This window comes from Achromobacter deleyi (genome assembly GCF_902859705.1).
GTDB classification, from domain to species: Bacteria; Pseudomonadota; Gammaproteobacteria; order Burkholderiales; family Burkholderiaceae_B; genus Achromobacter; species Achromobacter deleyi.
This window is the reverse complement of the sequence record NZ_CADIJO010000004.1, coordinates 1-111,964: the sequence shown is the minus strand read 5'-3', so window position 1 is coordinate 111,964 and position 111,964 is coordinate 1. Positions and strand designations below refer to the sequence as shown.

Annotated in this window: 107 protein-coding genes and 1 riboswitch (1 of these 108 cut by a window edge); of the genes, 55 read left to right on the top strand and 52 right to left on the bottom strand. The window is 65.4% G+C overall.

Going from position 1 to position 111,964, the window contains the following annotated elements; all coding sequences use genetic code 11:
• Positions 1-1,490 carry the 5' portion of a malate synthase G gene (locus tag HV798_RS07605; protein ID WP_175192378.1) on the bottom strand. Its footprint begins 685 nt before the window's first position, so 1,490 of the gene's 2,175 nt are visible here — the first part of the coding sequence; the start codon lies at positions 1,488-1,490; the stop codon falls past the left edge of the window.
• Between the two features lie 235 nt (positions 1,491-1,725).
• Between HV798_RS07605 and glcC the strand changes: the two genes are divergently transcribed.
• A complete protein-coding gene (gene glcC / locus HV798_RS07600; protein ID WP_175192379.1) occupies positions 1,726-2,487 on the top strand; it encodes a transcriptional regulator GlcC in 762 nt (253 codons plus the stop codon).
• 20 nt (positions 2,488-2,507) lie between these two features.
• Here glcC and HV798_RS07595 read toward each other — a convergent pair whose 3' ends face one another.
• The 5 genes from HV798_RS07595 to HV798_RS07575 form a co-directional block, all read right to left on the bottom strand.
• Positions 2,508-3,626, bottom strand: a complete 1,119-nt coding sequence (locus HV798_RS07595; protein WP_175192380.1) for a saccharopine dehydrogenase family protein — start codon at positions 3,624-3,626, stop codon at positions 2,508-2,510.
• Positions 3,627-3,831: 205 nt separating this feature from the next.
• The gene (locus HV798_RS07590; RefSeq protein ID WP_025136296.1) at positions 3,832-4,224 is read right to left on the bottom strand and encodes a DUF4148 domain-containing protein; all 393 of its coding nucleotides are present in this window, start codon (positions 4,222-4,224) and stop codon (positions 3,832-3,834) included.
• A gap of 317 nt (positions 4,225-4,541) precedes the next feature.
• Positions 4,542-4,946, bottom strand: coding sequence for a DUF1090 domain-containing protein (locus tag HV798_RS07585; protein ID WP_025136295.1), 405 nt, complete (start codon positions 4,944-4,946; stop codon positions 4,542-4,544).
• A 70-nt stretch (positions 4,947-5,016) separates the two neighbouring features.
• Complete coding sequence (gene ubiA, locus HV798_RS07580; protein ID WP_025136294.1) at positions 5,017-5,943, bottom strand: 4-hydroxybenzoate octaprenyltransferase; 927 nt, start codon at positions 5,941-5,943, stop codon at positions 5,017-5,019.
• A 100-nt stretch (positions 5,944-6,043) separates the two neighbouring features.
• A complete protein-coding gene (locus tag HV798_RS07575) occupies positions 6,044-7,246 on the bottom strand; it encodes an aminotransferase-like domain-containing protein (RefSeq protein ID WP_025136293.1) in 1,203 nt (400 codons plus the stop codon).
• Positions 7,247-7,415: 169 nt separating this feature from the next.
• Between HV798_RS07575 and HV798_RS07570 the strand changes: the two genes are divergently transcribed.
• The 12 genes from HV798_RS07570 to clsB all read left to right on the top strand — a co-directional run bounded on the left by HV798_RS07570 (position 7,416) and on the right by clsB (position 20,672).
• Positions 7,416-7,901 (top strand): GAF domain-containing protein, encoded by a 486-nt coding sequence (locus tag HV798_RS07570; RefSeq protein WP_175192381.1) that lies wholly within the window; start codon positions 7,416-7,418, stop codon positions 7,899-7,901.
• Between the two features lie 308 nt (positions 7,902-8,209).
• Positions 8,210-9,103, top strand: a complete 894-nt coding sequence (dapA, locus tag HV798_RS07565; RefSeq protein WP_175192382.1) for a 4-hydroxy-tetrahydrodipicolinate synthase — start codon at positions 8,210-8,212, stop codon at positions 9,101-9,103.
• Positions 9,104-9,240: 137 nt separating this feature from the next.
• Entirely contained in the window at positions 9,241-10,017 is a 777-nt protein-coding gene (locus HV798_RS07560; RefSeq protein WP_175192383.1) for a sterol desaturase family protein, read from the top strand.
• A complete protein-coding gene (locus HV798_RS07555; protein WP_246288616.1) occupies positions 9,977-10,909 on the top strand; it encodes a fatty acid desaturase family protein in 933 nt (310 codons plus the stop codon). Before HV798_RS07560 ends, HV798_RS07555 begins: the two co-directional genes overlap by 41 nt.
• Before the next feature lie 35 nt (positions 10,910-10,944).
• Positions 10,945-12,876: an iron-containing redox enzyme family protein gene (locus HV798_RS07550; RefSeq protein WP_175192385.1), complete on the top strand. Its 1,932-nt coding sequence runs from the start codon at positions 10,945-10,947 to the stop codon at positions 12,874-12,876.
• On the top strand, positions 12,873-13,769 hold the full coding sequence (locus tag HV798_RS07545; protein ID WP_025136287.1) for a DUF6999 family protein: 897 nt from the start codon (positions 12,873-12,875) through the stop codon (positions 13,767-13,769). The genes HV798_RS07550 and HV798_RS07545 overlap by 4 nt, the downstream gene beginning before the upstream one ends.
• A 172-nt stretch (positions 13,770-13,941) precedes the next feature.
• Positions 13,942-15,225, top strand: a complete 1,284-nt coding sequence (locus HV798_RS07540) for a putative Na+/H+ antiporter (RefSeq protein ID WP_025136286.1) — start codon at positions 13,942-13,944, stop codon at positions 15,223-15,225.
• 245 nt (positions 15,226-15,470) lie between these two features.
• Positions 15,471-15,800 carry an FmdB family zinc ribbon protein gene (locus HV798_RS07535; RefSeq protein WP_175192386.1) on the top strand — a complete coding sequence of 110 codons (330 nt, stop codon included), beginning with the start codon at positions 15,471-15,473 and terminating at the stop codon, positions 15,798-15,800.
• A gap of 17 nt (positions 15,801-15,817) precedes the next feature.
• The gene (locus tag HV798_RS07530; RefSeq protein ID WP_025136284.1) at positions 15,818-16,483 is read left to right on the top strand and encodes a DUF502 domain-containing protein; all 666 of its coding nucleotides are present in this window, start codon (positions 15,818-15,820) and stop codon (positions 16,481-16,483) included.
• A 39-nt stretch (positions 16,484-16,522) separates the two neighbouring features.
• On the top strand, positions 16,523-18,310 hold the full coding sequence (aspS, locus tag HV798_RS07525; RefSeq protein WP_025136283.1) for an aspartate--tRNA ligase: 1,788 nt from the start codon (positions 16,523-16,525) through the stop codon (positions 18,308-18,310).
• A gap of 287 nt (positions 18,311-18,597) precedes the next feature.
• Positions 18,598-19,464 carry an endonuclease/exonuclease/phosphatase family protein gene (locus HV798_RS07520; RefSeq protein ID WP_175192387.1) on the top strand — a complete coding sequence of 289 codons (867 nt, stop codon included), beginning with the start codon at positions 18,598-18,600 and terminating at the stop codon, positions 19,462-19,464.
• A complete protein-coding gene (gene clsB / locus HV798_RS07515) occupies positions 19,461-20,672 on the top strand; it encodes a cardiolipin synthase ClsB (protein ID WP_175192388.1) in 1,212 nt (403 codons plus the stop codon). Before HV798_RS07520 ends, clsB begins: the two co-directional genes overlap by 4 nt.
• A gap of 14 nt (positions 20,673-20,686) precedes the next feature.
• On the opposite strand, the gene HV798_RS07510 is transcribed toward clsB, so the two are convergent.
• The 4 genes from HV798_RS07510 to pgi all read right to left on the bottom strand — a co-directional run bounded on the left by HV798_RS07510 (position 20,687) and on the right by pgi (position 25,272).
• Complete coding sequence (locus HV798_RS07510) at positions 20,687-21,559, bottom strand: DMT family transporter (RefSeq protein ID WP_175192389.1); 873 nt, start codon at positions 21,557-21,559, stop codon at positions 20,687-20,689.
• Positions 21,560-21,572: 13 nt separating this feature from the next.
• Positions 21,573-22,925: an MFS transporter gene (locus HV798_RS07505; RefSeq protein WP_246288614.1), complete on the bottom strand. Its 1,353-nt coding sequence runs from the start codon at positions 22,923-22,925 to the stop codon at positions 21,573-21,575.
• 102 nt (positions 22,926-23,027) lie between these two features.
• Positions 23,028-23,597, bottom strand: a complete 570-nt coding sequence (locus tag HV798_RS07500; protein ID WP_175192391.1) for an SRPBCC family protein — start codon at positions 23,595-23,597, stop codon at positions 23,028-23,030.
• Between the two features lie 103 nt (positions 23,598-23,700).
• Positions 23,701-25,272, bottom strand: coding sequence for a glucose-6-phosphate isomerase (pgi, locus tag HV798_RS07495; RefSeq protein WP_175192392.1), 1,572 nt, complete (start codon positions 25,270-25,272; stop codon positions 23,701-23,703).
• Between the two features lie 240 nt (positions 25,273-25,512).
• Between pgi and HV798_RS07490 the strand changes: the two genes are divergently transcribed.
• From HV798_RS07490 to HV798_RS07480, 3 genes are all read left to right on the top strand, one after another.
• On the top strand, positions 25,513-26,616 hold the full coding sequence (locus tag HV798_RS07490) for an MraY family glycosyltransferase (RefSeq protein ID WP_175192393.1): 1,104 nt from the start codon (positions 25,513-25,515) through the stop codon (positions 26,614-26,616).
• A gap of 147 nt (positions 26,617-26,763) precedes the next feature.
• Positions 26,764-27,801, top strand: coding sequence for a lipopolysaccharide heptosyltransferase I (gene waaC, locus HV798_RS07485; RefSeq protein WP_175192467.1), 1,038 nt, complete (start codon positions 26,764-26,766; stop codon positions 27,799-27,801).
• 1 nt (position 27,802) lies between these two features.
• Positions 27,803-29,092, top strand: coding sequence for a 3-deoxy-D-manno-octulosonic acid transferase (locus HV798_RS07480; protein ID WP_175192394.1), 1,290 nt, complete (start codon positions 27,803-27,805; stop codon positions 29,090-29,092).
• A gap of 70 nt (positions 29,093-29,162) precedes the next feature.
• Here the strand turns inward: HV798_RS07480 and HV798_RS07475 are convergent, their stop codons facing one another.
• Genes HV798_RS07475 through HV798_RS07465 form a run of 3 tightly spaced genes read right to left on the bottom strand, consistent with a single transcriptional unit; the run spans position 29,163 to position 30,999 of the window.
• Positions 29,163-29,327, bottom strand: a complete 165-nt coding sequence (locus tag HV798_RS07475; protein WP_175192395.1) for a hypothetical protein — start codon at positions 29,325-29,327, stop codon at positions 29,163-29,165.
• A 14-nt stretch (positions 29,328-29,341) separates the two neighbouring features.
• Positions 29,342-30,148: a type III pantothenate kinase gene (locus HV798_RS07470; RefSeq protein ID WP_175192396.1), complete on the bottom strand. Its 807-nt coding sequence runs from the start codon at positions 30,146-30,148 to the stop codon at positions 29,342-29,344.
• A complete protein-coding gene (locus tag HV798_RS07465; RefSeq protein WP_175192397.1) occupies positions 30,145-30,999 on the bottom strand; it encodes a biotin--[acetyl-CoA-carboxylase] ligase in 855 nt (284 codons plus the stop codon). Before HV798_RS07465 ends, HV798_RS07470 begins: the two co-directional genes overlap by 4 nt.
• Positions 31,000-31,094: 95 nt before the next feature.
• On the opposite strand from HV798_RS07465, the gene HV798_RS07460 reads away from it, so the two are divergent.
• The 10 genes from HV798_RS07460 (at position 31,095) to HV798_RS07415 (ending at position 39,452) form a co-directional block, all read left to right on the top strand.
• Positions 31,095-32,225, top strand: coding sequence for an MlaE family ABC transporter permease (locus HV798_RS07460; protein ID WP_175192398.1), 1,131 nt, complete (start codon positions 31,095-31,097; stop codon positions 32,223-32,225).
• The gene (locus HV798_RS07455) at positions 32,225-33,064 is read left to right on the top strand and encodes an ABC transporter ATP-binding protein (protein WP_175192399.1); all 840 of its coding nucleotides are present in this window, start codon (positions 32,225-32,227) and stop codon (positions 33,062-33,064) included. The genes HV798_RS07460 and HV798_RS07455 overlap by 1 nt, the downstream gene beginning before the upstream one ends.
• Complete coding sequence (locus tag HV798_RS07450; RefSeq protein ID WP_025136256.1) at positions 33,051-34,007, top strand: MlaD family protein; 957 nt, start codon at positions 33,051-33,053, stop codon at positions 34,005-34,007. The genes HV798_RS07455 and HV798_RS07450 overlap by 14 nt, the downstream gene beginning before the upstream one ends.
• Positions 34,004-34,603: an ABC-type transport auxiliary lipoprotein family protein gene (locus HV798_RS07445; RefSeq protein WP_175192400.1), complete on the top strand. Its 600-nt coding sequence runs from the start codon at positions 34,004-34,006 to the stop codon at positions 34,601-34,603. Before HV798_RS07450 ends, HV798_RS07445 begins: the two co-directional genes overlap by 4 nt.
• Before the next feature lie 47 nt (positions 34,604-34,650).
• Positions 34,651-35,304 carry an alpha/beta hydrolase gene (locus tag HV798_RS07440; RefSeq protein ID WP_175192401.1) on the top strand — a complete coding sequence of 218 codons (654 nt, stop codon included), beginning with the start codon at positions 34,651-34,653 and terminating at the stop codon, positions 35,302-35,304.
• A gap of 153 nt (positions 35,305-35,457) precedes the next feature.
• Entirely contained in the window at positions 35,458-36,720 is a 1,263-nt protein-coding gene (locus HV798_RS07435) for a D-alanyl-D-alanine carboxypeptidase family protein (protein ID WP_175192402.1), read from the top strand.
• Between the two features lie 96 nt (positions 36,721-36,816).
• Complete coding sequence (locus HV798_RS07430; protein WP_175192403.1) at positions 36,817-37,683, top strand: D-amino acid aminotransferase; 867 nt, start codon at positions 36,817-36,819, stop codon at positions 37,681-37,683.
• Positions 37,684-37,800: 117 nt separating this feature from the next.
• A complete protein-coding gene (locus HV798_RS07425; protein WP_025136251.1) occupies positions 37,801-38,073 on the top strand; it encodes a YbeD family protein in 273 nt (90 codons plus the stop codon).
• A gap of 15 nt (positions 38,074-38,088) precedes the next feature.
• Positions 38,089-38,727: a lipoyl(octanoyl) transferase LipB gene (gene lipB, locus HV798_RS07420; RefSeq protein WP_175192404.1), complete on the top strand. Its 639-nt coding sequence runs from the start codon at positions 38,089-38,091 to the stop codon at positions 38,725-38,727.
• Positions 38,724-39,452 (top strand): tetratricopeptide repeat protein, encoded by a 729-nt coding sequence (locus HV798_RS07415; protein ID WP_175192405.1) that lies wholly within the window; start codon positions 38,724-38,726, stop codon positions 39,450-39,452. The genes lipB and HV798_RS07415 overlap by 4 nt, the downstream gene beginning before the upstream one ends.
• A gap of 37 nt (positions 39,453-39,489) precedes the next feature.
• Here HV798_RS07415 and HV798_RS07410 read toward each other — a convergent pair whose 3' ends face one another.
• Positions 39,490-40,323: a substrate-binding domain-containing protein gene (locus tag HV798_RS07410; RefSeq protein WP_246288612.1), complete on the bottom strand. Its 834-nt coding sequence runs from the start codon at positions 40,321-40,323 to the stop codon at positions 39,490-39,492.
• 132 nt (positions 40,324-40,455) lie between these two features.
• Between HV798_RS07410 and lipA the strand changes: the two genes are divergently transcribed.
• The 4 genes from lipA (at position 40,456) to HV798_RS07390 (ending at position 44,338) form a co-directional block, all read left to right on the top strand.
• The gene (gene lipA / locus HV798_RS07405; RefSeq protein WP_175192406.1) at positions 40,456-41,460 is read left to right on the top strand and encodes a lipoyl synthase; all 1,005 of its coding nucleotides are present in this window, start codon (positions 40,456-40,458) and stop codon (positions 41,458-41,460) included.
• Positions 41,461-41,685: 225 nt separating this feature from the next.
• On the top strand, positions 41,686-42,990 hold the full coding sequence (locus tag HV798_RS07400; RefSeq protein ID WP_175192407.1) for a DUF2142 domain-containing protein: 1,305 nt from the start codon (positions 41,686-41,688) through the stop codon (positions 42,988-42,990).
• Positions 42,991-42,998: 8 nt separating this feature from the next.
• Positions 42,999-43,988: a glycosyltransferase family 2 protein gene (locus HV798_RS07395; protein WP_175192408.1), complete on the top strand. Its 990-nt coding sequence runs from the start codon at positions 42,999-43,001 to the stop codon at positions 43,986-43,988.
• Entirely contained in the window at positions 43,985-44,338 is a 354-nt protein-coding gene (locus HV798_RS07390; RefSeq protein ID WP_175192409.1) for an EamA family transporter, read from the top strand. Before HV798_RS07395 ends, HV798_RS07390 begins: the two co-directional genes overlap by 4 nt.
• Positions 44,339-44,400: 62 nt before the next feature.
• On the opposite strand, the gene HV798_RS07385 is transcribed toward HV798_RS07390, so the two are convergent.
• The 12 genes from HV798_RS07385 to HV798_RS07330 all read right to left on the bottom strand — a co-directional run bounded on the left by HV798_RS07385 (position 44,401) and on the right by HV798_RS07330 (position 56,154).
• Positions 44,401-45,675: a glycosyltransferase family 4 protein gene (locus tag HV798_RS07385; RefSeq protein ID WP_175192410.1), complete on the bottom strand. Its 1,275-nt coding sequence runs from the start codon at positions 45,673-45,675 to the stop codon at positions 44,401-44,403.
• A 69-nt stretch (positions 45,676-45,744) separates the two neighbouring features.
• Positions 45,745-46,740, bottom strand: a complete 996-nt coding sequence (locus HV798_RS07380; RefSeq protein ID WP_175192411.1) for a glycosyltransferase family protein — start codon at positions 46,738-46,740, stop codon at positions 45,745-45,747.
• A 13-nt stretch (positions 46,741-46,753) separates the two neighbouring features.
• The gene (locus tag HV798_RS07375; RefSeq protein ID WP_175192412.1) at positions 46,754-47,722 is read right to left on the bottom strand and encodes a class I SAM-dependent methyltransferase; all 969 of its coding nucleotides are present in this window, start codon (positions 47,720-47,722) and stop codon (positions 46,754-46,756) included.
• Between the two features lie 15 nt (positions 47,723-47,737).
• Positions 47,738-49,093, bottom strand: coding sequence for an ABC transporter ATP-binding protein (locus HV798_RS07370; protein ID WP_175192413.1), 1,356 nt, complete (start codon positions 49,091-49,093; stop codon positions 47,738-47,740).
• Positions 49,083-49,904 carry an ABC transporter permease gene (locus HV798_RS07365; RefSeq protein WP_175192414.1) on the bottom strand — a complete coding sequence of 274 codons (822 nt, stop codon included), beginning with the start codon at positions 49,902-49,904 and terminating at the stop codon, positions 49,083-49,085. Before HV798_RS07365 ends, HV798_RS07370 begins: the two co-directional genes overlap by 11 nt.
• 11 nt (positions 49,905-49,915) lie before the next feature.
• Entirely contained in the window at positions 49,916-50,929 is a 1,014-nt protein-coding gene (gene galE, locus HV798_RS07360) for a UDP-glucose 4-epimerase GalE (protein WP_175216347.1), read from the bottom strand.
• A complete protein-coding gene (gene rfbC, locus HV798_RS07355; protein WP_175192416.1) occupies positions 50,926-51,474 on the bottom strand; it encodes a dTDP-4-dehydrorhamnose 3,5-epimerase in 549 nt (182 codons plus the stop codon). The genes galE and rfbC overlap by 4 nt, the downstream gene beginning before the upstream one ends.
• Positions 51,474-52,352, bottom strand: a complete 879-nt coding sequence (gene rfbA / locus HV798_RS07350; protein WP_217481156.1) for a glucose-1-phosphate thymidylyltransferase RfbA — start codon at positions 52,350-52,352, stop codon at positions 51,474-51,476. The genes rfbC and rfbA overlap by 1 nt, the downstream gene beginning before the upstream one ends.
• On the bottom strand, positions 52,345-53,247 hold the full coding sequence (rfbD, locus tag HV798_RS07345) for a dTDP-4-dehydrorhamnose reductase (protein ID WP_175192417.1): 903 nt from the start codon (positions 53,245-53,247) through the stop codon (positions 52,345-52,347). The genes rfbA and rfbD overlap by 8 nt, the downstream gene beginning before the upstream one ends.
• Before the next feature lie 7 nt (positions 53,248-53,254).
• Positions 53,255-54,178, bottom strand: a complete 924-nt coding sequence (locus HV798_RS07340) for a glycosyltransferase family 2 protein (protein ID WP_217481155.1) — start codon at positions 54,176-54,178, stop codon at positions 53,255-53,257.
• A gap of 173 nt (positions 54,179-54,351) precedes the next feature.
• Positions 54,352-55,413 carry a dTDP-glucose 4,6-dehydratase gene (gene rfbB / locus HV798_RS07335; protein WP_175192418.1) on the bottom strand — a complete coding sequence of 354 codons (1,062 nt, stop codon included), beginning with the start codon at positions 55,411-55,413 and terminating at the stop codon, positions 54,352-54,354.
• Positions 55,414-55,593: 180 nt separating this feature from the next.
• A complete protein-coding gene (locus tag HV798_RS07330; RefSeq protein WP_175192419.1) occupies positions 55,594-56,154 on the bottom strand; it encodes a cob(I)yrinic acid a,c-diamide adenosyltransferase in 561 nt (186 codons plus the stop codon).
• Between the two features lie 187 nt (positions 56,155-56,341).
• On the opposite strand from HV798_RS07330, the gene HV798_RS07325 reads away from it, so the two are divergent.
• Positions 56,342-56,635, top strand: a complete 294-nt coding sequence (locus tag HV798_RS07325; RefSeq protein ID WP_175192420.1) for a copper-binding protein — start codon at positions 56,342-56,344, stop codon at positions 56,633-56,635.
• Between the two features lie 144 nt (positions 56,636-56,779).
• Here HV798_RS07325 and hslU read toward each other — a convergent pair whose 3' ends face one another.
• From hslU to HV798_RS07300, 5 genes are all read right to left on the bottom strand, one after another.
• Positions 56,780-58,114, bottom strand: a complete 1,335-nt coding sequence (gene hslU, locus HV798_RS07320; RefSeq protein ID WP_175192421.1) for an ATP-dependent protease ATPase subunit HslU — start codon at positions 58,112-58,114, stop codon at positions 56,780-56,782.
• A 78-nt stretch (positions 58,115-58,192) separates the two neighbouring features.
• Positions 58,193-58,732, bottom strand: coding sequence for an ATP-dependent protease subunit HslV (hslV, locus tag HV798_RS07315; protein WP_008160807.1), 540 nt, complete (start codon positions 58,730-58,732; stop codon positions 58,193-58,195).
• A gap of 129 nt (positions 58,733-58,861) precedes the next feature.
• Positions 58,862-59,326, bottom strand: a complete 465-nt coding sequence (dksA, locus tag HV798_RS07310) for an RNA polymerase-binding protein DksA (RefSeq protein ID WP_006216410.1) — start codon at positions 59,324-59,326, stop codon at positions 58,862-58,864.
• A 127-nt stretch (positions 59,327-59,453) separates the two neighbouring features.
• Entirely contained in the window at positions 59,454-60,578 is a 1,125-nt protein-coding gene (locus HV798_RS07305; RefSeq protein WP_025136242.1) for a CobW family GTP-binding protein, read from the bottom strand.
• A 281-nt stretch (positions 60,579-60,859) separates the two neighbouring features.
• Complete coding sequence (locus tag HV798_RS07300; protein WP_006224833.1) at positions 60,860-61,363, bottom strand: Fur family transcriptional regulator; 504 nt, start codon at positions 61,361-61,363, stop codon at positions 60,860-60,862.
• 151 nt (positions 61,364-61,514) lie between these two features.
• On the opposite strand from HV798_RS07300, the gene HV798_RS07295 reads away from it, so the two are divergent.
• Genes HV798_RS07295 through HV798_RS07270 form a run of 6 tightly spaced genes read left to right on the top strand, consistent with a single transcriptional unit; the run spans position 61,515 to position 66,059 of the window.
• Positions 61,515-61,685 carry a hypothetical protein gene (locus tag HV798_RS07295; RefSeq protein ID WP_175192422.1) on the top strand — a complete coding sequence of 57 codons (171 nt, stop codon included), beginning with the start codon at positions 61,515-61,517 and terminating at the stop codon, positions 61,683-61,685.
• A complete protein-coding gene (locus tag HV798_RS07290) occupies positions 61,682-62,404 on the top strand; it encodes a metal ABC transporter ATP-binding protein (RefSeq protein ID WP_175216346.1) in 723 nt (240 codons plus the stop codon). The genes HV798_RS07295 and HV798_RS07290 overlap by 4 nt, the downstream gene beginning before the upstream one ends.
• On the top strand, positions 62,401-63,267 hold the full coding sequence (locus HV798_RS07285; protein WP_175192424.1) for a metal ABC transporter permease: 867 nt from the start codon (positions 62,401-62,403) through the stop codon (positions 63,265-63,267). Before HV798_RS07290 ends, HV798_RS07285 begins: the two co-directional genes overlap by 4 nt.
• 19 nt (positions 63,268-63,286) lie before the next feature.
• Positions 63,287-64,279 carry a metal ABC transporter substrate-binding protein gene (locus tag HV798_RS07280; protein WP_025136239.1) on the top strand — a complete coding sequence of 331 codons (993 nt, stop codon included), beginning with the start codon at positions 63,287-63,289 and terminating at the stop codon, positions 64,277-64,279.
• Entirely contained in the window at positions 64,240-64,923 is a 684-nt protein-coding gene (locus HV798_RS07275) for a DUF1007 family protein (RefSeq protein ID WP_175192425.1), read from the top strand. Before HV798_RS07280 ends, HV798_RS07275 begins: the two co-directional genes overlap by 40 nt.
• A 53-nt stretch (positions 64,924-64,976) precedes the next feature.
• Positions 64,977-66,059: a nickel/cobalt transporter gene (locus HV798_RS07270; RefSeq protein WP_246288633.1), complete on the top strand. Its 1,083-nt coding sequence runs from the start codon at positions 64,977-64,979 to the stop codon at positions 66,057-66,059.
• 10 nt (positions 66,060-66,069) lie between these two features.
• Here HV798_RS07270 and xerC read toward each other — a convergent pair whose 3' ends face one another.
• The 5 genes from xerC to HV798_RS07245 are packed head-to-tail and all read right to left on the bottom strand — an operon-like array spanning position 66,070 to position 70,532.
• Positions 66,070-67,047 carry a tyrosine recombinase XerC gene (gene xerC, locus HV798_RS07265; protein ID WP_175192426.1) on the bottom strand — a complete coding sequence of 326 codons (978 nt, stop codon included), beginning with the start codon at positions 67,045-67,047 and terminating at the stop codon, positions 66,070-66,072.
• A gap of 22 nt (positions 67,048-67,069) precedes the next feature.
• Positions 67,070-67,747, bottom strand: coding sequence for a DUF484 family protein (locus HV798_RS07260; protein ID WP_175192427.1), 678 nt, complete (start codon positions 67,745-67,747; stop codon positions 67,070-67,072).
• Positions 67,748-67,750: 3 nt separating this feature from the next.
• On the bottom strand, positions 67,751-68,662 hold the full coding sequence (gene dapF, locus HV798_RS07255) for a diaminopimelate epimerase (protein WP_175192428.1): 912 nt from the start codon (positions 68,660-68,662) through the stop codon (positions 67,751-67,753).
• Between the two features lie 60 nt (positions 68,663-68,722).
• Complete coding sequence (locus tag HV798_RS07250; RefSeq protein ID WP_175192429.1) at positions 68,723-69,613, bottom strand: lysophospholipid acyltransferase family protein; 891 nt, start codon at positions 69,611-69,613, stop codon at positions 68,723-68,725.
• Between the two features lie 52 nt (positions 69,614-69,665).
• The gene (locus tag HV798_RS07245; RefSeq protein ID WP_025136232.1) at positions 69,666-70,532 is read right to left on the bottom strand and encodes a lysophospholipid acyltransferase family protein; all 867 of its coding nucleotides are present in this window, start codon (positions 70,530-70,532) and stop codon (positions 69,666-69,668) included.
• Between the two features lie 277 nt (positions 70,533-70,809).
• Here HV798_RS07245 and metK point away from each other — a divergent pair, with 277 nt between their 5' ends.
• On the top strand, positions 70,810-71,973 hold the full coding sequence (gene metK / locus HV798_RS07240) for a methionine adenosyltransferase (protein WP_025136231.1): 1,164 nt from the start codon (positions 70,810-70,812) through the stop codon (positions 71,971-71,973).
• A gap of 76 nt (positions 71,974-72,049) precedes the next feature.
• Here metK and HV798_RS07235 read toward each other — a convergent pair whose 3' ends face one another.
• Positions 72,050-73,477 (bottom strand): amidase, encoded by a 1,428-nt coding sequence (locus HV798_RS07235; protein ID WP_175192430.1) that lies wholly within the window; start codon positions 73,475-73,477, stop codon positions 72,050-72,052.
• 76 nt (positions 73,478-73,553) lie between these two features.
• Positions 73,554-74,858, bottom strand: coding sequence for an MFS transporter (locus HV798_RS07230; protein ID WP_175192431.1), 1,305 nt, complete (start codon positions 74,856-74,858; stop codon positions 73,554-73,556).
• 77 nt (positions 74,859-74,935) lie between these two features.
• Here HV798_RS07230 and HV798_RS07225 point away from each other — a divergent pair, with 77 nt between their 5' ends.
• The gene (locus HV798_RS07225) at positions 74,936-75,946 is read left to right on the top strand and encodes an Lrp/AsnC family transcriptional regulator (protein WP_175192432.1); all 1,011 of its coding nucleotides are present in this window, start codon (positions 74,936-74,938) and stop codon (positions 75,944-75,946) included.
• A 110-nt stretch (positions 75,947-76,056) separates the two neighbouring features.
• On the opposite strand, the gene HV798_RS07220 is transcribed toward HV798_RS07225, so the two are convergent.
• The 3 genes from HV798_RS07220 to HV798_RS07210 are packed head-to-tail and all read right to left on the bottom strand — an operon-like array spanning position 76,057 to position 80,650.
• On the bottom strand, positions 76,057-78,546 hold the full coding sequence (locus tag HV798_RS07220) for a branched-chain amino acid ABC transporter ATP-binding protein/permease (protein WP_175192433.1): 2,490 nt from the start codon (positions 78,544-78,546) through the stop codon (positions 76,057-76,059).
• A complete protein-coding gene (locus HV798_RS07215; protein ID WP_175192434.1) occupies positions 78,546-79,424 on the bottom strand; it encodes a branched-chain amino acid ABC transporter permease in 879 nt (292 codons plus the stop codon). The genes HV798_RS07220 and HV798_RS07215 overlap by 1 nt, the downstream gene beginning before the upstream one ends.
• A 35-nt stretch (positions 79,425-79,459) precedes the next feature.
• On the bottom strand, positions 79,460-80,650 hold the full coding sequence (locus HV798_RS07210; RefSeq protein WP_175192435.1) for an ABC transporter substrate-binding protein: 1,191 nt from the start codon (positions 80,648-80,650) through the stop codon (positions 79,460-79,462).
• A 230-nt stretch (positions 80,651-80,880) separates the two neighbouring features.
• On the opposite strand from HV798_RS07210, the gene HV798_RS07205 reads away from it, so the two are divergent.
• Genes HV798_RS07205 through HV798_RS07195 form a run of 3 tightly spaced genes read left to right on the top strand, consistent with a single transcriptional unit; the run spans position 80,881 to position 83,279 of the window.
• A complete protein-coding gene (locus HV798_RS07205; protein WP_175192436.1) occupies positions 80,881-81,831 on the top strand; it encodes a polysaccharide deacetylase family protein in 951 nt (316 codons plus the stop codon).
• A gap of 55 nt (positions 81,832-81,886) precedes the next feature.
• The gene (locus tag HV798_RS07200) at positions 81,887-82,648 is read left to right on the top strand and encodes a GntR family transcriptional regulator (protein WP_025136223.1); all 762 of its coding nucleotides are present in this window, start codon (positions 81,887-81,889) and stop codon (positions 82,646-82,648) included.
• Between the two features lies 1 nt (position 82,649).
• On the top strand, positions 82,650-83,279 hold the full coding sequence (locus HV798_RS07195) for a flavin reductase family protein (RefSeq protein ID WP_025136222.1): 630 nt from the start codon (positions 82,650-82,652) through the stop codon (positions 83,277-83,279).
• A gap of 27 nt (positions 83,280-83,306) precedes the next feature.
• On the opposite strand, the gene HV798_RS07190 is transcribed toward HV798_RS07195, so the two are convergent.
• A complete protein-coding gene (locus tag HV798_RS07190; RefSeq protein ID WP_175192437.1) occupies positions 83,307-84,230 on the bottom strand; it encodes a LysR family transcriptional regulator in 924 nt (307 codons plus the stop codon).
• 132 nt (positions 84,231-84,362) lie between these two features.
• Here HV798_RS07190 and HV798_RS07185 point away from each other — a divergent pair, with 132 nt between their 5' ends.
• The 9 genes from HV798_RS07185 to metF all read left to right on the top strand — a co-directional run bounded on the left by HV798_RS07185 (position 84,363) and on the right by metF (position 92,873).
• Complete coding sequence (locus HV798_RS07185; RefSeq protein ID WP_175192438.1) at positions 84,363-85,361, top strand: tripartite tricarboxylate transporter substrate binding protein; 999 nt, start codon at positions 84,363-84,365, stop codon at positions 85,359-85,361.
• Between the two features lie 61 nt (positions 85,362-85,422).
• A complete protein-coding gene (gene leuC / locus HV798_RS07180; RefSeq protein ID WP_175192439.1) occupies positions 85,423-86,844 on the top strand; it encodes a 3-isopropylmalate dehydratase large subunit in 1,422 nt (473 codons plus the stop codon).
• Positions 86,841-87,494, top strand: coding sequence for a 3-isopropylmalate dehydratase small subunit (gene leuD / locus HV798_RS07175; RefSeq protein WP_175192440.1), 654 nt, complete (start codon positions 86,841-86,843; stop codon positions 87,492-87,494). Before leuC ends, leuD begins: the two co-directional genes overlap by 4 nt.
• Before the next feature lie 12 nt (positions 87,495-87,506).
• Positions 87,507-88,394, top strand: coding sequence for an alpha/beta fold hydrolase (locus tag HV798_RS07170; RefSeq protein WP_025136217.1), 888 nt, complete (start codon positions 87,507-87,509; stop codon positions 88,392-88,394).
• A gap of 71 nt (positions 88,395-88,465) precedes the next feature.
• Positions 88,466-88,702, top strand: a complete 237-nt coding sequence (locus HV798_RS07165) for a DUF1289 domain-containing protein (protein WP_175192441.1) — start codon at positions 88,466-88,468, stop codon at positions 88,700-88,702.
• Between the two features lie 116 nt (positions 88,703-88,818).
• Positions 88,819-89,859, top strand: coding sequence for a glycosyltransferase family 4 protein (locus tag HV798_RS07160; RefSeq protein ID WP_175192442.1), 1,041 nt, complete (start codon positions 88,819-88,821; stop codon positions 89,857-89,859).
• 86 nt (positions 89,860-89,945) lie between these two features.
• Positions 89,946-90,056, top strand: a riboswitch (S-adenosyl-L-homocysteine riboswitch).
• Positions 90,057-90,156: 100 nt separating this feature from the next.
• Positions 90,157-91,575 carry an adenosylhomocysteinase gene (gene ahcY, locus HV798_RS07155; RefSeq protein WP_175192443.1) on the top strand — a complete coding sequence of 473 codons (1,419 nt, stop codon included), beginning with the start codon at positions 90,157-90,159 and terminating at the stop codon, positions 91,573-91,575.
• A gap of 120 nt (positions 91,576-91,695) precedes the next feature.
• Positions 91,696-92,031: a phage holin family protein gene (locus tag HV798_RS07150; RefSeq protein ID WP_025136213.1), complete on the top strand. Its 336-nt coding sequence runs from the start codon at positions 91,696-91,698 to the stop codon at positions 92,029-92,031.
• Complete coding sequence (metF, locus tag HV798_RS07145) at positions 92,031-92,873, top strand: methylenetetrahydrofolate reductase [NAD(P)H] (protein ID WP_175192444.1); 843 nt, start codon at positions 92,031-92,033, stop codon at positions 92,871-92,873. The genes HV798_RS07150 and metF overlap by 1 nt, the downstream gene beginning before the upstream one ends.
• Before the next feature lie 109 nt (positions 92,874-92,982).
• Here the strand turns inward: metF and HV798_RS07140 are convergent, their stop codons facing one another.
• The 7 genes from HV798_RS07140 to HV798_RS07110 form a co-directional block, all read right to left on the bottom strand.
• The gene (locus HV798_RS07140; protein WP_175192445.1) at positions 92,983-93,981 is read right to left on the bottom strand and encodes a tripartite tricarboxylate transporter substrate-binding protein; all 999 of its coding nucleotides are present in this window, start codon (positions 93,979-93,981) and stop codon (positions 92,983-92,985) included.
• A gap of 172 nt (positions 93,982-94,153) precedes the next feature.
• A complete protein-coding gene (locus tag HV798_RS07135) occupies positions 94,154-95,032 on the bottom strand; it encodes a DUF3800 domain-containing protein (protein ID WP_217481154.1) in 879 nt (292 codons plus the stop codon).
• A gap of 176 nt (positions 95,033-95,208) precedes the next feature.
• Positions 95,209-96,072, bottom strand: coding sequence for a proteasome-type protease (locus tag HV798_RS07130; protein WP_175192446.1), 864 nt, complete (start codon positions 96,070-96,072; stop codon positions 95,209-95,211).
• Between the two features lie 55 nt (positions 96,073-96,127).
• Positions 96,128-96,931 (bottom strand): transglutaminase family protein, encoded by an 804-nt coding sequence (locus HV798_RS07125; RefSeq protein WP_025136209.1) that lies wholly within the window; start codon positions 96,929-96,931, stop codon positions 96,128-96,130.
• A gap of 13 nt (positions 96,932-96,944) precedes the next feature.
• Positions 96,945-97,970 carry an alpha-E domain-containing protein gene (locus HV798_RS07120; protein ID WP_175192447.1) on the bottom strand — a complete coding sequence of 342 codons (1,026 nt, stop codon included), beginning with the start codon at positions 97,968-97,970 and terminating at the stop codon, positions 96,945-96,947.
• Positions 97,971-97,972: 2 nt separating this feature from the next.
• Entirely contained in the window at positions 97,973-99,403 is a 1,431-nt protein-coding gene (locus HV798_RS07115) for a circularly permuted type 2 ATP-grasp protein (RefSeq protein WP_025136207.1), read from the bottom strand.
• Positions 99,404-99,812: 409 nt separating this feature from the next.
• The gene (locus HV798_RS07110) at positions 99,813-100,487 is read right to left on the bottom strand and encodes a 5-formyltetrahydrofolate cyclo-ligase (protein ID WP_175192448.1); all 675 of its coding nucleotides are present in this window, start codon (positions 100,485-100,487) and stop codon (positions 99,813-99,815) included.
• Positions 100,488-100,598: 111 nt separating this feature from the next.
• Between HV798_RS07110 and HV798_RS07105 the strand changes: the two genes are divergently transcribed.
• Both HV798_RS07105 and HV798_RS07100 read left to right on the top strand, forming a co-directional pair.
• A complete protein-coding gene (locus HV798_RS07105) occupies positions 100,599-102,746 on the top strand; it encodes a transglycosylase SLT domain-containing protein (protein ID WP_425486127.1) in 2,148 nt (715 codons plus the stop codon).
• Complete coding sequence (locus tag HV798_RS07100) at positions 102,743-103,846, top strand: tRNA nucleotidyltransferase/poly(A) polymerase-related protein (RefSeq protein WP_175192449.1); 1,104 nt, start codon at positions 102,743-102,745, stop codon at positions 103,844-103,846. The genes HV798_RS07105 and HV798_RS07100 overlap by 4 nt, the downstream gene beginning before the upstream one ends.
• Before the next feature lie 82 nt (positions 103,847-103,928).
• On the opposite strand, the gene HV798_RS07095 is transcribed toward HV798_RS07100, so the two are convergent.
• The 3 genes from HV798_RS07095 to HV798_RS07085 all read right to left on the bottom strand — a co-directional run bounded on the left by HV798_RS07095 (position 103,929) and on the right by HV798_RS07085 (position 108,068).
• Positions 103,929-105,116 carry a class I SAM-dependent methyltransferase gene (locus HV798_RS07095; protein ID WP_175192450.1) on the bottom strand — a complete coding sequence of 396 codons (1,188 nt, stop codon included), beginning with the start codon at positions 105,114-105,116 and terminating at the stop codon, positions 103,929-103,931.
• Between the two features lie 124 nt (positions 105,117-105,240).
• Positions 105,241-107,028 carry a DEAD/DEAH box helicase gene (locus tag HV798_RS07090; protein ID WP_175192451.1) on the bottom strand — a complete coding sequence of 596 codons (1,788 nt, stop codon included), beginning with the start codon at positions 107,026-107,028 and terminating at the stop codon, positions 105,241-105,243.
• Between the two features lie 278 nt (positions 107,029-107,306).
• Positions 107,307-108,068: a uracil-DNA glycosylase gene (locus HV798_RS07085; protein WP_175192452.1), complete on the bottom strand. Its 762-nt coding sequence runs from the start codon at positions 108,066-108,068 to the stop codon at positions 107,307-107,309.
• A 346-nt stretch (positions 108,069-108,414) separates the two neighbouring features.
• Between HV798_RS07085 and HV798_RS07080 the strand changes: the two genes are divergently transcribed.
• Both HV798_RS07080 and HV798_RS07075 read left to right on the top strand, forming a co-directional pair.
• Complete coding sequence (locus tag HV798_RS07080) at positions 108,415-110,085, top strand: ShlB/FhaC/HecB family hemolysin secretion/activation protein (RefSeq protein WP_246288610.1); 1,671 nt, start codon at positions 108,415-108,417, stop codon at positions 110,083-110,085.
• Between the two features lie 134 nt (positions 110,086-110,219).
• Positions 110,220-111,964: two-partner secretion domain-containing protein (locus HV798_RS07075; protein ID WP_175192454.1), on the top strand; the 1,745-nt coding region annotated here is incomplete at its 3' end.

Below are 111,964 nucleotides of genomic sequence, written 5' to 3'. Positions count from 1 at the left end.
CCGGCATCCAGGCCGACCAGCACGTTGTTGCGTTCGTAGGCGGTGATCCAGGCGGTGGACTTCATGTCGCCCTTGCGCAGCATGGGGCCGGCTTCCATGCTGGAATGCATTTCGTCGCCAGTGCGGTCCAGAAAGCCCGTGTTGATGAACGCCACGCGCGCAGCCGCGGCCTGGATGCAGGCCTTCAGGTTGATGCTGGTGCGGCGCTCTTCGTCCATGATGCCCATTTTCAGGGTGTTGCGCGGCACACCGAGCAGGTCTTCGACGCGGTCGAACAATTCGCTGGCGAAGGCGGCTTCGGCCGGGCCATGCATCTTGGGTTTGACGATGTAGACCGAACCCGTGCGCGAATTGAGCTTGCGTTCGCGGTCGTGCAGGGCGGCCAGGCTGGTGACCACGGCGTCCAGGATGCCTTCGGGAATTTCCTGCCCATCGCGGTCGAGCACGGCCGGGTTGGTCATGAGGTGGCCGACGTTGCGCACGAACATCAGCGAGCGGCCGTGCAGGCTCAGCGGGGCGCCGTTGGCGCCGGTGTATTGGCGGTCAGCGTTGAGCTTGCGGGTGAAGGTCTTGCCGGCCTTGGTGACGGCTTCGGTCAGGTCGCCCTTCATCAGGCCGAGCCAGTTGCGGTAGATGTGGACCTTGTCGTCGGCGTCGACAGCCGCGACCGAGTCTTCGCAGTCCATGATGGTGGTCAGCGCGGCTTCGACCAGCACGTCTTTGACGCCGGCGGCATCGGTGGCGCCGATGGCGTGGCTGCGGTCGACCTGGATTTCGAAATGCAGGCCGTTGTTCTTGAGCAGCACAGCCGTGGGGGCGTCGGCGTTGCCTTGATAGCCCACGAACTGCGACGGCGCCTTGAGCGTGGTGGCGCCGTTTGCGAGCGCGACGCTGAGCTGGCCGTTCTTGACCGTGTAGCCGCGGGCGTCGGCGTGCGAGCCTTGCGCCAGCGGTGCGGCGGTATCGAGGAAGCTGCGGGCGCGGGCGATGACGGCGGCGCCGCGTTCGGGGTTGTAGCCCTTGCCGGTGTCGCCAGGCGTGGCAGGGATGGCGTCGGTGCCGTAGAGCGCGTCGTAGAGGCTGCCCCAGCGCGCGTTGGCGGCGTTCAAGGCGTAGCGCGAGTTCGACACCGGCACCACCAGTTGCGGGCCGGCCTGCTGCGAGATTTCGGTGTCGACGTGGTCGGTGGTGGCGCGCACGCTGGCCGGCTGCGGCAGCAGGTAACCGATGCCTTCCAGGAACTTGCGGTAGGCGGCCGGGTCGGCGATGGGGCCCGGATGGGCGCGGTGCCAGGTATCGAGTTCGGCCTGCAGGCGGTCGCGTTCGGCCAGCAGGGCGCGGTTCTTGGGGGCCAGGTCGTGCACCAGGGCCGAGAACCCCTTCCAGAAGGCGTCGGCGTCCAGGCCGGAGCCGGGCAACGCTTCCTTTTCGATGAACTGGCTGAGATTGGCCGCCACTTGCAGGCCGTGGTGCTGGGTGCGTTGAGTCATGCGAGTCTCTGGTAAGGAGGTCTGGGCGGCGCGCGCGCCGGGCGAATCTGTCGTGACATCATCGTTCGCGCGTGCGCCAAAGTCCATATCAAAACCAGCTGGTCATACCAGTTTATTCAAGCTACGCCAGGCAAACATCGTTTTTTTATGGTTTTATATCAGCCACTTACAGTTGGCATGAGCAGGATGGCGTTTAAGGACGATCGCTTGGTCATACCACTGGTACGGAGAACGCATGCACGCCGAAATCGAAGCGAAACCCCGCCAGGTGGCGGACGAGGTGGCCGAGCGCATCGAGCGCCTGATCCTGGACGGCGTCCTGAAGGCCGGCCAGGCGTTGCCGTCCGAGCGGCGTCTGACGGAAAAGCTGGGCGTGTCGCGCACGGCGCTGCGCGAGGGGCTCAAGCTGCTGCGCGCGCGCGAGATCATCCACACGTCGCAGGGCAAAGGGTCGTTCGTGGCGCGCATTTCCAAGGTGGACGCGGGCCCGTTGATGCACCTGTTCAATTCGCAGCCGCGCACGCTGTACGACCTGCTCGAGGTGCGTTCGCTGTTGGAAGCCGATTCGGCTCGGTTGGCGGCATTGCGGGGTACCGAGGCCGATTTCATCATGATCCGGCGTCGCTACGAAGAGATGGTGCACGCGCAGGTCGATGCCGATACGGCCACGCACGCACACCTGGACCACGCATTTCACCTGGCCATCTGCGAGGCCTCGCACAACCCGGTGCTGGTGCACACGCTGCAATCCTTGAACGACCTGATGCTGGGGTCGGTGTTCGCCTGCGTCAACAACCTGTACCACCGCGAGCCGGAAAAACGGCAGATCGACAAGCAGCACGCCAAGCTGTTCAACGCGGTGATCGGGCGCCAGCCCGAGCAGGCGCGCCGCGCCGCGGCCGACCATGTCGACAGCGTGCGGCAGAACCTGGCCGAAATCGAGCAGGAAGAACAGCGCCTGGTGCGCGCCACGTTGCGCCTGGAAGGCTGGACGTAGCGCGCAGTTCGGCGCAGGCGTCAGCGGTCTTCGGTCATCGTGGCCGCCAGGGCCAGCGGCTTGCCCGCGTAGACGCGGCCAAAGCGGTTGCCAAGCAGCGCTTCCAGCGCGATCTGTTCCTGGCCGACGAAGCCCTTTTGCGGCAGCACGCCTTGCGCCACCAGATCCAGCGCCGCGCAGATGCCAGCGGCGGTCGACAGCTGAATGGCGCTCAGGCGATGGCCGTCGACGTCGGTGCCGAAAACGCGGATCGGATAGGACTCTTCTTCCAGCCGGCCGTGGCGATGGCCCGACGCCTGCGCCTGGATGACGATCACATCCTGTTCGGTGGTGGGGATGGCGGTTTCGAAGATGTCCTTGAGCAGATCGCGGCGGTCGCGCAGACGCAGGTCATTGAGCAAGAGCTTCATCAGGTTGCAGTGACCCGGATAGCGCACCGACTTGTAGTCCACGTTGCGGGCGCGGCCCAGCAGCGTGGCGGGCAGCGTGCCCAGCCCACCCGAGGTGTTGAAGGCTTCGTATTCGACGCCGTCCAGCGCAAAAGTCTCGTACCCTTCCAGCGCGGGCACGCTGGTCAATTGGCCGTCGACGATGGCTTCGCACGGGTTGCAGTATTCGTTGATCAGCCCTTCGGTGCTCCACGTCAGGTTGTAGCGCAGGCTGTTGGACGGATAGCGCGGCAGCGCGCCCACGCGCATGCGCAGATCCAGCAACGTGTCGAAGCGGCGCGCCAGTGCATTGCCGACGATGCCGATGAAGCCGGGCGCCAGGCCGCACTGCGGCATCAGCACGCTGCGGCTGTCGGCGGCCAGCGCCTGGATGGCATGGGTGCTGGCCACGTCTTCGGTCAGGTCGAAATAGTGGACGCCGGCCTTCGCGCACAGTCCGGCCACTGCGATGGCGCGATGGAAAGGCAGCGCATTGACCACGGCGTAACGGCCCTCGAGGCAGGCCGCGATCGAGGTGTCATCGGAAATCTGGCGCGTTTCGCAGCCCAGTTCGGCCACGGCGCGCAGGCGCGCCGGGTCCTGGTCGGCAACCAAGACCGAATAGTCGCCGCTACGCTCGAGCATCAGGGCGATGGCGAAGCCGATTTTTCCGGCGCCCAACAAGAGGACGGGCTTGGTAGAGGGGGACATGTTGCGCTCCTGCACAGAGAGGGGGAAGGGTTGGCCTCATCCTATGCGCGAGCGTTGTCGATTTGTAGATACCAAAGCGTCGTAACGGCTTTAACTAATGTCGTTATGACTTAATTGAGTGTCGATTCGTCAAAAGAAAAGCCCCTCGGCCAGGGCCGAAGGGCTTTGCGGGGCGATTGCCAGGCCTGGAGACCAGGCCGTGCAATCAGCTGCCCATGGGGGGGTAGTCCATGTTGCCGAAGGTGACCAGGCCTTCCGTCTTGGCTTGGGCCAGTTCGGTTTGCACTTGGGCGCGGGTCAGCGACGTGGCGGCAGCGTGGGCAACGGGCGGGTAGTCCATGTTGCCGAAGGTCACTTCACCGGCGTTCTTGGCTTGGGCCAGTTGCTCTTGCACTTGTTGCGCGGTCAGGCTGGACTTCTGGGCGATGGCGGCGGGGTAGCCTTCTTCGCCGAAGGTGTACTGGCCGGAAACCTTGGCTTGTTGCAGTTCGGCTTGAACCTGGGCACGCGACGGGCCTTGGTCGGCTTCAGCGGCTTGGGCGCCAGCGGCAGCCAGAACGGACATGGACAGCATCAAAGCGGTAGCAAGGGTTTTCATAGCAGACCTCCATATGTCTTGAGCTTGGGATCCGAACCTCTGGCCTGATTGCTGGGGGTTCGCTTGCTGTGTCCCGATGAGATGCATTCTGTGCCTAAACAACCCTGGGATAAACCCTTATTACCTGAAAACATCTTTCCAAAATGCGTACTAATCGGTCGGGAACTTCTCAAATGGCACCATAGGTGGCGATATTTCCATTTGATGACGCAATAGGTGGTGGTCGGCCCGGGCGGGGGCCAAGGCCGGCGAATCAAGGGGGAGGGGGTAAAGCGGCGCGCAGCCCCGGAAGGCTTCCGGGGCTGGCAGGGTGAGGATCAGCGGTTCAGGTCAGCCAGGGCGGCGTCGTACTCGGCACGGGCTTCGTCCAGCTTGCGCTGGGCCTTGTCGATCTTGTCTTGCTTGCCCTTGGCGCGGGCGGCCTTGAGCTCGGCCTCGCGTTCGGAGACCTTGTTCTGCTTGTCGCGCACATCGGCTTCGCGCTGAGCCTGCAGGCGGCTGTCGGTGCAGTGGGCCTTCGCTTCTGCCAACGCTTTTTGCAGGCCGGCCACCTTGCGGGTGTTGTTGTCGGCCTTGGCCGCGGCGATGTCGTTTTCGATCTGGCAGAACTTGGCGGCGCAGCCGCGTTGCGCCGAGCAGTCGGTCGCGGCCTGCGCGGGCAAGGCGCCGAGCAGCGCGCAAGCCGAAGCCAGGGCCATCAGGGTTTTGGTCAAAGCGGGCATGCGGTGTCTCCGTAAGGCGTGTCGGAGCTGCCATCATCGCCCAAGCGGCCATGGCCCGCAATGCGCGGCATCAACGGATCAGCGTGCCCGCCAGAGCTGCTGCGACCAGCAGGGCGCCCAGCCACAGGTTGGCGCGGAACAGCATGAAATTGCGGTCGGGACGCTGGATGTCGAACACCTTCAACTGCCACGCCAGGTGCACGGCAATGGCGGCGATGCCCACGTAATAGGCCCACGACAGGCCGATGGCGTAGCCGCCCCAGGCCCACAGCACAACGGTGGCCAGGTAGAAGCCGCCGATCCAGAGCTTGCCCTGGTCGCCGAAGCGCATGGCGGTGGAATGCAGGCCCAGGCTGCGGTCGTCGCGCACGTCGACGTAGGCGTAGATGCTGTCGTAGCCCACCTGCCACAGCACCGCGCCCAGCCACATGGCCACGGCCGCCAGGGGCACGTGGTTCTGCGTGTCCGACCAGGCCATCAGCATGCCCCAGTTGAAGCAGATTCCCAGCACCACTTGCGGCCAGTAGGTGACCCGCTTGCACAGGGGATAGATGAAGACGAAGGGCAGCACGGCCACGGCCAGCCAGCGGCTCATGTCGTTCAGGAAGAACAGCAGCGAACCGCAGACCAGCAGCTGGCCGATCAAGAACCACACTGCGTTGCGCATCGTCAGCTGGCCGCTGGTCAGCGGACGAAAGCGGGTGCGTTCCACATGCTTGTCGAAATTGCGGTCGCACATGTCGTTGACGGTGCAGCCGATGCCGCGCATCAGCAATGCGCCCAGCGAGAAGACGATCAGGCGTTGCAGGTCGGGCAGGCCGCCCGCGGTCTGGATCAGTGCCGCGATACAGGGCAGCAGCGTCAGCCAGGTGCCGATGGGCCGGTCGAGCCGGCACAGGCGGGCGTAGGGCCGCCACGATCTGGGCAGCCAGCGTTCGACCCAGTCGGTGAAGACGATGTCGCTGAGGTCGACGGGAGGTTGTTGCGGGGCGCTCACTGTCACGGCGAAAGAAATGGGAGGAAAGCCGACAGCATAAAACAACGGCCGGGCATGGTGCCCGGCCGCGGTGCCGTCAAGGGTGGTCAGGGCCGGGTTTTCAGGCCGTGTATTCCTTGAGCAGCTTGCCCAGGATGGCGATGCCGGTGCGGATCTTGTCTTCGGGCACGGTGGCAAAACTGAGGCGCAGCGTGTTGGCGCGGCCGGCGCCGCTGTAGAACGGCGCGCCGGGCACGAACGCCACGTTCTGGGCAATGGCCTTTTCGAGCAGCTTGGTGCTGTCGATGTGCTCGGGCAGCGTCAGCCAGATGAACATGCCGCCTTCGGGCTTGGTCCAGGTGACGGTGGCGGGGAATTCGCGCTGGATGGCTTCAAGCATGCAGCTGCCCTGGGCGCGGTAGATTTCGCGCACGTTGGGCAGGTGTTCTTCCAGGAAGCCGTCCTTGACGATTTCGTACACGGCCATCTGGGTCAGCGTGGGCGTGTGCAGGTCGGTGGCTTGCTTGGCCTGCACGAGCTTGTTGATCAGCGGGCGGGCGGCGGCGATGTAGCCCAGGCGCAGGCCGGGGGCCAGCACCTTGGAGAACGTGCCCAGGCGCACGACGTTGGCACCGTATTCGGCGGCCAGCGCGATCAGGCCCGGCTGCGGGTCGCCTGCGTAACGCAGTTCGCCGTAGGGGTCGTCTTCGATGATGGTCAGGTTCAGCTCGGCGGCGCGCTTGACCAGTGCGATGCGGCGCGCGAGGCTGAGCGTGCGGCCGGTGGGGTTCTGGAAGTTGGGCAGGGCGTACAGGAAGCGCGCGCCCTCGGCCAGTTCAGGGGTGATGGCGTCGGGGATCAGGCCGCCTTCATCGGTGGGCACCGGCACGAACTTGGGCTGGTACAGGCTGAACGATTGCAGGGCGCCCAGGTAGCTGGGGTCTTCGACCAGCACTTTGCTGTCTTTGTCGATCAGGACCTTGCCGAGCAGGTCCAGCGCCTGTTGCGAGCCGGAGACGATCAGGATCTGGTCGGCGGCGACGTTGGCGCCGGCGCGGTTCAGATCATCGGCCACCCACTGGCGCAGCGGCGCAAAACCTTCGGTGGGGCCGTATTGCAGGGCCGCGCGGCCGTTGGTGGCCAGGACCTTGTCGAATGCCGCTCGTACCACTTCTACCGGGAAGCCGCCGGGCGCCGGCAGACCGCCTGCGAACGAAATGACTTCGGGCCGCTCGGTGACCTTGAGGATCTCGCGGATGGCGGAACTGGTGAGTTGCTGAGCGCGTTCCGAGAAGGAAAACGCAGGTTCGAAAGGCTTGTCCATGGCTTGCTTCTTAATCAAGAAGGGGGGTGGCGGGAGTAACGGCGACGGTGCAGAAAAGACGTTACTGCGTAAACTATTGTCCCACAGCGAGGCGAGCCGGCCCCTTTATCGCGGCAAGCCCCTAAAATCACTTGCATCGATAATCGCCTGTACAGTTACATTTATACCTATGTTTGAAGCCGCCCCGATCGCCGCCGAATCCAAGGCCGCGCTGTACGCCGAACTGGCCAAGCAGGCCCGTGCCCTGCTTGACGGCGAGCACGACCGCATCGCCAATGCCGCCAATCTCAGTGCACTGGCCTACCAGGCCTTGCCCGACCTGAACTGGGTGGGCTTTTACTTCTTTGACGGCACGGAACTGGTGCTGGGCCCGTTCCAGGGCAAGCCGGCCTGCGTGCGTATTGCGCTGAACCGCGGCGTGTGCGGCGCGGCCGCCAGCCAGCGCCAGACGCAACTGGTGCCCGACGTGCACGCGTTTCCCGGCCATATCGCCTGCGACGCGGCCTCGCGCTCGGAAATCGTGGTGCCGCTGGTCCACCAGGGCCAGCTGATCGGGGTGTGGGACGTGGACAGCCCCGTGCCCGACCGCTTCGACGAAGATGACCGGCGCGGCATGGAAGCGCTCTGCGAGGCTTTCCTGGCCAGCCTGCGTTGACAGGCCCGCGGCGGCCCGGTAGATTTGCGCATCGGCCGGTTGCGGTCGATTTTTCCCCTTTATTCCATTCATGATTCTTCAGGCCAACCAATCCGCTTACCTGTTCCGCGCCCTGGGCGTGGCGACGGTTTGCGCCGGCCTGAAATCCAAAAAACAGCCGCTCATCTGACCGGAGCATGCTGTTCCGTCAGATGGGCGACGGAACAGCGGCCTCACGGCGGCGCCATGGCGCCTTCGCGCGCACCCCCTAGTATCCCGAGCACTTCTGTACGGTCCAACCACGGTCCGCTTACACCGAAGGAGTGTTCATGCAAACTCGTCAATCCCTCTTCCAAGGCGTCTGGGTTCCCCTGGTGACGCCGTTTTCCGGCGGCGCCGTCGACGGCGGAGCCCTGCGCCGCCTGGTGCGCCATTTCGTGGCAGCCGGGGTGGACGGCCTGGTCGTCTGCGGCAGCACGGGCGAAGCTGCGGCGCTGGATGACGCCGAGCAGCTGGCCGTGCTGGACGCGGTGCTGACCGAGGCCGGCCGCCTGCCCGTGGTGATGGGCCTGGCGGGCAACCACCAGGGTCACGTGCTGCAGCGCCTGTCGGCCTTTGGCACCCGGCCGCTGGCCGGCATCCTGGCGCCCGCGCCGTACTACGTGCGTCCTGGCCAGGACGGCGCCGCCGCTTATTTCCGCTGCCTGGCCGATGCCTCGCGCTTTCCCCTGGTGCTGTACGACATTCCCTACCGAACCGGCACATCGCTCGAGACCGCCACATTACTGGCCTTGGCGGCGCATCCGAACATCGCCGCCATCAAGGACTGCGGCGGTTCGCTGGACAAGACGCTGGCGCTGATCGCCGATGGCAACATGAACGTGTTGGCGGGCGAAGACCTGCAATCGCTATCGCTGCTGTGCCTGGGGGGCGCCGGCATGATCGCCGCGGCCGCGCACATTCGTCCCGACCTGTTCGTGGCCATGTACCAGGCGGTGCGGGCGCAGCAGCTGGACCTGGCGCGGCGTCTGTTCCAGGCGCTGGTGCCGGTCATCCAGCTGACGTTCGCCGAGCCCAATCCCGGCCCGGTGAAGGCCCAGTTGGGTCGCCAGGGCTTGTTGACGGACGAATTGCGCCAGCCGATGCCGAGCGCCAGCGCGGCCCTGGCGTTGCGCATGGACGCCGCCGTGGCAGGCCTGAACCGGCAGTTTCCCTGCCAGTAAAAGGCGGCTGGGCGAAGGCTTGGGCCGATCGCCGGGCAACCCGTCGGGACTCGGATTCATTTTGTAATAAATGTCTCACCTTGATCCTGACGGATTGCTTATGATGCGGCCATTCTCCGGGGTGAAACAAAACGTTCATGGCCCAAGCTTTCGTTGCGTTGTCCGCCTGGCAGGTCATGCTGGCAGGCCTGCTGTTCTTCGGTGGCATCTATCTGGTATTCGGCGCGGCGACCTGGCTGCTGACCCAGCACATCCTGCCGGCGCTGGGCATCGGCCGGCCGCTGGACCCCCGGCCGCTGGCGCCGGGGCAATTGCGGCGCGAGTTTGCCCAGTCCGGCCTGTCGATCCTGCTGTTCGGCACCGGCATGATCTTTCCGTGGGGCCTGTTGCAACTGGGTTGGGCGCATCTGGACCCGGACGCCAGCTGGCAGAAGATCACGCTGGAAATCCTGGTGCTGGTGGCGTGGAACGACGTGCACTTCTGGATCAACCACCGGTTGCTGCACACCAAGCTGCTGCGCCGCTTTCACCTGCCGCATCACCGTTCGGTCGTGACCACGCCGTTTTCCACCTACAGCTTTCACCCCATCGAGGCGCTGATGCTGGGCAACGTGATCATGCTGCCGATGGTGCTGCACGATTTCAGCTTCTGGTCGCTGGCGTCGGTGCCGCTGTTCAGCCTGTTCTTCAATTGCATCGGCCACGCCAATTACGACTTCTTCCCCAACGTGTCGTATTCGCACTGGTTTGCCGCGAGCCGCCGGCACCATCTGCACCACGCCTGCTACCACGGCAATTTCGGGTTCCAGTTCACCTTCATGGATCGCCTGTTCCGCACCCGGCTGCAAGCCGAGGCGGCCACGTCCCAGCTGGATGCTTTCCGTAAGCGAGAATCGCTTGGCGGACGCGCTTAGCCAGCCGCGCCGGCTGCCCTCGCTGCGTAACCGTCGCGATTGGCAGAGCCTGGCCTACCTGGTCGCGCTGCCCGCGCTGGCGGCGTGGCAATGGCTGTACGGCTTCTGGTGGCCGCTGTACGCGCTGATGCTGTTCCTGACGCTGGGCATTGGCGTGATCCACCATAACCATACGCACATCCGCATGTGGCGGGGGCGCTGGACCAATCGCGCCACCGATTTCTGGATCACGCTGCTGCAGGGGCACCCCACTTTCGTTTTCTACCCGGCGCACGTGGCCAACCATCATCGCTACAAGCACGGCGCCCTGGACGCGGCGCGCACCTACCGGTTCGGCGGCGACACCAATCACCTGTGGGGCTACCTGATCCACCCGGCGCAGGCCGTGTGGGTGCTGTATCCGTTGTTTTTCGCCTGGCTGGGCCGGTTGCGCCGGCATTGGCCGGGCGCCTGGCGCTATTGCATGTGCCAATACGGCGCGTGGCTGGGGCTGTGGGGCGGGCTGCTGGCCGTGAACCCGGTCAAGGCGCTGGTGTTCGTCATCATTCCGCAACTACATGGCCTGCATTGGCTGCTGGCCACCAACTATCTGCAGCACGCGCACGCCGACGGCGGCCCGCGGGCGGTGGCTGGCCTGAACTATGCCCGCAACTTCGAAGGGCTGGTCAATCCGCTGCTGTTCAACATCGGGCTGCATACCGCGCACCATGAACATCCGCGCGCGCACTGGTCGGAACTGACCCGCTTGCACCGCGACCATTACCGGGCCCGCGTGACGCCCGCGCTGAACGAGGGCGGCCTGACGCCCTATATGTTCCGCGTGTTCGTGCTGGGCACCTTCCTGCCGCGTTTCCGCACCCGCTCGTGCATGGCGCCCGAGCACGTGCGCTAGCGCCGCCTACCCATACCTGCCACTAGAGACCCGCCATGCCTATCGCGTTCAATCGTGTCTACCTGGAGAGTGCCGGCTATTTCATGCCGGGCGAACCCGTGTCCAACGAGGCCATGGACAGCTACATCGCGCCGCTGAACCGCATGTCCAGCCGCATCAAGAGCCGCATCCTGGCCGAGAACGGCATCAAGCAGCGCTATTACGCGATCGATCCGGAAGGCGCCACGGTGTTCACCAATGCGCAACTGGCGGCCAACGCGATCCGCGATTGCCTGCGGCGCAACGACAGCGACCTGGCGGACGTGTCGCTCTTGACCAGCGGTTCGTCGGGCGGCGACGCGCTGATGCCCGGGTTCGCCAACATGATCCAGGGCGAATTGGCGGCGCATCCGATGGAAACCCTGTCGGTGCACGGCATCTGCGCGGCGGGCGTGTCGGCGATTCAGACGGCGGCGCAGGGCGTCGAGATGGGCGGCCATGCCCGCGCGCTGGCGGTGGCGGCCGAATTGCCGTCGCGCATGTTCAAGCGCTCGCGCTTCGCGGCGCGTGGCTATGACGCGGATTTCGATGCGCACTTCCTGCGCTGGATGTTGTCCGACGGCGCGGGCGCCGTGCTGCTGGGCCATGGCGGCCAGCCATTGCCGGGCGCATCCAGCGGCGTGCGGCTGCGCCTGAAGTGGGTGCACCAGCGCTCGTTCTCGGGCGATTACCCGGTCTGCATGCAGCTGGGCCTGTCGGCGGATCGGCAGAAGGGCCACCTGGACTATCCGTCCTGGAACGAAGCCGAGGCCGACGGCGCGCTGTCGCTGCGCCAGGACATCCGGCTGCTGCCGCACCTGTTCGACATCGGCATCCACGAATACGCCAAGCTGGTGCGCGATGGCTGGCTGGACCCGGACCAGGTGGATCACTTCCTGTGCCACTACTCGTCCGAGAAATTCATTCCGGTGGTCGAGGACCTGATGGAGAAGGCCGGCCTTGTGATTCCGCGCGAGCGCTGGTTCAGCAACCTGGCCTGGCGCGGCAATACCGGCGCAGCATCGATCCTGATCATGCTGGCCGAATTCCTGGAAACGCGCGAGGTCAAGCCGGGCGAGCAGATCTTCTGCTACATCCCCGAGTCGGGCCGGTTCATGGCCGCCTACATGCTGCTGGAAGCCGAGGCGGTGCAGGGCGCCGCCGTGCCGGTATCGACTGGCGCGGTACCGGCCACCACCGGCCGCGAAGACGCCCATAGCGCCGATGCCGACGCCATCGCCCCGCCGCACGATCCGGACATGGCGCCGCAAGGCCTGGGCCAGCTGCTGACCGAGCTGGCGGCCATCTGGCATGACTACCGTTCGCGCGTCTGGCGCACGCCGGTAGTGCGCCGCCTGCGCAACCACCAGTTCCAGACCGCCGACTACCTGAACTGGATGGAGAACTGGATTCCGCAGGTGCGCGAGGGCAGCAAGTGGATGCGCGAAGGCGCGGCATCGCTGACCGAGCAGTATCAGCCGCTGGCTGCGCTGATCGACATGCACGCCGGCGAAGAGCAGAACGATTTCCAGATTCTTTTCCAGGACTACCGTACGGCCGGCGGCACGATCGACAACATCGACCTGTTGCGCCGCAACCCCGGCGGCGAAGCGCTGAACGCCTATCTGCACAGCCTGGCCGCCACGCGCGACCCGATCGGCCTCCTGGGCGCCATCTACATCATCGAAGGCACCGGCCAGCGTATCGTGCCGGCGCTGCTGCCGCTGCTCAAGGCCAGCCTGAAGCTGCCGCCCGACGCGTTCCGCTTCCTGGAATACCATGGCCACAACGATGAAAACCACCTGGCCCGCTGGTTGACGGCCGTGGAACTGGCGCTGGACTGCGATGAAGATGGCCGCGCCGAGCAGCGTATCGTCGACACCGCGCGCCGCACGGCGGCGCTGTACCTGATGCAGTTTCATCACGTGATGGAGGACGGTGCGGCATGAACAAGGAACCGGATTTCCTGGCCAAGGCGCACGACCCCGCCGATCCCAGCCCCTGGCTGGCCCTGTACCTGGACCGCAGCACGCCATTGCCGGACAAGGTCAAGAAAGCCTGGCTGACGGATTCCAGCTGCGCCTCGCGCCAGTACCTGCTGCCGTTCTTGCGGCCGCTGGCGCGCGCATTCATCATCCTGATCCAGGTCGTGAAGACCTTCCTGCCGCGCCGCTGGTCGCATTCGCGGCTGCTGCACCGCATTCTGGCGTGGGGCTTGAAGCGCTTCGTGTCGCCCGAGGCCAACTGGCTCATCCTGCGCCACTTTCACCTGGGCGCGCAGGCCCTGTCGTTCATCGCGGCCAACTCGCCCGTGCGTATCACCACCACGCCGCTGGAGCCGATGGAGATCGACGACCTGAAGGACGAACTGTTCGTCAAGCACGACCTGAACCTGTTCAACTTCGTGATCCGGCTGAACCAGGCGCTGCGCGATGCCGGCGTCGAGATGCATGCGCCGGAGCAAGTCGATTTCTCGATGATCCGCGATCCCGACCTGCGGCTGGAAGACATGCCGCAAGGCAAGCTGAATTTCCTGGACCTGCAAAGCGCGATCGAGCTTTTCACGCCGCTGTACCAGCTGATGCTGACCGACAACGACTTCTGGCGCGCGGCCAATTCGCTGCAGCTGGACGAAACGATCGGCATCTACGCGGCCAAGCTGCTGGGCGCGCCGCAGCACCTGATCCTGGTGAACAACAGCCATCCGCTGGTGCCGATGTCGACACTGCGCGCCGGCTACCGGCTGGTGCTGCACGGCCTGTCCACGGAAATGCTGCACAGCCTGCTGATGGAAATGAAGGCCGCGCAGGCCGGCGCCGAACCGCCCGCGCCGATCGCCTGAGGCCGCGCGGCGGCGCCCGGCTGCCCGCGCGCGGGTCCATCGGCGTGCGCAAGCCCGGGTTGTCACTGTAGAAGGCGGCAAAGTCGCTGCGCTATATTGCGACCCTTGCCCGCCAAGCGTCGCGGGGGCCGTGTGCGCACGGCCTGAATCCCTGTTCCCGGAATCGCTTTCAATGCCCCAGCCTATCGAAGTCCTGGCCACCGTGTTGTTCGTCGTGGCGGTGCTTCACACCTTTTCCGTGCCCGTGTTTGCCCGCCTGGCCCATCGGGGCGGGCCGCATGCAGGCTTCTGGCATCTGCTGTCGGAAGTGGAAGCCGTCTTCGGCGTCTGGGCGTTTGCGCTGATCGTGGCGATGGCGGCCCTGTCGGGGCCATCCGAAGCCATCGGCTACATGGATACGCGCAACTTCACCGAACCGCTGTTCGTGTTCGCCATCATGGTGGTGGCGGCCAGCCGGCCGATCCTGGAATTGGTGGGGTTGCTGGTGCGCCTGGCCGCGCGCGCGGTGCCCCTGCCGCGCGAGCTGGCGACGTTCTTCGTGGTGATGTCGCTGGTGCCGCTGGGCGGCTCGTTCATTACCGAACCCGCCGCCATGACGCTGGCGGCGATTCTGCTGCGCGACGCTTATTTCCGCACCAGCGGGCGGGCCGGCTTCAAGTACCTGACCCTGGGCGTGCTGTTCGTCAACGTGTCCATCGGCGGGGTGCTGACCTCGTACGCGGCGCCGCCGGTGCTGATGGTGGCCTCCACCTTCGGCTGGGATTCGGCCTACATGGTGCAGCACTTTGGCTGGCGGGCGGCGGTGGCGGTCTGCCTGAACGCCGGCATCCTGACCTTCGTGTGCCGCAAGGCCTTGCTGGAACGATCGGTGGGCACCGGTGCCGGCGTGGATGGGGCCGAAGGCCATGACAAGCGTGCGCCCGTGCCGGCCCTGGTGATGCTGATCCACCTGGTGTTCCTGGTGGCGGTTGTGCTGACCGCGCACCATCCCGCCATTTTCCTGGGCCTGTTGATGATGTTCATCGGCTTTGCCGAAGCCTACAAACGCCACCAGAACCGCCTGTTGATCAAGGAAGGCCTGATGGTGGGTTTCTTCCTGGCCGGGCTGGTGGTGCTGGGCGGCCTGCAGAAATGGTGGCTGCAGGACCTTCTGGGCGGGTTGGAGCCTTTTGTGCTGTTCTGGGGCGCCACAGCCCTGACGGCGGTGACCGACAACGCCGCGCTGACTTACCTGGGTTCGTTGGTGGAAGGCACGGGCGAGGCTTGGCGCTACATGCTGGTGGCGGGGGCGGTGACAGGCGGCGGCCTGACCGTCATTGCCAACGCGCCCAACCCGGCCGGGTTCGCCATCCTGAAGAACCATTTCCCCGACGGCAGCATCTCGTCCGGGCGGCTGTTTTTGTCCGCCCTGGGGCCTACGCTGGTAGCTGCCCTGATGTTCCTGTTGCCCGTCTGACGGGGCGGGGGGCGGCCCCCCGGCGACGGCCCCCGGGGGCCCGTCGCGAGGTTGCCGCCGGCCCTTCATGAAAAACCGCTAAAATTCAAGACTTTCCCGTATTTTTCCGGCCTTGCCCGCCCGTTGTCCGGTCCGGCGCCAGTTCCGGCCCCGTGTCCTTCCCTGAAGGGCCCGCCGGCGAACCTGGTTCCGCACCGTCCGGCCGACGGTTATTGAACCGCCGGGCCCGCGCCTGGGAGCCCTCGATGCCCATCTACGCTTATAAGTGCAGCGCCTGCGGCCATGCCAAAGACGTCTTGCAGAAGATTTCCGACGCGCCGCTTTCGGTTTGCCCCGAATGCGGCCAAAGTACGTTTTCCAAGCAGGTGACCGCAGCTGGATTCCAGCTCAAGGGGTCCGGTTGGTACGTCACCGATTTCCGTAACGGCAGTGGCGGCAACCAGGCCACCGGCGCCGCGGCGCCGGCATCGTCATCCGATAATGCCGCTGCGGCCGCCAGCCCGGCGCCCGCCGCCAGCACGCCGGCACCGGCGGCTGCCCCCGCGCCCGCCGCCGGTTCGGCTTCCGCTTCCTGAGACCGCGCGCGATGCGAATGCGCGTCATCAAAAAGTACTTCATCACCGGCCTGCTGATCTGGGTTCCCCTGGTCATCACGGTGTGGGTGCTGGGGCTGCTGGTCGCGACCCTCGAAGGGTTCGTGCCTGGCTTCCTGTCGTCCGAATCGCTGTTCGGCGTCGACATTCCCGGCTTCCGCTTCGTCCTGGTCATCGTGGTGGTGCTGTTGACGGGCATTTTCGCGGCCAACCTGATCGGCCGCACCATGGTGGACCAGTGGGAAAACCTGCTGGGCCGCATTCCCCTGGTGCGTTCGATCTACAACTCGGTCAAGCAGGTCAGCGATACCGTGCTTGCCCCCAATGGCCAGGCGTTCCGCCGCGCGGTGCTGGTGCAGTACCCGCGCGTGGGCAGCTGGACCATCGCATTCGTGACAGGCACGCCCAGCGGTGAAGTGGCCGACCAGCTTCCTGGCGACCACATCAGCGTGTACGTGCCGACTACGCCGAATCCCACGTCCGGCTTTTTCCTGATGGTGCCCCGTGCCGACACGGTGGACCTGCAGATGAGCGTGGACGCGGCCTTGAAGTACATCGTTTCCATGGGCGTCGTCGCCCCGGGCCCGGCGGTTGCGCCAGGCGTCCGGCCGGCGCCGCTCTCTCCGGCACCCGGCGCGCAGAACGCGCCAGGCGCCGATTCGTAACCCTTACGCTACAACCAAGCACACAACGGAGTTATCCCGATGCGTACCTGCTACACCGGCCAGGTTTGCCGCGACCATCTCGGCCAGACCGTCACCCTGTATGGCTGGGTGAACCGCCGCCGCGACCACGGCGGGGTCATCTTCATCGACTTGCGCGACCGCGCGGGCCTGGCGCAGATCGTGTTCGATCCGGATAACGCCGCCTTCGCCACCGCCGAGCGCCTGCGCAATGAATTCTGCGTGCGCGTCACCGGCCTGGTGCGCGAGCGTCCGGCCGGCACGGCCAACGCCGAGCTGGCCTCGGGCGAAATCGAAGTGCTGTGCAAGGAAGTCGAGATCCTGAACGCGTCGGTCACCCCGCCGTTCCAGCTGGACGACGACAACCTGTCGGAAACCACCCGCCTGACGCACCGCGTGCTGGACCTGCGCCGCCCGCAGATGCAGCGCAACCTGATGCTGCGTTACCGCGTGTCGATCGAAACGCGCAAGTTCCTGGACCAGCTGGGCTTCATCGACATCGAAACCCCGATGCTGGCCAAGAGCACGCCCGAAGGCGCGCGCGACTACCTGGTGCCCTCGCGTGTGAACGCCGGCCACTTCTTCGCGCTGCCGCAATCGCCCCAGCTGTTCAAGCAGATGCTGATGGTGTCGGGCTTTGACCGCTACTACCAGATCACCAAGTGCTTCCGCGATGAAGACCTGCGCGCCGATCGCCAGCCCGAATTCACCCAGATCGACTGCGAAACGTCGTTCCTGAACGAATTCGAGATCCGCGAGATCTTCGAAAACCTGATCCGCCACGTCTTCAAGGTGGTGCAGGGCGTCGACCTGGCCCAGCCGTTCCCGATCATGACGTGGACCGAAGCCATGCGCCGCTACGGCTCCGACAAGCCGGACCTGCGCGTGCAGCTCGAGTTCACCGACATCACTGATGTCATGCGCGACGTCGACTTCAAGGTGTTCGCCGCCGCCGCCACGGCGCCCGGCAGCCGCGTGGTCGCCCTGCGCGTGCCCGGTGGCGCCGAAATGTCGCGTAGCGAGATCGACGCCTACACCCAGTTCGTCGGCATCTACGGCGCCAAGGGCCTGGCCTACATCAAGGTCAACGAAGTGGCCAAGGGCCGCGACGGCCTGCAATCGCCCATCGTCAAGAACCTGCACGACGCTGCCCTGGCCGAACTGGTCAAGCGCACCGGCGCGCAAGACGGCGACATCATCTTCTTTGGCGCCGACCGCGAGAAGGTCGTCAATGACGCCATCGGCGCGCTGCGCGTGAAGATCGGCCACAGCGAATTCGGCAAGAAGTCGGGCCTGTTCACGGCCGGCTGGCAGCCGCTGTGGGTGGTTGATTTCCCGATGTTCGAATACGACGAGGAAGACGGCCGCTACACCGCTGCCCACCACCCGTTCACCAGCCCCAAGGATGGTCACGAAGACTTCCTGGAAACCGATCCCAGCAAGGCGTTCGCCAAGGCCTACGACATGGTCCTGAACGGCTGGGAAATCGGCGGCGGCTCGGTGCGTATCCACCGCGAAGAAGTGCAGAGCAAGGTGTTCCGCGCGCTCAAGATCGGCGCCGAGGAAGCTCGCGAAAAGTTCGGCTACCTGCTGGACGCGCTGCAATACGGCGCGCCTCCGCACGGCGGCATCGCCTTCGGCCTGGACCGCATCGTCACCATGATGACCGGCGCCGAATCGATTCGCGACGTGATCGCCTTCCCGAAGACGCAGCGTGCGCAAGACCTGCTGACGCAAGCGCCTTCGGAAGTCGACGAGAAGCAGCTGCGCGAACTGCACATTCGTCTGCGCAACGTCGAACAGAAGTAATCCCCCCCCCGAGGCGCGGGGCGCCTCCCCCCCAGGGGGGCGCCTCGCGGGACCGGCGGAGCCGGATCCTCGGCGGCCCGGCTTGTGGGGCGGCGATTGCTTGCGTCGTGCTGCGTTCTTGTGGCCCCCGGCTTGCGGCGATTGGGCTGGTGGTGAGCAGCTTTTTGTTGCGGCTTGGGGGTGCGGAATTGGAGTAATCTGGCAGACGCCGCTTTGTGGCGGTGCTTGCCGGGTCGCTTCAGGGCCTGGCTCTTGGTTCCTCTGCTTTCAAAGGCGCCATCGCTTTTATGTCGCTCATCCGTGTCGTCAGCTACAACATCCACAAGGGCCGTTCGGCGCTGGGCCGGCGCGATTCCCTGAATGAATTGCGCCTGGGCCTGTATGGCTTGCGCCCCGACCTGGTCTTCCTGCAGGAGGTCCAGGGCCGCAATGAACAGAAATCGTTGCTGGACGCCCAGCACGAGTCCTTGGCCGCCGCGCTGAAACTGGACGTGGCCTATGGCCGCAATGCGGTCCGCCATGAAACCGATCATGGCAATGCGCTGTTGTCGCGCTTTCCCATTCTTGACCACGAAAACCAGGACATCTCCGACCATCGGCTGGAACAGCGCGGGCTGTTGCATGCGCGCGTCGAGCTGGACGGTCGTGCAGTGCATTGCTTCGTGGTGCACCTGGGCCTGTTTGCCGGCAGCCGCAGCCGCCAGATCCTGGCGCTGACCGAGCGCATCCGGCGCATGGTGCCGGACGGCGAACCCATCCTGATCGCGGGTGATTTCAACGATTGGGGTGACCGCCTGGCGCCGCTGTTCGTGCAGCAGCTGGGGCTGTACGAAGTGTTCTCGCACGCGCCGCGCAGCCATGGCGGCGAACTGCCCCGCCTGCGCGATTCGGTCAAGCGCCTGAGCAATGCCTTGCGCGGCCTGCCCAACAGCGGCGTGTCCGTCATGGAACGCACCAACCAGCTGGGCATGGACGGCAGCTCGCGGCTGCTGTTGCCGCCGCCGCGCACGTTCCCGGCCGTCTTTCCGTGGTTCCGCCTGGATCGCATCTACCAGCGCGGCTTTGCCGTGCGTAGCGCGCGCGTGCTGCGCGGCCGCGAATGGGCGCGGCTGTCCGATCATTCCCCCTTGCTGGCCGAGCTGGAACTTCCGTGAAGGCCGAGCAGGTCAAGTTGGAATGGACCGACGGCAACCAGATCCGCTTGTTGCAGAACGGGACCGATTTTTTTCCCGCGTTGTGCAAGGCGATCGACGAGGCCCAGGTCAGCGTGCACCTGGAGACCTACATTTTCATGCTGGACCGCACCGGCCTGAAGGTGCTGGACTGCCTGATGGCCGCGGCCGCGCGCGGCGTGAAGGTGCGGGTGGTGCTGGACGGCTTTGGCAGCGCTGAAACCGTCGATGCCGTGCGTGAACGCCTGACCGGCGCGGGTGCGCAATGCCGCATCTTCCGCCCCGAACCTCGCTGGTTCGCCAAGTTCATCCCGTCGCGCAGCCGCCTGCGGCGTCTGCATCGCAAGGTCACCGTCGTCGATGGCAGCATCGCCTTCATCGGCGGCATCAACATCATCGACGACTACGACGACCTGGACCCGACCGACGGCATATCGGCGCCACGCTTCGATTTCGCGGTGCAGGTGCAGGGCCCCGTGGTGACCGAAGCCGCCTACGCGCAGGACCTGCTGTGGGTGCGGCTTAACTGGGCCCGCCTGCGGCGCCATCCACGCGACTGGAGCCGCATGCGGCTGACCAAGCCCAGCCATGCGCCGGTGGCGCCTTGCGGCGAACTGCGCGCGGCGCTGGTGCTGCGCGACAACCTGCGTTTTCGCCAGACCTTTGAGCGTGCCTACCTGTACGGCATCACGCAGGCGCGCCGCGACATCCTTATCGCCAACGCCTATTTCTTCCCGGGCCGCCAGTTTCGCCGTGCCCTGGCCAAGGCCGCCGCGCGCGGCGTGCGCGTGCGCCTGTTGCTGCAAGGCAAGGTCGAATACCGCATGCAGTACCATGCCACGCGCTCGCTGTACGACCAGCTGCTGCGCGACGGCATCGAGATCTACGAATACATGCCCAGCTACCTGCATGCCAAGGTGGCCGTCATCGACAACGTGGCCACCGTCGGCTCGTCCAACCTGGACCCTTTCAGCCTGCTGCTGGCGCGCGAGGCCAATGTGGTGGTGGACGACCAGCCATTTTCGTGGGACCTGCAAGAGCGGCTGGAGGCGGCCATCCAGCAAGGCGGACGTTTCATCCGGCCGTTGGAATACCAGCGGCGCGGCTGGCTGCGGCGCTGGGTGGACGCGGCGTCGTATACCTTGCTGCGGATCGGCGTGGCGTTGACGGGAACGTCGGACAAGTACTGAACGGGCACCGCCGGCTAGCGGCGCTTGCCGCCGACCAGGCCCAGCGCCAGCGCGGTGCCGACCAGGATGATGCCGGCGCCGACCAGAATCGATGCCGTCATGGCTTCGTCCAGGAACCAGGCGCCCCACACGACACCGAAGACCGGCACCAGGAACGTGACGCTGACCGCGCCGGTCGGTCCCACATTGGCGATGAGCCGGAAGAAAACGATGTACGCCGCGCCGGTGCAGACGACGGCCAGCAGGATGGTGGCGCCCCACGCCATGGCCGACACGGGCGCCTGCGGCCAGGTGGCCAGCGCCAGGGGCAGCAACAGCAGCGTCGCGGCAAGCATGCTGCCCGTGGCATTGGACAGGGCGTCCACTCCCGTCAGAAAGCGCTTGGTCCAGTTGGCGGCGATGCCGTAGAAAATCGGCGCCGACACCGCTGCCAGCACCGCGGGCCCCGTGCCGCCGGCCTGAAAATCAAGTTTGTCCCAGACCAGCACCACGATGCCCAGCAGGCCGATCGCCAGCCCCAACGAGCGTGACCAGGGCAGTCGATCCTTCAGCCATAGCCAGCCGACCACGGCGCCCCACACCGGCGTCACCGCATTGGCGACCGACAAGAACCCCGCGCCTAGCGACTGGGCGGCATAGGCATACAGCAGGAAGGGCAGTGCGGCGTTCAGCGTGCCCACTACCAGGATGGCCTTCCAGTGCTTGGCGATGACCGGCAGCCTGCCACGCCACAGTGCCGCGGGCAGCAGGAAGAGCGCGGCCAGGCCGACACGCAGTTCGATCAGCGCGACGGGCCCGAATTCGCCTACGGCCACGCGCATGAACAGGAATGAGCCGCCCCAGACGGCGGCCAGGAGCAAAAGGTCCAACAAATCACGACGACGCATGGTGAGTCCTGAGTCAGGCTTGGTTCCGGCCGGTGGCCAGATTCTTCATCTTGACCCGATGCGCCAGTACCGCACAGGTCAGGCACAGGACAATACACAGGACCAGACCGGTGCGCACTCCGTTTAGTACAGTGCCATGCGAAATCAGGATACCCACCACGGCGGTACCCAGTGCGCTGCCGATGGCCCGGGTGGTCTGCACCAGCGCGGATGCCACGCCGACGTCGCGTCGCTCGCTCAGCATCTGCATGAACAGTGTCAGATTGGGCAGCAGGAAGCCCAGGGCGCAGCCATTGACGAAGAACGCCGCCACGATCCACCAGGCCGACGTACCGGGTGAGATCAGCAGCACCATCAACGTGCCGACGGCCAGCATGCCGGCCCCGAATACCATGAGGCGTTGCGGTTCGGTCTGCCGGGGGAACAAGCGGCCGTTGATGATGCTGCCCACCGAGATCGCCGCCACCAACGGCGTCATCAGCAGGCCCGCTTCGCTAGGGGTGTAGCCCAGCACCTGCTGCAGCAGCAGCGGGCTGTAGAAAATCAGCACGAACATGACGGCGCCGACCGTCATCGCGGCCAGGTTCAGCAGTTGCGGTTCGCGGCCGGCCAGCACACGCAACGGAAAAATGGGCGTTTCGACACGGCGTTCGATGGGGATGAGCAAAACGATGGCGGCGATGCCAATGATCGCCAGGGCCAGGCCCATCATCGGATGGGCATGCTCGCCTTTGGCGAAGGCGAGTTCCAGCGCCGCCAGCGGGGCACCCACCGCCAGCACCAGCAGAATCGCCCCAATCCAGTCGATGCGCCGTGCGCCGGTGTGCACCGGCTTGATCCGCGGGAAATACTTGGCCAAGAGAAACAGCGCCACCGCCGCGGCCAGTGGGGATATGAAAAACGCAGCCCGCCAGCCCAGCGCCTGGGTGGCGGCGCCGCCCAATACCGGACCAATGCCGCTGGCCATGGCGAAGGCTGCCGAGACCAGGGCCATCCACTTGACGCGTTCCTTGGCATCGGGGAACAGGTCGGCCGGCGCGGCGAAGGCGGTGGCGATCATCATGCCGCCGCCGATGCCCTGAAGCGTACGGAACAGGATCAGTTGTCCCATGGTCTGGGACAGGCCACAGGCAATGGACCCCAGTGCAATGATCAGCACGGAAACCAGCATCAGGGGCTTGCGGCCGAACATGTCGCCCAGGCGGCCAAAGATCATGATGGACGCGGCAGTGGCCAACAAATAGCCCGTGCCGACCCAGGCATACAGCGCCATGCCGTTCAGCGCTTCAGCCACCCGCGGCAAGGTGGTGCTGATGATGGTGGAATCGAAGGCGGCGAGCACCACCGTAGCGGCTACCCCTGCCATCCCCCTCAGCAGGTCGCGGCGAGAGTGAGCGGGGGCGGCGGGCTGGGGTGTTGGCGGCGGTGGATTCATGCCGCCAAGCATATCATCGGTGCATAAGGGTTTTTACTTGTAGAACGCGTGGTAGCTCCAGAACACCGCGACCACCAGCACCACCAGTATCCACGACCAACGCGAGTTGGACAGGCCGCGCGGTTCGGGCTCCGGCGGCGGCGGCGGTGGGGCCAGGCGGGGCTGCTTGGCCATGTGGTCAATGAAGGCGGTGAAGAATTTCTGGATGATCTTGTCGCCCGCCTTGAGCAGCAGCCCTTCGCCGCATTCGGCGAGCTTGCCGCCCGCCATGCCGGCCACGGTGTAGGCAACGCGCGTGCCTTGATCCTTGGTGCTGAGATTGATCTGCGCGGTGCCGATCGCCAGGCAGGCTGCCCGGCCTTTGCCCTCGAAGACGAGCGTGCAGCTATTGGGGGCGTTGGTGTCCGACATGAGGATTTCGCCTTCGTAGTCGGTATCGATGCCCGCCAGCTTGGCGCGCAAGGTGACGGCGTACTCGGTGGGGCTTTTTCGGGTGACTTCTACACAACCGGGAATGCACTTCTGCAACACTTCCGGGTCTGTCAACGCGTCCCATGTCTGGTGTTGCGTGGCAGGAATCCATTGGGCATCAGCTATGCGCATGGCTGTCTCCTTGTAGAAGAGTTGTACGCCTATTCTGTTCCCAAATAGCCTGTTTGGCTACTTTTGGCCCTGTCTTGAGCGTAACGGCCAGCCATGCCGGGGGTCAGGATTTGTGGGACAACTCCGAAATCCAGTGCTGCGTAGAGATGTCGTGCGAGGCTGCCGGCGCCTGGCCGCGCAACTCTTGAAGAATGCCGCTGGCCATGTTCTTGCCGGCTTCCACCCCCCATTGGTCGAAGGGGTTGATGCCCCAGATGAGCGATTGCACGAAGACCTTGTGTTCATAGAGTGCGAGCAGCGCGCCCAGCGCATGGGGCGTCAGCCTGGGCAGAACGATCAGGGACGACGGCCTGCCTCCCTGGTGCTTGCGATGGCGTGATAGCCATTGGGCTTTTTCCTGCGGCATGCCCTGCGCCACCAGGCGGGCGCAATCGGCGTCTGATGAGGTGCCTTGCAACAAGGTCTGGCGCTGGGCCAGGCAATTGGCGACCAGCATGGTGTGTTCGTCCACCCATTGATGGTCGGCTTCTCTGCACATGATGAAATCCACCGCAGCGCCGTCCGTGCCCTGGTGCAGCCACTGGAAGAAGGTGTGCTGGCCATCGGTGCCGGGCATGCCCCAGACCGTGGGGCCGGTCGGTACGCCCACTGCGTTGCCCGCAATGTCGACGGACTTGCCCAGTGATTCCATGTCGAGCTGTTGCAGGTAAGGGGCAAGATATTGCAGGCGTGCGTCATAGGCCGCGATGCTCAGCGATGCATAGCCCAGGACGCTGCGGTTCGCCACGCCGGCCAGTGCCAGTTGCGCGGGCGCGTTGTCGGCGATGGGCGCCTGCGCGAAATGCGCGTCCATGGCGGCGGCGCCGGCCCGCAGATTCTCGATGGCGTCGGCCCCCAGCACCAGGGCGATCGGCAGGCCGACGGCAGACCACAGCGAGTAGCGGCCGCCAACCCAGTCCCAGAACTCGAAGATCTGGTCGGTTGGAATGCCTAGCGCCTGGGCGGCCGCCGGCCGCGCGGTGATCGCGACGACCTGCTCATAAGGCCGCTCGATACCGGACTCCGTCAGCCAGCGCACGGCTCGGCGCAAGTTGGCCAACGTCTCGGCCGTGGTGAAGGATTTGGACGTGACGACGATGAGCGTGTCTTGGGGAGCCATGCCCTGGATCGCGTCTTCGAGGGCATGGCCGTCGATGTTGGCCACGAACTTCAAGAGCCTGCGCTTGGCGCCGCTGCCGCAGGCGTCGGTGACCAGCCGGACGCCCCAATCGCTGCCGCCGATTCCGATGTGGATCACGTTTCGCCAGCGGCCCTGCGCATCCGCCTGTTCCACGAATTCGCGAACCCGTTGATGCTGCTGAGCGACCGCCTCGATGGGAGCGGGGTCACGCAGCATGGTGTGCCAGGCCGCTCTGTCTTCTGTCTGATTGATGCGATCGCCTGCCATCAGCGCGGCGCGGGCCTGGTCGAAGCCTCGTGCCTCGAGCAGCGCAGCAGCGGTGGCGCGGCAGGTGGGGGAGGTGACCTGGGCACTCAAGTCGATGGTGAGGCCGCCGGCTTGGATGAGGTGAATCGAGTCGGTGCAGAAAGACGCGTCTTGCACAGCCTGTCCAAAGCGTTGCCATTCGGGCAAGCGCTGCAGGGGAATGTGTCCAGCGAAATCAACAGGCAGCATATTTTGAGAATGCGTCTTAATCGTTTATTGGCAAGATCAGCGCGATCGATCTATCGTCGTTGGCTATTCCGCTTCCCAGCCAGGTCGGCAGTTTACTCGTTCATTTCAGCCATATGACCAGGCGATTTGGTGTCGAAACGTCCTCTTTTCACTCCTTTGCAGGAGGGGCGCTTTGGATTTGATGTCAGAAGTGTGTCTGACGCTACAATCGCGCCAATTCCCCATTCCGGCGTGCTTTTCATGTTGTACGTTCTTGTAGCGTTCCTGGTTTCGCTTATTTCCACCTTGCTGATCGTTCGCTACCGCTCTTGGCATGATGGCCTGACGGCCGACCACGATCTGGATGGCGTGCAGAAATATCACTCGGCGCCGGTTCCCCGAATTGGCGGGCTGTCACTGCTGGTGGCAACAGGTGTGACGTGTGCATTGGTCGCTGTGCGCGAGCCCGACGTCCTGCCCAGCATGGTGCTGCTCCTGGCAGCCTCGATGCCCGCTTTCCTGGGCGGTTTTGCCGAAGACTTGACCAAGCAGGTCAGGGTATTGGTTCGTCTCGGCCTGGCCATGCTGTCAGGTGTCGCTGCCTATTATCTTCTGGGAGCAGCGGTGACGCGCGTCGACATTATCGGTATTGATTGGCTGCTGCAATTCGGGGTCATTTCCCTGATATTCACGTCAGTGGCGATTGGCGGCGCCGCAAATGCCATCAATATCATCGACGGATATAACGGATTGGCGGCAGTGGTTTCCGCGATGATTCTGGCGGGCTTCGCTTACGTATCTTTTTATCTGGGCGACCGGTTTCTGTTGATCGTGGCGCTCAGCACTTTGGGCGCGGTTATTGGTTTTCTCGTTTGGAATTATCCGCACGGGCATATTTTCCTGGGGGATGGCGGCGCCTATTTTCTGGGATTCATCATCGGCGAGCTGTCGGTATTGATGTTGGCTCGCCACCCGCAGGTGTCGGCATGGTTTCCGCTGCTGTTGTGCATCTACCCGGTCTTCGAGACGCTGTTTTCCATCTACCGCAAGAAGTGGCTGCGGGGCCGATCACCCGGCGCCCCTGACGGCGTTCACCTGCACATGCTGATCTACAAGCGCCTGGTGCGCTGGGCCATCGGGTCGCGCGAAATGCGGCATCAGACGCAACGCAACTCCATGACGTCGCCTTATCTGTGGCTGCTCTCGTCCCTGGCCGTCATTCCTGCAGTGCTGTTCTGGCAGCAGCCGTATGTGCTCATGCTGTGCACCGCGGCATTCTCCACGACGTATATCCTGTTGTATCGCAGGCTTGTGCTGTTCCGCATGCCTAAATGGATGATTGTCAAAAAGCGGAAACGGCACTGAGACAAGCGTGATTTCGGCTGGAATGCAGATTTGGCCTGGGGCGGAACATGCCGCGCTGTAATGGGCAATGTTGTTGTACAGTTCGGGCTGCGTTGACCGGTGCCTGCCCTTCGGGTCGATAGTGGCGCCAAGCACGAATCCTTGCCCATGCCCACACGAATTCTCATTGTTCGCACCTCCTCCCTGGGCGACCTCGTCCATATGTTGCCGGCTATCACCGATATTGCCCGGCACGTTCCCGACGCGCAGATCGATTGGGTCGTCGAAGAGGCGTTTGCCGAGATTCCTTCCTGGCATCCCGCGGTCAATGAAATCATCAAGGTTGCCCATCGCCGCTGGCGTAAATCCTGGTGGTCGGCGCAAGTGCGGGCCGAGCGGCGCGCGCTGCGCGAACGCCTGCGGTCCGTGCAGTACGACATCGTCCTGGATATGCAGGCCCTGTTGAAGTCCGCGTGGCTGGTACGTCAGGCGCGTGGCGTACGGCATGGTCTGGATTGGCGTTCCGCCCGCGAGCCGTTGGCGTCCCTGTTTTATAACGTGCGTCACCGCGTGGAATTCTGGCAGCCCGCCGTCATCCGCCAGCGCAAGTTGGCCGGACTGACTTTCGGGTATCAGCACGCCGGCTTGCCGGATTTCGGCTTGCAGTCCTTTGTTCGGCAAGCCGGGCAAGCGGCGGATCCGGTGCACGACGTGCCAAGTGAAGGGCTCAATGCCACGGAACTGCCCCGACTGCACCATGTAGACGCGGACCGCGGCTATGCCGTGATCATGCCGTCGGCCAGCCGCGACGACAAACTCTGGCCCGAAGATGACTGGCGGGCCGTGTTTCGCCGCCTTCTGGATGCGGGGTGCTCGCTCAAATTGCTGGCCGGCAACGAGCAGGAAGCCGAGCGTGCCCGGTTGTTGGTGGCGGGCATGGAAGACGTCGAAGTCATGCCACGCATGGACCTGAGTTCGGTGGCCCGATTGTTGGCGGGATCCCGCCTGATGGTGGGGTTGGACAGTGGCCTGACGCATCTGTCGGCGGCCTTGGGCCGCCCCACGATCGGCATCTATCGCGCGTCCACGCCGGTGCGCACGCCCCTGGTCGGTTCCAATTACACGGCCAGCCTGGGCGATCGCGGCGCCTCGCCTTCGCGCGAGGCTGTCATGGCGTCGGTGGAGCAGGCGCTGGCGGCGCACTGACATGAACCGCGGCGTCTACACCCTGGCGTTGCGGGCGCTGGCGCCCCTGGTCTGGCTGTGGATGGCCCGCCGGGCCAAGCGGGCAGGCGGCGAATGGCAGATTTTTTCACCCGAACGCTTTGGCCGGAGCGCCACGAATCGTTCCGCTGCCGTGGCCGACGCGACGGCGCCCGCTCCCGTCTGGGTGCATGCCGTGAGCCTGGGCGAGACGCGTGCTGCCCAGCCGCTGCTGCAAGCGTTGCTGGACCACGGCCTGCCCGTGTTGCTGACCCACATCACTGCCACGGGCCGCGCCGAAGGCGCACGGCTGTTTGCCGACGCGATTGCGCGGGGACAGCTTCGCCAGGCCTGGCTGCCCTACGATTTTCCTGGCGCCACACGGCGCTTTCTGGCGGCCAACACCCCCCGCTGCGGTCTGCTGATAGAACGCGAAATCTGGCCCAATCTGTTGGCGGCTGCCCGGCGTGCCCGCCTGCCCATGGCGCTGGTAAGCGCCCGCTACTCGGAATCTTCGCTGCGCCAGGCGCGTCGTCTGGGCAGCGTCATGCGCGAAGCGCTGCAAGGGCTGGATCTGGTGCTGGCCCAGACCGCGCAGGACGCTGACCGGTTGGCCCAGGCCGGCGTGCGCAATCCGAGCGTGTCAGGCAATTTGAAATTCGATCTGGCCTTGCCTGACCGGCAGGTTCAGGCGGGGCAGGCGTGGCGCGCCCGCCTGGGCCGGCCCGTGGTCGCCTTGGCCAGTACTCGCGAAGGCGAGGACGCGCCGTTCATCGACGCGATCAAGCGCCAGTCGGCGACGGCTGGCGGGCCGTTGTTCTTGCTGATTCCACGTCATCCCCAGCGGTTCGACGAGGCTGCGGCGCTGCTGGAGCAGGCGGGCGTGCCTTATGTCAGGCGCTCGTCCGGACAGGATCCTGGCGCGGACACGACCGTGCTGCTGGGCGATACGCTGGGCGAGATGGCCTTTTACTATGCGGCCTCGGACGTGGCCGTGGTGGCCGGCAGTTTTGCGCCGCTGGGCGGACAGAACCTGATCGAAGCGTGCGCGGCAGGTGTGCCGGTCATCGTGGGGCCGCATACGTTCAATTTTCAGCAGGCTGCGAGCGATGCCATCGAGGCGGGTGCGGCGCAGCGCCAGCCCGATCCGGCACAGGCAGTGGCCGCCGCCTTGGCGTTGGTGGCCGATCCGCCCAGGCGGCAGGCGGCTGGCCAGGCGGCGCAGACCTGGTTTGCCAGCCATTCGGGCGCCACGGCCCGGACGATGGCCGCGTTGGCGCCCTGGCTGGATTGATGAAGGTGGCGTCGCAGGCGCATGCGACGCGCTCTGGCCGATGGCCTGGCGTGCAAGCCGCCGCGAAGCCTTAACGGGCGGTTCTGGGCACCAGCGTGACGGCGCCGGGATTCAATTCCTGGCTGAAACGGCGCGGGTCACGGCCTTCGTCCGCCGGCCGCGTGCCCAGCCAGCCCTGGCCCAGCGCCAGCACCCACAGATTGGCCAACAGGATCAGGATGAAGAGCACTCGCATGCGGCGGCCTCGTGTCAGGCGTCCGGTGCCGGGGTGGCGCGCGCCATGGCGGCCAGTCCGTCCAGGACGGGGTGGTTGAGGTAGACGGGCACGGGCGCAGCGCCGAACGCGCCGCCGGCATCCGCCAGCAGGCGTTCGATTTCCTGGTGCACTTCCGGCCAACCGCCGCCGGCCGCGAAGATCTGTGGCGTCTGGCCGTAGCGCTGGCGGCCGGCCAGCCACTGGCGCACCACGGCGCCGGCCTGGGCGGCGGCGATGCCCGAGGCGATGGCTTCGTGCGTGTCGGTGGGATAGGCCACGACCTGGCCCTCGGCGATCGGCAGGTTGGCCGTGCCGTGGGCCAGCGCGTTGCGCATCATGGCGGGTCCGGGCAGGATCAGGCCGCCGACAAAGACGTTGTCGGGCCCGACCGTGTCGATGGTGGTGGCGGTGCCGAAGCTGGCCAGCAGGAAGGGCGGATGAGCCCCCGGCAGGCGCGACAGCACGCCCAGCAGCGACGCCCAGCGGTCCGCGCCCAGCTGCTGCGGTGTCTTGTAGCGGTTGACCAGCCCCAGGGTGGTGGCCTGCGACGTCGCCCAGGTGACCGTGCAGCCGCGGCGCTGCAGCATGGCCGCAATGGCGGCGCCGCGTTCGGCGCCTGCGACGTTCACGCCCAGCGCGCGCGTCGGTTGCTGAGGCAGGGCAGTCAGCCAGCGGTCCAGGGCGTCCAGGTCGAGGCCGTCGAAGGCGACGGCGGCAGGCTCGCGCGGCATGTCGGGGCTGGTGGGGTCCAGCCAACCCACTTTGAGGCGGCTGTTGCCGGAGTCGATGAGGATGATCATGCCTGCTGCCTGATCGAGATTTCACCGACCGATATCGGCGTGGCGCCCTGGGGCGTCTGGACCAGCAGGCGGCCCTGGCTGTCGACGCCACAGGCCGTGCCGCTGAGGATGACGTCGCCCTTGTCGAGCACATTGACGGCGCGGCCGGCCAACGCGTCGACCTGGCCGAAACGCTGCGCGAAGGCGCCAAAGCCCTCGCGTTCCAGCATCTGCACGGCCTCGTGCCAGGCGGTGGCCGCGGCGCAGACCAGGTCTGCGGCGATGGCGGGGTGGTCGGGCGCGTGTTGGGTGACCTGGGTCCAGTCGGCCACCTGGCGGCCCAGGGCCTGCGACAGCGTGTCGGCGTCGACCAGGTTCACGCCCATGCCGATGACGACCGTATAGCCGGTTTCGCGGCCGCCCGGATTGCGGGTGGTCTCGACCAGCACGCCGGCCAGCTTGGCGTCGCGCCATTGCACGTCGTTGGGCCATTTCATGCAGAGGCCGTCGGCGTCGGGGCCGGCCACGGCGCGCAGCGCCTCGCAGGCGGCCAGGCCGGCCAGCGGCGACAGGGCGGGCAGTTGGGCGGCCGGCAGGTGCACGTCGAACGCACACGAGAACATCAGCGCCGCGCCCACCCGGTTCTGCCAGGGGCGGCCGGCACGGCCACGGCCCGTTTCCTGCAGGTGGGTGCCCAGCAGCCAGGGTTTGCCGGCGGCCGCGCCGCTGCGGGCGCGTGCAAGCAGGTCGGCGTTGGTCGAGCCGGTGCTGGCGGTCCAGGCAATGTCTTGGAAGGCGGGCAGGCGCGAACCCAGCATCCGGGCCAGGTCGTCTGGCGCGGGCAGGTCGATGGGGCGGACTTGAGCGGACATGGCGGCGATTGTAGGGCACGCGCGGGCCGGGTTCGCGGCGTTTCGGCCTCAGCGTATATGATTGTCGATACATTTTGCATCGGTATCCTGTCTTCATGCCGCATTCTTCCCCATCCGTGTCCGCCGCCGCGCCCTTCCGCCAGGAAGCGGGCGTGTGCCATGTGGGGGGCGACTGGAGCGTTCTGGCGCTGGCCGAGCCCGGCGAGGTCGAACGGCGCCGCGCCGCGATGGCCAAGGCCGTCAGCGAGGACGCGCGCTGGGACCTGCACTGCATCAGCCGGCTGGACACCATCGGCGCCCTGCTGATCTGGCAGGCCTGGGGCGAAAAGCTGCCCGAACGGGTGCGTTGGTCGGCCGGCCAGCAGGATGTGTTCAACGCCCTGGCGATGAACAAGGGCGAGCGCCAGGCGCCGCCGCGCCCCGAGGCCTCGTGGGGCTGGGTCCGGTCCGTAGGCGACGCGGTGTTGCAGGCGGCCGAGAATGGCCGCGCCCTGTTGGTGATGCTGGGGCAGCTGGTGCTGGATTTCTTCGGCATGCTGCGTCGGCCCTCGCGCGGCCCTTGGCGCGAGATCTCGGCCCAGATCTACCGCACGGGGGCGCAGGCGCTGGGCATCACGGCGCTGGTGGGGTTTCTGATCGGCGTGGTGCTGTCGTATCTGTCGGCGCAGCAGTTGCAGATGATCGGCGCGGACCGCTTCATCGTCAGGCTGCTGGGCGTGTCCATCGTGCGCGAGCTGGGGCCGGTGCTGGCCGCCATTCTGGTGGCGGGGCGGTCGGGGTCGGCCATCACCGCGCAGATCGGCGTCATGCGGGTCACGCAGGAACTGGACGCGATGCTGGTGATGGGCATTTCGCACGGCCAGCGGCTGATCCTGCCGCGGGTGGTGGCACTGGCGGTCACCATGCCGTTGCTGGTGCTCTGGACCGACGCCATGGCCATTCTGGGCGGCATGCTGGCCGCGCAGGTGCAGTTGGGCGTGTCGGCGCAGTGGTTCCTGCAATCCTTGCCCGACGCGATTTCCCTGACCAATTACTGGATCGGCATCCTGAAGGGCGTGACCTTCGGCATGCTGATCGCGCTGATCGCCTGCCATTTCGGCTTGCGCATTCAGCCCAACACGGAAAGCCTGGGGCGCGGCACCACGACCTCGGTGGTCACGTCGATTACCGGCGTGATCCTGCTGGACGCGTTGTACGCGGTGATTTTCAGTTCGGTGGGTATCTGATGGCCGGCGCCGAACAACATCGCCTGTTCACCGAAGAGCATGTCACGGTTGCGCCGGTCATTACCGTGCGGGGCCTGCGTACCGCCTTCGGCGCCCACGTCGTGCACGACAACCTGGACCTGACGGTGTTTCCCGGCGAGATCCTGGTGCTGGTGGGCGGCTCGGGCACGGGCAAGACGGTGCTGCTGCGCCAGATCATCGGGCTGGACCAGCCGGCCGCAGGCACGATCCAGGTGCTGGGCAATACCCTGTCCGAGCTGACGACCGCCGAGCGGCGTCGTCTGTCGTACCGCTGGGGCATGCTGTTCCAGGCCGGTGCGCTGTTTTCGGCGCTGTCCGTGTTCGACAACGTGGCGCTGCCGCTGCGCGAACTGCGCACGGTGCCCGAAGACCTGGTGCACGACGTCGTGATGTGCCGGCTGGCGATGGTGGGCCTGACGGCACAGGACGCCGGCAAGCGGCCATCGGACCTGTCCGGCGGCATGGTCAAGCGCGTGGCGTTGGCGCGCGCGTTGTCGCTCGACCCGGAACTGGTGTTCCTGGACGAGCCCACGGCGGGCCTGGATCCGCTGCGCTCGGACGAATTCGTGGACCTGGTGCGCAGTCTGCACCGGCAGTTGGGATTTACCGTTGTCATGGTGACGCACGATCTGGACACGCTGCTTGCGTTGGCCACCCGTGTGGCCGTGCTGGCGGACAAGCGGGTGATCGTATGCGACACGGTGCCGGAAGTACTGAAGGTCGATCACCCGTTCATTCACACATTCTTCCTGGGCGAACGCGGTCTGCGTGCGCTTGGGGACATGGCGCCGAAGGGAACGCATCATGGAAAACCGTAGTCACGCGCTCATGGCCGGCATTTTCACGCTGGTCCTCCTGGCCGCCGCTGCGCTGGTGGCCGTCTGGATCGGCCGCGACCGGACCAAACTGCAAACCTATGAAATCGTGTCGGCCACTGCCGTCAGCGGCCTGAACCCGCAATCGACCGTCCGTTACCAGGGCGTGCCGGTGGGCAAGGTGCAGTCGCTGGCGCTGAACCCCGACAAGCCCGGGCAGGTGCGGATCCGCATCGGCGTGGCGCCCAACACGCCCATCACCGAATCGACCTGGGCGGAACTGGGCGTGCAGGGCGTGACCGGCATGGCCAATGTGGAGTTGCGCGATGACGGCAGTTCGTTCAAGCGGCTGGCCTCCAGCGACGCCAATCCCGCCGCGATTCCGCTGCGCCCTGGCTTCCTGGACCGCATCGAGCAACGCGGCGGCCGCCTGATTTCCAATGTGGAAGACGCGACCGAGCAATTGCGCCGGCTGCTGAGCCAGCAGAACGTGCAGGCGCTGACCGCCAGTTTGCAGAACGCCGCCGACATCACCCAGTCGCTCAAGGACGCTACCCGCGACCTGAGCCCGACCCTGGCCAAGCTGGGTCCGCTGATGGATTCGCTGGGCAGCACGTCGCGTCAGGCCGACCGCGCGGCGCGCGAGGTCGCCGACCTGGCCCAGCAGGCGCGGCAGTCGCTGGCGCGGCTGAACGCGCCCGACGGCCCGCTGGCCACGGCCACGCGCAGCCTGAATGACATCGCTTTTGCCGCCTCGCGCCTGGACAGCGAGACGTTGCCTGCCGTCGCCAGCATGGCCGCCAACGTCAGCGCAGCCGCGCGCGGCGCCACCTTTACCCTGCGGCGCGTCGACAACTCGCCGCAATCGTTGTTGTTCGGGCCGGCGCCGGTTGCGCCCGGGCCCGGCGAGGCCGGGTTCGCCGGATTTGGGAGACAGCCGAAATGAAGATGCGCAGCGCAGTTCTGATCCTGACTTTGGCGCTCGCCGGCTGCGGGGTAGGCCGCGTCGGCGCGCCGCCCGCCGTCTTCGACCTGGGGCTGGACGCCCGCCCCACGCCGCAGTTGCCGGCGCGTGAACCCATCGCGCTGGTGTTCTCGGCCGTGCCGGCGCTGTCCGATACCGGCATCGTCTGGCGGGTGGGCGACAGCGCCGCGCCCAAGTCCTACGCCACTTACCGTTGGTCGTCATCGCCGTCCGATCTGGTGCGACAGCGCCTGATCGAACGCCTGTCGCGCCAGGGGCCGGTGCTGGCCGAGCGGGCCAGCGGCCAGACGCCGCAGTTGCAGGTCTACCTGTCGCAGTTCGAGCAGGTGTTCACGCCCGACGGCTCGGCCAGCGAGGGCCGCGTGCTGCTGCAGGCGGTGCTGCTCAATGGCCGCGACGTGGCCGGACAGATCCGTATCGCAACCCAGGCCCCGGCACCGACACAGGACGCCGCCGGCGGCGTGGCCGCCTTGCGCCAGGCGACCGATGACGCCGCAGACCAGCTGGCGCAGTGGCTGGCCAGCAATCCGAAGGCCGCGGCGCGGCCAATCCGCTGACGCCCCGCCGGTTAACATTCCCTTTTTCACGCAGCACGAGTACCCCTATGCCCGCAAGCACTGAAACCCATGCCTTCACCGGCGCCGCCGGCCGCATCGATTGCGCAGTGGATTGGCCCGACGGCACGCCGCGGGGCTGGGCCCTGGTACTGCATCCGCACCCGCTGCAAGGCGGCGCCCGCGAAAACAAAGTCGTGACCACGCTGTCGCGCGCTTGCGTACAGCACGGGTTGGTGGCGGTGCGCCCCAACTTCCGCGGCGTCGGCTTGTCCGAAGGCGTGTTCGACAAGTCCGTGGGCGAAACCCAGGACATGCTGGCGGTGGTGGCGCAGATGCGCGAACGCCATCCTGAACTGGCTGCCGCGCCCTGGGTGCTGGCCGGATTTTCCTTCGGCACCGCCGTGGCCGCGCAGACCTACGCCGCGCTGGCGGACCAAGGCGAAGCCGTACTGCCCAGCGCCTTGATGCTGATGGGGCCGGCGGTGAACCGCTTCCAGTCGCATGAGGTCCAGGTTCCTGACGATACGCTGATGGTGCATGGCGAAGAGGACGAAGTCGTGCCCTTGTCCGAAGCCATGGACTGGGCCCGGCCGCGCTCGATTCCCGTGGTGGTGATCCCCGGCGCGTCGCACTTCTTCCATGGCAAGCTGCTGGTGCTGCGCCAATTGGTGCAGGCGCGCCTGAAGGTTGCGCTGGACTGAGCCGCGCGCCGCGACGCGCGGCGAGTTGCATCAGGTTGCATGTTTTAAATGACCAAGGAACCCATCCCGGGGCGGATGGGTCCTATCGACTGCCTATAATTGTCAGCCACTTGCCCCGCGCCAGCGGGCGTCTTTCCTGGACCCACGTTGCCGATGAAGAATTTGCCTTACTCCGCTCAATCCCCCGTTGTCTTTGCCCGTCGCGCGTTGGCCGGCGCGGTGTTGTCGGCGATGCTTGCGGCGTCGCTGCCGGCCTGGGCCCAGCAGGCGCCCGCCGCGGCACCCGCGGCCGCTGGCGCCACGGCGCCCGCGCCGACGGCCTCGGGGGTGGTGCCGGTGGGCGATGTGTCGGCGGTGCCCGCGCCCACCATCGCGGCCAAGGCCTGGATCGTGATCGACGTGAACAGCGGCCAGACCCTGGCGGCCTCCAACCCGGACATGAAGGTCGAGCCGGCCTCGCTGACCAAGATCATGACGGCCTACGTCGTGTTCAACGCGCTGGAAGAAAAGCGCCTGACGCTGGAGCAGACCGTGCCCGTGTCCGAGCATGCCTGGCGCACCGGTGGCTCGCGCATGTTCATCGAGCCGCGCAAGCCGGTCACGGTTGACGAACTGAACCAGGGCATGATCGTGCAGTCGGGCAACGACGCGTCCGTCGCGCTGGCCGAAGCGGTTGGCGGCAGCGAATCCGCCTTCGCTTCGCTCATGAACCAGGAAGCCGAACGCCTGGGCATGCGCAATACCCACTTCATGAACGCCACGGGCCTGCCTGACCCGCAGCACATGACGTCCACGCGCGACCTGGCCACGCTGTCGGCGCACCTGATCACCGACCACGCCGAGTTCTTCCACTACTACAAGCAGAAGAGCTTCACCTACAACAAGATCACCCAGCCCAACCGCAACCGCCTGCTGTGGGCCGACCCGTCGGTCGACGGCATGAAGACCGGCCATACCGATTCCGCCGGCTATTGCCTGGTGTCGACCGCGGTGCGCGGCGACCGCCGCATCCTGGTCGTGGTGGTGGGCACCGACAGTGAAGCCACCCGCGCCGAAGAAAGCCTGAAGCTTTTGAACTGGAGCTTCCAGAATTTCGACACGGTCAAGCTCTTCGACAAGAGCCAGCCTGGCATCGACGCCCGCGTCTGGGAAGGCACGGCCGACAACGTCAAGCTGGGCCCGCCCAACCCGGTGTCGGTGGCAGTGCCGCGTGGCAAGGCCGGCGACCTGAAGCCGGTGGCGCAGCGCACGGATCCGCTGATCGCCCCGCTGGCCAAGGGCCAGCAGGTTGGCACGCTGCAGTTCACGCTGGATGGCAAGGTGCTGCGCACCGAACCGCTGGTGGTGCAGGACGCCGTCGAGCGCGCGGGCTTCTTCGGCCGCATGGCCGATACCGTCAAGCGCTGGTTCCAGTAAGCGGGCGCGCCACGGGCGCGGCCGCGGGTGTAAGCTTTATCGCAAGGGGCGGGCCGGGTGGCCCGTCCCTATCCATTTGATTCTCAGGAGCGGCTCATGATTCCGGGCGTACCGGGCGAAAGCCAGGTGTTTCTCAATGGCGAGTTTCTGCGCGTGGACGAGGCCAAGATCTCTGTCCTGGACCGCGGCTTCATTTTCGGCGACGGCATCTACGAAGTCGTGCCGGTCTATCGCGGCAATGCCTTCCGCATGGCCGAGCACCTGGACCGCCTTGACCGCAGCCTAGCGGCCTTGCGCATCGCCCAGCCGTTCGACCGCGCCGGCTGGATCGACCTGATCGAACAGCTGCTGGCGCGCTCCAACCTGGAAACCTGCATCGTTTACCTGCAGGTCACGCGCGGCGTTGCCAAGCGCGACCACCAGTTCCCGGCCCAGCCGGTCACGCCGACCGTCTTCGGCATGGTGTCGGCGTGGGCGCCGCCGTCGGCCGAGGCCCGCACGCAAGGCCTGTCCGCCATCAGCATTCCCGACGAGCGCTGGCTGCACTGCGAGATCAAGTCCGTGTCGTTGCTGGGCAATGTGCTGGCCAAGCAGCAGGCCGTGGACGCCCATGTCGACGAAGTGCTGCAGTTCCGCGACGGCTTCCTGACCGAAGGTTCGTCCACCAACATCTGGGTCGTGTCCGGCGGCAAGCTGCTGGCGCCGCCCAAGAACAACCTCATCCTGGAAGGCATCCGCTACGGCCTGATGGGCGAGCTGGCGACCGAAGCCGGCATCGCCTTCGAAGCGCGCCGCATCACCCAGGACGAAGTCGCTCAGGCGGACGAACTGATGCTGTCCTCGGCTACCAAGGAAGTCCTGGCGATCGTCTCGCTGGACGGCCGGCCGGTGGGTTCGGGCAAGCCCGGCCCCGTTTTTGAGCAATTGCGCGCGGGTTATGATGCCCGCATTGCCGCGCTCTAAGCCGGCCCTGCGGGGGCGCTGTTACCAGCCCCCCCGCGTCGCCCGCCCTGACGGGCGGGCCTTGCCTGGGCGATGCCTGCCCCCATATAGATGAATTGACGCTCCAGGCCATCCATCATGCATATTCCGCCCGAAGACTCCCTCATCGAGTACCCCAGCGACTTTCCCATCAAGGTCATGGGCAAGCAGCACCCCGATTTTGCGCAGACGCTGACCGAAGTCGTGCTGCGCTTTGACCCGGGCTTTGATGCCGCCACGGTCGAAATGCGGCCCAGCAAGGGCGGCAACTACATGGGCCTGACCTTCACGGTGCGCGCCACCTCGCGCGAGCAGCTCGACGGCCTGTACCAGGCGCTGCACGGCCATCCCATGGTGTCGATTGTCCTGTAAGGCAAGAAGGCTGCCGTGATCAAGTGGCTCGCGCGGCCGGCGGACTACCTGTCCGTCTGGCGGGACATGCAGGCGTACACCGACCAGCGGTCGGCCGAGACGCCCGATGAAATCTGGCTGTGCGAGCATGCGCCCGTCTACACGCTGGGGCAGGCCGGCTTGCCCGAGCACGTGCTGAACCCGGGCGCCATTCCCATCGTCCATTGCGACCGTGGCGGCCAGGTTACCTACCATGGCCCCGGCCAGGTCATGGCCTACGCGCTGTTCGACCTGCGCCGGGTCGACATGTACGTGAAGGAATACGTCGCGCTGCTGGAATCCGCGGTGATCGACACGCTGGATGACATGGGCGTGGCCGGCGCCTGCCGCAAGCCGGGGGCGCCGGGCGTCTACGTGCCCGCGCCGGGCGGCGGCGACCTGGCCAAGATCGCCGCGTTGGGCATCAAGATCCGCAATGGCCGCGCCTACCATGGCGTGTCCCTCAATGTGGCTATGGACCTGGCGCCGTTCCTGGGCATCAACCCCTGTGGTTACGCGGGGCTGCGCACCGTCGACATGGCGGCCTGCGGCGTCCGGCTAGACCCTACCGACGTCGGCGATACGCTGGCGCGCAATCTGGCCCGCGCCTGGCGCCAGGCAAGGACTCCCGCATGACACCCAGTTTCAGCCCGGCCGATGTGGCCGCCACCTCGCCGGAACAGCTGGCGCGGCTGCGCGAAGGCCCGGCCGAGCATTACGCCGCCTGGATACGCACCGCTGCCGAGATGGGCCTGGTCGAGGCCCAGACCATTTACGGCCAGATGCTGCTGGACGGCGTCGGCGTGCCGCAAGACCAGGTCGAAGGGCTGGCCTGGTTCAAGCGCGCCGCCAATGCCGATCACCTGATGGCCATCAACATGGTCGGCCGCTGCTACGAGAACGGCTGGGGCGTGGCGCCGGACGATACCGTCGCGGCGTACTGGTTCCGGTTGGCTGCCGACCGCGGGCTGGACTGGGGCATGTACAACTACGCCCACATGCTCAAGAGCGGCCGCGGCGGCGTAGTGCAGAACCGCGCCGCGGCGCTGGCCCTGTACCAGCAGGCCGCGCAGGGCGGCCATGTGAAATCCATCGGTGTCGTGGGCCGCTTCTACGAGGCCGGCGATGTCGTGCCCCAAGACCTGGAGCGCGCCTTCGACTGCTACCAGCGCTGCGCCGAGGGCGGTGACTTCCGTGGCATGTTCCATCTGGGCCGCATGCTGCTGCAGCGCGGCCGCAAGGAAGAGGCCGTGCAATGGCTGGTACGCGTGCCCGAGACCGCCACGCCGGCGTTTCTGCGCGAAGCCGACGCCATGTTGCGCGACAGCGGGTTTCCGGCCCTGTACGAAACCGGGGCTTGACCGGAAGGTAGGCCACCGCGCTGCCGGCCCGGGCCGGCTACGTGCTCAGGCGCGGCTCGAACACCACTTCCATCGTGACCTGAGTGCCGGGCGGCTGTTCGCCGTCCAGCCGGTCCAGCAGCAGCTGGGCTGCGCGCCGGCCCAGGTCCGCAGCATCCACTCCCAGCGTCGTCAGGCCCTGTACCCATTGCGGCGCACTGCCATCGTCGGTGAAGCCCAGCACCGCCAGGTCCTGCGGCACGTGCAGGTCGCGGTTGTGGGCTTCCGACACGGCGGCCGCGGCCAGCAGGTCCGACGTGCAGAACACCGCATCGAAAATCGTATTGGTCGCCAACAGGCGCAGGAAGGCCATGCGGCCATCGTTCATCTGCAGGGCCTCGGGCTGCACGATGTCTGCCACCTGGGTCAGGCCCAGCGCGGCCGCCGCACTGATGAAGCCTTCGCGCCGGGCCCGCTCCCAGGGGGTGTCGGCGCTGATGCAGGCGACCTGGGCAAATTTCTTTTCGGCGAAATGGCGGGCCGCCTGGCGGCCGGCTTCGGCGTTGTCGATCGTCACGACGCTGTCTAGCGGTGTCTCCGGCAGGCCCCAGGTTTCCACCACCGGAACGTCCAGCGCCGCAACGGCGGCACGCAGTTGCGGATCGTCCAGCGGCCCCAGGGCCAGGACGGCGGCGGGCTGCAACACAGCCAGCCCCGGCAGCAGGCCGGGCTCGCGCCAGGAGCCCGTGGCCAGGTAGTAGCCGGCCACTGCCAGCCGGTCGGCAATGGCTTGGACCGCGCGCGGTGCGGGGGGCGAGTCCAGGCGGGGGGCGACCAGGACGATGGGACGGGGGACGGATGGGGAGGGCATGACGGGCGGGGTGGAATTCATCAGGCGTGACGATAACCCAGCCTGGGTAGCCTCCCGGCCAAAGGCCGTTCAGGGTGGAAGCCCCCAGGGAGGGTAAAATGCGTTTTTTGTCTCAGACCACGGCGCGATCCGCGCCGGTCGTGAAGGTGTCTCATGTCTACGCTTGCCGAGTCGTCTGTTCCCTCGAACGAACCCGCCGCCACGCCTGCCGAAGCGGCCTACGATCCGACGCAGAAGCAGAAATCCCAGGCCAAGACGGCGCGCATTCCTATCAAGATCATTCCCGCCGAACGCCTGAAAAAGCCGGAATGGATCCGCGTCAAGGCTGCCCAGCCCGGTTCCCGCTTCTACGACATCAAGCGCATCCTGCGCGAGCACAACCTGCACACGGTCTGCGAAGAAGCCTCTTGCCCGAACATCGGCGAATGCTTCGGCAAGGGCACGGCCACGTTCATGATCATGGGCGACAAGTGCACCCGCCGCTGCCCGTTCTGTGACGTGGGCCATGGCCGCCCCGACCCGCTGGATACCAACGAGCCGCTGAATCTTGCGCGCACCATCGCCGCCTTGAAGCTCTCGTACGTGGTGATCACCTCGGTTGACCGCGACGACCTGCGCGATGGCGGTGCCGGCCATTTCGTCGATTGCATCACCCATATTCGCGAGTTGTCGCCGTCCACCCGCATCGAGGTGCTGGTGCCCGACTTCCGCGGCCGCCTGGATCGTGCGCTGACCATCCTGAACGCCGGCCCGCCCGACGTGATGAACCACAATCTGGAAACCGTGCCGCGCCTGTACAAGCAGGCCCGCCCGGGCTCCGACTACATGCACTCGCTCAAGCTGCTGGCCGAGTTCAAGCAGTTGCATCCGGAAGTGCCCACCAAGTCCGGCTTGATGCTGGGCCTGGGCGAGACCGACGAGGAAATCCTTCAGGTCATGCGCGACATGCGTGCGCACAACGTCGATATGCTGACCATCGGCCAGTACCTGCAGCCGTCTGAACACCACCTGCCGGTGCTGCGCTACGTGCACCCGGATACGTTCGCGATGTTTGAACGTGAAGCCTACGCGATGGGCTTCTCGCATGCGGCGGTGGGCGCCATGGTGCGTTCTTCGTACCATGCTGATGAGCAGGCCCATGCCGCGGGTGTTAATTAAAGACAGGTAAGCCTTGTTGGCTTTTTGCATTGCTGCGCGAGCCGTTCAGGTCGGCGCAGTTTATTGTGCTGTTCTAAATTTCTTGGTTTTACAATTCGGAGAATAAAAATTAAATCGGTCCATGCTAAGCGGGCTTGGGGCGCAGGATGGCTTGGGGAGGGCTTTCGCCATTTGCAATTTTCCCGTAATTCCTGGATAGCCTTCGCTGCCATATTGGCGGTGTTCATGGTCTTGAATCGTCTGGTGCCACCCATGCAGTCGCCGGACGAGCCCGTACATTTGTTGCGGGCGTATTTGCTGACCGATGGCGTGGTCCTCCTTGAAAATCAGCAAGGCAAATTGTCAGGTGGCAATGTCGATCGCAATCTCATCAATTTCGCACTGATGGGGCAGGGTCCGTTTCCTGGCAACCTTGCAGCGAAGGTGACGCATGAACGGATTGATCAGCTGTCTTCGCTGAAATGGTCTGGTGAAAAGACCTATTTCGAGATGCCGACCACCAGCTACTATTTCCCGGCCATTTACATCCCTCAGGCCATTGGTCTGGCGATAGGTGAACAGCTGAACCTTTCGGTACAGCAGTCGTACTACTTGGCGCGGTACAGCGTATTCGTGGCCAGTATGGCCTTGATATTATTGGCATTCCGGATTTTTCCGACCAATCCATTGACGGTTTGCCTGCTGTTGTTACCAATGACGGTCTTCCAGGCCATGGGCGCTGCCATTGATGGCTTTTCACTGGCGCTTGCAATCTTGGCGACGAGCATTTTCATGCGGCTTGCGACCAAGCCGGCAGAAAGGGAAGTAGCCTGGTCGTATCTGTTGATCGGTCTGATCTTCGTCTTGGCGACCAGTCGGACTCAAATCGCGTCGTTCGTGCTCATGCCATTTACGCTTGCGTTGGTGCGAAAAAGAGCCTTGTATTTCTGGCAGGGCTTAATCGTCACTGTGATGGTGCTGCTATGGTTGTATCTATCGATCTCGTCCAATCAGGATGGAGGTATGCATCACGCCGGTTATACACACGGGGAGGTGATTAAGCATTATTTGTTGCATCCGACGGAGATGCTGGGGATTATTTACAACACGATCACCTCGAACGAAATCCGCTCTGGATATATGCAGCAATTCGTCGGTGTATTGGGTTGGCTGGATACGAAATTTCCCAAGGGCTACTACAACACGGTGTGGTGGATGTTCGTCGCGGTGGCGATCCTCTCTATCTCGGTGAGAAACCTGAAGCAGACCTGGATCCCGCGACTGGCACTTGTGTTGATGTTTCTGGGTGCCTGCTTCACGATATTTTTTGCGCTGCTGGTGCAGTGGAATGAATTCCCGACACCAGTGATCGGGGGCGTGCAAGGGCGATACTTCACCATACCCCTGGTGGCCCTGGCCTACGGCTTGAGTGGTGATGGAGGATTCAAGACCTCAGCTGCCAAGACGTCCATCTTGATCCTGGCATTGATTACACTCTTGACCTTCGCGAAAATGCCTCAGCTTCTGCTCGATCGCTTCTACATCGGGTGAGAATCCACATGTCCCAATTTGAACAACTCTCCGTCGCAGTCATCATCCCCGCTTACAAGGTAACGCGCCACATTCTGGACGTCATTGCCGAAATCGGTTCCGAAGTGAGTCGGATTTATGTCGTCGACGATTGCTGCCCAGATGCTTCGGGTGCTTTTGTCACGGAGCATTGCAGAGATCGCCGCGTAGTCGTACTGCGCAACGAGGTGAATCGCGGCGTTGGCGGCGCTGTCATGGCCGGCTATAGGGCTGCGATCGAAGCGGGCCTTGACATCTTGGTCAAGGTCGACGGCGACGGTCAGATGGACCCCAGGCTGATTCCGGATTTCATTGCACCCATCGTGAACGGTGATGCCGACTACACCAAGGGCAATCGCTTCTTCGACTTGGAGGCGTTACGCGCTATGCCCGGCAAGCGCCTGTTTGGCAATGCCGTTCTGTCTTTCATGACGAAATTTTCGTCCGGCTACTGGGATTTGTTTGACCCAACCAACGGCTACACCGCCATTCACGCGCGAGTGGCTGAGCATCTGCCGTTCGACAAGATCAGCCAGCGGTATTTCTTCGAAACCGATATCTTGTTCCGACTGAATCTGATCGGCGCGGTCGTGCAGGATGTGCCGATGGATGCCTGCTACGCCGATGAGGTGAGCAACCTGAAGATCTCGCGCATTGTCGGTGAGTTCTCGCTGAAGCATATGCGTAATTCGCTGAAGCGGATTTTCTATAACTACTATCTGCGGGGATTCTCGATCGCCTCGCTTGAATTGCCGCTGGGCATTCTGCTATTCGCATTTGGCGTTATTTATGGTGGCCTCCATTGGGTCCAGTCCAGCGTCAACGGAGCACAATCGCCTGCCGGGACCGTGATGCTGGCGGCATTGCCAGTCTTGATCGGCATTCAACTGATACTCGCATTTGTCGGTTACGACATATCGCACGTTCCCAAGAAAACGCTGCATAAAGCGTCCTTGCTCAAGAAGAGAGGCAAGCAGTGATTACCTTCAAACAATTGATTGGCACCTTGTTCACAGTCCTGTCGCTGTCGGTGGGGCAGGTGTTGTTCAAGGTCGCAGCTTCCAAGATCGACGTGCAAGGCAAAGGCATCTTCCAGGGATTTCTGCTGAATCCCGCCCTGATCATTGCCTTGGCTGTCTATGGCTTTGCAACCATTGCATGGTTGTGGGTCTTGAAAGAGATTCCCTTGCGGACCGCCTATCCTTTTATCGCCCTTGGCTTCGTGATCGTGCCGATCCTGGCTCATTTCTTCCTGGGGGAAGCGTTCAAGTGGACGTCGGTGGCAGGCGCGCTCGTTATCGTGCTGGGCGTCTACATCTCGGTGCGTTAGCGCCATCTGGCCACACGGACCGACGCGCCGGCCGGTTCGTGTGGAAGATATCCCGAAGCCTCTTAACTGAATAGGCGCTTCAGCCGTCTTTTGACCTTTCCGGCCACGCCACGAGTCTTCTTGTACCCGTGATAGCCGACACGTGCGACATCCGCGAAGTGCTTGAACAAGGTTGAGTTGGCCATGTAGACCGCCAGGCGTTGCACGTGCGGCGGAATGACCTCGCGAGGTTCGCCGGGACTCGGCGTAGAGGCGACGATATCCTCGGGCAGAATGCTGCGGGACATCATGTCGTAAGCAAAAGCGATGCTTCGGTCGTAATTGGGACGCAGCGTGCTGTCGTACCAGCATTTCGGATCCGAGACCAATCTGGCGTAAAAAGCCTCCAGCGTGTCGATCGAGCTTTCCCAATCCCACTCGCGGGCGGTCTCTGCCCCTGCAGCAATGAGGCGATCGCGTAGCGCCTTGTCGTCGATCAGTCGCTGCACGGCATTGCGTGCTGCGGCGATGTCCAAGGCATCGACCACCAGTGCGTTCTGTTCATCGACGATGTATTCGTCGTAGCCGGTGACACGTCCTACGACCGCGACGCCACCGCACGCCATCATCTCCATGGGCGGGCCAAAAAACCCCTCGACGCGACTCAGTTTCAGCAGGATGTCGCAACTGGAATAGATCTTGCGCATATCCTGCATTGGCACATGCTCGAAAAATCTGTCGCAATGCCAATGGGCCTCGGGCTCTCCGTATGAGCTGACGCACCAGACTTCCGCATCGATATCCTGTACTGCCTCGAACGCCTCACGCATACCCTTGTAAGGCAGGCCGATGGCTCCTTCCAGAAGGATACGGGGCTTTTTCCCTTTGCTTTGCAAGGGTTGGTCAGGCCGGAAGATATCGGGGTCCAGACCATTGGGAACCAGCTCTGCCTCGTGACCGAAACCCTCTTTCAGCCAGGTACGGATCCAGCGTGCCTCAGTCAGGTAATGCACGCCGAAGTAGTAGGTCAGCGTGGTCAGATGTTGCCACCGCGAACCTTCTGGGTGAAAGCGCGTCTCGTCGGACTGTACGAAATAGGTCTTCACGCGAGCCGAGATTCTCGGCAGCCAAAATGCGGTGCTCCAGCCTGTCGCGACAACCACTTCCAGGTCGCCCTCCCAGGTGGCCGCGTCATGAACTGGAACCTGCTGTCCGGGAAACCAATCCATCGGACGGATTTCCACGATCGACAAGAGCACGACGTCGTGACCGCGCTTGAGCAGGCGATTGGCATGTTGGCATATCACCGCCATCCCACCCGAAACCGAGCAACTGGGCACGATATAGCCAATTTTCATTTTCTTTTCAGGCACAGAGGACATATTTGGAATGTGGGTGAGACTAGGCGTGGTCGACAATGTTGGAGACTATTTCAAGAGCTTGCGGCCGAAAGCCCGCGCACGCGATTCCAGGCTGAAGTACTCCGCCACCATGTTGACGCTGCCAGATGGTTTGGCGGCTTGAAAGCGGGGGTACTTGTCGTGATCCAGATCGACGATGAGTTGCTGGAAATTGACTTTGGCGTTCAACAGTTCCCGGATACGGGCTTTGCCAGAGGCGGCGATACGGCGGCGCTCTTCGTCATGTTCGAGGTAGTAGGCAACTTTCTCGTACATGTCCGAGGGAGAAGCCGCTTCGACATAGTCCACCCCTGGGCGTAGATACCGATTGGGCGTGATCGGCTCGGAAATCACGAAGGCTCCGGTCGCCAGCAGCATCTGCATTCTCGGTTCCCAGGAAATCTCGGATTCTGCATGTACGTTGAGATTGATCTTTGCCTGCGCCATGTAGGCGATCAGGGGCGGTCCGAAGATGCCGTGGCAGATATGCAGGAACTGAAAATGGTGTTTCAGCGGACCGAAGAATCGCTCTCGATGTGGCGTGCTGCGACCGATAAAAAACATATCCCACTTGGGCTTGAACTGACGGTCGACATAGGTATCGGTTGCGACGGGAAAGGCGAACGCGCCGGACAGGTTCAGACCGTCGCGCGCCATGAATTGCAGCGACGCTTCGTCATAGTGGAATACATAGTCAAATGGCTGCGTGCGGATACGCGACCGGAAATCCAGATAGCGCTTTATCGAATCGCGTGTGTACTCCAGCTTGTCACCCAAATTGCGGGGGAACGGCTCGCTCGACAGGGCAATTTTCTTGCCTCGCAGGCGGGGTAGCAACGAAGGCGGGAAAAACTCGCCCCGGAAGAAAAAATTGACGTCTGCGTCGAAGTCGATCAAATCCGCCAGATCTTCTTCTCTCATTCCGAAATGAAAAGGAAATTCGCGCACCTCATGGTCCGCGGAAAGATCCTGCTCATAGCAGAAACGGAAATACTCTGGTTGGCTGACAAAGGCGATTTTCATACGGACCCGCGGTTCAGGATTTGCCGAGCAGCGACCGCAACTTGCGTATGACCCGAGCGCAGAGCGTGGCTTGGGCCGCTGCCAGAGCTTGTTGGGTGGATGCGAGTTCCTGGCTGGTGTTGGCGAGTTCCTGCTTGATGAAGGCCAGGTCCTTGTCGCGTACGCTCAGGGCATTCGAAACTTCGGCGATGTAATCGCTCATGCGGCGGATTTCGGTGTTCAGTTCCAGGACTTCGCGCTGCTTTTCATAGAACGCATTGTCCTGTTCCGAAAAGAATGCCGTGACCGGTGCTGGTTCCGGCAGTGCCGTGTTGCTGGCCACTGCGAGGTAGTACATCGGTTCGATTGCCATCGGTACGGCACGGCGCACGCCATCGTTGAACTCGGTGTATGTCTGGATGATGTCGCTTGCCTCAGCCTCGTGAGGCAGGAGCAGGGACGTGGCCGTGACACGTTGTCCGTAGTAGCGTACGTTGCCGAAATATCGGCCAATCAACGTATCGAGTTCGGCGAAATACAGCTCTTTGACGTGGAAGTGGTTATGGTCGCCACCCGCGAGGTCGGAATAGATCTTCTTGTTGGGTGAGGAAATGATCAACAGCCCGTCTGGGGTCAAGACGCGCCGGATCTCCGACATCATCTCTTCATGCTGGTCGTGATGCTCGATCGTTTCGAACGAGACGACGACGTCTATGCTGTGATCGGGCAATGGGATGCTGGCCGCACTGCCTTCGACGAAAGTCAGGTTGTCGCGATCCGCATATTTTTGGCGCGCGTGGTTGACTGCTTCGGCAGAAATGTCCACGCCAATGACCGAGGCGGCGTGGCGCGACAGCGCGTACGATCCGTAGCCTTCACCTGAAGCGATGTCGAGTACACGCTTTCCTTGGATATAGGGCGTGCACCATTCATAACGGTGCAGGTGTTCGAGCCTGATATCGCCGGGCAGCGTGGGGATGAAGCGTTCGCCGGTAAATTCCATGTGATTCTCTAGATGTCAGTCGCTGAGCGCCAATGTGACGGATTCCATCGGAATCCCCACCAGGCCGGTTGTGATCGAGGTGGACGTGGACCGGAAGATTAGCGCCTCGTGTATCCACTGGTGTTGAACGTGGTCCTGCTGGTTGCCTTCCGCGAGCGCTACATTGATGCTGTAGTCGCCAACCGGCAGGATCGGCATCGGAAAAGCAAATGAAGCCGAAAACGTCTGTCCGGCGGGAACGCTCAGCGGCGTGTCCATGTGGGTCAGGTACGTGTTGTCGCCGAAAAGCACCTGCCCCAGGCGATCCTTGATGAAGAAGCCCACGATCGGCGAAAAAATATCCTGGTGAGCACGGCAGGAAACGTGCAGGCTGACGCGCTCGCCACCGACCACCCATTGCAACGGCTGGTCTTGCGTGTCGCGCAGTTGCACATTCTCGATGCTGGCGCCGCCTTTGCCGAAGGCCTTGGCATTTTCTTCGAACGAGAACAGCTGGATATCGTTCCTGAACTGAGTCTGGTTCAGAAAATCCAGGCGCATGTCGCGCAGCACGGGCGCGGCAGGGGCAACGATCTGCTTGGGGCTGTCGACGGCGTCGGCCGACTTGGCTTGCGGCGTGGCGCTGGGCCCTTGCTGGGCCTCGTAGATGTCGGCCATGTAGGCCGCGCTGATGTCCTTGGGTGTTCCAGACATGCGCAGCACGCCCTTGTCGAGCCAATAGGCGCGCTGGCACAACGACGTGACCGCCCCGATGTCATGGCTGACAAAGAGGATCGTGCCATTTTCCTGGAACCGACGCAGGAACCGCATGCACTTCTGCGTGAATACCGCATCGCCGACCGCAAGCGCCTCGTCGATCACGAGAATGTCGGCGCTGACATGCGCGACAACCGCGAATGCCAAACGCACATACATGCCGCTGGAGTAGGTCTTTACCGGCTGTTCAATGAAGTCGCCGATGTCTGCGAATGCCGCTATGTCATCGAACCGTTCATCGATTTCTTCCTCGGTCAGGCCGAGCATCGTGGCGTTCAGGTAGACGTTCTCGCGGCCGGTGAACTCCGGGTTGAAGCCCGAGCCCAGCTCCAGCAACGCGGCGACCCTGCCGGCTGCTGTGATCGTCCCCGTCGTCGGATTGAGCGTGCCACAGATAAGCTGCAGCAACGTCGATTTGCCGCTGCCGTTGCGGCCTATCAGGCCAATGGTTTCACCCTTGCGGATTTCCATCGACAGCGTTTGCAGTGCCCAGAATTCCTTGTAGTACTGCTTGTGCTTGCCAAAAAGCATCTGCAGAAGGCGGTCTCGCGGCTTGTCGAAGATATGGTAGCTCTTGCTGAGCCCATCGATCTTGATGGCGATATCAGAGGACATCGGCGAATCCTTTGCGCGTTTTCTGGAACCAGAAGAAGCCCAGCCAGGCGATGACGGCGCTGATGACCATCAGGATCGCCCAGTGCTTGAGATCCGGCAGCACGCCGAAGATGAGCAGGTTGCGGCTTTCTTCGATCAGGTAGGCCAGAGGATTCAGGTTGACCAGCATTCTGTACTTCTCTGGCAGTGCGCTGAGGGGATAGAACACCGGCGACATGAACAGCAGGACTGTGGTCAGCATGCTCGTGATTTGCCCAATGTCGCGCACATATACGCCCAGTGCAGACAGAAACCAGCTGACGCCCAGGGTACCCAGCACCAGCGGGATCAGCAGCAACGGAAACAGCACTGCAGTCCATGGCAATTCGTGCTGCAGGAGAATGCGGGCAACCAGTAGAACCAGGAGGCTGATGCAGGTGTGAAAGAGGGCAGCGCCGAAAGCGACCCAAGGCAAGACCTCAAGCGGAAAGATGACCTTTTTCACATAATTGACGTTGTTCAGGATGAGGCTCGGCGCGCGTAGTACGCACTCTGCAAACAACCCGTGCACGATCAGCCCGACGAAGAGAATCAGCGCGAACTCAGTTTTGCTGCCGCTGGCACTGCCCCCCCATCGCGCATTGAATACCACCGAGAAGATGAACGTATAGATCGTCAGCATCAGGATGGGATTGAAGAAGGACCAGGCAAGGCCCATTACCGACCCGCGGTACCGTCCGATGACTTCACGCTTGGTCAGCGCCAGGATCAAGGAACGGTTACGCCACAGGCTCGCGACCATCTCTCGGCCGCTGCTGGAATATTGCTGCATGGTGGGCGCTCCTACGACTCTGGGTATCCGTCGGGGTTCTCGATCTGCCAGCGCCAGTGGTCCGCACACATGTCGGAAAGATGGCGCTGGGCTTTCCAGCCGAGAATCTGTTCCGCCTGCGTGACGGCGGCATAGGACTGGGCTACGTCACCAGGCCTGCGCGCAACTATCTTATAGGGAACGTCGCGTTCGGATATTTGCGAAAAGGTCGTGACCAGATCCAACACGGAGGTACCGCGGCCGGTACCCAGGTTCACGGTCAGCATGCCTGCGTGCTGTTGCAGATTGCGCAGGGCCGCCACATGTCCTTCGGCCAGGTCCATGACGTGGACATAGTCGCGCACACCCGTACCGTCGGGCGTCGGGTAATCGCCGCCAAACACGTTCAGATATTCACGGTGGCCCGTGGCGACTTGGGCCACGTACGGCATCAGGTTGGCCGGAATGCCCAGCGGATCTTCACCGATGCGGCCGCTTTCATGTGCCCCAACCGGGTTGAAGTAGCGCAGTCTGGCAATTCGCCAATGGGTGTCCGAGGCGTGCAGGTCGGCGAGAATGTCTTCGATGAAAAGTTTGGTGCGCCCATACGGATTGGTGGCGCAGCGCGAACTGTCCTCGGGAATGGGCACGTTGCACGAATCGCCATATACCGTTGCCGATGACGAGAACACCAAAGTCTTGACGTCGGTCGTCGTCATCGCTTCGAGCAGGCAAAGCGTGCCGACGACGTTGTTGTCGTAATAGGATATCGGTGATTGGGTCGATTCGCCCACGGCCTTCAGGCCAGCGAAATGCATGACCGCTTCGATCTCATGTTCGGCAAACAGCCGCGACAGCAATGCCTTGTCGCGGATATCGCCTTTCTCGAATCTAACGGCATTCGGGCAGATTTCCCGCAAGCGTTGCAGCACAGTTGCTTTCGAATTGCTGAGGTTATCCAGGATCAGTACTTCCTGTCCGGCATTCGACAACGATACGCACGTGTGGGAACCAATGTAGCCCAGGCCGCCGGTGACGAGAATCATGGGAAGATCTCCGAGTCGGCCAAGGTTTTGCCGTTGAGATCCTTTTCTGACATCACAGGCGTTGCATCGTCCAGCGGCCAGTCGATTCCAATCGACGGATCATTCCAGCTGACGCAACGCTCATGCTGAGGGGCATAGTAGTCAGTCGTCTTGTACAGGAATTCAGCATGCTCGGACAGCACCAGGAAGCCATGCGCGAATCCTTCGGGCACCCACATCTGTCGCTTGTTTTCCGCCGAGAGAACCGTACCCACCCATTGACCAAAAGTTGGGGAAGACTGGCGCAGGTCGACAGCGACGTCAAAGACCGCGCCTTCGGTGACACGGACGAGCTTGCCCTGGGGCTGCTGGATTTGATAGTGCAGGCCGCGCAGCACACCCTTGGAAGAGCGGGAATGGTTGTCCTGCACGAAATCGCGCTGAATGCCCGTCATTTCCTCGAACAGCTTCTTGTTGAAACTCTCGAAGAAAAAGCCACGCGCATCACCAAATACTCGGGGTTCGAATACCACGACATCCGGTATGGATTGCTTGATTGCTTTCATCAATAGACCTTCTCTACCAATAGGCGCTTGAGATACTGGCCGTAACCATTTTTGGCCAGCGGCGCTGCAAGTCTTTCCAGTTCTTCGCTCGAAATCCATTTTTGGCGAAAGGCGATCTCTTCAGGACAAGCGACCTTCAAGCCTTGGCGGTTTTCAAGGGTGGAAATGAACTGGCTGGCCTCGAGCAGGGATTCGTGAGTGCCGGTGTCCAGCCACGCATAGCCACGACCCATGATCTCGACGGCGAGCCGATCGTTTTCGAGATAGGCGCGGTTGACGTCCGTGATCTCGAGCTCACCACGCGCCGATGGCTTGATGTTCTTGGCGATATCGACAACATCATTGTCGTAGAAGTACAGGCCCGTGACTGCATAGCTGGACTTGGGGTTGACGGGCTTTTCTTCCAGCGAAAGCACGCGGCCCTGTGGGTCGAACTCGGCGACGCCATAGCGTTCGGGATCGTGCACGTGGTAGGCGAACACGCTGGCGCCCTCTGCGCGCTTGTCGGCGCTCTCCAGCAGCCGCTGGAAGTCGTGACCGTAGAAGATGTTGTCGCCCAGTACCAGGGCTGAGTGATCATTGCCGATGAAGGATTCACCGATGATGAAAGCTTGGGCTAGACCGTCAGGCGACGGCTGCACGGCATATTCGAGATTCAGCCCCCACTGTTTGCCGTCTCCCAGCAACTGCTGGAAGCGTGGTGTGTCCTGAGGTGTGGAGATGATGAGAATGTCTCGAATACCCGCTAACATCAGCGTGCTCAGCGGGTAGTAGATCATGGGCTTGTCGAAGACCGGCAGCAATTGCTTGCTGATGGCAAGGGTCGCCGGATGCAAACGGGTACCGGATCCGCCTGCCAGGATTATGCCTCTACGCATTATTGGGATTCCCGAGTCTTTTAAGTTGGTCGATGGCGCGGCTCGCATGCGCCGTCCAATGCGGCATTTGCAGGCGTAGCGCGCTCGATAGCTTGCTGTTATCCAATCTGGAGTTTTGTGGCCGCTTGGCTGGGGTGGGGTAGTCTGCGGCCGGAATGGCGTGGACCTGATTAGCGGTGAGCGTCAGGGCGATACCCTGCGCCGTTGCCTGATTGACGATATACCGGGCAAACTCACACCAACTGACAACGCCAGAGGCGGTCAGATGATAAATCCCCGCCTGGAGTCGATCCTGGCGAAAGGCATTGATCGCCAATGCGGTGACATCGGCGATCAGTTCAGCCGACGTTGGCGCACCGAATTGGTCCGCCACGACGTTCAGGCTGTCCTTGGTGGCAGCCAGACGCAGGATGGTCTTCAGGAAATTGCCGCCTCGCGACGAGAACACCCAACTGGTCCGGAAGATCAGGGCATTGCAACCGCTGTCGAGGATTGCGGCCTCGCCATCGCGCTTGGTCGTGCCATAGACGCTTTGCGGATCGGTGGGGTTCGTTTCGAGGTACGGCGTATCGCCGGCGCCATTGAAGACGTAGTCGGTGGAGTAATGCACCAGCAGCGCATCAGTGGCCTTGGCATGTTGAGCCAGGGCCGACACGGCGATCGTATTGATCTGCGCAGCTGCTTGTGGCTCGCTTTCTGCCTTGTCCACCGCAGTGTACGCAGCAGCATTGACGATGATGTCGGGGTTGTGCGCTTGCAAGGTAGCGCGCAGTGTCGACAGATCGCTGAGGTCCGCGCCGCTGCGTCCAAGCGCCAGCGTTTCACCCAACGGGAGCAGGGTGCGCTGCAATTCCTGGCCGACCTGGCCGTCCTTGCCGAGGAGTAGAATTTTCACGAGTTCCTCAAAGCTTGTTGAATATCACGGCGACGATCATGCCCAGGTTGCCCAAGGCAGTTTGCCGGTAAATGCCGGCCGACTTGAATTTGAGCATCCGTTGCGGCAAGGGGCTTCGACGCGCGCAGATGAACTGCTCAAGACGCTGCAGATTTGACGGCGTCATCCGGTCGAGCAGCTTCGAGAGCGCCTCGATATTGCGCCCGTTCCAGTTTTTAAGATGGCCCTTGAAAAGCATACGGATACGCGTGATCCTGGCCATCAACCCCCGATTAGCGCCGATAAGATTGCTGGTGTGCTGTCGGTACCGCAGCGACGGCCGAGGGTCGTAGTGCACCTTGCCGCCGCATGCCGTCACCGCTAGGTATACCCACCAGTCGTGGGCCGCGACGTCCACCAGGGGACCTGCTTGCAATAGCAATTGGCGAGCGCAGTCGTTGAAAACCATGGTGTTGCCGCCTGCGATATTCTGGGCCAAGGCATTTTCAAATGCGGGCTGGCGATTGAATAAAGGCGACAAGCCGATTTCCTGGTTGTCTTCGTTGACCAATTGAGTCCGAGTGCAATACAACGCAGGTACATCGGTGGGAATGGTTTTCAACCACTCGACGGCATTTTGAAGTTTATCTGCATGCCATATGTCGTCCTGGTCTGAGAACGCGTAGTAATCAGCCTGTACTTCGGCATTGCAAGTCAGCGACATGAAATTGCCGACAAAGCCCCGCCGAGGCCCTTCAAATACGTTCAGCTTCGAGGCGCCCCATCTCTGCCTGTATTCGGCCAGCATATCCCGCGTGCGGTCGACCGATCCGTCGTCGGATACGGCAAGCGCCCAGTCCATATGGGACTGGGCCGCAAACGAATCCAACTGACTCGCCAGGTATTTTTCGCCCTGATACGTACACATCAGGATGGCAATTCTTTCACTCACGACTGCTCGTCTGTATATTTGTCAGATCCAGCTTGTCTGGATCCTGGGCTGTTGCGAGGTTGGGGGGCTGTCGGTCGCCGGTCGGCTTACGTCCAGGCGTCTCTGGCAGGGGGCGGCGCGACAGCCGTCGTAACCACCGCCTTGCGAATAATGGTGGCCCGAAGGCCGCAGGGCTATGCCTGGTATTGCTTGCTGACCCAATCGCGGTACGCGCCGCTGGTCACGTTGCGCACCCACTGCTGGTTGTCCAGATACCAGACCACAGTCTTGCGAATTCCGCTCTCAAAGGTTTCGGCCGGCATCCAGCCCAGCTCGCGCTGCAGGCGGGTTGCATCTATCGCATAGCGGCGATCGTGGCCTGGACGGTCCTGCACGAAAGTAATCTGACTGGCATACGATTGGCCATCCTGCCGGGGACTTAATTCGTCCAGTAACCTGCAGAGCACTTGAACGACTTCCAGGTTGGCCTTCTCGTTCCAGCCGCCGACATTGTAGGTCTCGCCAACGGTGCCTGCCTCGAGCACGCGGCGGATGGCGCTGCAATGGTCGGTGACGTAGAGCCAATCGCGGATCTGTTGGCCGTCGCCATAGATGGGCAGCGGCTTGCCGGCCAACGCATTGTGGATGATCAGCGGGATCAGTTTCTCAGGGAAGTGATAGGGGCCGTAATTGTTCGAACAGTTGGTCGTCAATACCGGCAGGCCATAAGTATGGTGGTAGGCTCGCACCAAGTGGTCGCTTGCTGCCTTGCTGGCGGAATAAGGGCTGTTCGGCTCGTATCGGTTCAGTTCAGTAAAGGCGGGATCATCCTGGCTCAACGAGCCGTAGACCTCGTCCGTCGAAACGTGCAGGAAGCGGAATGCAGCTTGCGCCTCGGCGCCAAGCTGGCCGTAGTAGCTGCGTACGGCTTCCAGCAGGTGGAAGGTACCGACGATGTTGGTCTGGATGAATTCGCCCGGGCCATGGATTGAGCGGTCCACATGGGACTCCGCTGCGAAATTCAGGATGGCACGCGGTCGGTGTTCGGCAAGCAGGCGGGACACCAGGGCGCCATCACCGATGTCGCCTTGCACCAGCTGATGTCGAGGGTCGTTGTTCAACGAGGCCAGATTGCTGGGGTTGCCTGCATACGTCAACTTGTCCAGAGTGATGACGGACTCATCATGTTTAGCGAGCCAATCCAGGACGAAGTTAGAACCTATGAAACCGGCTCCGCCAGTGACAATAATACTCATTCTTTATTGAATCCTTGGGCTGTGAGCGCGGTGCGCCAACCCGCTCGATAACCCGCAATTATGCCGCAACTGCTCTGTCACCACCTAACAGATGAAACAAAGTGTTGTGTCAAATATGCAGGCTCTGGATTGGAAGACGTTGTTGCCATGGAAGAATCGGGGCTGATTTTTTGCCAGGCGTTACGTGGCCTTACGCGAGTTCTGGCTGGACCAGAATACGTCAGGAACGCCTGCCGATTGATTGACGTGGCGCGCCAGGACAAACAGCAGATCAGACAGGCGATTCAGGTATTGGCGGACCGCGCGAGAGACAACGTCGAGTTGTGACAACGCGGTAGTCGTCCGTTCCGCCCGACGGCAGACGGTTCGTGCCAGGTGAGCCAGCGCCGCCGCGCGCGAACCCCCAGGCAGGATGAACTCGCGCAGTGGGGCCAGTCCGCCGTTGTAGTGCGCCAGGCGCTCGTCCAGATGAGTGATCTGCGTTTCGAGCAATGCCGTATGTCCCGGAATGCAGAGTTCCGCACCGATATCGAACAAATCGTGTTGGATCGTCAGCAGGTCGGTCGATACTTCGGCGGGCAGGCGCTCGGTCAGCAGCAGGCCAATGACGCTGTTGAGCTCATCGACGTCGCCCAATGCCGCAATGCGGGGGGCGTCTTTGGGAATACGCGAGCCGTCTCCCAGTCCTGTGGTGCCATCGTCGCCGGTGCGGGTTGCGATGATGGATAAGCGGTTGGCCATGGAATTCCTGGATGGGAAGAGAGATTTACGCAGGCGATTGTTGGTCGCAGGCCATTTCGCAATCAATTGTCGAGATTGTTGCGTTCCTCGGCTGAACTTGTTGCATGCTGGCGGTATCCTAGCATTGTAGAAAACGCTCGCGAATGTGGTGCCTGCCCGGCGCTTTCTCGGCAACAGGAGGATAAACATGGCTTTCAACCGCAAATACGCAATGCCCATGGCCGTCGCCACTGCGATGGCCGTCGTGTCGCTGGCGTTCGCCCAGCAGGCCGACGCCAGTGGCGAGGTGCGGCGCGTGGACCCGGCTGCGGGCAAGGTCACCATCAAGCACGACGCCATCAAGGCGCTGGACCTGCCGGCAATGACACTGGTGTATGACGCCGATCCCGCGCTGCTGGCCAAGATCAAGGCCGGTGACAAGGTCCGATTCACGGCCGAACGCAAGGATGGCAAGTACGTGGTGACCGCGATCACCAACTAAGTCTTGCCAGGCTTTCCGCCGTTGTGGCCCATGAGCCACCGCCGCGCGTGGCGCTTCAGGAATGCAGAAAGGCCCGCCGCAATGGATTGCGGCGGGCCTTTCTGCGTGCGGCGGGCACCCTGGGGCCGCGCCTACAGCACATAGCTACAGCACGTAGCGGGCCAGGTCCTGGCTGCTGGCGGCTTCGGCCAGTTGCGCATTGACGTAGGCGGCGTCGATCTTGACGGTCTTGTCGCTGCTGGAGGTGGCGTCGAACGACAGTTCGTCGAGCAGCTTTTCCATCACCGTGTACAGCCGGCGGGCGCCGATGTTCTCGGTGGTTTCATTGACGTCGTAGGCCAGCTCGGCCAGGCGGCGTACGCCTTCTTCGGTGAATTCCAGCTGCACGTCTTCGGTGGCCATCAGCGCCGTGTACTGCTTGGTCAACGAGGCATCGGTGTCGGACAGGATGCGCACGAAGTCTTCGGCGGTCAGGGATTCGAGTTCGACGCGGATCGGGAAACGGCCCTGCAGTTCAGGGATCAGGTCCGACGGACGGGCCAGGTGGAAGGCGCCCGACGCGATGAACAGGATGTGGTCCGTACGGACCATGCCGTAGCGCGTGTTGACGGTGGTGCCTTCGACTAGCGGCAGCAGGTCACGTTGCACGCCTTGACGCGAGACGTCGGCGCCGCCGCTTTCCTGGCGGGCCGCGATCTTGTCGATTTCGTCCAGGAAGACGATGCCGTTCTGTTCAACATTGTTGATGGCGGCGGTGCGCAGGTCTTCTTCGTTGACGCGCTTGGCGGCTTCTTCGTCGACGATGAGCTTGAAGGCTTCGCGCACCTTCATTTTCTTGGACTTCTTCTTGTCGCGGGCCATGCCGGCGAACATGCCGCGCAGCTGCTCGGCCATTTCTTCCATGCCGGGGGGCGTCATGACGTCCATCTGGGGCGCGGCCTGGGCGACTTCGATCTCGATTTCGAGGTCGTCGATCTTGCCCTCGCGCAGGCGCTTGCGGAAGGTCTGGCGGGCGCTGTTGTCTTCGCCGCGTTCGGGTTCGCCGGAGGCACCACGCGGGGGCGGCACCAGGGCGTCGAGGATGCGGTCTTCGGCGGCGTCTTCAGCCTGGGTGCGCACGCGGCGCATTTCCAGTTCGCGCGTCTGTTTGATCGAGTATTCGGTCAGATCGCGGATGATGGTGTCGACGTCGCGTCCCACATAGCCCACTTCGGTGAACTTGGTGGCTTCGATCTTGATGAACGGCGCGTTGGCCAGCTTGGCCAGGCGGCGCGCGATCTCGGTCTTGCCCACGCCGGTGGGGCCGATCATGAGGATGTTCTTGGGGTGGATTTCGTGGCGCAGGGGCTCGGCGACCTGCTGGCGGCGCCAGCGGTTGCGCAGGGCGACCGCCACGGCGCGCTTGGCGCGGTTCTGGCCGACGATGTATTTGTCGAGTTCGGAGACGATCTCTCCGGGCGTCATGTTGGATGCGGACATGAGGGCGAATCCTTGGAAAGCTAGGGCTGGCTGGGGGACGCGCGCCGCGGCGCAGAAAGCGGCGCCGCGCGGCGGGCGTCAGTCGCCCAGCGTTTCGATGACGTGGTTCTGGTTGGTGTAGATGCAGAGGTCGCCAGCGATCTCGAGAGATTGTTTGACGATGGTCTCGGGCGGCAGTTCCGTGTTGCGCAGCAGAGCCAGGGCGGCCGACTGGGCGTAGGCGCCGCCGGAGCCAATGGCGGCCAGGCCGTGTTCGGGTTCGAGCACGTCGCCGTTGCCGGTGAGCACCAGCGTGTGTTCGGCGTCGGCCACGATCAGCATGGCTTCGAGGCGGCGCAGGACGCGGTCGGTACGCCAGTCGCGGGTGAGTTCGACCGCGGCGCGCATCAGGTTGCCCTGATGCTTTTCGAGCTTGGCCTCGAAGCGTTCCTGCAGCGTGAACGCATCGGCGGTGGCGCCGGCAAAACCGGCCAGGATCTTGTCGTGGTACAGGCGGCGGATCTTGCGCGCCGTGCCTTTGATGACGATGTTGCCCAGGGTGACCTGGCCATCGCCGCCCAGTGCGACGCGGTTACCGCGACGCACGCACACGATGGTGGTGGCGTGAAATTGTTCCATGCGTTCCTTCCTTTGAAACGACTAGCTGGGGGCGATCCAAGGGAAATCAAGGCTTTCCGGGGCGCCAATAAAAAAGGCCATGCTGGGGGCAGCATAGCCTTTCAGGGTGACGCCGGAAAACGGGACGGATCAGTCGCCGTACAGCTTCTGGCGCATTTCGCGGCGCTCTTGAGCTTCGAGCGACAGCGTGGCGGTGGGGCGGGCCAACAGGCGCGGAACGCCGATGGGTTCACCCGTTTCTTCACACCAGCCGTATTCGCCGCTGTCGATGCGGGCGATGGACTGTTGCACCTTTTTCAGCAGCTTGCGTTCGCGGTCGCGGGTACGCAGCTCAAGGGCGTGTTCTTCCTCGATGGTGGCGCGGTCGGCGGGATCGGGCACGAACTGCGTTTCGCGCAGGTGCTCGGTGGTTTCGCCGGCGTTGGCCAGGATGTCCTGTTCGAGTTGTTTGAGCCGTTCCTTGAAGAATGCCAGCTGGCGTTCGTTCATATAGTCGGACTCGGGCATGGCCAGCAATTCCTTCTCGCTGGGCAGATCAATCGCCGTATCGCTCGTCGACTTGCTTGATTTTTTGGTTGCTGCCTTGGTAGCCATGAAAACACTCCACTATGAATCGATCCTGGCGCGGGCGGTTCTTCCCGGTCCGTGTGCTTGCTGCCTACGCTATCCGTACCTCACAGTACTGCCTTCGTCGCATCGAGTCACGTATCCAAAAAGGGGATCACCCCGCCAGGCACTGCTCCAAGCCCCGGGTGAAAATCTCCTGGGGCAGCTTGCGTCCGATGAAGACCATCTTGGTGGACGGTTTTTCGGCCGCGGTCCACGGTTTGCCGGGTTCGGCGCCCATCATCATGTGCACACCCTGGAACAACATGCGGCGGTTGATGCCCTTCATGTACAGGATGCCCTTGTAGCGCAGCAGGTCGGGACCATAGACCTGCACCACACCGCCCAGGAATTCCTCAAGGCGCGCGGGATCGAACGGCTTGTTGGAACGGAACACGAACGCGCCGATTTCGTCGTCGTGCTTGTGGTGGTGGTGATGATGCGCGTGATTGCAATGCGCCCCGCAATCGCCTTCGTGATCATGGTCGTGACCGTGGTCATGGCCGTGATCGTGCCCATGGTCGTGCCCGTGGGCATGGCTGTGGGCGGCGTCGGGGTGCTCATCGGCCAGGAATTCCGGGTCGATGTCGAGAATGGAGTTCAGGTTGAAGCCGCTGATGTCGATGATGGACTTCAGGTCGGCGTCGCCGAAGTTGACCGCGGTGATGGGCGCGCGCGGGTTCATGTGCACCAGGCGGTTGCGCAGCGCTTCGTAGTCGACTTCGTTGACCAGGTCTTTCTTGGAAATCAGGATGCGGTCCGCGAAGCCCACTTGCTTCTGGGCTTCGGGCTGCTCGTCCAGCGTGACCATACCGTGCTTGGCGTCGACCACCGTGACCACCGCGTCCAGGCGGTAGTACTCGGCGATGTCGTCGTCCATGAAGAACGTCTGGCACACCGGGCCGGGGTTGGCCATGCCGGTGGTTTCCAGGATGACGCGTTCGAAATTCAGGGTGCCGGCTTCGCGCTTGGCGCGCAGCTCGGACAGGGTGCGCATCAGGTCGCCGCGCACCGTGCAGCAGACGCAGCCGTTGGACAGTTCGATGATTTCTTCATCGCTGTCTTGCACCAGCAGGTCGTTGTCGATGCTTTCCGGTCCGAACTCGTTTTCGATGACCGCGACGCGGCGGCCGTGGAACTCGGTCAGGATACGTTTGAGCAGGGTGGTCTTGCCCGCACCGAGAAAGCCGGTGAGGATGGTGACGGGAACCATTTTGTCCAAACTGCGCGGGGTGTTCATGGCGAAGCTGCTTGCGTGAAGTAAGGCGGCGAAGGGTCGCTGCCACAGGCTGCGAGGGCCGCCTAGAGCGGCCGGACGCAGGATTACAGCACAGTCGGGGGCAGGGGGCAAACCCCGGGCCAACCCGGGGGCCATAGCCGCCCAGTTCGCGGCTGTACGCCGTCAAGTATCGGGCGATATCACTATTTTGGGGCAATTTTCCGGATTTCAAGGTCCGGATCAGGCGGGCGGCCGGGGCCGAGGGGCACGCGCCTGCCGCAGGGCAGGGACGTGCCGGCGCCTCAGTGGTGATGGTGGTGGTGGCCGGCGTCGGCGGGCTGCTTCTGCTGGCACTGGGGGCACAGCGCCCGGATCTCGGTTTCGTGGGTAGCCAGGGCGTAGCCGGTCTGGGCCACGCGTTCGGCCAGCTGGCGGCTCATGGCGGGGTCGGAGACTTCGGCGACCGCGCCGCAGCCGGTACAGACCACCAGCAGGTCATGCGGCGCGCCGCCGGCATCATGGCAGGCGCTCCAGGCGTTGACGGCGTCCAGGCGGTGGATCAGGCCTTCATCCATCAGGAAGTCCAGGGCGCGGTACACCGTGGGGGGCGCGGCGCCAGGATGGACTTCGCGCATGGCGTCCAGCAGTTCGTAGGCCTTCAGGCTGCGGCCGTGGCGCAGCAGCAGTTCCAGGACCTTGCGGCGGATGGGGGTCAAGCGGCGGCCGCGTTGTTCGCACAACGTCTCGGCGACGCTGAGCTGGGCGCCTACGGTGTCGCTGCGGGGGGAACGGGGCGGAGCGGGCATGGCGGGCTTCATCTGAATTAGGGACGCGCGCGACGCGCGCGAGATGCCAGGAAGGTAGCAGAAAACACTCTGATGCGGGCGAAAGGCGCCCTTTCAAGCCTTGTTAGTTATGATATAACATAATAAATCTGTTTCGTAGCCTGTCGTTTCCATGTCTCACTTTTCGCTCTTGCCCCCGCGGCCCGGCGCCGCGCCGGGGCCGGGCGCCTCCCACCGTTCCAGCTTCCTGGCGTCTGCCTGGCGTCGCATGGCCTACGCGCTGGCCGCGGCCGCCGTGCTGTGGGCGCTGACCGGCTGGGCCATGGACTGGTGGCCCCGATGAACGCGGCACCGGTCGCCATCGAGCTGCGGGATGCGTCCTTCGGCTGGCACGGGCATGCGGCGTTGCGCGGCGTGTCGGGCCGCTTCGAGCCGGGCGCGATGACCGCCGTGGTGGGGCCCAACGGGGCCGGCAAGTCGACGTTGATCAAAGGCATCATGGGGGTGCTGCGGTCGTTGTCGGGCAGCGTCACCGTGGGCGGGGCCGGGCGGTCGGAACTGGCCTGGCTGCCCCAGGCCGCCGAACTGGACCGTTCGTTTCCGGTGTCGGTGCTGGATCTGGTGGCGATGGGCGCATGGCGCCGGGTCGGCGCCTGGCGGCGCTACGGGGCCGAGGAAATCGATCGTTGCCTGCACGCGCTGGAGACCGTGGGCCTGGCCGGCATGGCAGGACGCGGGGTGGACACGTTGTCCGGCGGACAGATGCAGCGCACGCTGTTCGCGCGGATGCTGGTGCAGGATGCGCCGGTGCTGCTGCTGGACGAACCGTTCGCCGCCGTGGACAGCCACACCGCCGATGACCTGATGGCGCTGCTTTGCGGCCTGCATGGCCAGGGGCGTACCGTCATCACCGTGCTGCATGACCTGGACATGGTGCGCGACCATTTTCCGCAATGCCTGCTGTTGTCCGGTTCGGTGGTGGCCTGGGGTGATACCGAATCAGCCCTGTGCGACGAGAACCTGAAGACGGCGCGCCAATGGCACGCGGGAGCGTTCGCATGAGCGCACTGCAATGGGTCGTGTCGCCTTTCCTTGACTACGGTTTCATGCGCCGCGCACTGGCCGGCGCCTGCGCCTTGTCGTTGGGCGCGGCGCCGCTGGGGGTGTTCCTGGTCTTGCGCCGCATGAGCCTGATGGGCGACGCGATGTCGCACGCCATCTTGCCGGGCGTGGCGGCGGGTTTCCTGCTGTCCGGCCTGTCGCTGGGCGCGATGATGTTGGGCGGCGTCGCGACCGGCCTGGCCGTGGCCCTGCTGGCGGGACTGGTGGCGCGGCTGACGCCGCTGCGCGAAGACGCCAGTTTCGCCGCTTTCTATTTGATCTCACTGGGCCTGGGGGTGCTGCTGGTGTCGCTGCGCGGCTCCAACATGGATCTGCTGCACGTGCTGTTCGGCACGGTGCTGGGCCTGGATGACGCCGCGCTGCTGCTGGTGACGGCCACGGCCAGCGTCACGCTGGTGGTCCTGGCGGCGCTGTACCGGATGCTGGTGGCGGAATGCCTGGACCCGGGCTTCCTGCGTGCCAGCGGCGGACGCGGCGGCTGGGCGCACATGGGCTTTCTGGTGCTGGTGGTGGTGAACCTGGTGGCGGGTTTCCAGGTGCTGGGCACCTTGATGGTGGTCGGCATCATGATGTTGCCGGCCGCCGCGGCCCGCTTCTGGCTGCGTTCGGCGGCTGGCCAGATTCCCTTGGCCGCCGGCATCGGCGTGGCTGCGTCGATTTCCGGCCTGTTGGTGTCTTACCACTTCAACGTGCCGGCCTCGCCCGCCATCATCCTGGCGGCCGGCGTCTGTTACCTGTTTTCCATCGTTTGCGGCCCGCTGGGCGGGCTGCTGCGGGCGCCGCGCAGACCGCGCCGGGCCTGATCCCTCAAGGAGATTCGCTATGACTTCCCTATCGCTGGCGCTGTCGCGCCGCCGCGCCTTGCTGGCTGCCGCCGGCTTGTGGCTGTCCGCGACCTTCGGCGTGGCGCATGCCGCCCAGCCGCTGCAGGCCGTGGCCAGCTTTTCCATCCTGGGCGACATCGTGCGCGAAGTCGGCGGCGATGACGTGCAACTGACGACCCTGGTGGGACCGGACGGCGACGCCCATGAATACGAGCCCACCCCCGCGGACGCCAAGAAGCTGGCCGCCGCCAAAGTGCTGTTCGTGAACGGGCTGGACTTCGAGGCCTGGCTGCCCAGGTTGGTCAAGGCATCCGGCTTCTCGGGCCAGACGGTGGTGGCGTCCAAGGGCGTGACCGCGCGCAAATTCGCCGGCCACGGCCACGATCACGGCGACAAGGACCATGATCATGACCACGCGCCCGCCCACGCCCATGGCGAAGCGGACCACGGCCACAGCCATGGCGACAACGACCCGCACGCCTGGCAGAACCTGGCCAACGGCGTGATCTACGCGCGCAACGTGGCCGACGGCCTGGCCGCCGCGGACCCGGCACATGCCGACGCCTACCGCAAGCGCGCCGACGCCTACATCGCCCGCATCCAGGCCGCCGACGCGTCGGTGCGCAAGACCTTTGCGGCGATTCCCGCGGAACGCCGCAAGGTGGTGACCTCGCATGATGCGTTCGGCTATTTCGGCGATGCCTACGGGGTGCAGTTCATTTCGGCGGTGGGCGTGTCCACCGCTGCCGAGCCGGCGGCCGGCGACGTGGCGCGCATCATCGAACAGGTCAAGCGCGAGAAGGTGCCGGCGGTGTTCGTCGAGAACATCACCAGCCCGCGCCTGGTGCAGCAGATCGCACGCGAAACCGGCGCCAAGGTGGGTGGTACGCTTTATTCCGATGCGCTGTCCAAGCCCGGACAACCCGGCGCCACCTACCTGGAAATGTTTGAATGGAACGTACGTCAGCTCGCCGCGGCCTTGCAGCCCTGATCGCCGTGACGGGCGCGTTGGCGGCCGGCGCCGCCAACGCGCACCCGCACATGTGGATAGACGCCCGCGCGGTGGTCGACCTGGACGAGCAGCACCGGATCACCGCCGTGCGGCAGGTCTGGCTGTTCGACGAGATGTTCGGCGCCTACGCCACGCAAGGCCTCAAGAAGGGCAAGGGCGGCACGCTTGCCGACGACACCTTGAAGGGTATGGCGCAAGACTGGATGAAGGCACTGGGCGAGCCGGTCTCGCACTATTTCACGCGGGTCACGGTGGCGGGCAAGACCATAGCGTTTGCCGCACCGCGAGATGCCCGCGTGACGTGGAACCCCAAGACGGGCCGATTGGCGCTGGCGTTCACGCTGCCGCTGGCCGAGCCCGCCGCGCTGGATGCCGCGGGCGCCCAGGTGGACATCTACGATCCGACGTATTTCGTGGCCTACGCCTTCGATGAAAAGGGCGCTGTCACGCTGGGTGGTCCCGGCGCGGCGGCCTGCAAGCCGGCTTATCGCAAGCCGAAGGAACTGGATTGGAACACCATGCAGCAGCTGGCCGCGATCCCGGCCGATCCGGACGCGCTGCCGGAAGAGCTTTTCGCCATCACCAAAGGGTTGACGCACCGAATCGAGGTGCAATGCGCCTGACGGCGGGCGGTTCGGCCGCCGCCGCGTGCGCGTGGCTGCTGGCGCTGGCCGCCATGGCCTGGACCGGGGTGGCCGATGCGCAGGGCGCGCATCCGTTCGGCGTGCCGGAAAGCGGCGCAGGCATGGGCGGGCCAAGCTGGCTGGCGAGCTTTTTCGGCCAGGTGTCGGTGTGGCAAAGCCATTTCTACCGGCAACTGACATCGGCCGTGCGGGCCTGGCAGGCCGACGGCGGGGCGGCCTGGATGCTGATCGGCCTGTCGTTCGCCTATGGCGTGTTCCACGCGCTGGGGCCGGGGCACGGCAAGGCGGTCATCTCTTCTTATGTGCTGGCCAACCGGCAGACGGCTCGCAATGGGGCCTTGCTGGCCCTGGCGTCGTCGCTGGTGCAGGCGCTGGTGGCGATCGCGATGGTGGCGGTGTTGGCGCTGGTGTTCAACGCCACGGCTTCCACGATGAACCAGGCGACGCGCTGGCTGGAGCTGGCGTCGTATGCGTTGGTGACGCTGTTGGGCGTGTGGCTGGTGTGGGTCAAGGCGCTGCGGCCATTGCTGCGCCGGCGGCCTGTTGCGGCGCAGCCGGCCAACCGTGGCGTTGATGGACCAAGACCGTCTGCGGTAGCCGGGTCGGGCCAAGCCTTGAAGGGGGCTGCGGCATTGCGGGCCATCTCGGTGCAGGCGGCGCCTGTGCGGCAAGGCCCTGCGGCAGCCGCGTTGCCGAGCGCGTTGCACGACCCTGACCATCACCATCACGACGACTGCGGTTGCGGCCACGCGCATGTGCCGCCGCCGGAGCAGGTGGCCGGGCCGCTGAATTGGCGTCGTGCCTGGTCGGCGATCCTGGCGGTGGGACTGCGGCCGTGCAGCGGTGCGTTGATCGTGCTGGTGTTTGCGTTGTCGCAGGGGTTCTTCATGGCGGGCGTGGCATCGGCATTGGCGATGGGCCTGGGCACGGGCCTGACGGTCGCGGCGCTGGCTTGCCTGGCGGTGGCCGCAGGCGGTGCGGCAACAGCCCTGGGCGGCCGGCTGTCCAGCGTGGGGGCGGCGCGGTTGCGCTATGGCGTGGAGGCCTTGGCCGCACTGGCGGTCTTGGCGCTGGGCGTGCTGCTTTTGGGTGGGATGCTGGCGGGCGGCGGCTGAGCGGCTGGCGTCAGGATTTGCGGCCGGCGCGCGGATGCGCCTGATCGTAGGCGCGTGCCAGGTGCTGGAAGTCCAGGCGGGTGTAGATCTGGGTGGTGGAAATGTTGGCGTGGCCCAGCATTTCCTGCACGGCGCGCAGGTCCTGGGCCGATTGCAGCACGTGGCTGGCGAAGCTGTGGCGCAGTACGTGCGGGTGCACATGGGTGGGCAGGCCGGCGGCTTGCGCGATCTGCGCCAGTTGCAACTGCACTACGCGTGGCGAGATGCGTCGTCCGCGCGTGCCCAGGAACAGGGCGGCCGCGTCTTCGGGTTGCGCGGCGGGCGGGGCCAACTGTGGGCGGACTTCGATCCAGCGGCGCAATGCGGCCAGGGCCGCCTGGCCTATCGGCACCGAACGGCGCTTGCCGCCTTTGCCCAGCACGATGACTTCGGCATCGTCCAGGTTGAGCCAACCGCGGGATTCGTAGTGGGTCGAGCGCTCGTAGCGCAGGTCCAGCCCCACCAGTTCAGACAGACGCAGCCCGCTGGAATACAGCAATTCGAACATGGCCTGGTCGCGCAAGGCGGCCGGCTCGGTGGCGACCTGTGCCTGAGGACGGTCGAGCAGGGCCTGGGTCTGTTCGACCGACAGGGCCTTGGGCAGGCCGCGCGGCGCCTTGGGGGCGCGTACGCCTGCAACGGGATTGCCGGCCAGGCCGACGACCGGCGCCCACCATTGATAGAAGCCACGCCATGCCGCCAGCGTGCGCGCCAGGCTGCGCGGGCCGCGGCCTTGCGCGTGCAGCCGCGCCACGAATTGGCGGATGTGGCCGTTGCCAAGAGTGTCCAGCGGCAGCTTGGCGCGCTCGGCGAGGTCGCGCAGGAAGTGCAGTTCGCGCCGGTAGCCTGCGAGCGTATGCGGGGAATAGCGGCGGTTGGCTTCCAGATGGCGCAGCCAGGCCGCCATCGGGTCGGACAGGGGGGCGTCCGGTGCTTGCGGTGCCTGCATGGAAGCCCCCGCCGTCATGGGGTCAGGCCTTGGGGGCGGCCGGGTTCAGCCGATGCAGCGCGGCCGAGGCCAGTTGGCCGATCGATTCGAGGAACGCGGTGCCCATGTCGGGCGTGAAGCGTTCGGCGTCGTCCGAGCCCAGCACCAGCAGGCCGACGCTGGCGCCGTCGGTTTCCAGGCGCAGCGGCACCAGCGCCAGCGACTTGGGCTTGGCGTCGAGCCAGCCGGCGGCTTCGAAGGCGGTGTCGGTGCCGCAATACGGCGTTTTCAGGCTGTCGGTGAACGTGCGCACGTCTTGCGTGACGGGTTCGCCGTAGCCGGTTTCGGGCAGTTCGGGCAGGTTCCACAGTCGCAGGGAGACGTGGTTGATGTCGAACTGCTCGGCCAGGCCCAGGGCGATTTCGCCGGGCACGAGCTGAGGATCGTTTTCCGACAGCAGGCGGCAGCACCATTTGGCGACATGGCCGCCGATGGTTTCATTGGCGGTGGCGTTGCGCACCAGTTCGTTCAGGCGCCATTCGAGTTCGCGATTGCGTTCGCGCAGCGTGAGGATCTGGCGTTCGCCCAGCGAGATGGCGCGCGAACCATGCGGATGCGGCACTTGCAGCGTCGCGAAGACGTCGGCGTGCTGGTCGAAGAAGCCGGGGTGTTCCTGCAGGAAGGTGGCGATGTCCTGGGCGGTGAATGCGGTATCGGTCATGGGTTATCGGTTCAGCGCCATGGAGAAGACGAGCTTGTCGATGTCGACCTGCCCCGTGAAGACGGATTCGGCCGGGCCGGTCATGCGCAACTGGCCGTCGGTCCAGGCGATGGTCAGCACGCCGCCGCGCGTTTGCACGCGCACGGGGGAATCGAGCAGGCCGCGGCGGATGCCGGCCGCGACGGCGGCGCAGGCGCCGGTGCCGCAGGCCAGGGTTTCGCCGGCCCCGCGTTCGTGCACGCGCAGCCGGATGTTGTGGCGATCGACGACTTGCATGAAGCCGGCATTGACCCGGCGTGCAAAGCGCGGGTGGGTCTCGACCAGCGGACCGACGATGGCGACAGGGGCGGTGTCGACGTTGTCGACCACCTGCACCGCGTGCGGGTTGGAAATGGCCACGGCCGACAGGCTGACGCTGCGTGGCAGGCCCGCGGGCGTGTCCAGCGGCAGTTCCCAGAGCGTGTCCTGGCCTTCGGCGCGCGAGGCCAGGCCGTCTGTGTCAAAAGGCAGGGCGGCCGGATCGAAGCGGGTACTGCCCATGTCGACGGTGACCTGTTCGTCGTCGCCTTCGTCCAGGACCAGGATGCCGGTGGCGATCTCGGCGCGTAGCGGATTGCGGTCGGACAGACCTTGTTCGTGCACGAAGCGCACGAAACAGCGCGCGCCGTTGCCGCAGTGTTCGACCTCGCTGCCGTCGGAATTGAAGATGCGGTAGCGGAAATCGGCGTCGGGTCGGGTGGCGCGTTCGACCAGCAGGATCTGGTCGGCGCCGATGCCGAAGTGCCGGTCGCCCAGCGCGCGCGCGCGTTCGGGCGTCATGTCGATGACTTGGCGAACGCCGTCGAGCACGACGAAGTCGTTGCCCGCGCCATGCATTTTGGTGAAGTTCCAGTTCATGGGGGGATTATCGCCCATTCTGGCCGGGGAAACCGTGGGCGCTGCCGCGGGCGGTGATCCTGCGGCAGGCCGCGCGGCCTAGTAGATCTTGGCTTCGCCCGGCGGCCGGGTCTTGAAGCGGCGGTGGACCCAGTAGTACTGGCTGGGGCAGCGGCGCACCCAGGCCTCGAGTTCGCGGTTCAGGCGGGCGGTGGCTTCCTCGAGCGAGTCCTCGCCCGGGAAGTTTTCCAGCGGCGGCAGGACTTCAGCGTGGTAACGACCGGTTTCGGGGTTCCAGAAATCCAGGATGGGCAGCACGGCGGCGTCCCACTTCTTGGCCAGTTGGGCGGTGGCCAGCAAGGTGGCGGCCTGCACGCCGAAGAACGGTGCGAACACGGCGCCCTGGCGGCCGAAGTCCATGTCGGGCAGGTAGTACACCGGGCGCGGGGCGCGCAGGTGGCGGATCAGTTCGCGTACGCCGTCCTTGCGGCTGACCAGGAAGACCTCGTTGAAGCGGGCCCGTCCGGCGGCTACAACCGCATCGATGTGAGGGTCGCTTTGTGGGGTGTACATGGTGGCCGCGCTGGGCACTTCCATGGTGAGCCGGGTGGCAGCGGCATCCAGGCCGATGAAGTGCGGCGCCAGCAGGATGACGCTGCGGCCCTGGGCGGTGAGTTCGTTGATGCGCTCGGCGCCGCTCTGGGTGACCATGTCCTTGATGGCCTCGGGCGTGCCGTACCAGAGCACGCCGCGGTCGACGATGGATTGCGCCAGCGCCCGGAAATGTTCGCGTACCCAGCGTTCGCGGACGGCCTCGGGCTGGTCGGGAAAGCACAGTTCGAGATTGCGGCGCACGATGCGGGTGCGCGATTTGGCCAGGCGCATGGCCAGCCAGCCGAGCGTGGCACCGATGCGTTGCCGCGTGGCGGGCCGCATGCGGCCAAACCATTTCAGCAGGGAAACCAGCGTGCGCGTTTTTGATTCGTTCATGGGCAAAATAGGGGCATAAGACCGGGGCGGAGCAGGGGGCGCGAACCGGGCGTCAGCCGGGCTCGGCCGCGGCGCCGTCGGCGGGCGCAGGCGGCGCGCCGCGCGGGGTCTTATAGCGGTTGTAGCTCCAGAGGTATTGTCGCGGGCAGCGGCGGATCAGCGTTTCCATGGCGGCGTTCAGCAGCGCGGCCTGGGCCTGGGGGTCGGCGGGCAGGGGTTCCGGCACGCGGACGTAGTGGATGCGCCAGCCGCGGCCGCCGGGCAGGCGTTCGCCGGCGGTCAGGATGATCGGCACGCCGGTCTGGCTGGCCAGCTTGCCCGGCAGGGTCATCGTGTAGGCCATGCGCCCGAAGAACGGGGCCCAGACGCCGTCGCCGACGCCGGGGGCCTGGTCGGGCAGCATGCCGACCGATTCACCGCGGCGCAGGGCGCGCACGAATTCGCGCACGCCCTGCATGGTGGCCGGTACGGCATTGACCGCCGAGCTGTTGCGCGCGGTTTCCAGCAGCGGTGCCAGGATGTCCTTGCGCGGCGGGCGGAACATCACGGTCATGGGCATCTGGCGGGCCAGGTAGCGGGCGGTGATCTCGAAGCAGCCCAGGTGCGGGGTCAGGAACAGGATGCCGCGGTTTTCGGCGCGGGCGGCGTCCACCACGGCGTTGTCGTCCGACACCACCTGGGCCAGGCTTTGCTCATTGCGGAACCAGACCCGGGGCATTTCGAGGATCATGGCGCCGGCTTCGCCCGCCGCCTGGCGGGCAAATGCCGCGCCGGGGTAGCCCGCCTGGGCCGCATTGGCCTGCAGGCGGCGCCGGTACTTGCCGGGAAACGCGTAGGCCACGCGGCCGAGCAGGCGCCCCAGCGCGTGCGCGACGGGCAGGGGCAAGGAAGCAAACAGGCGAAACAGGGCTAGCAGCATGCGGCAAATGGCTGAGATCGGGCATGGTGATGCCGGTGCTCGGGGGAAAGACCCCAATGGCGGCACAAGCATAAGTAACGCATTTTCGCTTAAAATCGGCAGGTCGCCGAGTTAACCGACAACTTGCGGGGCGACGGCAGGGGTCCAGCGCATTGCGCGTCTCTTGCCAAATCCGCTAAAGCGTCGCGCCCAGATCAGCGTATGTCAATGCAGTCCGGGGTGCTACGCGCCTCGTGAACCTATGTTCCGGCTGTACCGGACACGAAAGGACGCATCTGTGGCCAACAACGACTTTCTCTTTACTTCCGAATCGGTTTCCGAAGGGCATCCCGACAAGGTAGCCGACCAGATTTCCGACGCGATTCTGGACGCCATCTTCACGCAGGACCCCAACGCCCGCGTTGCCGCCGAAACCCTGTGCAACACGGGTCTGGTCGTGCTGGCCGGTGAAATCACCACCACCGCCAACGTCGACTACATCCAGGTCGCGCGCGACACGATCCGCCGCATCGGCTACGACAACACCGAATACGGCATCGACTACAAGGGTTGCGCGGTGCTGGTCGCCTACGACAAGCAGTCGCCGGACATCGCCCAGGGCGTGGACCGCAGCTCGGAAGACTACCTGAACCAGGGCGCGGGCGACCAAGGCCTGATGTTCGGCTACGCCTGCGACGAAACCCCCGATCTGATGCCGGCCCCGATCTGGTACGCGCACCGCCTGGTGCAGCGCCAGAGCGAACTGCGCAAGGACGGCCGCCTGCCGTGGCTGCGCCCGGACGCCAAGTCGCAAGTGACCTTCCGCTACATCGACGGCCGCCCGGCTGAAGTCGACACGGTGGTGCTGTCGACCCAGCACGCGCCCGACGTCACGCAGGAAACCATCCGCGAAGCCGTCATCGAAGACATCATCAAGCCCAGCTTCCCCGACGGCCTGATCACGCCCCAGACCAAGTTCCTGGTCAACCCGACCGGCCGCTTCGTCATCGGCGGCCCGCAAGGCGATTGCGGCCTGACCGGCCGCAAGATCATCGTCGACACCTACGGCGGCGCATGCCCGCACGGCGGTGGCGCGTTCTCGGGCAAGGATCCGTCCAAGGTCGACCGCTCGGCTGCCTACGCCGCCCGCTACGTGGCCAAGAACATCGTGGCCGCCGGCCTGGCGCGCCAGTGCCAGGTGCAGGTCAGCTACGCCATCGGCGTGGCCGAGCCCATCAACATCACCGTGTACACCGAAGGCACCGGCGTCATCCCCGACGACCAGATCGCCAAGCTGGTGCGCGAGCACTTCGACCTGCGTCCGAAGGGCATCGTCAACATGCTGGACCTGCTGCGCCCGATCTACACCAAGACCGCCGCCTATGGTCACTTTGGCCGTTCCGAGCCGGAATTCTCGTGGGAAGCCACGGACAAGGTCCAGGAACTGAAGAAGGCGCTGTAAGCCGTCCGCTTCCAGCAAAAAAAACGCCCCTGCAAGCACTTGCAGGGGCGTTTTTTCTTTGGACGACAGCTGGGGGCTACAGTCCCCACGCCGAGAGGTCGGGGGTGCGGGGCACGGGCGCCAGCACCCGTTCGATGGCCGCGGCGCAGTCCAGCATGGCGGCATCGCCGCCCGCGGGGGCCAGCAGTTGCACGGCCAGCGGCATGCCGTCGGCGTCAAAACCGGCCGGCAGGGCGATGGCCGCCGCGCCCAGGAAGTTGGCCGGGCGCAACAGTTTGCCCAGGCCGGTGTGGCGGACGTCGGCCGCATCCAGCGGTTGTGCGGCCTGGTCGCAGGCGGGCATCAGCAGGGCATCCAGCCCCTGCATGGCGGCGGCGAACGCGGCCATGTCGGCCTGGCGGCGCTGCAGGGCGGCTTCGTACTCGGCCTGGGTGATGCGGCCACCGGCGGCGATCCGTGCGCGCACCACGTCCCACAGGGGCTGGGCGGGGTCTTCTGCCAGCGCACCGTAATAGCGATAGGCCTCGTAGGCGAGCACCAGCGAGTTGTCGTCCGCCATGCGGGCAAACGACAACGTGGCGGGCGGATGCCAGGCTTCGGGCGTGCAGCCGGCCTGGTCCAGGCGTTCCTGGGCGTCGTGCCAGATGCGCAGGCCTTCGTCGGTCAGCGGGGCCGGCCAGGCTTGCGGGGCCAATACCGCTACCGACGCACGCCGACGCGCGGCGGGGCGGCGCAGGGCCGTGATGCAGCCGGGCGCCAGCGCCAGCGTCGCGGCATCATCGATGTCCGGACCGGCCAGCAACTGCGTCAACAGGCGTGCGTCCGCCACGCTGCGGGCGATGGGGCCCAACACATCCAGGGTGTCCGACAGCGGCAGGCAGCCGGCGCGGCTGATGACGCCCGAAGACGGTTTGTAGCCGACCACGCCATTGAGCGCCGCGGGGGCGCGCACGGAGCCGCCCGTGTCGCCGCCCAACGCCAACGGCGCCAGGCCGGCGCCCACCGCCACGCCGGCGCCGCTGGACGAGCCGCCCGGCGCGCGCGCTTCGCGGGCGTCCCAGGGGTTGCAGGCGGTGCCTTGCGTAGGGTTCTGGCCGGACAGGCCGAACGCGAATTCGGTCATGCGGGTCTTGCCCAGGATGGGCATGCCCTGCGCGGCCAGCCCGTGGGCGGCGGCGGATGTCTCGTCGCTGACCACGCCGCGACGGGTCTGTGACCCTCCGCTGATCGTGGTGCCTGCCCATTGCACGCTGTCTTTTACCGCCACGGGCACGCCGTGCAGAGGGCCCATCGAGATGCCCGCGGCTTGCAGGCGGTCTGCGGCGTCGGCCTGGGCCAGCGCGCGTTCGGCGGTGACTTCGCTGTAGGCAGCGAGCTGCGGCGCACGTGCGATGCGGTCCAGGAAGTGGGTGGTGACCTGCCGCGACGTCAGTTCGCCATCGCGGATGGCACGGGCGAGTTCGCGGGCTTCTCGGAAATGCAGGGCGGTGTCTTGGTCTGGCATGGCTCTCACGAAAATGAAAAAGCCTTCCGGCCCATCGGGGCCGGAAAGCGGGGCATGGGACGCTGCAAGAGGCGCGTTACTTCAGCGATTGGCCCCGGGTTTCAGGCATGCGGATGAAGGTGATCAGCGTGATGACGGCGCCCGCCAGCACGTAATAGAAGAACCAGCGCTCCATGCCCTTGCTTTGCAGCCAGGTCAGTAGGTAGGGCGTGGTGCCGCCCAGCAGCGCGACGACCAGGTTGTACGGCGCGCCGATGCCGACGGCGCGCACGCTGGTCGGGAACTGCTCGGACATGATGGCCGGGGCGATCGACGTGTACATGGCATACAGCACCAGACCGAACAGTTCCACGGCAAGGATCGAGCCGAACGACGGGCCCAGCGTGCTCATCAGCGGGTAGAAGAAGATCAGGTAGCCGGCGGCAAAGAAGATCAGCTGCGGCTTGCGGCCGATGCGGTCGGACAGCATGCCGAACAGCGGCTGCACCAGCATGAACACGATCAGCGCGATAGTGTTGGCGGCGAACGCGACCTGCGGGTCGGCCTTGACCTGGCGGATGGCGTAGGTGGGCACGTAGGCCACGAAGATATAGAACGCGAAGGTGGTCAGGATGGAGAAGCCGACAATGCGCAGCACTTCGCGCGGGTGGTCGCGCAGCAGGGTGCGCAGCGGCTGCTTTTCGACGCCGGCCTTCTTGGCGTGCGAGAACGCTTCGGTTTCGGGAATCGAGCGGCGGATCCACATGCCGGCCAGGCCGCCCAGCGCGCCCAGGGCGAACGGAATGCGCCAGCCCCAGGCGGCCATGTCAGCCTTGGTCAGCGTCGACGTCAGGATCCAGCCCACGGCCGAGGCGGCCAGGATGCCCACTGCGGCGCTGAAGAAGACGAAGCTGGAATAGAAGCCGCGCTTTTCGGGCGGCGCCATTTCCGCCAAAAAGGTCGTGGCCGAGGCATACTCTCCGCCCAGCGACAGGCCTTGCAGCAGGCGCGCCGCGGTCAGCAGCAGGGGCGCGGCCAGGCCGATGGCGGCATAGGTGGGGGTGACGGCGATGATCAGGGAACCGCCCGCCATCATCAGGATCGTCAGGCCCAGCGCGGCCTTGCGGCCGTAGCGGTCGGAAAAGATGCCCAGCACCCAGCCGCCCACCGGACGCATGAAAAAGCCGACGGCGAAGATGCCGAAGGTGTAGAGCAGGGCGGCGGTTTCGTTGCCTTCAGGGAAGAACTGGCTGGAAAAGAAGATGGCGAACGACGCATAGATGGTCCAATCGAACCATTCGACGGCATTGCCTACACTTCCGGCCAGAATCGTGCGGGCCCGCGACACGGGCGCGGCGCTTGCCCCCTGCGTGGCGCGCAGGGTTGCGGATGGGGTGCTCATAAGATCCTCGGGTATTTATTTTTGGTCAAATAGACCGTTTAATTTTGTGTTTTTATCAATGCGCGAACGTTAGATTAATGAATATGGTCACGTCAAGTAAGGGTAAGCCCCTAATGCCAGCGCTCGATGACACCGATCTGGCCTGCCTGATTGCCTTGCAGGCGGACCCGCGCGCGTCCTGGCGGGAGCTGGGCGCGGCCACCGGCATCGCCGAGCGCACCGTGGCGCGGCGCATCAAGCGGCTGATGGACGCCGACGCCCTGCGCGTCATCGCCGAAGCCGACCCGTTGGCCACCGGCCGCGGCGTGGTGCTGCATGCCTGGGTGCGCTGCCGGTCGGGCCGTGTGCCGGACGTCGCCGAGGCGCTGGCGCGGTTGGGCATCACTCAACTGGTGGTGACGCTGGCCGGCACCGCGGACCTGATGGCGGAATTGACGCTGGAAGACGCAGCGGACATGCCCGACGTCGTGACGCGCGTGCTGCCGTCGATTGACGGGGTCGAGCACGTCGAGGCCCGCTTGGTGCTGCGGCCGTTCCGGCGGGCAGGGCAATGGCGCATCCAGGCCGATGCCGAGACGCCTGAAGACGCGCAGGAGCCGTCGTTGGCGCCGCCGGCTGCACTGACGGACGCCGAGCAACGCATCGTCGCCCATCTGATGCGCGACGGTCGCGCCAGCCTGGCGGAACTGGCCGGGCACGCCGACGTCAGCGAGCCCACCGCGCATCGTCTGCTGCAACACCTGGTGGACCGGCGCGCGTTGAGCTTCCGGGTCGAGGTCGAGCCTGCCCTGGTGGGCTTTCCGGTGGAGGCGGTGATTTCGGTGCAGGTGCGGCCGCAGGCGGTCGATGCGCTGGCCGCGCATCTGGCGCTGGATCCGAACACGCGATGCCTGTTCGGCACCAGCGGCGCATCGCAATTGTTCTGGCACGTGCTGTGCCGTGACAGCCTGCACCTGTGGGATGTGGTCACGCGCCGGTTGGGCGAGCTGGACGGCGTGCTGGCCAGCGAAGTGGGCGTGGTGATGCGCGCCTACAAGCGTTGCGGCATCGTGCGCGAAGGCGCGCGGCTGGGCGGCGAAAACGCCTGATCGGCCTGCCGGGAAACGCGGGCCGGCTGGCGGGCAGGGCGTCCGAGCCGACCCGAACTGACTCGGGCAGACCCGATTCGTCCCGAGCCGGCCCGACAGCGCCCGTGTCGCTACGCGCCCAGGTAGGCGCGGGCCAACGCCCCATCGGCCGCGATCTCCTGCGCCGTGCCCTGCGCCGCCACGCGGCCGGATTCCAGCACGTAGGCGCGGTCGGCCAGGGACAGCGCCAGCGCGGCCATCTGGTCCACCAGCAGGATCGTCATGGATTCGGCACGCAGCCGGTCCAGCGCTTCGAACAGCTCGTCGATGATCTTGGGCGCCAGCCCCAGCGACGGTTCGTCCAGCAGCAAGATGACGGGCTTGGACATCAGCCCGCGCGCAATGGCCAGCATCTGCTGTTCGCCGCCGGATAACAGGCCGGCACGCTGGTGCAGCCGCTCGCGCAGCCGCGGAAAGCGCGTCAGCATTTCTTCTACCCGCGCATCACGGTCGGCCGGATGCAGGAAGGCGCCCAGCCGGATGTTGTCCAGCACGCTCAGGTCGGGAAACACCTGGCGGCCTTCGGGCACCAACACCAGTCCGCGCGCCACGATGCGGTCCGCCGTCAGCCCATTGAGTTCCTGGCCCTGCAGGTGCATGCCGCCTTGCGCCGGCCGGTGCAGACCCGCCAGCGTGCGCATCAACGTGGATTTGCCCGCGCCGTTGGCGCCCAGCAGCGCCACCATTTCGCCTTGGCGTACCTGCAGGTCGATGCCATGCAGCACGGGGTTGGCGCCGTAGCCGGTGGTCAGGCTGCCTACCCCCAGCACCTCGGGGGCGATGCCGGCGCTCGTCGAGGCGGGGCGTGCGGCAGGTGCGCGCCGTGCGGCGTCGTCACCCAGGTAGGCTTGCCGCACCGCGGCGGACTGCTGGATCTGGGTGGGCGTCCCTTGCGCCAGTTCACGGCCGGCGTCGATGGCGACGATGTGGTTCGACACGCCCATGACCAGCGCCATGTCGTGTTCGACCAGCAGCACGCCTGCGCCGGCCTCGGCGATGCGCCGCAGCAACCCGGCCAGGCGGGCCTTGTCTTCGCGCGACAGGCCGGCCGCGGGTTCATCCATCAGCAGTACGTCGGCGTCCGTGGCGAGCGCGCGCGCAATCTCCACCAGCCGCCTGTCCACGTGTGGCAGGTCGGCGGCGGGCGTGTCCAGCGCGCCCTCGTAGCCGCAAAATGCCAGCAGCGCGCGCGCCCGTTCGCGCGCGTCGGCGGCCAGGTAGCGCCGCTGCGCCAGCAGTCCGCCAAGACGGCCGCGCAACAAGCCCAGCGCCACGTTGTCTTCGACGCTGAGCGTGTCGAACAATTGCGAGGTCTGGTAGGTACGCGCAATGCCGCTGCGCGCCACGCGGTAGGCGGGCAGCGCGGCCAGGGAATCCTGGCCCAGGGTCACCGTGCCGGCGGTTGGCGTGTAGTAACCGCTGAGCATGTTGATGACGGTGGACTTGCCCGCGCCGTTTGGCCCGATCAGCGCGGTGACGGCGGCGGGGGCGACGTTGAACGACACGTCCTGCACCGCGCGCACGCCGCCGAAGGTCATGGTCAGCCCTTGGGCCTGCAGGGCACGGCGTGGCCTGCCGCTGGCCGTGATGCCCCCTTGGCGGGGCGCCAGCCGCGGCGCCGCGCGGCGCTGCCGCCAACGTCCGAGCAGCCCGGCCGCGCCGTCGGGCGCGGCCCACAGCACCACCAGCAGGAAGGCGCCGAAGAACAGCAGGCGGTACTCCTCCAGCCCCGCCAGCACTTCGGGCAACAGGCCCACCACCAGCGCGCCCAAGAGCGGCCCGGCCAGCGAGCCGGCGCCGCCGATGGTCACCGCCAGTACGAACAGGATGGACTGCATGAAGTTGAAGTTGTGCGGCGTGATCATGCCGGCTTGCGAGGCATACAGCCCGCCAGCCAGGCCCACCACCGCCGCGGACACCATGAACGCCACCGCCTTGACGACCAGCGGATTGATGCCGATCGATTCGCTGGCGGTCTCGCTGTCCTTGACCGCCCGCATTGCCGCGCCCCAGGCGCCGCGCGCCAACCGCGCATAGCCCGCCAGCGCGACGAACACGGCAACGATGGCCAGCATGGCCACGCCGCGGTCGCCGCCCAGGCTGCCCAGCGAGGGTTGCACGATGCCCATCAAGCCGTTCTGCCCGCCGGTCACGTCGCCGCCTTCGATCAGCGCGTGTTCCACGATGAAGCCGAAGGCAATGGTGATCATCGCCAGGTAGGGGCCTTTGACGCGCAGCGCCGGCACCGCCAGCAGCAGGCCGAAGGCGCCGGCCACCAGCGCCGCCACCGGCCAGGCCAGCCAGAAGCTCCAGCCCGCCTGCCCGGTCAAGATCGCCACCACGTAGGCGCCGATGGCGTAGAACGCCGCGTGGCCGAACGACATCTGCCCGGTCAGCCCCAGCAGCACGTTCAGGCCGATGCCTGCCAGAGCCAGCAGCGCCACGTTGCCCAGCACGAAGACGTAATAGCCATTGACGCAGGCGGCCAGCGCGAGGCTGGCAACGGCCAGCAGCGCGTAGCCCGCCAGCGCCAGCGGAAAGGATGCAATGCGTTTGTCCATCAGACTTTCCTTGCGGCAGCGCGGCCGAACAGCCCGTCGGGGCGCGCGGCCAGCATCACGATGACCAGCGCGAAGCTGATGATCTGCGTGTACCCGGAACCCAGCGTTACGGTGATCAGCGCTTCGACCACGCCGAACAGCAGGCCCGCCAGCATCACGCCCCAGGCGCTGGTGATGCCGCCCAGGATGGCTACCACGAAGGCTTTCAGGCCGAACAGCGTGCCCATGTCGGCCTGCACGTTGAACAGCGGCGCGACCAGCGCGCCGGCAATGCCGGCAAACAGCGTGGACACGGCAAAGGCCGCCATGATGGCGCGGCGCACGGGGATGCCCATCAGGCGCGCGGCATTGGGGTTCTGCACCACCGCCAGCAGCGCCACGCCCCAGCGGGTGCGGCGAGACAGCGTATGCAACGCGGCGGCCAGCGCCAGCCCGATCAGCGGAATCAGCAATTGCAGCGGATACACGCCCAGGCCCAGCCCGCCGATCTCCAGCGGCGCTTGCGCCAAGGGCGACGGCAGGCTGCGCGGCTCTTTGCCGAAGGTGAACATCACGACGTTGTCGAGCACGATGCCCAGCGCCACCGTGGACATGAGCCAGGCGTTGGAGCCGCGGCTGGCGAATGGCCGCACCGCCAGGCGCTCGACCACCAGGCCGTACAGCGCGCACAGCGCCAGCGCCGGTGGCAGGGCGGCCGCCAGCGGCCAACCCAGCGTCTGCGCGAAGGTGTAGGTCAGCACGGCGCCCAGCATCATCGAGCTGCCCTGCGCGAAATTGACCGTGCCCGACACGGCGTAGGTCAGGTAAAAGCCCAGGGCCATCAGCCCGTACATGCTTCCCAGGCCCAGGCCGCTGACGATGGCGGACATCCACAACATGCGTGTCTCCCGTTGGCGATGGTGGCGGTGCGCGCTTACTGCGCGCCAGCGACCGGCAGGATGCGGTTGTCCACGAAGTGGGTCCACACGTAGTCGTTCTCGCGGAGCGCATCGTGCGAGGCCGGCGTGAAAGGCTGCTCGTAGGTCTTGATCAGGCCTTCGTACTTGCCGATCTTGTAGAAGCCCTGGCGCACCGCGTCGCCGTCGGTGGAGCCGGCCTGGGCAATGGCCAGCGCCGCCAGCCGCATGCCGTCATAGGCGTTGGCCACGCCCACGGCCGGCGTGATGTCCTGCGGGCCCTTGATGTCGGAATACTTGGCCTTGAGCGCCTGCATCACCTTTTCACCGACCGGGCTTTGCTTGCCGAAGAAGCTGTAGGTCTGCACGAAGTGCACGTTCTTGGCATTGGGGCCGGCCAGCTCGGTGAAGCGTCCGCCCGCGGGACCCCAGTGCGACACCACCGGCACCTTCCAGCCCATGCGGTCCAGCGACTTGACCACCTGCGCCGACGGGCCGACGTTGCCCACCAGGAACAGCGTGTCGGCTCCAGCCGCCTTCAGGCGGCTGAGCTGGGGCGTGATATCCAGGTCGGCGGGCTGGAATTTCTCGACGCCAGCCGGCGCGATCTTGGCGGCGGCCAGCGCCGCGTTCAGGCCCTTTTCGTTCGATTCACCCCAGGGGTTGTTGACCAGGATCATGCCCGGCTTGGCGCTCTGGAACGTCTTTTGCGCGTACTGCACCATGGCGCTGTCGACGATCTCGTCCATGGCCGACACGCGGAAGACAAAGTTGGGATTGCCCTTGTTCTGCGTGATCGCGGTGCCGGCGGCCCACGGGCCCATGAACGGTACTTTCTCCTGGTTCACGATGGGCACGATCGCCATCGATACCGGCGTGTCCAGCCCGCCGAACAGCACGGTGACCTTTTCCTTGTAGATCAGCTCGCGCGCGGCGGCCATGCCCTTGGCCGGGTTGCCTTCGTCGTCGCGCCGCACCAGCACCACCTGGCGTCCGCCCAGCAGGCCGCCGCTGGCGTTGATCTCGTCGATCGCGATGGTCATGCCGCGCGTCAGCGCTTCGCCGGCCCGGGCCGATTCGCCCGACAGCGCGGTGATCAGCCCGATCTTGATCGGGTCGGCGGCCAGCGCCGGTTGCATGGCCAGGCCGGCCGCGAACAAGGCGGCGCTGGCGGTGCGAAGCAGAAAGGAACGGCGGGTCGGGGTCATCGGGCACTCCTGGAAAAGTGGAACGGATCTTGCATGGGTTCAAGTGCTGCTCCGGTTCCCTATGCAAGATCCATGCCACCTGGCCGGCTCTGCGCCGCAGCTGTCGCGCAAGGCTTGGTTCCTGGGGGATGTGGACGGTTTGTCAGACCGTTTGTCGCGCCTTAAACAAAATTTTGTTCCCAAAACACGAAGATTTTTGTTCACAATCACGCATCAGGATTTGCACCAAAATGAATCCATCCCCGCTCTCAAGCACCAATCCGGGGCGCGACGCGCCCGCGCCCTGGGCCCCTGCGCCGCTCGCCAGCCATGGCCGCTTCCCGTACCAGGCCATTACCGGCCGGGCGGACTACGCCTGGCCCAACGGCGCGCGCCTGGCGGTGTACCTGGGCTTCAATATCGAGCACTTCGCCTTCGGCGAGGGCCTGGGGGCCGAGCTGGGGCCGGCCTCGCCGCATCCCGACGTGCTCAATTTCGCCTGGCGCGAGTACGGCAATCGGGTGGGGGCATGGCGCTGCCTGGAACTGTTCGACGAATTGGCATTGCCCGCCGGCGTGCTGATCAACACGGCGCTGTATGAACACTGCCCCGAACTGGTCGACGCCTGCCTGGCGCGCGGCGACGAATTGATCGGGCATGGCTACAGCAACGCCCACCGTCAGGGCGGCCTGTCCGAACCCGACGAACGCGCGTTGCTCGAACACTGCCGTGACCGCATTGGCCAGCACGCCGGCCGTGCGCCCGCCGGTTGGCTGTCGCCCTGGATTTCCGAAAGCCACGCCACGCCCGACCTGTTGGCCGAAACCGGTTACCGCTACACCCTGAACTGGTGCCACGACGACCAGCCGGTGCGCATGCGCACCCGCGCCGGCGACCTGTGGGCGATTCCATATCCGCAGGAGCTGAACGACATCCCCATGATCATGGGCCGCAAGATGGACGCCCGCGACTTTGCCGATATGATTCTTGACCAGTTCGAGGAAATGCGGATGCAGGCGCAGCGCCAGCCGCTGGTGATGGGCATTGCGCTGCATCCGTATATCGTGGGCCAGCCCTATCGGCTGCGGCACCTGCGCCGGGCGCTGGCGCCGCTGGCCGCCGCGCGCGACCGCGGCGAGATCTGGTTCGCCACGCCCGGTGACATCTGCCGCCATATGGACAGCCTGACGCCCACGGCCTGACCCCGCCCGCTGATCTTCGACCCCTGCGACCTTCTTGCCAATACCGAGCTCCGCCATGCCTACCCGCAGCCCCGCCAAACCCCGTTCCACGCCGGCCGCCAAGCGCCGCGCCGCTGTCGTCGCACCCGCCCTCGACGATGCTGCGCCTGACGCCGACCAGGAACGCCGCATCTGCGAGGCCGTCTACGAAAGCGTGATGAGCCAGCGCCTGACGCCCGGCACCAAGCTGCCCGAAGCCGCCCTGTGCGAGATCTTCGGCGTGTCGCGCTCGGTGGCGCGCAAGGCCTTGCAGCGCCTGGCGCACGAGCACGTGGTCGATCTGCACCACAACCGCGGCGCCGTGGTGGCCGAGCCCACGCCCGAAGACACCCGCCAGATCTTCCAGGCGCGGCGCGCGCTGGAAGCCGCCTTGCTGCCGCTGGCCGCCGCCCGCGCCACCAAGGCCGACTACGCCTCGCTGCGCAAGCAGCTGCGCGACGAGCATGCGCTGCTGCATCGCGCTGGCCAGCCGGCCTGGGCACGACAGGCCAGCGCCTTTCACGTGCGGCTGGGCGAGCTGTCGGGCAACGCCATCCTGCACGGTTACCTGGCCGAACTGGTGTCGCGTTGCTCGCTCATCGTGGCGCTGTACGAACCGCCGGGCAACGCCGCCTGCGAACACGGCGAGCACGTGCTGATCGTCGACCTGCTCGAACGCGGGCAGGTGGCCGAGGCCGTGAAGATCAACGACAACCACCTGGCGGACCTGGAACGGCGCATCAGCCTGGAACGTCCGCAACCCGCTCAAACCCTTGCCCAGATGCTGGGACTGGCCTGACATGGACATCGACTTCGATTCAATCACCGAATACCAGCGCTACAAGCTCATGGCGAGCCTGATCGTGCCGCGGCCCATCGCGCTGATCACGACCTTGTCGGAAACCGGCGTAGTCAATGCCGCGCCCTTCAGCATGTTCAACATGCTGGGCGAGGACCCGCCCATCGTCATGGTCAGCATCAACCGCCTGGAAGACGGCAACCTGAAGGACACGGCGCGCAACATCGCACGCACCGGCGAATTCGTGGTGCACCTGACCGACGAAGCCATGGCCGAGAAAATGCACCGCTGCGGCGACCGCCTGCCGGCCGACGTCAGCGAGCTGGCCCACGCCGGCCTGGATGCCGCGCCCAGCCGGAAGGTCGCGCCGCCGCGCATCGTGCAAGCGCCCGTGGCGTTCGAATGCACCTTGTTCGAAACCCTGGAAACCGCCAGCCGCCAGATTTTCATCGGCCAGGTGCGCTGGCTGCACGCACGCGACGGCCTGATCGACACCGACACCTGGCGCGTGCGCCTGCAAGACTATTTTCCGGTGGGCCGCTTTGGCGCCAGCTTCTACGTCACCACGCGCGACCGCTACGCCATCGGCAGCGGCGACGCGCCGGCCAGCACGGCCATCGACGAGATCTAGTGATTTTTCCCGGCGCCGCCAGCGGCGTCACCAGACCACGGCTTGCGATCCGGGCGCGCGCAGGTGCCGGGAAAAACGCTGCGCCAGGAAGTCCACGAACGCCAGCGTCTTGGCCGGCAGGTTCAGGCGTTCCGGGTACAGCACGTGGATATCGGCCGGCGGCGTGGTCCATTCGGGCAGCACCTGCCGCAGCCGGCCGGCGCGCAGGTAGGCCGCCGTTTCCCATTCCGACCGCATCACGATGCCGTGGCCGTCCAGCGCCCATTCCAGCGCGCTCTGGCCGTCGTTGGAACTGACCGGCCCGCGCACCTTCACGGTTTCCGCGCGCTGGCCGGCTTCCAGCCGCCAGGTGCCATAGGCCACGTCGTTCTCGCGCACCACGATGCAGCGGTGGCGTTGCAGCTCGCCCGGCGCGCGGGGTTCGCCATACGTGTCCAGGTAATGGGGCGACGCACACAGCAGGCGCCGGTTCGATGCAATCTTGCGCGCGGTCAGGCGGGCATCGGGCAGATCGCCGAAGCGCACGGCTACGTCGAAACCTTCTTCGATCAGGTTCAGGGGCCGGTCGGTCAGGCGTAGCTGAACCTCGACGTCGGGGTACTGCCGCGCAAAGTCGGACACGGCCGGCGCGACGTGGGCGCGGCCGAAGCCGAACGTGGCGTTCAGCCGCAACAGGCCCTGGGGTTGGGCGCGGCTGCTGGAAACCGATCGTTCCAGCGCTTGCAGGTCGGCCAGGATGCGGCCGCCTTCGGCCAGGTACAGCTCGCCTTCCTGCGTGACGCTGACCCGCCGGGTGCTGCGGTTGAGCAGGCGCACGCCCAGCCGCTGTTCCAGCTTGGCCAGGCGCGTGCTGACGGCGGGCGGCGTCAGGCCCAGTTCGCGCGCGGCGGCCGACAGGTTGCCGTGCCTGACCAGCAGCGAGAAAAACGCTAGATCGGAGAGCGCGTCCATGGGCTTATTTATAAATCTAATTTAATAAAGATTTAGTTTAGTCATTAATTATAAGAATGGAACCGGCTTATACACTGGGTTCACCGATACGCAGAGCCGCCCGACGCGGCCAACCAAGAGGAGACCCGACCCATGAAGAACCCCCCCACCGCCCTGCGCGCCCTGTCCCTTGCTGCCGCAGCCACGGTTGCCGCGTCCTGTTGGATCACGCCGGCCATGGCAGCCGACGCCTTCCCGCAGCGGCCCATCACGCTGGTCGTGCCGTTCGCCCCGGGCGGCAGCGTCGACATCGCCGCGCGCCTGATCTCCGACGCCTGGGGCAAGGCTCTGGGCCAGAGCGTCATCGTCGAGAACCGTGCCGGCGCGTCCGGCAATATCGGCATGGCGGCCGTGGCGCGCGCCGAGCCCAACGGCTACACGCTGGCCATCAACACCATGTCGCTGGCGATCAACCCGGCGCTGTTCAAGACCATGCCCTTCGACACCGCACGCGACCTGCGTTCGGTAGGCACCGTGGGCACCTCGCAGCACGTGCTGACCGTGTCACCGTCGCTGCCGGTGGACAACGTGCAGGCGCTGCTGGACTACATCCGCGCGCGCCCCGCCAATGAGCTGAGCTTTGGCTCGGCCGGCACCGGCAGCACCTTCCACATGGCGGCGGAACTGTTCAAGTCGGTCTCGGGCACGCAGATCCTGCACGTGCCCTACAAGGGCGGCGGCCCGGCCATGGTGGACACCATCAGCGGGCAGGTGCAGATGAGCTTTCCCGTGCTGTCGGCGGCCAAGCCGCAAGTCGATGGCAAGAAGCTCAAGGCGCTGGGCGTGACCGGCACGACGCGTTCGCCGCTGTTGCCCGACGTGCCCACCATCGCCGAGTCGGGCCTGCCCGGCTATGCCTTCAACACCTGGTTCGTGATCAGCGCGCCCGCGGGCACGCCGCAGGCCGCCGTGGATACGCTCAACGCCAAGCTGGCCCAGGCGCTGCAATCGCCCGCGCTGGCCGAACGCATGGGCCGCGAGGGCTTCGACCCGCTGATCTCCACCCCGGCCCAGACCGACGCCATGGTCGCCACCGAGATGACGCGCTGGGCTGGCATCGTCAAGGACGCCGGCATCGAGGCCAACAACTGACGTTCCGCATTCGTTTCATCGCGCCCCGCGCGGGCGCGTTTTTCTGCAAGGAAGCACCGACATGCCCGGCATGACGCTATACGACAAACTGGTGGCCAGCCACGAAGTGGCCCGCATCGACGACGAGCACATCCTGCTGTACGTGGATCTGCACATCATGAACGAATACACCAGTCCGCAAGCCTTCAGCGGCCTGGCCGCGCGCGGCCGCCAGGTGCTGCGGCCCGGGCAGCAGATGGCGGTGGTGGATCACATCATCCCCACCCATCCGGTGCCTGCCGCGCTGCGTGTGATTCCCGATGAAGCGTCGTCGCGCCAGGCCCGCAACCTGAAGCGCAATTGCGACGAGCAGGGCATTGCCCTGTTCGACACCACCGACCCGCTGCAAGGCATCGAGCACGTGATCGCGCCCGAGCACGGCATGATCCTGCCCGGCATGGTGGTGCTGTGCGGCGACAGCCACACCACCACCTACGGCGCGCTGGGCGCGCTGGGCTTTGGCATCGGCACGTCGGAAGTCGAGCACATCCTGGCGACGCAGACGCTGGTGTATCGCGTGGCGCGCAACCTGCGCATCCGTGTCGACGGCCGCCTGCCCGCAGGCGTATCCGCCAAGGACCTGGTGATCTACGTCGTCCACAGCATCGGCGCCCAGGGCGCGCGCGGCCATGCCGTGGAATTCTGCGGCAGCGCCATCGACGCCCTGTCGGCTGAAGCGCGCATGACCCTGTGCAACATGACGGTCGAAGCCGGCGCACGCGCCGCGCTGATCGCACCGGACGCCACCACCGATGCCTACGTGACCGCACACGCGCCGCAACTGCATGGCGCCGAACTGGCGCAGGCGCGGGCCTATTGGGCCACGCTGCATACCGATGCCGACGCCGTCTTCGACGTCGAACACGTGTTCGATGCCGCGTCGATCGCGCCGTTCGTCACCTGGGGCACCAGCCCCGACCAGGCCATGCCGGTCACCGGCACCGTGCCCGATCCGCAGGCTGAACCCGACGCACTGGCGCGCCTGGCCCTGGAAAAGGCCGTGGATTACATCGGCCTGCAGCCGGGCGCGCCCATTGCCGGCGTGCCGATCGACCGCGTGTTCATCGGCTCGTGCACCAATGGTCGCATCGAAGATCTGCGCGTGGTGGCTGACGTGGTGCGCGGCCGCCACGTGGCGGCCGGCGTGCGGGCCATGGTGGTGCCGGGGTCGGGCGCGGTGCGCGCCCAGGCCGAGGCCGAAGGCGTGGCCGCCGCGCTGATCGCGGCCGGCTTCGAATGGCGCCAGCCGGGCTGTTCGATGTGCCTGGCCATGAACGACGACGTGCTGCGCCCGGGCGAGCGCTGCGCATCCACCACCAACCGCAATTTCGAAGGCCGCCAGGGAAGGGCGGGGCGCACCCACCTGATGAGCCCTGCCATGGCCGCCGCCGCCGCGCTGGCCGGTCGCATCGTCGACGTGCGCGATCTGGAGCAGACACGATGAATCAGACCATTTCGGGCGTTGCCGCGCCCTTGCCGTATTCCAATCTGGACACCGACCAGATCATGCCCAAGCAGTTCCTGCGCATCATCGACAAGGCAGGGCTGGATCGAGGCCTCTTGTACGACCTGCGCTTTGATGCCGACGGCGCGCCGCGCCCGGACTTCGTGCTGAACCAGCCGGCCTACGCGGGCGCATCGATTCTGGTGACCGGGCCCAACTTCGGCTGTGGTTCCAGCCGCGAACACGCGGTCTGGGGCCTGATGCAGTTCGGCATCCGCGCCGTGATTGCCGCCAGCTTCGGCGAGATCTTCTACTTCAATGCGCTCAACAACGGCCTGCTGCTGGTCAGCCTGCCGCCGGCCCAGGTCGATGCGCTGCTGGCGCGCGTGTCCGACCCGGTGTCCAATACGGCAGGCAACCGTGTCGAGATCGACGCGCTGGCAGGCACCGTGCGCGCCGCCGACGGCTGGACGGCCACGTTCGACCTGCCGGCGCGGCATCGCCGCATGTTCTCGCAAGGGCAGGACATGGTCGGCGCATCGCTGCAGCAGTTGCCGGACGTGGAACAGTTCGAGGCCGGCCACTGGGCCCGGCATCCGTGGATGAAAGACGTGGCGCGCCGTGTGCGCGACCGGCTGGACAACGAATAGGCGCAGACCGCAATGACCGCATTCTTCGATCTTCCCGTGCAACGCCACGAGGTCAACGGCATCCACATCGCCGCTCGCGTGGACGGCGCGGGTCCGCCCCTGCTGCTGCTTCACGGCCATCCGCAGACCCACGCCATCTGGCACCGGGTCTGGCCCGAACTGACCCGCCATCACACCTGCGTGGCGGCCGACCTGCGCGGCTACGGCGACAGCGACAAACCCGCGGCTTCGCCCGACCATGCCGCGCATTCCAAGCGCGAGATGGCCACCGACATGGTCGCGTTGATGCGCGCCCTGGGCCACACGCATTTCGACGTGCTGGCGCACGACCGCGGCGCGCGCGTCGCCCACCGCCTGGCGCTGGACCACGCGGCGGCCGTGGGGCGCATGATGCTGCTGGATATCGCGCCCACGCTCGATATGTACGAAAACACCACCCGCGCGTTCGCCCAGGCCTACTACCACTGGTTCTGGCTGATCCAGCCCGCGCCCATGCCCGAGACCATGATCGAGCGCGATCCGGTCTTCTACCTGCGCTCGGTCATGGGCGGACGGCCTGGCGGCCTGGCGCATTTTTCGGCCGAAGCCATGGCCGAATATGAACGCACGGCCAGGCTGCCGGGCTGGGCCACCGGCATCTGCGAAGACTACCGGGCGTCCGCCACGCTGGATCTCGACCATGACCGGCAGGGGCGTGCGGCCGGGGAACGCCTGCGCCTGCCGCTGCGGGTGCTGTGGGGCGAGCGTGGCGCGGTGGGCCGCAATTTCGACGTGCTGGGCCTGTGGCGCGCGGTGGCCGACGAGGTCTCGGGCAGCGCGTTGCCCGGCGCGCACTACCTGGCCGAGGAAACCCCCGACGCGCTGCTGCGCGAAGTGGCCGATTTCTTCGGCTGGCGGTGATGTCAACCAAGCCACGCCAGGCAATAGGGCTATAAAAAAAGGGACACAACCCTGGTGTTAACCTTCGGCCCATGAATCGTTCCTTTGCCGATCTGACCCAATTGCCCGACCCCGAAGACGCCCAGCGCGTCTCCCGGGCCACCGATTCCCCCTGCGTCGCCGTATGTTCCACGCTGTTCGACGACATCTGCCGGGGCTGCGGGCGCACGGCCATGGAAGTGGCCAATTGGGTCTTCATGACGGACGAGGAAAAGCGCGAGGTCTGGATCCGTATCAAGGCCCAGGGCTACCCCCGCCGCAACAACTAGGGCAGGGGCGGCCATCCGGCAAACGGATGGCCGGCAACGGGCAGTCGGCCGCGGCCGTCTTGGGCGTGTCACATGCCGCGGGCTAAATCGCGGTATTGCCCACTTCCGGCCCCATCATGCGCATCGTCCTGGTCACGGATGCCTGGCATCCGCAAGTCAATGGCGTCGTCCGCACCTGGACGACCATGCAGCAGATCCTGAGTGAATGGGGCCACGAACTGATCGTGGTGAACCCGCAGGGCAGCCGGACCATTCCGGCTCCGTCCGAGCCGGACTTGCGGCTGTGCCTGCAGCCCGGCCGGCAACTGCGCCGCATTCTGGGCGACACCATCCCCGACGCCCTGCACATCGCCACCGAAGGCCCGCTGGGCCTGGCGGCGCGGCGCATGGCGCTGTCGCGCGGCTGGCGCTTCACCACCTCGTTCCACACCATGTTTCCGGACTACCTGCAGGCGCGCATGGGCATTCCCGCCGCATTGCCGTGGCGTTACCTGCGCTGGTTCCACCGGTCCTCGCAGTGCGTCCTGGTGCCCACCCCCACGGTGCGCGACATCCTGGTGCGGCGCGGACTGGCCAACTTGCGGGTCTGGTCGCGCGGGGTAGACCCGCGCAAGTTCCAGCCGGCCGTTGGCCAGGCGTTCCAGGACCTGCCCCGTCCCGTTTTTCTGTCGGTCGGCCGGGTGGCGCGGGAAAAGAACCTGGACGCCTTCCTGTCGCTGGACCTGCCGGGTAGCAAGGTCGTGGTCGGGGCCGGACCGGACGAGGCGCGCCTGAAGAAGCGCTTTCCACAGGCCGTGTTCCTGGGCATGCAGAAAGACGATGCCCTGCCGGCGTTCTACGGCGCGGCCGACGTGTTCGTGTTTCCCAGCCTGACCGACACCTTCGGCCTGGTGATGCTGGAAGCCATGGCCTGCGGCACGCCGGTGGCGGCCTTTCGCAGCGAAGCGCCGCTGGCGGTGGTGGCCCAGGGCGTCACCGGCATCCTGGACGACGATCTGGCCCACGCCTGCCGCGCCGCGTTGCCGCTGGACCGCCACGCGGTGCGCGAACATGCCCTGACGCGCAGCTGGGATTCGGTCGCCTCGGACCTCCTGGCCTCGCTGGTGCCGCTGACCCCCGGCGCCGAGATCGACCGGCGCCTGGCCCAAGCGGGCTGATCGGTTGCCGCAGGCGGGTCCGGCGCCTGCGGAATTTGGCGCGCCGGGCGTTCCCCCCCGCTGGGCAAACCGGTACAATGCCTGCCAATCCTGAGGAGCGTTGCGACGACCATTTTCAACATCTGGTCGCCAGGCTCAGGAATTCCTGTTCAAGCGTTGCGCATCGCGCAGCGCTACAGCAACGGCGCTCACCTTTGTCGCGTATGGCGGAAAAGGCGAGCACTCGATTGTCGTGGTGGTTTCGCGTTGTCCGGCCATATCGTGCGCCGTTCGTTTTTCACGTGGAGCCTACACACCATGAACGCTGTAACCGATAAATCCTTCTCCGACTACCTCGTCGCCGATATGTCGCTGGCAGGCTGGGGCCGTCGCGAGCTGGCCATCGCCGAAACCGAAATGCCCGGCCTGATGGCCATCCGCGAAGAGTTCGCCGCCAAGCAGCCGCTCAAGGGCGCCCGCATCGCCGGCAGCCTGCACATGACCATCCAGACCGGCGTGCTGATCGAAACGCTGGTGGCCCTGGGCGCCGAAGTGCGCTGGGCCTCGTGCAACATCTTCTCCACGCAAGACCACGCCGCCGCCGCCATCGCCGCGTCGGGCACGCCGGTCTTCGCCGTCAAGGGCGAAACGCTGGAAGAGTACTGGCAGTACACCCACAAGATCTTCGAATGGCCCAACGGCCAGAACGCCAACATGATCCTCGACGATGGCGGCGACGCCACGTTGATGCTGCACCTGGGCACCAAGGCCGAGAAAGACATCTCGGTGCTGGCCAACCCCGGCAGCGACGAAGAGCGCGTGCTGTACGCCGCCATCAAGGCCACGCTCGAGCGTGACCCGAAGTGGTACTCGACCCGCCTGGCACTCATCAAAGGCGTGACCGAAGAAACCACCACCGGCGTGCATCGCCTGTACCAGATGTCGCAGAAGGGCGAGCTGGCCTTCGCCGCCATCAACGTCAACGACTCGGTCACCAAGTCCAAGTTCGACAACCTGTACGGCTGCCGTGAATCGCTGGTCGACGGCATCAAGCGCGCCACTGACGTCATGGTCGCTGGCAAGATCGCCGTGGTCGCCGGTTACGGCGACGTGGGCAAGGGTTGCGCCCAGGCGCTGGTCGCCCTGCGCGCCCAGGTCTGGGTCACGGAAATCGACCCGATCTGCGCCCTGCAGGCTGCCATGGAAGGCTTCAAGGTCGTGACCATGGAAGAAGCTGCCGCCCACGGCGACATCTTCGTCACCGCCACCGGCAACTACCACGTCATCACCCGCGACCACATGAACGCCATGAAAGACCAGGCGATCGTGTGCAACATCGGCCACTTCGACAACGAAATCGACGTCGCCGGCCTGGCCGACTGCAAGTGGGAAGAGATCAAGCCGCAAGTCGACCACGTCATTTTCCCGGACGGCAAGCGCATCATCCTGCTGGCCCAGGGCCGCCTGGTGAACCTGGGTTGCGCTACTGGCCACCCGTCGTTCGTGATGTCGTCGTCGTTCGCCAACCAGACGATCGCCCAGATCGAGCTGTTCACGCGCAACGAAGCCTACAAGTCGGGCGAAGTCTACGTGCTGCCCAAGCACCTGGATGAAAAGGTCGCGCGTCTGCATCTGGCCAAGCTGGGTGTGAAGCTGACCACGCTGCGCAAGGATCAGGCCGACTACATCAGCGTGCCGGTTGAAGGTCCTTACAAGCCGAATCACTACCGCTACTGATGCTTGTAGCAAAATAGGGAAGTATCCGCGCCATGTCGGCGCGGGCTTTCCGGTCCGCGGGGTTCCCCCGTGTCGCCTGGCGATGACGGGGCCGCGGAGCGTCAATACAGGAGGTCGAACATGGCATTGATACTCGTCTGGATCCTGAACGCGGTGGCCCTGCTGGCCGTTGCCTACCTGCTGCCCGGCATCACCGTGGCCAGCTTCGGATCGGCGCTCATCGCCGCCCTGGTGCTGGGCCTGGTCAACATGCTGGTCAAGCCGGTCCTGGTATTGCTGACGCTGCCCATCACGATCGTCACGCTCGGTCTCTTTCTCATCGTCATCAACGCCTTGTTGTTCTGGTTCGTCGGCTCCGTGCTCAAGGGCTTCCAGGTCAACGGGTTCTGGTGGGCCGTGGGCGGTGCGATTCTGTACAGCCTCATTTCTGGCCTGCTCACCAAACTGATCCCCTAATGTCTGACTCGACTACCCCCGCTTTCAGTCTGGAATTCTTTCCCCCGCGCGATCTGGCCGGCCAGGAACGGCTGGTCCGCGCGGCCAAGCAGATGCTGGCGATCCAGCCCAAGTACGTCAGCGTGACCTTCGGCGCGGGCGGTTCCACCCGCGCCGGCACGGCAGACGCCGTGCGCACGCTGCGCAACCTGGGCTGCGACGCGGCGCCGCACTTGTCGTGCGTCGGCGCGTCACGCCAGGACCTGCGGGACATCCTCCAGGCATACAAGAATGAAGGCGTGCGGCGCGTGGTCGCCTTGCGCGGCGACCTGCCTTCGGGCATGGGCGGCGACGCAGGCGAACTGCGCTATGCCAACGAACTGGTGTCGTTCATCCGCGAGGAAACCGGCGACTGGTTCCACATCGAAGTCGCGGCCTATCCCGAAATGCATCCGCAGGCGTCCAGTCCGTCGGCCGACCTGGATCATTTCGTGGCCAAGGTGAATGCCGGCGCCGATGCCGCCATCACCCAGTACTTCTTCAACGCCGACGCCTATTTCGACTTCGTCGACCGGGCCCAGGCCAAGGGCGTGCGGGTGCCGATCGTGCCGGGCATCATGCCCATCACGAACCACACCCAGCTCTTGCGCTTCTCGGAAATGTGCGGCGCCGAAGTGCCGCGCTGGATTCGCCTGCGCCTGGCCGAATTCGGCGACGACAAGGCCTCCATTCGCGCCTTTGGCGTGGACGTGGTCACCGAGCTATGCCAGAACCTGCTGGACAACGGTGCGCCGGGCTTGCACTTCTACACCCTGAACCACGCCGACGCGCCGTTGGCCGTGTGGAAGGAACTGGCGGTGTAAGCCAGATTGCAAGGGCGTACCCGCCCAGGCAGGGCAAGGCCGGCATACGCCGGCCTTTTTTCATGCGCGCGCTTGCAGGTGCGGCGTCATGGACCCGCACGCACGGCCATCAATCCGCGTACACGCCCGCTTTGCGGATGATGGGCCCCCACTTGTCCACTTCGGATTGCAGCCAGCTTTGCAGGCCTTCTGGCGTCTGCTTGGCCTCGGGCACGATCTCGGCGCCCAATTCAGCCATCTTCTGCGTGAAGGCCGGGTCTTTCAGCGCAGCGCGCAGGGCCTCGTTGAACTTGGCGATGACCTCGGGCGGCGTGCCCTTGGGCGCATACACACCGTGCCACACCTTGACCTCGAAGCCCTTCAGGCCACCTTCCTGCAAGGTGGGCGCATCGGGCAGCGCCTTGATGCGGTCCAGGGTGGTGACGCCGTACAGCTTCACGCGTTGGCCCTTGATATGCGGAATGGTCTGCGTGGTCTGGTCGCACAGCACGTCCACCTGGCCGCCCAGCAGTGCCGTCAGTGCGGGCGCCGTGCCGGCATAGGGCACGGTCGTGAACTGCACGCCCAGCGATTCCTGCAACAACATGCCGCACAGCTGCGACACCGCACCCAGGCCCGCATTGGCCAGGTTGATCTTGTTGCCGTTGGCGTGTGCGTACTGGATGAATTCGGCCATGTTGCCGGGCGGCAGGTCCTTGCGGCCCAGCAGCGTCATCGGCACGTCGGCCACCTGGCCGACATAGGAAAAGTCGGTCAGCGGATTGAACGGCGGCTTGCGGTACAGCGCGGGCGCGGTGGCCATGCCGTTGTGGTGGATCAGGAAGGTATAGCCGTCGGGCGCGGCGCGCGCCACGTGCATGGCCGCCAACGTGCCGCCGGCGCCGGTGCGGTTCTCGATGATGATGCTCTGGCCCAGCGTCTTGGACATCGCGGCGCCCAGGCTGCGCGCCACGACATCGGTGGGGCCGCCGGCCGAAAACGGCACCACCAGCGAAATGGCATGGTTGGGATAGTTGCTCTGGGCCGCGGCGGGGCCGCCGGCCAGGCAGGCCAGGGCCACCAACGGCCCGGCCAGGCGCAGCAGTGTGCGCGAGGAAATAGGGGTCATGTCTCGTTCCTTGTGGTTTTATCGTGACCCGCAAGGCGAAGCATGACGGGCTGGCACCAGTGTGGCGCGACAGCCGGAAGATGAGAATTTGCGGTTTTACAAGCCGGGCTTAGGGAAGCGGAAAGGAGGGTTTATACGGTGAGTCTGCTTTGCATGGTCTGTGCACGTTTTTTCATTGGGAGAGGTTGCACGACGGCAGCGTGGCATTTCGCACACGGGCGTGAAAGTACCGATGAAAAATCTCCCAGTCTTCATACTGGTCCGCAGCGACTTCGTATGCACATAGCCTGCCCACCAGGCCACATATCCAATCGGCGCATTGCAGTGTCTGGAACAAGTAACTCTCCCCCTGAATAGGCGGTTCAATCAAGCTTCTGCATTTCGCGTCGATATCCTCGAACATGGCCAGCGTGCAGGCCTCCACATTGCGCTCACGCCAGATATTGCCTGCCTGCTGTTCGTCCAGCATCACCATGCAGGTGGCATTTCTGGCGATGCAAAATTCATTCGCAATCCGGATCAGTCGAAGTAGTTGACGCTTGAAGAGACTCGCTGACTGGTGTGTACCCTCATGTTCTGCCTTGTGCTCTCCCGCATAAATGACATGGCCGCCAACAGTCTGGATATGGTTCAGCAGTCGCCCGGTGCTCGCGCGGAGTTCTCTGTACCTATCGACGTTCTGAACCGTGAAGAGCTGCGCACCTTTTTTCTCCCATTGATAGGCGGGCTGTGTTTGCTGGTCAAGCTCGAATTTCAGCAACCGGCATTTGAGTCGATAGAAGTAGATAGCGAATTCGCGCACTGTTTCGACGGGCAGAATAAACCCACCAAAGCCAAATACGGGGCTGGTCTTGTACTGATCGTGATTGCGGGAAACGAATGGCCCGATGTGGCCAAATTCATCGAGATAAACAACGTAATGCAAAGTCTGAACCCCTGGTGCTGAGCGTTTGATGCGCCTGCCCGTGAAGGGATCTGCCGACAGGTCGAACGCGATGGAATTGGCATTCGATCCAGAGAAAACACGAAAGCCCGCAGCAATTGCTTGCATGCGGGCTTCGGAAGGTGGGCACATGAAATCTCATATGCGTTGAAAGCAGTGTATGTCGGCCCTGGATCGCCCGCAAGCATCATGGCGTCAATTAGCGGCCAGCGGCCTCCATGGCGCCATAAGTAGGACGAAACCTGCTAAAGACCTAGCGGGTTTGCTGGGGGCTCATTTTGTCCCTAATTAGCCTGATCCTTTCCAGGATCTTCCGCCAGCACTTGCGGGGCGGCGTAGACGGCCAGGGGTACGTCTACCGGTTCGGCGCGCAGCGGCTGGTGGATGCGGCTGGCGGGCACCAGCGAGGTGGGGTCTTCGGGGTTGGCCCAGAGCGGGTCGGGGATTTCGGCGAAGACCTGGCGCAGGCGTTCGCCCCAGGTGCCGCGGATCATGCGGAAGTATTCGTTGTGTTCGTCGATGCTGGCGAAATGCGTGACGCGCAGCGCATGCGTGTCGTACACCAGCAGGTCCAGCGGCAGACCCACCGAAATGTTCGAGCGCAGCGTCGAATCCATCGAGATCAAGGCGCACTTGGCGGCCTCGTCCAGCGTGGTCTCGGGGCGCAGCACGCGGTCCAGGATGGGTTTGCCGTATTTGGCTTCGCCGATCTGGAAATAGGGGCACTCCGAGCCGGCTTCGATGAAGTTGCCGGCCGAATACAGCTGGAACAGCCGGCAGCGTTCGGTGCCGATCTGGCCGCCGAAGATCAGGCTGACGTTGAATTCCACGCCCTGCTCGTGCAGGGCCGCGGCCTCGCGGTGATAGACCTCACGCACGGCGGCGCCGACCCGGCGGGTGGCCTCGAACATGTCGGGCGCGTTCCAGACGGTTTCGCCGCCTTCGTCGTGCTGGCGTCCCAGCGCGTTCAGCACCGCCTGGCTGACGGCCAGGTTGCCGGACGTCATCAGGACCATCACGCGATCGCCCGGGCGCTCGAAGACGGTCATCTTGCGGAACACGCTGATCTGGTCGACACCGGCATTGGTGCGGGAGTCGGACAGGAAGACCAGGCCGGAATCGAGGCGGGCTGCGACGCAGTAAGTCATGATGGGAAAAAAAGAAAAGCCACGCCGCATTGTATTGCGGCGCGGCCCGCAGGGGTTATTGCTGCAAAGTCGTCTGCACTTCCACGTGGACCTCCATGGATTCCTCGCCGCCGCCGCTGCGCACGCCGCGCACCGGCGAAGCCGAGTCATAGTCACGTCCCACGGCCAGCCGGCAGTGGCAATCTGACGCGAACTGGCGGTTGGTGATGTCCACGCTGGTCCAGCCGGTGTCGGGCAGCCAGACGTCTGCCCAGGCGTGGCTGGCCGCGTGCTGGGTGGTGGTGTACAGGTAGCCGCTGACGTAGCGGGCTGGCACCCCCAGGCCGCGCACGCAGGCCAGGAACAGGTGGGCGTGGTCCTGGCAGACGCCGTGGCCCATGGCCAGCACCTGGCTGGCCGCGGTGGTGACGTCGGTGGTGCCCGGTTCGTAGGCCACGCGGTCGCAGATGGCGCTGGCCAGCGCCAGCACGTCGGCCGGCGCATTCAGGCCGCCGGGCAGCACGTCGCGAGTGAAGGCGTGGATGGTGTCGTCGGCCTGCGTCAGCGGCGTCTGCACGCAATACGCGTGCACTGGCAGGCGGCTGTCTTCCCCGCCCAGCGCGCCCAGCGTCAGGGCACCCACCTGCACCTGGCCCACCACGCGCAGCTCGATTTCGGTGTGCGGGCGGTTCAGGGTCAGCGTGTGGGTGATGTTGCCATAGGCATCCACCTGCTGTTCCAGCGCGCCGGGCGCTTCGATGTGCCAGCGCAGCACGCGCTGGTGCTCGTCGTCGCGCGGCGTCAGCCGCAGGGTCTGGATGCTGTAGGTGACGGGCGCGGTATAGCGGTAATGCGTGACGTGCGTGATGATCTGTTTCATGCCTGTCTCCTTGTCATGCCGACAGCGGCACCAGGAAGTCCTGGCTGATGCGGTTGCCCAGATCGTTGATACGGTCCAGGAAGTGCTCCAGGTACTGGTGCAGGCCGCTCTGCAGAATGTCTTCGACGCGGCCGAATTGCAGCTCTGCGCACAGCATGCCTGCGCGGCGCTGCGTTTCGGTCGAGCGTTGGTTCGACACGCGCGCCAGGTCCTCGGACACCGCCCGCATCGACGCCAGCAGCGAACGCGGCATGTCGGGGTGCAGGATCAAGAGTTCGGCCACGCGGTCCGGCGTGATGACGTCGCGGTATACCTTGCGATAGATCTCCAGCCCCGACACCGAACTGAGCAGCGCCGACCAGCGGTAGAACTCGCTTTGCAGGCCGCTTGTGGCGCCGTTATTGCCGCCGCCATTGCCGTCGACGCGGCCGTCCTGCTGCTGTTGTTGCTGCGAGCCATTGGGCGGTGCAGCGCCGCTGCCGTCGCGCTCGTGGAACTTCACGTCCAGCATGCGTGCGGTGTTGTCGGCGCGTTCCAGGTGCATGCCGATGCGCAGGAAGTACAGCGCCTCGTCTTCGAGCATGGTGCCGATGGTGACGCCGCGGGCCAGATGCGAACGGAACTTCACCCACTCGAAGAATTCACCCGGGTTGCGTTCCAGCAGGCCGGTGTGCAGGTGCTTGAGCAGTTCCAGCCAGGTGGTGTTGTAGGTCTCCCAGACTTCGGTGGTCAGGCTGCCGCGCACGGCGCGCGCATTCTCGCGGGCGGCGCGCATGCAGGTGTAGATGGACGACGGGTTCTCGGGGTCGCGCACCATGTACTGCAGCACGTCGTGTGGCGAAATGACGTCGTGCTTGGCGCGGTACAGGCCTTGCAGTTCCGAGATGCGCAGCACGGCGTTCCACGAGCCCTCGCGGGTCTGCGCGTCTTGCGGCAGCAGCGACATCTGCAGGTTCACGTCCAGCATGCGGGCGGTGTTCTCGGCGCGCTCGATGTAGCGGCACATCCAGAACAGGTTGTCGGCGGTTCGGCTCAGCATCGTTATTCCTCCAGAACCCAGGTGTCCTTGGTGCCGCCGCCCTGGCTGCTGTTGACCACCAGCGAGCCTTCGGTCAGCGCCACGCGGCACAGGCCGCCGGGCACGGTGCGGATGTCCTTGCCGCAAAGCACATACGGCCGCAGGTCGACGTGGCGCGGCGCCACGCCCGACTCGACATAGGTGGGCACGGTGGACAGCGCCAGCGTGGGCTGCGCGATGTAGTTGGCCGGGTTGGCGCGCACGCGGTCCTTGAAGGCTTCGACCTCGGCGCGCGAGGCCGACGGCCCCACCAGCATGCCGTAGCCGCCGGCGCCGTGCACTTCCTTGACCACCAGTTCGTGCATGTTGGCCATCACGTGGGACAGCTCTTCGGGACGGCCGCAGCGCCAGGTCGGCACGTTCGACAGGATCGGTTCTTCGCTCAGGTAGAAGCGGATCATGTCGGGCACATACAGATAGGTGGACTTGTCGTCGGCAATACCCGTGCCGATGGCGTTGGCCAGCGTCACGCGGCCGGCGCGGTACACCGACAGCAGGCCGGGCACGCCCAGCGCAGAATCGGCCCGGAACGACAGCGGGTCCAGGAAGTCGTCGTCCAGCCGGCGGTAGATCACGTCGACCTTGCGCGGCCCTTGCGTGGTGCGCATGTACACCGTGTTCTGTTCCACGAACAGGTCCTGGCCTTCGACCAGTTCCACGCCCATCTGCTGCGCCAGGAAGGCGTGCTCGAAATAGGCCGAGTTGTACATGCCCGGCGTCAGCACCACCACGGTCGGGTCGTCGCCGCCGTGTGGCGCCACTTCGCGCAGGTTGTCCAGCAACAGGTCGGGGTAGTGCGCGACGGGTTCGACCTTGATGCGGCTGAACGCGTCGGGCATCAGACGCATCGACATTTTGCGGTTTTCCAGCATGTACGACACGCCGGACGGCACCCGCAGGTTGTCTTCCAGCACATAGAATTCGCCAGCGCCGGCGCGCACGATGTCCACGCCCGCAATGTGGCAGTAGATGTCCTCGGCCACGTCCACGTCCTGCATCTCGGGGCGGTACTGGGCGTTCAGGAACACCTGTTCGGCCGGCACGATGCCGGCGCGCACGATGTCGTGGCCGTGATAGATGTCGTGGATGAACATGTTCAGCGCGCGCACGCGCTGCTTCAGGCCGGCTTCCAGGCGGCGCCATTCGTCGGCGGGAATGATCCGCGGGATCATGTCGAAGGGAATCAGGCGTTCGGTGCCGGCCGCGTCGCCGGCCACCGAAAAGGTGATGCCTACCCGGCGAAAGCTCAGGTCGGCTTCCAGGCGGCGCGCCGCCATGGCTTCCGCGGATTGCTCGTCGTGCCAGCGCTCGAAGGCCTGGTAATGGGAGCGTATGCCGCCTGCGCTGTCGCGCATCTCGTCATAGGCGGCTGGACGGGATGGTCTGTCCTTCATGGCTCCTCCGTTGCAGATGCTGACGGCCGGCTTGGGCGCGGCCGTTATCCGGTCCGTGCAGACCGGTCTGAATGAATAAGCAACCCGCATGCCAGCTTTGCGCGGACAAACGGGGCCGCCCTTGGGCAAGCATATCCTCCCCTGGGCCTCGTGTGGCCAGCCCCCGGGGAAACGACAGGCGCCCAGGGCGTGGCGAGGGGCGGTCGAGGTGGCCGGCAAGGTCCCGGCGCGGGGGCGTGGTGGGTTCGTGACACCGCCGTGGGGGAAAACCGCGGGCGGGGGATGAGCGACGGGCGTGCCGTGCTGTGGGGCGCGGGCTGGGCCTCGGTGAGGCGGTAGCCCGGAATATAAGGGTCAGATGATAGGGCTTGCACCAGGTTGGTGCAAGCCCCGGGGCAACTCTGGTGCGTCAGCGCATCGTGTAGCTGTGCAGGAGGGTGCCGCCCTGGCCGGGTTCCTGTTGCGGGGCATGCGGCACCCAACCGTCCGGGGTGATCACCGCGTCCAGGCGGAAATCGTGGGCGGCCGGCAGGTAGCCGGGGTCCAGTTCGCCGCAGCTCCAGGCCACGCCGATGGTGGTGAAGGCGTGGCCGCGGTCGCGCAGCGCGGCCAGGGTCCGGTCGTAATAGCCGCCGCCATAGCCCAGGCGGTCGCCGGATTCGGTATAGCCCAGCGTGGGCACCAGCAGCACGTCAGGCAGCACCTCGGCGCCGTGCACGGGTTCCTGGATACCGTAAGGGCCGGCGCGCAGCTCGGCGTCCGGCGTCCAGGGCAGGAACACCAGGGGGGCGTTGCGTTCGCGCACCACCGGCAGCGCCACCTTCACCCCGTTGTCGGTCCATTGTTCCAGCAAGGGGCGCAGGTCGGGCTCGTCTTCCATGGGCCAGAAGGCCGCCACCGTGGCCGGCGCCGGGCGGCCGGCGCGCACGGCTTCGTCGCGCGCCACGTTGAGCCAGGTAAACAGGCGCGCGCGCATCAGCAAACCGCCGCGGCTGCGTTGATCTTCGGGCAGTTCGGCACGCAATTTCCGCAATCGCGTGCGTAGCTGGACTGCGGTATCCTCTGGAGTATTTTGCGTAGTCATGCGGTAGCTGTAACAGGGGTGAAAAATGAAGGCGACAATGCGGATCAGCGATAACACCAACAACCGCGCGCACCATTGCGCGGACCCGCAAGCCGCTGGCAAGGCCGGCGCATGAAGCACACGCCCAACGACCTGGCCATGGCCCCGGCCTCGCAATTCGGACGGTATCAGAAATCCGCCGGGAAATCCCCGCAGGGCGCCGACGCGCGCGCCGGCCTGCGCCGCTGGCTGCCGCTGCTGGCCTTGTTCACCGCGGCCTGTGCGCCGGTCGACGCCCAGCAACGCACCGCCGCGGTCAATCCGCAGCCCCAGCCTGCCGTGCAGACCCCGCAGCCGGCGATTGCCGTGCCGCCGGCCGTGCTGGCCGGCCTGCCGCCCACCAGCGACACGCCCGCGCTGGCCGCCGTGGTGGCGGCGCGTGAAGCCATGAACCGCAAGCAATGGTCGGTGCTCGGCGCGCTGGTGCCGCAAGCCAAGTCCGATCCGCTGGGCATGTACCCCGAATACTGGCTGCTGCGCTACCAGCTCTGGAGCCCACCCACGGGGGGCCGGCCCACCGCCGACCTGCAGAAGTTCATCAACGGCAATCCCGATGCCTACCTGGCCGACCGCCTGCGCGCCGACTGGCTGCTGGCCGCCGCGCGCAGCGGCGACTTCGAAACCGTGCGCAAGCTCGCGCCCGTCAAGAACACCAACGCCCAGGTCGAATGCGCCATTCTGGACGCCAAGCACATGACCGGCCAGCGCGCCACGGCCGCCCAGGCCATCGCCGCCTTTGCGCCGGGCGGCGCCTGCTGGGCGCTGTACGACCAACTGGTGGCCGATCGCATCCTGGGCTGGGACGAACTCGAACCCCAGCTGCGCGATGCCATCGAGGCCAACAAGACCACCGACGCCCGCAAGTTCGTGCAGTACATGTTCGAGCCGCGCGACCAGAAAACCTACGACGTCCTCATCAAGGACCCGATGCGCTGGCTGACACGGCAAGACCGCCTGCCCGTGGGCCGCAACGAAAAAGAGCTGGTCACCATTGCCCTGGCGCGCCTGGCGCGTTCGGACATCAACGTGGCCGATTCGTACCTGCGGCGCGAATGGGCCAAGTCCATGACCAAGTCGAACCTGGCCTGGATTCGCGGCCAGTACGCGCTGGTGGCCGCGCTGAACCTGGATAGCCGCGCCGACGACTGGTACCACGAAGCCGGCCATATCCGCATGACCGACTACAACGCCGGCTGGAAGGTACGCGCCGCGCTGCGCCAGCCCAAGATCGACTGGAAGTGGGTCATCGAGTCCATCGACCAGATGCCGGCCTCGCAGCAAGCGGACCCGTCGTGGGTCTACTGGAAGGCGCGCGGCATGGCCGCCACCGGCCGTCGCGACCAGGCCAACGCGGCCTACGCCAGCATCGCCGACCGCTTCGATTTCTATGGCCAGCTGTCGGCCGAAGAACTGGGCCGGCGCATCACCGTGCCCCCGCGCGCCACGCCCGTCAGCGACCGCGAAATCGCCGAAGCCCGGGCCAACCCGGGCCTGCGCCGCGCCGTGCAGCTGTTCCGCCTGGGCTGGCGCCAGGAAGCCGTGCCCGAATGGAACTTCGCGCTGCGCGGCATGACCGACCGCCAGCTGATCGCCGCGGCTGAACTGGCCCGCGCCGAAAACATCTACGACCGCGTGGTCAACACGTCCGACCGCACCGAAAAGGAATTCGACTTCAGCCAGCGCTTCATCGCGCCCTTCGAAGGCCGCGTCACCGCCAAGGCCAACGCCATTGCGCTGGACCCGGCCTGGGTCTACGGCCTGATCCGCCAGGAATCGCGCTTCATCATGGACGCACGCTCGCACGTGGGCGCCTCGGGCCTGATGCAGCTGATGCCGGCCACGGCCAAGTGGGTTGCCGGCAAGATCGGCATGAGCAACTTCACGCCCGACAGCGTCAATGACTTCGACACCAACACCGAACTGGGCACCAACTACCTGAACATGGTGCTGCGCGACCTGAACGGCTCGCAGATGCTGGCCAGCGCCGGCTACAACGCGGGGCCGCGTCGGCCGCACAACTGGCGTTCGACCTTCACGCACCCCGTCGAAGGCGCGATCTTTGCCGAGACCATCCCGTTCAACGAAACGCGCACCTACGTCAAGAACGTGATGTCCAACGCGGTCTATTACGCCGCCATGTTCAGCGGCCAGTCGCAGTCCCTGAAAGAGCGCCTGGGCAACATCGTGCCGCTGGGCGCTGAAACCACCAACCTGCCATGACGCAAGACGTGGCAACGCAGGGTTTGCAGGTGTTCATCGTGGGGGGGGCAGTGCGTGATGCGCTGCTCGGCCTGACGCCTGGCGATCACGACTGGGTGGTGGTCGGCGCCACGCCCGAAGACATGGCGCGGCGCGGCTTCATCCCGGTGGGCGGCGACTTTCCGGTGTTCCTGCACCCGGTCACCAAAGAGGAATACGCGCTGGCGCGCACCGAACGCAAATCGGGGCGCGGCTATAAGGGCTTTACCTTCTATACCGGCGCCGACGTCACGCTCGAAGAAGACCTGCGCCGCCGCGACCTGACCGTCAATGCCATCGCACAGCGTCCGGATGGCACGCTGGTCGACCCCCTGGGTGGCGCGGCCGACGTGCAGGCGCGCGTGTTTCGCCACGTGGGCGAGGCGTTCGAGGAAGACCCGGTGCGCATCCTGCGCCTGGCCCGCTTCACCGCGCGCTTTGCCGATTTCAGCGTGGCGCCCGAAACCCTGGAACTGTGCCGCCGCATGGTCGATGCCGGTGAGGCCGACGCCCTGGTGGCCGAGCGCGTCTGGAAAGAACTGTCGCGTGGCCTGATGGCCGCCGCGCCGTCGCGCATGCTCGACATCCTGCGACAATCCGGCGCGCTGGCGCGCGTCATGCCCGAATTGCAGGGCTCGGAAATCACCGGTGCCGACATCGACCGCGCCGCTTCGTCAGGCCTGGCGCTGCCGGGCCGCTATGCGCTGCTGTGCCGGCTGTCGCCCGAGCGCGAAGCCCTGGGCCGGCGCCTGCGCGTGCCGGCCGAATGCAACGACTACGCGCGTCTGCTGCCCGAGATGCTGGCGGGGCTGGATGCCGCCCAGGCGGCCGGCGCGAACGCCGCCGATGCACAACTGGCGCTGATGGAACGCGCCGACGCGCTGCGCAAGCCCGAACGCTTTTTCGATCTGCTGGATACCGTTGCGGTGTTGCAGCCGGTGGACCGTGATGCCTGGCATGCCCGCGTGGATGCCGTGCGCGGGGTGGATGCGGGCGCTATCGCCCGGGGCTGCGCGGGCGACCCGGCGCGCATCAAACAAAGCGTGCGCGATGCACGTTTGCAGCGGTTACGCGCGGGTTGATGGCGGGGGCGTGATGCCGGCCGGCGCGCAAGGCGGCTTGGCGGCGCTTGCCCTGCAAGCGCCTGGTCGCCGGCCCGGCGCCTTACAGCTTGCCCAGGCGGTCGCCGCGGGCAAAGCCGATCAAGGGTTCCGTCATGCCTCGCCCCACCGCCAGCACCTTGAACAGCTCGCCCATCTCGGCTTCCGACAGCAGCTTCTGCACCGGAGCCACTGCCTGCGCATAGGCTTGCGCATCCGACGGGTCCAGCTGCGCCAGCAGTTCCATCAGGCCCGCGTTCATCAGGAAGCGCGCCTGCGAGGTATAGCCCAGCACCTGCAGCCCGGCCGCCATCGCGGCGTCTGCCATGGCGGTGAAATCCACGTGCGCGGTGATGTCCTGCAGCCCGGGCGCGGTGAAGGGATCGCCGTGTGCATGGTGGCGCAGGTGGCACATCAGCGTGCCGCCCGCGCGTTGCGGGTGGTAGTACTCGCTGCGCGGAAAACCGTAGTCCACCAGCAGCGCCGCGCCCTGTTCCAGCCAGCCGCCCATCGCATCGATCCAGGCTTCGCCCTGCAGATTGATTTCGGACACGTAGCCGGGCAGGGCCGGCATGCGCGCTTGGACCGCGGCGGCCAGGCGCGGCGAGGCCGGGCGGTCTTCCCAGACAAAACCCTGCGTGGCATCGACGGCCACGCCGCGTTCCAGCACGGCGCCATCGGCGCCCCAGGTGAAGAGCGATACCGGCATCGCGTCCAGCACTTCATTGGCCAGCACGCAGCCCCGGAAACGCTGCGGCAGCGCATCCAGCCATTGCACCCGCGCGCCGAACGGCGCCAGCCGTTCGGCCTGGCGTGCGCGCAGGTCGGCCGACACTTCCAGGATCAGGTATTGGGTGTCGGTCAGCCCCAACGCATCCAGCTCGTGCAGTACGCCTTCGGCCAGCGCGCCCGTGCCGGCGCCGAATTCCAGAACATGGTGCGTGTCGGTCTGGCGCAGTACCTGCGCCACCTGGCGCGCCAAGGTGCGCGCGAACAAGGGCGTCAGCTGGGGTGCGGTGACGAAGTCGCCGGCAGGCGCGCGGCCATCGGCCTCGGGTTCGGCCAGCTTCACGTTGCCTGCGGCGTAATAGCCCAGCCCGGGGGCGTAAAGCGCTTCCGCCATCCAGTGGTCAAACGGCAGCCAGCCCGAGGCGGCGGCGATCGCGGCGCGCAGGTGCGCACTGGCGGCATCGCTGTGTGCCTGGGCGGCGGGGGAAAGCGGGGGCAGATTGGCAGGAGCGGGGCGTTGCATGGCAGGAATCAGGACGTCGGGGCAATCACGCATTTTCCCAAAAAACAAACCCCGCGACAGGCGCGGGGTTTGCTGGGGGAAATCGACAGGCCGTCAGGCGGCTGGTCGATGTGCCGATCAGGGCTTAGCCGCGGCGGTCGCCGGCCGGCTTGGCAAAGCGCTTGGCGGGGCCGCCGGGGCGCTTGTCGAACGTGGGCTTGCCGCGGAAGCCGCCTTCCGGACGGTCGCCGCCACGGAAGCCGCCTTCGCGCTGCGGACGGTCGCCAAAGCTGGGGCGATCGCTGAAGCTGGGACGGGCGTCACGGTCGGCGCCGCGGAAACCGCCTTCACGAGGAGCGCGTTCGTTGAACGGACGCGGATCGCGCTGGGGGCGGTCGCCAAAGCTGGGACGATCGCTGAAGCTGGGGCGCGAATCACGGTCGGCGCCACGGAAGCCGCCTTCACGCTGGGGGCGATCACCGAAGGGACGATTGCCCTGGTAGCCGCCTTCGCGTTGGGGACGGTCGCCGAAGCTGGGGCGATCGCTGAACGAGCGGGCCGGGCGGTCGCCGAACGGGCGATTGCCTTGGTAGCCGCCTTCGCGCGGGGCGCCGTCGCGGGCGCCTTGGTAACCGCCTTCACGCGGCTTGAACTCGCCACGCGGGCCGCCGAACGAACGGCCTTCACGCGAGCCGCCGTCACGGTTGCCTTGGTAACCGCCGCCGAAACCGCCGGGGCGCTTGCCGAAAGGCTTGCCGCCGCGCGGCGCAGCGCCGGTCGACGGACGCGGGGTGCGCTTGGGTTCCAGGCCGGCGATCACTTCAGGGGTGATCGATTGGCCGATGTAGTGCTCGATGCGGCGAACCTTGTGGCGCTCGGAGTGCGTGGCCAGCGTGAACGCCAGGCCGTTGCGGCCGGCGCGGCCGGTACGGCCGATACGGTGCACGTAGTCTTCGGCTTGCATCGGCAGGTCGAAGTTGACGGCGTGGCTGATGCCTTGCACGTCGATGCCGCGAGCGGCCACGTCGGTGGCAACCAGAATGCGCAGCTGGCCGCGTTGCAGTTGCGACAGCGTACGGGTGCGTTGGCGCTGGTTCATGTCGCCGTGCAGGGCAGCGGCGGCAAAGCCTTGGTCGGCCAGGCGGTCGGCCAGGTCGTCAGCGCCGCGCTTGGTCGACGTGAAGACAATGGCCTGGTCCAGCGAGGCGTCGCGCAGCACGTGGTCGAGCAGCTGCATCTTGTGGCTGGCGTCGTCCGCGTACAGCAGGCTTTGCGTGATGTTGGTGTGCTTTTCCTTGGAGCCGGCCATCTCGATACGCTGCGGGTCGCGCATCATGCGCGCCGCCAGCTTGGCGATGGTGCCGTCCAGGGTGGCCGAGAACAGCAGCGTCTGGCGTTCTGCGGGCAGGCGGCTGACGATGGTCTCGATATCTTCAATGAAGCCCATGTCCAGCATGCGGTCGGCTTCGTCCAGCACCAGCGTGTGCACGGTGTTGAGCTTGACGCGGCCCGACTGCAGGTGGTCGATCAGGCGGCCGGGGGTGGCGACCAGCACGTCAACGCGGCGCGACAGCGCCTTCAGTTGGGCGCCGTAGGGCATGCCGCCGACGACGGTGGCGGTGCGCAGGTCGGCCAGTTTGCGGCCGTAGGTGGCGGTGGCTTCGGTAACTTGCAGGGCCAGTTCGCGGGTCGGGGTCAGGACCAGCACTTGCACGCCGACGCCCTTGTTGGCGGGCATCTGGGCAATGCGGTGCAGGGCCGGCAGCATGAAGGCGGCGGTCTTGCCGCTGCCCGTCTGCGAGGACACCATCAGGTCGTGGCCGGCCAGCGCTTGCGGAATGGCCGACGCTTGAACGGGGGTGGGGGTGCTGAAGCCAGCTTCTTGAACGGCCGACAACAGGGCGGGTGCGAGACCCAGGGTTTCGAAAGACATTACTTTCCCTTGCCGCGAAAAATGCGACGCAGTGCTTGGTCGGGCCAGGGGATTAGGCGGCCGGATCCAGGCGACGGTTGATGGAGCATCGTGCCGACCGAATCAACCGTGCGCGTGGCGCGTTCTCTTGATACTGCTTGGAACGCAGGGCGAAAGGAAAGGAGGTCAGGAATCGATGATGTTCGGCATGGGGCTCGGGCTTGGTTGCCCGGCAGACTGCTAAAACTTCCGCTAAATCAAGGCGGTAAATGCCGAACTCGTTTTGTGCAGTGCGGCGATCATAACCCGAATTCGCCCTGCATGGGAATTATTTTTTTGTCCAGCGCCCAATCAATAGGGTTTTTCCCTTGGTCGGCCAGCCAGCGATTGGTCGCCAGGAAGTGCCCGCAGCCCAGGAACGGCACCGGGGGGCGCCGGGCGGACAGCGGCGACGGGTGATTGGACATCAGCACCAGGTGGCCGCTGTTGCTGGGAAGCAACGCCTGTTTGGCCTGGGCATGGGCGCCCCACAGCAAAAATGCCTTGGGCGAGGGGTCTTGGGCCACCAACGCAATCAACGCGTCGGTCACCGTTTCCCAGCCGCGCTTGGCATGGGATGCCGGCTGGCCGTCTTCCACCGTCAATGCGGTATTGAGCAGCAGCACGCCCTGGTCGGCCCAGGGGCTCAGGTCATTGCCGGCGGGCAGCGCCGTACCGGGGTATTCCTGGGCGATCTCATTGAAGATGTTGCGCAGGCTGGGCGGGCGCTTGCAGTCATCCGGCACCGAAAACGCCAGGCCCTGGGCCTGGCCCGGGCCGTGATAGGGGTCTTGTCCCAGGATCACCACCCGCACGTCCGACGGCGCCAGGCCGTGCAGCGCCCGAAACGGCGTGGCCGGGTACACCACGGCACCCTCGGCCAACCGTTTTTCCACATGGGCGGTCACGGCTTGCAGGGCGTCGGCCACGCGCGGGGCGTGCAGCGCGGCCTGCCAGGCGGCGGGTAGTTGTGCCGTCTGGGCGGCGAGGGCGGCGGGAACGAGGCGGTTATCGGTCGGCATGGGCGCGATTTTGGCATAGCCGGCCGGGGGCGGCGTTCACGTCGCCCCGCGGAATTTTCCTCACCCGATTTCAGATTCTTCCTATAGCAACGCGTCCACGCACCGAGATAAGTTAACGGGGCAGTCAGCTGTTACGAAACATGTACCTCCATACGTGCGTCCCGTCGCTATGTATGCCGGATTATTCGTCAACAAACGGCATAAATTGAGATGTGCGCTTAATTAGTCCAAGTTCCTACCGTTATTGGTAGAAACTAGTCATTTCAATAAGAAACAAGTGCACAAGTCCATACTGCGAAGCCGCCTCCGGCAGAGGCGCCTTCCCGGGTTGCTGTTGCCTGTGGCCATGGCGGCCCATTTCATCGGTTTTTCCCCGGTTGCGGCGCAGACCCTGCCCGCCGACGCCGCCTCGCGCGCCAGCGAGATCCAGCGACGCCAGGAACAGGAACTGGACGCCCAGCGCGCCCGCGCCGCCGAGCGGCCGGACGTGTTGTCTGCGCCGGCCGCCCCTGTTGCCGGCGAAGGGCCCCTGGCTTTTCCGGCCGAATCGCCGTGCTTCACGCTGGGTCAGGTCATCTGGGATGGCCCCGAGCCCCCCGGCTGGCTGCGCCGCGAAAGCGAAGCCGCCCTGGGCCCCTGCGTGGGCGGCCAGGGCCTGCGCCTGCTGCAAGAACACCTGATGGCCCGCTTGATCGACCGTGGCCTGATCACCGCGCGCGTGCTGGTGCCCGAGCAATCGCTGGCCAGCGGCACGCTGACCCTGCGCTTTGTGCCCGGCCGCATTTCCGGCGTCAAAAGCGACGGCGCGCCCGGCTGGTGGCGCACCGCCTTGCCGACCTGGCCAGGCGGCGACGTCAACCAGCGCGACCTGGACCAGGCCCTGGAGAACATCCGCCGCCTGGCTGGTCAGGCGGACGCCACCATCGACGTGGCCCCTGGCCCCGAGCTGGGCGAATCCGACATCATCATCAAGCCCGGCACCGGCAAGCGCTGGCATGCCTACCTGGGCGGTGACAACGCCGGCCTGGAATCCACCGGCAAGAACCAGGTCAACGCCGGCCTTACGCTGGATTCGCCGTTGTTCCTATACGACCAGCTGTCCGTGTCCTGGAACAGCAACGCCGACCTGCGCAACAGCGACGCCGGTTCGCGCGCCGCGTCCATCAACTACAGCATTCCGTTCGGCTACTGGACCCTGTTCGCGGGCGCCAGCAAATCGCGCTATCGCCAGACGGTCGCCGGCTTTGACGAACCCATCGTCTACGGCGGCACCAGCAAGCAGATCGAGGCCGGCGTGTCCGTCGTGCCTTACCGCGGCGCCAGCTACAAGGGCACCGCCGTGCTGAAGTTCCTGCGCAAGCGCGCCAACAGCACGCTCAATGACGTCGACATCGAAGTGCAGCGGCGTGATGTGGTCGGCTATGAATTCAGCTATGGCCACCGGCAGTACATCGACCAGGTGGTGCTGGATATCGGCGGCGGCGTGCGCGGCACGCTGCCACAATTTTCCAACCAGTCCGGCTACGTCTACGGCGATCCCGACTGGAACGGGCGCAGCACGCTGCTGTCGGCCAACGCCGGCCTGTATCTGCCGTTCAAGGTGGCGGGCCAGCAGATGGCCTACCAGGCCAACTGGCAGATCCAGCACGCCAAGACGCCCGTCGTGCCCGCCGACTACTTCACCATCGGCAACCGCTATGCGGTGCGCGGCTTCGATGGCCAGATGACCCTGGCTTCGGAAGACGGCTGGACGCTGCGCAACGACCTGTCGCTGAACCTGGGCAATCTGGGCCAGCAGCTCTATACCGGCCTGGACGCCGGTCGCGTTGGCGGCCCGTCTGCCCAGTACCTGACGGGCCGCACCCTGGTCGGTGCGGTCGCCGGATTGCGCGGGCGCATCGCCATGCCCTATGTCAACGCCAGCTACGACCTGTCGGCCGGGTGGCCCCTGAAAAAGCCCGACAACCTCAAGACGCAAAGCACGGTCTTCGCCGCCACGCTGATGTTCGAGTTCTAAGCCCGGGCGGCGCCTGGCGCGCCGCCTGCCGCATGACGTGCCGCGACCCGAGTCGCGCCACAAGTCGCTTCACACATTGCTTTGCGGGTTGCCTCGCCATGGGTCGACCCACCTCTACCGAGATTCGCCACGCTATGTCCAAGCTTCGCTCCGCAGTTCTCTGGTTGGTCCTCTACACGCAGATCTGGACGCCCGTGCTGGCGCAGACCTTGCCGATTTCGGTAGACCAGAACGTGGCCGGGCAGAAGCCCGTGGTGGGCGTGGCCAATGGCGTGCCGGTGGTGAACATTGCACCGCCTTCGGCCGGTGGGGTGTCCAACAACCGCTACACGCAGTTCAACGTCGGCCCGTCCGGCGTGGTGCTCAACAACAGCGGCGCGGCCAGCCAGACTCAGGTGGCGGGGCAGGTGGCGGGCAACCCCATGCTGGGTAATCAGCGTGCCACCACCATCCTGAACCAGGTCACGGCGCCCAATCCCTCGCAACTGCGCGGCATGCTGGAAGTGGCCGGTAATCGGGCGAACGTCATTGTTGCGAATCCGGCCGGCATCACCTGCAACGGCTGCGGCTTCTTGAATGCCAATCGCGCCACGCTGACCACTGGCAAGCCGGTCGTGGGGCCGGATGGTGCACTGGGCTTTGATATCGCCAGCGGCCGCTTGGCCATCGAAGGCGCGGGCCTGTACGGCGCCAATCTCAGCCAATTGGATCTGCTGGCCCGCACGCTGGAACTGAATGCCCAGGTCTGGGCGGACCGCTTGAATGTGGTGGCCGGGCCGGCGCGCGTCGGGTATGACGGTATCGACGTCTCAGCCCTGTCCGGCGTGGGAGGCACCACGGGTGTCTCGATCGACGTGGCGGCCTTGGGCGGCATGTACGCCAACAGCATCCGGCTGGTTGGCACCGAAGCGGGCGTTGGCGTAAACATCGGCGGCAACCTGGCTGCGCTGACCGGCACGCTGACCGTCAGCGCCAATGGCGACGTCAAGATTCTGCCGTCTGGCCGCATGCAGGCTGCCACTGACCTGTCGGTGCAAAGCGGACGCGACATCGTCAACGGCGGTACGGTCACGGCGGGCGGCGCGCTGGCGCTCAACGCGCCCGGCTCGGTCACCAACACTGGAGCCATGTCCTCGGCGGGCAACGCCAGTGTCGTGGCACGGCAACTGGACAATCGCGGCGCCTTCACTGCGGGCCTGCAGGCCGATGGTTCCATCAGTCCCTTGGGGGCATTGAGCGTACAGGTCAGCGGCCTGCAGAATGCCGGCACGCTGATGGCCGGCGGCAACGCTACGGTCACGGCCGATGTGCTGGGTCTGTCGGGCGGAAAATTCGTCGCGGGCGGTGCACTGACGTTGGACGCCAACGGCGCAATCACCAATCGCGCCGGTTCCGTGTACGGCGGCTCGGTGTTGCTGCGCGCATCCAGCCTGGACAACACCGGCGGCAAGCTCACCAGCGGCGGAGCCTTGACGGCCAACGTCGCGGGCGCGGTCGACAACACCGCTGGCACCCTGGCCGGCGCTGGCGCGGTGGCCATCACCGGCCAATCCATCGTCAATACGGCAAGCGGCGTCGTCTCGGGCGACAGCGTGGCGCTGCGGGGAACGGCCGGCATCAACAACCAAGGCGGTACCGTCCAAGCCAACGGCGCGCTGCGCGTGGAAACGGCCGGCGCCTTGAACAACCAGGGCGGCAAGCTTCTGGGCGGCACGGCTGATATCCAGGCGGCCAGCCTGGACAACCGCAACGGCGTTGCGCAGGCGGACGGCAAGCTCACCGTCGCCAACACCGGCGCCTTGCAGAACCAGGGCGGCGGCTTGTACGGCGGTTCAATCGACGTTAAAGCCGCGAGCCTGTCCAACACCGACGGCAAGGT

Bases quoted from the DNA above. Each gene is read 5' to 3' on its own strand.
- glcC (WP_175192379.1), top strand. From the start codon at position 1,726: ATGCACGCCGAAATCGAAGCGAAACCCCGCCAGGTGGCGGACGAGGTG.
- HV798_RS07595 (WP_175192380.1), bottom strand. From the start codon at position 3,626: ATGTCCCCCTCTACCAAGCCCGTCCTCTTGTTGGGCGCCGGAAAAATC.
- HV798_RS07590 (WP_025136296.1), bottom strand. From the start codon at position 4,224: ATGAAAACCCTTGCTACCGCTTTGATGCTGTCCATGTCCGTTCTGGCT.
- HV798_RS07585 (WP_025136295.1), bottom strand. From the start codon at position 4,946: ATGCCCGCTTTGACCAAAACCCTGATGGCCCTGGCTTCGGCTTGCGCG.
- HV798_RS07575 (WP_025136293.1), bottom strand. From the start codon at position 7,246: ATGGACAAGCCTTTCGAACCTGCGTTTTCCTTCTCGGAACGCGCTCAG.
- HV798_RS07570 (WP_175192381.1), top strand. From the start codon at position 7,416: ATGTTTGAAGCCGCCCCGATCGCCGCCGAATCCAAGGCCGCGCTGTAC.
- dapA (WP_175192382.1), top strand. From the start codon at position 8,210: ATGCAAACTCGTCAATCCCTCTTCCAAGGCGTCTGGGTTCCCCTGGTG.
- HV798_RS07560 (WP_175192383.1), top strand. From the start codon at position 9,241: ATGGCCCAAGCTTTCGTTGCGTTGTCCGCCTGGCAGGTCATGCTGGCA.
- HV798_RS07555 (WP_246288616.1), top strand. From the start codon at position 9,977: ATGCTTTCCGTAAGCGAGAATCGCTTGGCGGACGCGCTTAGCCAGCCG.
- HV798_RS07550 (WP_175192385.1), top strand. From the start codon at position 10,945: ATGCCTATCGCGTTCAATCGTGTCTACCTGGAGAGTGCCGGCTATTTC.
- HV798_RS07545 (WP_025136287.1), top strand. From the start codon at position 12,873: ATGAACAAGGAACCGGATTTCCTGGCCAAGGCGCACGACCCCGCCGAT.
- HV798_RS07540 (WP_025136286.1), top strand. From the start codon at position 13,942: ATGCCCCAGCCTATCGAAGTCCTGGCCACCGTGTTGTTCGTCGTGGCG.
- HV798_RS07535 (WP_175192386.1), top strand. From the start codon at position 15,471: ATGCCCATCTACGCTTATAAGTGCAGCGCCTGCGGCCATGCCAAAGAC.
- HV798_RS07530 (WP_025136284.1), top strand. From the start codon at position 15,818: ATGCGCGTCATCAAAAAGTACTTCATCACCGGCCTGCTGATCTGGGTT.
- aspS (WP_025136283.1), top strand. From the start codon at position 16,523: ATGCGTACCTGCTACACCGGCCAGGTTTGCCGCGACCATCTCGGCCAG.
- HV798_RS07520 (WP_175192387.1), top strand. From the start codon at position 18,598: ATGTCGCTCATCCGTGTCGTCAGCTACAACATCCACAAGGGCCGTTCG.
- HV798_RS07510 (WP_175192389.1), bottom strand. From the start codon at position 21,559: ATGCGTCGTCGTGATTTGTTGGACCTTTTGCTCCTGGCCGCCGTCTGG.
- HV798_RS07505 (WP_246288614.1), bottom strand. From the start codon at position 22,925: ATGGCAGGGGTAGCCGCTACGGTGGTGCTCGCCGCCTTCGATTCCACC.
- HV798_RS07500 (WP_175192391.1), bottom strand. From the start codon at position 23,597: ATGCGCATAGCTGATGCCCAATGGATTCCTGCCACGCAACACCAGACA.
- pgi (WP_175192392.1), bottom strand. From the start codon at position 25,272: ATGCTGCCTGTTGATTTCGCTGGACACATTCCCCTGCAGCGCTTGCCC.
- HV798_RS07490 (WP_175192393.1), top strand. From the start codon at position 25,513: ATGTTGTACGTTCTTGTAGCGTTCCTGGTTTCGCTTATTTCCACCTTG.
- waaC (WP_175192467.1), top strand. From the start codon at position 26,764: ATGCCCACACGAATTCTCATTGTTCGCACCTCCTCCCTGGGCGACCTC.
- HV798_RS07480 (WP_175192394.1), top strand. From the start codon at position 27,803: ATGAACCGCGGCGTCTACACCCTGGCGTTGCGGGCGCTGGCGCCCCTG.
- HV798_RS07475 (WP_175192395.1), bottom strand. From the start codon at position 29,327: ATGCGAGTGCTCTTCATCCTGATCCTGTTGGCCAATCTGTGGGTGCTG.
- HV798_RS07470 (WP_175192396.1), bottom strand. From the start codon at position 30,148: ATGATCATCCTCATCGACTCCGGCAACAGCCGCCTCAAAGTGGGTTGG.
- HV798_RS07465 (WP_175192397.1), bottom strand. From the start codon at position 30,999: ATGTCCGCTCAAGTCCGCCCCATCGACCTGCCCGCGCCAGACGACCTG.
- HV798_RS07460 (WP_175192398.1), top strand. From the start codon at position 31,095: ATGCCGCATTCTTCCCCATCCGTGTCCGCCGCCGCGCCCTTCCGCCAG.
- HV798_RS07455 (WP_175192399.1), top strand. From the start codon at position 32,225: ATGGCCGGCGCCGAACAACATCGCCTGTTCACCGAAGAGCATGTCACG.
- HV798_RS07450 (WP_025136256.1), top strand. From the start codon at position 33,051: ATGGAAAACCGTAGTCACGCGCTCATGGCCGGCATTTTCACGCTGGTC.
- HV798_RS07445 (WP_175192400.1), top strand. From the start codon at position 34,004: ATGAAGATGCGCAGCGCAGTTCTGATCCTGACTTTGGCGCTCGCCGGC.
- HV798_RS07440 (WP_175192401.1), top strand. From the start codon at position 34,651: ATGCCCGCAAGCACTGAAACCCATGCCTTCACCGGCGCCGCCGGCCGC.
- HV798_RS07435 (WP_175192402.1), top strand. From the start codon at position 35,458: ATGAAGAATTTGCCTTACTCCGCTCAATCCCCCGTTGTCTTTGCCCGT.
- HV798_RS07430 (WP_175192403.1), top strand. From the start codon at position 36,817: ATGATTCCGGGCGTACCGGGCGAAAGCCAGGTGTTTCTCAATGGCGAG.
- HV798_RS07425 (WP_025136251.1), top strand. From the start codon at position 37,801: ATGCATATTCCGCCCGAAGACTCCCTCATCGAGTACCCCAGCGACTTT.
- HV798_RS07415 (WP_175192405.1), top strand. From the start codon at position 38,724: ATGACACCCAGTTTCAGCCCGGCCGATGTGGCCGCCACCTCGCCGGAA.
- HV798_RS07410 (WP_246288612.1), bottom strand. From the start codon at position 40,323: ATGAATTCCACCCCGCCCGTCATGCCCTCCCCATCCGTCCCCCGTCCC.
- lipA (WP_175192406.1), top strand. From the start codon at position 40,456: ATGTCTACGCTTGCCGAGTCGTCTGTTCCCTCGAACGAACCCGCCGCC.
- HV798_RS07400 (WP_175192407.1), top strand. From the start codon at position 41,686: ATGGTCTTGAATCGTCTGGTGCCACCCATGCAGTCGCCGGACGAGCCC.
- HV798_RS07395 (WP_175192408.1), top strand. From the start codon at position 42,999: ATGTCCCAATTTGAACAACTCTCCGTCGCAGTCATCATCCCCGCTTAC.
- HV798_RS07385 (WP_175192410.1), bottom strand. From the start codon at position 45,675: ATGAAAATTGGCTATATCGTGCCCAGTTGCTCGGTTTCGGGTGGGATG.
- HV798_RS07380 (WP_175192411.1), bottom strand. From the start codon at position 46,740: ATGAAAATCGCCTTTGTCAGCCAACCAGAGTATTTCCGTTTCTGCTAT.
- HV798_RS07375 (WP_175192412.1), bottom strand. From the start codon at position 47,722: ATGGAATTTACCGGCGAACGCTTCATCCCCACGCTGCCCGGCGATATC.
- HV798_RS07370 (WP_175192413.1), bottom strand. From the start codon at position 49,093: ATGTCCTCTGATATCGCCATCAAGATCGATGGGCTCAGCAAGAGCTAC.
- HV798_RS07365 (WP_175192414.1), bottom strand. From the start codon at position 49,904: ATGCAGCAATATTCCAGCAGCGGCCGAGAGATGGTCGCGAGCCTGTGG.
- galE (WP_175216347.1), bottom strand. From the start codon at position 50,929: ATGATTCTCGTCACCGGCGGCCTGGGCTACATTGGTTCCCACACGTGC.
- rfbC (WP_175192416.1), bottom strand. From the start codon at position 51,474: ATGAAAGCAATCAAGCAATCCATACCGGATGTCGTGGTATTCGAACCC.
- rfbA (WP_217481156.1), bottom strand. From the start codon at position 52,352: ATGCGTAGAGGCATAATCCTGGCAGGCGGATCCGGTACCCGTTTGCAT.
- rfbB (WP_175192418.1), bottom strand. From the start codon at position 55,413: ATGAGTATTATTGTCACTGGCGGAGCCGGTTTCATAGGTTCTAACTTC.
- HV798_RS07330 (WP_175192419.1), bottom strand. From the start codon at position 56,154: ATGGCCAACCGCTTATCCATCATCGCAACCCGCACCGGCGACGATGGC.
- HV798_RS07325 (WP_175192420.1), top strand. From the start codon at position 56,342: ATGGCTTTCAACCGCAAATACGCAATGCCCATGGCCGTCGCCACTGCG.
- hslU (WP_175192421.1), bottom strand. From the start codon at position 58,114: ATGTCCGCATCCAACATGACGCCCGGAGAGATCGTCTCCGAACTCGAC.
- hslV (WP_008160807.1), bottom strand. From the start codon at position 58,732: ATGGAACAATTTCACGCCACCACCATCGTGTGCGTGCGTCGCGGTAAC.
- dksA (WP_006216410.1), bottom strand. From the start codon at position 59,326: ATGGCTACCAAGGCAGCAACCAAAAAATCAAGCAAGTCGACGAGCGAT.
- HV798_RS07305 (WP_025136242.1), bottom strand. From the start codon at position 60,578: ATGAACACCCCGCGCAGTTTGGACAAAATGGTTCCCGTCACCATCCTC.
- HV798_RS07300 (WP_006224833.1), bottom strand. From the start codon at position 61,363: ATGCCCGCTCCGCCCCGTTCCCCCCGCAGCGACACCGTAGGCGCCCAG.
- HV798_RS07295 (WP_175192422.1), top strand. From the start codon at position 61,515: ATGTCTCACTTTTCGCTCTTGCCCCCGCGGCCCGGCGCCGCGCCGGGG.
- HV798_RS07290 (WP_175216346.1), top strand. From the start codon at position 61,682: ATGAACGCGGCACCGGTCGCCATCGAGCTGCGGGATGCGTCCTTCGGC.
- HV798_RS07285 (WP_175192424.1), top strand. From the start codon at position 62,401: ATGAGCGCACTGCAATGGGTCGTGTCGCCTTTCCTTGACTACGGTTTC.
- HV798_RS07280 (WP_025136239.1), top strand. From the start codon at position 63,287: ATGACTTCCCTATCGCTGGCGCTGTCGCGCCGCCGCGCCTTGCTGGCT.
- HV798_RS07275 (WP_175192425.1), top strand. From the start codon at position 64,240: ATGGAACGTACGTCAGCTCGCCGCGGCCTTGCAGCCCTGATCGCCGTG.
- HV798_RS07270 (WP_246288633.1), top strand. From the start codon at position 64,977: ATGGCCTGGACCGGGGTGGCCGATGCGCAGGGCGCGCATCCGTTCGGC.
- xerC (WP_175192426.1), bottom strand. From the start codon at position 67,047: ATGCAGGCACCGCAAGCACCGGACGCCCCCCTGTCCGACCCGATGGCG.
- HV798_RS07260 (WP_175192427.1), bottom strand. From the start codon at position 67,747: ATGACCGATACCGCATTCACCGCCCAGGACATCGCCACCTTCCTGCAG.
- dapF (WP_175192428.1), bottom strand. From the start codon at position 68,662: ATGGGCGATAATCCCCCCATGAACTGGAACTTCACCAAAATGCATGGC.
- HV798_RS07250 (WP_175192429.1), bottom strand. From the start codon at position 69,613: ATGAACGAATCAAAAACGCGCACGCTGGTTTCCCTGCTGAAATGGTTT.
- HV798_RS07245 (WP_025136232.1), bottom strand. From the start codon at position 70,532: ATGCTGCTAGCCCTGTTTCGCCTGTTTGCTTCCTTGCCCCTGCCCGTC.
- HV798_RS07235 (WP_175192430.1), bottom strand. From the start codon at position 73,477: ATGCCAGACCAAGACACCGCCCTGCATTTCCGAGAAGCCCGCGAACTC.
- HV798_RS07230 (WP_175192431.1), bottom strand. From the start codon at position 74,858: ATGAGCACCCCATCCGCAACCCTGCGCGCCACGCAGGGGGCAAGCGCC.
- HV798_RS07225 (WP_175192432.1), top strand. From the start codon at position 74,936: ATGAATATGGTCACGTCAAGTAAGGGTAAGCCCCTAATGCCAGCGCTC.
- HV798_RS07220 (WP_175192433.1), bottom strand. From the start codon at position 78,546: ATGGACAAACGCATTGCATCCTTTCCGCTGGCGCTGGCGGGCTACGCG.
- HV798_RS07215 (WP_175192434.1), bottom strand. From the start codon at position 79,424: ATGTTGTGGATGTCCGCCATCGTCAGCGGCCTGGGCCTGGGAAGCATG.
- HV798_RS07210 (WP_175192435.1), bottom strand. From the start codon at position 80,650: ATGACCCCGACCCGCCGTTCCTTTCTGCTTCGCACCGCCAGCGCCGCC.
- HV798_RS07205 (WP_175192436.1), top strand. From the start codon at position 80,881: ATGAATCCATCCCCGCTCTCAAGCACCAATCCGGGGCGCGACGCGCCC.
- HV798_RS07200 (WP_025136223.1), top strand. From the start codon at position 81,887: ATGCCTACCCGCAGCCCCGCCAAACCCCGTTCCACGCCGGCCGCCAAG.
- HV798_RS07195 (WP_025136222.1), top strand. From the start codon at position 82,650: ATGGACATCGACTTCGATTCAATCACCGAATACCAGCGCTACAAGCTC.
- HV798_RS07190 (WP_175192437.1), bottom strand. From the start codon at position 84,230: ATGGACGCGCTCTCCGATCTAGCGTTTTTCTCGCTGCTGGTCAGGCAC.
- HV798_RS07185 (WP_175192438.1), top strand. From the start codon at position 84,363: ATGAAGAACCCCCCCACCGCCCTGCGCGCCCTGTCCCTTGCTGCCGCA.
- leuC (WP_175192439.1), top strand. From the start codon at position 85,423: ATGCCCGGCATGACGCTATACGACAAACTGGTGGCCAGCCACGAAGTG.
- leuD (WP_175192440.1), top strand. From the start codon at position 86,841: ATGAATCAGACCATTTCGGGCGTTGCCGCGCCCTTGCCGTATTCCAAT.
- HV798_RS07170 (WP_025136217.1), top strand. From the start codon at position 87,507: ATGACCGCATTCTTCGATCTTCCCGTGCAACGCCACGAGGTCAACGGC.
- HV798_RS07165 (WP_175192441.1), top strand. From the start codon at position 88,466: ATGAATCGTTCCTTTGCCGATCTGACCCAATTGCCCGACCCCGAAGAC.
- HV798_RS07160 (WP_175192442.1), top strand. From the start codon at position 88,819: ATGCGCATCGTCCTGGTCACGGATGCCTGGCATCCGCAAGTCAATGGC.
- ahcY (WP_175192443.1), top strand. From the start codon at position 90,157: ATGAACGCTGTAACCGATAAATCCTTCTCCGACTACCTCGTCGCCGAT.
- HV798_RS07150 (WP_025136213.1), top strand. From the start codon at position 91,696: ATGGCATTGATACTCGTCTGGATCCTGAACGCGGTGGCCCTGCTGGCC.
- metF (WP_175192444.1), top strand. From the start codon at position 92,031: ATGTCTGACTCGACTACCCCCGCTTTCAGTCTGGAATTCTTTCCCCCG.
- HV798_RS07140 (WP_175192445.1), bottom strand. From the start codon at position 93,981: ATGACCCCTATTTCCTCGCGCACACTGCTGCGCCTGGCCGGGCCGTTG.
- HV798_RS07135 (WP_217481154.1), bottom strand. From the start codon at position 95,032: ATGCAAGCAATTGCTGCGGGCTTTCGTGTTTTCTCTGGATCGAATGCC.
- HV798_RS07130 (WP_175192446.1), bottom strand. From the start codon at position 96,072: ATGACTTACTGCGTCGCAGCCCGCCTCGATTCCGGCCTGGTCTTCCTG.
- HV798_RS07125 (WP_025136209.1), bottom strand. From the start codon at position 96,931: ATGAAACAGATCATCACGCACGTCACGCATTACCGCTATACCGCGCCC.
- HV798_RS07120 (WP_175192447.1), bottom strand. From the start codon at position 97,970: ATGCTGAGCCGAACCGCCGACAACCTGTTCTGGATGTGCCGCTACATC.
- HV798_RS07115 (WP_025136207.1), bottom strand. From the start codon at position 99,403: ATGAAGGACAGACCATCCCGTCCAGCCGCCTATGACGAGATGCGCGAC.
- HV798_RS07110 (WP_175192448.1), bottom strand. From the start codon at position 100,487: ATGACTACGCAAAATACTCCAGAGGATACCGCAGTCCAGCTACGCACG.
- HV798_RS07105 (WP_425486127.1), top strand. From the start codon at position 100,599: ATGAAGCACACGCCCAACGACCTGGCCATGGCCCCGGCCTCGCAATTC.
- HV798_RS07100 (WP_175192449.1), top strand. From the start codon at position 102,743: ATGACGCAAGACGTGGCAACGCAGGGTTTGCAGGTGTTCATCGTGGGG.
- HV798_RS07095 (WP_175192450.1), bottom strand. From the start codon at position 105,116: ATGCAACGCCCCGCTCCTGCCAATCTGCCCCCGCTTTCCCCCGCCGCC.
- HV798_RS07090 (WP_175192451.1), bottom strand. From the start codon at position 107,028: ATGTCTTTCGAAACCCTGGGTCTCGCACCCGCCCTGTTGTCGGCCGTT.
- HV798_RS07085 (WP_175192452.1), bottom strand. From the start codon at position 108,068: ATGCCGACCGATAACCGCCTCGTTCCCGCCGCCCTCGCCGCCCAGACG.
- HV798_RS07080 (WP_246288610.1), top strand. From the start codon at position 108,415: ATGGCGGCCCATTTCATCGGTTTTTCCCCGGTTGCGGCGCAGACCCTG.